Raw genomic sequence first — 115343 nt, 5'->3', positions numbered from 1 at the left:
AGTTTAGGGGCGCGTATGATTTTAGTCGAGCGAGTAACAGATACCAACAGTGCACTTGATATAAATAACAAAGCGAATAAAGCGAGTTTAGTCGAAGTTGATATGGCTGAAGCAATCAGCGACTTAACGAAACATGAGACTGCTTTGCAGGCTTCACAGGCAACCTTTGGCCGCTTAGCTAATTTGTCATTATTTGATTACTTATAATGTTGTATTGTCGGAAATAGTTTGCCTTTTTAATAAAAAGCCAGTGGCAAAAAATTGTCACTGGCTTTTTTTATGCTTAACACCTACTATTTTTATAGGATAAAGTTGTTATTAAACAAAGTCTTAAGGTTTTTGTTTGAACTGGCACATTTCCTGCTTTTAGTTCTGCACAAGCGCGTGGTTCCTCACATTATCATTGGACCACAGCCTAATTAAAACTAGGAGATGGTAAAATGGCATTAACAGTCAATACTAATGTGTCGTCACTCAACGCACAGCGAAACCTTAATAAGTCAGGCGAAGGGCTAGCTACTTCGATGGAACGCTTAGCATCAGGTATGCGTATCAATAGCGCAAAAGATGATGCGGCAGGTCTACAAATTTCAAATCGTTTAACCTCGCAGATAAATGGCTTATCAGTCGCGCAGCGTAACGCGAATGATGGTATTTCGATGGCGCAAACCGCGGAAGGCGCAATGCAGGAGTCAACCAGTATTCTTCAGCGTATGCGTGAGCTTGCACTTCAAGCTGCTAATGGTTCAAACTCAGCAGAGGATCGTGAAGCACTGCAAAAAGAAGTATCTGCACTTCAAGTTGAATTGACTCGTATAGCTGATACAACTTCTTTCGGTGGTCAACAGTTGCTTGACGGAAGCTATGGTAGTAAAGCTTTTCAGGTTGGCGCAAACGCTAATGAAACAATTAACGTATCATTATCGAGTGTTGCTGCAGATAAAATAGGCTCAAATCGCGTCAATCTTCAAGGTGCTTCAACAACAGCTGGTACTGGAGATGGCTTTGGTCAGGTTACTGCTACGGGCACTGCTTCATTATCAGCAAGTACCACTACATACGGTGACTTGGATATCTCGGGTCGAGAGGATTCAACAGTAACTATTTTAGATGGCTCTTCTGCTGAAGAGGCCGCCGATATCATTAACAGCGTTAAAGACTCGACTGGTGTTACAGCTCAAGCTAAGACAGAAGCTAGGTTGGATATTGCAGGAACACAAACCACGGCTGGTGATCCAATTAGTTTTGAGTTAAATGGAGAAAAAATATCTTTTGTTGCAACAGGTTCAGCGACCGGAGATGAAGCCGCGATGGCAGAAGCAATTAACAAAGCCACTGATGAGCACGGTGTTACAGCAACATTAGAAAATGGCGTTTTATCAGTATCGAACAATAATGGTAAAGATATAGAGATTATTGGGTTTACAGGCGGCGCTGGTTCTAGTTTAGACATCACACCTCAAGGCTTTGAAGATAACTCCCCTGGTGCTGTTGTAACATTAACTACAGCAGGCACAGATTCAGCGAGAGTTACTGGTGCAATCCAATTGAATTCATCAGAAACTTTTTCAACTAGAGCTGCAAATACTCAGCTTGATGATGTCACAACAGCAGTAACAAGCTCTTTAGCTAATGTTGAAGATATTAGTGTAACAACTCAAAAAGGCTCTCAAGATGCACTGGACATAATCGATAACGCTATTGCTAATATCGATGCTCAACGGGCTGGGTTAGGGGCTGTGCAAAATCGTTTCAGCCACACCATTAGCAATTTAGCGAATATTTCTGAAAATGTATCTGCTTCACGTAGTCGAATTCAAGATACTGACTTTGCAACAGAAACTGCGCACATGACGAAAAACCAAATCTTGCAACAAGCGGGTACGTCAATTTTGTCGCAAGCTAATCAAATACCACAAGCGGCTATCAGCCTACTGGGTGGTTAACATTAGTTTTTACTTTAAAAACGCACTCAATGAGTGCGTTTTTTTTAGTCTCAGAACTTTTGCTATTTTAGGTGGATATCGACAATTAGGTTTCCCCCAAAGCTTACGTGTAACGGTAGTCTTGAAATAGCTATTAATAATTATGATGAATCGTGGTCGCAACTCTAGGTCGTGTGGTTTTATTAAGCATAACTACGTTGGCATAAAACTAAATAACGGCTCTTTTAGATAACGAATATAGGGAGTAAATGCAAAGTATCTTCTTTACATGGTGTTTTTATAAAAATTTAAAATTCAATAATTTTAAAGGGTTAAATTATTTTTCAATAAAAATATCAATTTTTTTGAAAAAAAGTCTAAAGATAAATCTATATCTGCCGCTAACTTAATCAGTACGGAGCTTGAACATACGATTTGTGAAAGTTCTTGGTTAAATCAAAACAGTTATATTACGTAAGTAATCAGGAGTTTTATCATGGCTTTAACAGTAAATACAAATGTATCTTCATTAAACGCTCAACGTAACTTGTCAAAATCAGGTCAAGGCTTAGCAACCTCGATGGAACGTTTAGCATCAGGTATGCGTATTAACAGCGCAAAAGATGATGCGGCAGGTCTACAAATTTCAAATCGCTTGACATCGCAAGTTAATGGTCTATCTATGGCTCAACGTAACGCGAATGATGGTATCTCTATGGCGCAAACTGCTGAAGGTGCGATGAACGAATCTACAAGCATTCTTCAACGTATGCGTGAGCTTGCACTTCAATCAGCGAACGGCTCAAATTCAACAGAAGATCGTGAAGCACTTCAAAAAGAAGTGTCTGCACTACAAACAGAATTGACTCGTATTGCTGAGACAACATCTTTTGGTGGTCAACAATTACTTGACGGTAGCTTTGGTTCTAAATCTTTCCAAGTTGGTGCTAATGCAAACGAAACTATTAATGTTTCTTTATCAAGTGTAGCGGCTAATAAAATTGGTACTAATCAGGTTAATTTAGATGGTGATACTGCTGGCTTAGGCCAAGCTGTTGCCGGTACTGCGAATGGGGTTGCCGCAGGCACTTATACTATATCAGGGCGCGGTGAGGATGCAGAAGTAGCCGTTGCAGGTAATGCAACAGCTGCAGAAATTGCTGACTCGATAAATAGCTACAGCAGCTCTACAGGTGTAAATGCACAGGCTCGAGCTGAAGCACAAATTACTATTGGTGTAGCAGGTGAACTAGGTGAAACAATTAGCTTTGATTTGGATGGTGCGGGTTTGGATAGTGGTAGTGAGGTGGCTGTTTCATATGTTGGTACCGGTAGTGTTGAAGGTGATCAACAAGCCATGGCTGAAGCCATTAATGCCAAAACAGATGAACACGGTGTTACTGCTTCGGTTGAAAATGGTAAATTAACCATATCAAATAATACCGGAGAAGACTTAGAAATTTCTAATTTTGCAGAAAGTAATGGCAGTACAGGTACTCAAACCTCAATGGGTGTGGCTGGTGTATCATATGATGGAGCAGTTTCATCAACTTCAGCAGCGTTGTCTGCAGCTAGTGCTACGGTGGTCGCTACTGGTACTGTACAGCTTAATTCCGCTGAAGTATTCAGTGTCACTGGTGCGGCTACATTAGGCGCTACAAATAAGACTGTAAGTTCTCTTCAAGATGTAGCTTCCGTTGATATTACTGATCAAAGAGGTTCACAGGATGCATTGGCTATTATTGATAACGCGATTGCAAATATAGACTCACAACGAGCAAGCTTAGGTGCTGTTCAAAACCGTTTTGGTCACACAATCAGTAACCTTGCAAACATTTCTGAAAACGTATCTGCTTCACGTAGCCGTATTCAAGATACTGACTTTGCGACAGAAACTGCACACATGACTAAAAACCAAATCTTGCAACAAGCGGGTACATCAATCTTGTCGCAAGCTAACCAGTTACCGCAAGCTGCACTTAGCTTAATTGGTTAATAGCGCTTAGGTTAATGATTAGCTAGACTAATGATTAAGTCAGCATTAGTTAAATAATAAAAAGGAGGTTGGCTTACGCTAATCTCCTTTTATTGTATTAGTCTTAGTTCAATATAAAGGAGGCGTTATGAGTGCAATAACCCAAAGCCCTGATTACGCAGTGGTTCCGCAAAAGGTTGACGATAAATTAACGGCGAGTCCGCTGTTAGTCGCCAATGCTGTTGAAGAGTCAACGAAAGCAGAAAATACTTTACAGCAACAACAAGCAGAGCGCAGTGTGCAAGCCGAGCAAAAAACTGGTGAGAAAGATGAACTAGGCCGCGATCAGCTTGAGAAGATGGCGCAACAATTGCAGGATTTTATGGGCGAAATGAATCGTAGTTTACAGTTTCAAGTAGACGAAGAGTCAGGCCGTGATGTTATTAAAGTGGTTGATAAAAACAGTGGTGAGTTAATAAAGCAATACCCATCTGAAGAAGTGTTGAGCTTGGTTGCTAAGCTTTCTGAAACTGCGGGTTTTTTAATAGACCAAACAGCTTAAAATTTTGCTGATTTGATTTAAATAGGTAATTAAGAGGAAGTGTTATGGCTATTTCATTTAATGGTTTAGGTTCAGGTTTAGCAGTATCAGATATTGTTGATGCGCTTGTAAATGCTGAGCGCACCCCTTTTACTTCACGTTTAAATAGAAAAGAAGCAACCCTAACAACAGATATCTCCGCAGCGGGTGCTTTAAAGTCAGCGCTTGAAAAACTGCAAACCTCTATGGAAGCACTAGGCGAAGTAGATAATTATCAAAAGCGCAGTAGTTCTGGTAGTGATGATTTTGTATCGTTAAGCTCAGATAAAGATGCTCAGCCTGGTGGTTATAACGTAAAAGTTGATGCGCTCGCACAAGCACATAAGTTGTCATCACCAGCCTTTGCTGCGGATGAGCCAATTGGCAGTGGTGTTATTACTATAAGCTCGGGCGATAATAGTTTTTCTACTGTTTTGTCAGCAACAAATACATTAGAAGATTTACGAGACCAAATAAATAATGGTCCATTCACGGGGTCTGATAGCAATGATTCTGTTACTGCAACGATAGTAACTACGGACGCAGGGCAGCATTTAGTGCTAACAAGTAAAGAGACCGGTGAAGAAAATGCAATTAGCATTACAGTGCAAGATGGTGATGGTAACAATACAGATGTAGGCGGCCTTTCTCGCTTAGCATATGATGTTTCTGATGCAGATCCTGCTAATCATGTTACTAATTTAAGCGAAGTAGATGCCGCCCAGAACGCACAAATAACCATTGATGGCACACTAACCGTGACAAGTAACACTAACGAGTTTAAAAGCGTCATCGATGGGGTAGATATCACAGCTAAAAAAGTACATGGCACAGATGACGATAACAGCACATTAAAAGTTACCGAAAATAATAATAATATCAAAGCGGGCTTAAATAGCTTTATAGAAAGCTATAACGAATTACTTGAACTTAGTAATAACTTAGGTAAGTCAGGTGAAAGCGGTGCGGGTGTAATGGCTGGTGACTCTATGCTGCGTGGTGTAATGTCACAACTTCGTCAGCAATTAACCAGTGAAGTAACACTCAGTGATGGTAGCAGTTTGTCGTTATCTAAGCTAGGAGTCGAAGCCGACCGTTATGGTAAGCTAAGCTTAGATACTGAACGCCTAAACGAGCAAGTAAAGGCTGACGTAGACTTAGTTCAAGAATTCTTTTTAGGTGAAAGCGATGAGGGCGGCTTTGCACAGTCTTTTGATGAGCTAATGAGCTTTTATACTGACTCCGATGGTATTGTTCAAAACAGAATCGACAGTAAACAAACTCAGTTAGATGGCCTAGATGATGAACGCCTTGATTTTGCAAGAAAAATGGAGTCTTTAGAGTCTCGTTTATATGCGCAATATAACAGTATGGATTTACTAGTTGCACAAATGAACTCAACCAGTAGTTATGTTCAAGCGCAGCTTGATAATATGCCTGGGGTGGTTAAAAAGAGTAAATAATTTAATTAGTCTGTTTTCTTATCTGTATTTAGGCGCCAACTTTTTTGGCGCTTTTTTTTGCATTAGCGCATAAGCACTTTTTCAGTAAATATTTCTCTTTGTTTGAATAGAAGTATAAAAATCAATTCACAAACAAAATCAACTCTTAGTAGACGCGACTTTCTCGCGTAATTGATATAGCGCTAATCAGTAGCGTTAGTAACACGTTTATATAACTAAGTATTTTAAAGGCAACTAAACGCAAATTAGCGTTTAGTTGCTTTATATTTAGAAATAGCTTTATGTGATTTACGCTGATTAATAAGTTCAGTTTGAGTTTTGTCTCTGGCGTTTTTAAGTCTAGCTGTAGCAGCTAAAATTTTGGCTTGTATAGCTAAAAGTTCCTGCTCTTGAGGCGGGTTTGCACCCTCACACCAACCTTTTAACTCTTGGTCTATAGCTATTAATGTATGACTGGCAAGTTCAATCTCTGTTTTATCGATGTGCTCTGACAATGCGGTGAGTAATGCATTCAGCGCGCTATAATCAGACATTATTGATCAGCTTTAGGTGTGCGCTCATCAGCAGGAATAGAGTCCCAGCCTTCTTTAATTTCTTTTACTATACGAATAACATCATCAACAGCGTCAATATCATTATTGATATTTGCTTCTGTCAGGCGACGTTGGCAAAAATCGTAAAGCGATAAAAGGTTACCTGAAATATCTCCACCGTGATCAAAATTCAATGCATCTTGCAATGCACCAAACAATAAAATACAGCTTGAGATATTCTCCCCTTTTTTGCTTAGCTCTTTTCGTTCAATGAACCCTTTAGTTGCTGCTAATCGGCCAATAATATTACTAAAAATTAAATTAATCTGTTCGTAGGGTGTCATTTCGTTAATGTTACTAACGCTGACTTGACTGTATTTTTTTACTGAAATGTGTGCCATGAGGAACCTTAAACTTAAATAAGAAAATGATACATAATAAATTACTAACCTTACCAATTAGTACAGCAAGTTTAATGCCATTTCTATTGTTTTTTAGTCTTGGTTTTAATTACCTTAATTATAATCCATATACACGCAAGTGAGCAACTCTAGATAAATGCATGTTAAGCAATATAAACACATAGCCATAAAAACTTGGTGTATAATTTGCTTTCTATGAAGGGGCTCTAAAGATTTCATAAGCTATATATTTCACAGAGCATTATCATACATAAGTCAATTTAAAAAATAGGGAGAAGATGTGAACAAACAAGAATTAGAGTTAAAAAGCATGATATTACAAGCTACCTTGTTATCAAATTTAGAGTTCCTAAAACAAGTGATGCCTACAATTTACGAGGTGTTCTTAAACTATCAACCTTCGGGCACTGGTGTAGCGATTGATGATGGTGGTAATGTAAATTTATTTAATAACGGGCAGTTTGTTTATTCAGAAAGCCCTCATGATTTAGCAAAAAAGCAGGTTAATGTATTTTTAGATAACCCTGTTTACTCTAGCTATGACATCAAACACGCCAATGATGAATCCATTTCTTTTAAACATGAAGCTTTGCTTAAATCAATTTATAATGTCAGAAATGCAGAAACAGGCGGTAAAATTCCTAAGCCAACTAACGAAAAAAGGTTAGATTTTGTATGCTTTTTAGGCGGGGGGCTTGGCTACCAAATAGTGGAATTAGTTAACAGAAAAAATGTATTGAATATTTTTTTGTTCGAGCCTAACCTAGATTGTTTTTATGCACTATTACATTGTGTAGAGTTGAAACCTTTATCTGATAAATGTATTAGTCAAGGCGGGACATTTAACATAACTGTAGGTGGTGATGAACATAAAGTCGTGAATGATATATCTAAATTATTATTTGAACAAGGCCACTTTAATCTAAGTTTAATTTATTTTTTTAAGCATTATGATAGTGATACTATCTCGAAAATAATGGGGGCAATAAAAGAGTTTGGACATCGCTGGCATGGCGGTTGGGGGTTTTTTGAAGATGAAATCATAGGTATATCTCATACTCTGTCAAATTTGAATTCTAAATTTCCAGTATTAAAAAAGGCTAACTCTTTTAAAAACATATTGAAAAAGTCAGATGTTTTTCTTGTCGCTAATGGTCCTTCTTTGGATTCCGCAATAGAATTCCTAAAAAGTAATCAAGACAATGTTATTATTATTTCATGTGGTACAGCTTTAAAGGCGTTGCTAATTAACAATATAAAACCTGATATACATGTTGAAATGGAGCGTACTGCTGGTTTATCTAATTATGTTAAAGCTGTCGAGAGAACAGAAGGTATCACTATTAAGCTAAGTGAAATAAATATTGTAGCTCTGAACACGGTATATGACGGTATTTTAAAACGCTTTAAAGCAGCTCACTTACTTACTAAAGTAAATGATGCTGGAGGGCATTTAATTCGTCGTTTAGATAAAAAAATGAAGTATGCTTACCCAATGTATTCTAATCCTACTGTTACTAATACTGGTTTAGCCGTAGCTACTGAACTGGGGTTTGAAAAGTTATATTTAGTTGGTGCAGACTTCGGTTTTGTATCGCAAAATTATCATCATTCAAAGCACAGCATCTATTTTGATAATGATTTTCAGCATAAAGAAGTCGTTGATGAAAATATGCAAACAAATATGGTTGTAAAAGGAAATTTCAGAGATGAGATCTTAACAACGAATATATTTGACTCTTCTAAGTCAGCTGTTGAACTTTTGCTGCAGAATAAACCACGCGTTAAAGTTTTTAATACCTCAGATGGGGCACTTATAAAGTACACTAAGCCCAAGCGTATAGATGATGTTAAAATAAATAATAAACTTTCGAACAAACAAGAGAAGGTAGCTGCTTTACTTAAAGAGGCTTCCTCAAGAGAGCAGTTATTTGAAAGTAATGTAAATGCATATGTTGCTGATGTTAGATCTAGATTGAAATCTTTTTTGGAAGTATTATTAGAGTTGACACCACCTAGCTTCGTGACTAGAGAAGAACTCGCTTCAGCTTTTTCTGCACAAAACAAAATGCTTTTAAAAATGCAGCGTGAAGATGAGATTGTCTTTATTCTTGTACAGGGTACATTAAAGTATTTTCATACATACATCATGGCGAGCTCTTACTATTACAGTGATCTTAATAAACGTGCTGAGTTTATAAATGCATGTTTAGATTCTCTTTTTGAACATGTGAATGATATTTTTATAGAGTTTACCGAGTACTATGATAAACCTGCTAAAGTTTAAATGTTTCTTATGGTTTGCATAATAAAGTGATAATACCTTAACTGTATTCTTAAAAGCGGCAGTGGTTTGATTTTTAATATATTGTTACTTCAAGTGTACAGTTATAACTGAAATTCACGAGAATCTCTTATAAATATGTTTGTTCTACATAATAAAATTTTCTTCTGTAAATATGGCCGCAATAACTTACCCAAGCATCTAAGTAATACTTAAACATATTCGTTGGCTCTGTGGCGGTAAAAAAATAATTCCGTGACTATCTGCTAATAGATGCCCTGACAGATATAGCAAAATAATTTACGCATCAAAGTACGAAGGATTAAAGCAACTAACAATTACTCTGTCTTGTAACTTTCCATTAAGTATATAGTGATTTTGTAATGTAGCCTCAATAATCCATCCTGCTTTAGTGTAGGCTTTTATACTTCCTATGTTGTCACTATACATTCCTCCATGGAGCTTTCTAATATTGTGTTTTTCAAACGCTAATTTATTACCTAATTTAATTGCTTCAGATGCAAGTCCTTTTCCCCAATAACTCTTGTTCCATATAACGGTAACCAGATCAGATATTTTTTGTTTCCTATCTATTGGCCCTATTTTTAAGTTGCCAATATGTTGATCATTTTCAATTAAGCAGATTGCATACATATAATAATCTTTTGTTTCAACTCCATTTTTTATATATGCAATAACAGATTCTCTTGTTAGTTCAGAGTTTGTTACTTCTAAAAAAAGTAGTACATCGTCGTCTTTAAAGTATTCTAAGTAGGTTTCCGTAATATCTGTTTCTATTAATGGTCTTAAGTATATGTTTTTCATTGGTATTCCTAATAGCTAGTGTTGTTAGTTTAGTATACGTTCAACTTGAAAGGCTTCTGCTTTTTCAAAACCATGACTAGCACCACGTAAAGTGGCTAATGCTTCTATACAGCGTAAGCTTCTACTGTGTGGGAAATTTCGTAACTCTTCTTGATAACAGTCTAATGCTTGTAGTTTCTTATTCCAAAATTTAGTTATATCTACAATATATTGAGCTTTAAAGTCAGGGTGGCAGGTACTTTTCCACTCAGTGCTTGACAGTATTTCGAAGGATAATATTTTTTTTACACTACAACCCTTTACTGGCCGGCAGGCTGTCATTACAGCTTGGTGAGTCAACTGATGGTCAATATTTAGATCGTATGCGAAATGGGTATAGATTATACTGGGTTTATATTGAATTATAGCAGTTTCAATTGCTTTAACTATCTCTAATAAAGGGACTGAATCCATTTGATTATCTGGGAAGTTAAAGAACTGTGAATTTTTTACTCCCAGAGTCGATATTGCTTTTTCCATGGCCGAAGCACGTACAATTTCGTCATTTTTATCAAAGCCACCTCTAGATGACACGCCATTAGTCATAAAAAGTATGCTAACAATATCACCTTCAGCAATGTGTTTAGCTATTGTTCCTGCGCAGCCTAAAGCTTCATCATCAGGGTGAGCAGCTATGATGAGGACTTGGTTATTTTGAATCATTAGTAATTAACTTCCAAGAGGTGGCTGTACCACGAGTTATGTTTTGATTAACGGTTTGACCTAGTATTTTTTGAAAGTACTTGGGGGCTAAGCCATAGCCAGGACGTATTTTTCTTATATGTTTTGTGGTAATTACTTCACCTTGCTTAATGTCAGCAACAAAATAAATTGAGCGACGGAAGGCCATATTTGCTTCTTCAACAGGTTTCCGTTCATAACCTGCTACACCAATAGCATGATAAGCCTCATTAGTTTCTTTAGCTAGTCGCTTAAACTCATTTGGCTCTAAAGAAAACTCAGCATCGGGGCCTTTATCATTTCTATCTAGTGTGAAATGTTTTTCAATCAAACATGCGCCAAGTGCAATACTTGTGACCGACACAACGGTACCTAAGCTATGATCCGATAGTCCAGATATAACGTCAAAACGTTGACTAATATCAGCTATAGTTGCTAAATTTGCCTGTTCTGCAGGTGTAGGGTATGCGCTAATACAGTGTAAAGCTATTAATTCTTTACAACCATTTCCTCTTGCTGTTGTAATTGCCTCTTCTATTTCTTCCATACTAGCCATACCAGTAGAAATGATTAGGGGTTTACCTGTTTGTGCAATGCGCTTTATCAATGGTAAATCTGTTATTTCAAAAGAGGCTAATTTATATGCAGGCACATCAAAGCTTTCAAGTAATTCTACGGCTGATTCATCAAATGGGGTGGAAAATAATGTTATGCCTACTTCTTTTGCTTTTTGGAATAACTTTTGGTGCCATTCATAAGGTGTATGTGCCCACTTATATAAATCGTAAAGCTTGAACCCGTCCCATAACCCTCCGTGAATCTGAAAGTCTTCGCTGTCACAATCTATGGTCATAGAATCAGGTGTATAACTTTGTATTTTTACCGCATCAGCGCCACATTTAGCAGCTTCTTCGATTGCTTTCAAAGCGTTATCAATATTACCGTTATGGTTGGCTGAAAGCTCTGCAACAATATAGGGCTTAAACTGTGGGCCTATTTTTTTGCCATCAATGCTAACGAAATGGTTACTTTTCATTTTATTCACTCTTTTCATGTATTGTAACGGTTGCTTTTAATTCATTTCCAGATTTATACACATCGCTTAGTTCAAAACGGATATTTCCCAATTCAATAAATGCTTTTGGATAAGACTCTGCATCTAACATTCTAATAGTGTCAAACACTTCTTCTAAAGACATTGATGAATTTAATTCGCTTTCTGCTGGCTTACGACGAGTAAACTTAACCACTTTACCTTGTTGCGGGGTTGGAGACGGCGTTGATTTGATTATGGTATTGATCATATCAAAAGTAGTTTCAGTTGCTCGCTTAAAAATGTCAGTTGCACTGCCTTCTAGAGAGAGTGATTCTTTTAAATATATTGGTCCAGCATCAAGTTCGGGTGACATTTTTAGGGCGCTTAGTTTGGTTTTATTGTGCCCAAGGATGATTAAGTTTTGCAGTGGACTACCACCCCTGCCGTAAGGTAAATCGGTCATATGAAAGCATATGCAATTAAACTCTGTGAGAATTGAGTTAGGCACTAACCAACTCCAGTGAGGAAAGAAAATATAGCGTGGGTTTATTTTACGCAAGTTCTCTATTGTGAGCTGTTCTTTTTCTGTGAATAGATGCCAGTTGCCTTCCCATTGTTTAGCTCTTTGATGGAAAGCGTCAATATTCCAGCTTTTTATTGTGGCGACAACATAATTATTCATAGTGACTACTTCTTAATAAACAGGATTTATTTTCGCTTTTAAGGAGAAATGAGTTATTTGTAATTTGTGAATATCCAGCACTTAAGAAAAGTTGCTGTGACGCTTTATTGTCAATGTGAACTGAAGCAATGATTTCTTTGCTACGAAACTTCTTAGGCGTTGATTTTAATGCTCTCCAGCCAAGTTTCTGATTTTGAAAGTTATGGTCAATCAAAATTGAAACTTCATATTGCTGACTATTAACTTTATCGAAACGCAGTGTTCCTACCGGTAAAGCATTGGAGTTAGAACCTAATTCTATTATATAAATAGTTCTAGAACTGAGCTTTAATGAGTTTCTAAACCAAGTAGCATGTTCATTAAAAGTAACCGCATTAGGGTTTCTAAAAAACTGTCGGATATGAGGGTTTGATTGCCAACGGTAAAGTAAATTCTCATCTTTTTTGGTTGCTAAACGCAATGCTAATGTATTAGAAAGTAAATGATCGCAAATAAGACTCGTGCCAGTTCCATCACATATTTTAAAGCTATTACGTCGCATATTTGTGTAATAATTAGTGTCGTCAATCAAGCGAGACAAGCACTGATTAAACTCATCTTGGCTTTGTTCCGTTAATTTTTTCAAATTAGCAATTGCACCGGCTTTATCTAACTCGGCTAACACCATTTTTTGATTATCTGCGGTTTGAAATGCAATGGTAGGTATGCCTAAACAGCACCGTTCCCAAGACGCTGAGCCTGATGCACCAATGGCTAAATCTGTTTTTAGTAAAAGTTCTGCTACATTTTTTTCGTCAATGGTGTAACTCAACCAAGGGGACATTTTACATATTTGTTTAATATTATTTAGATGTGGGCTCGCACTGGTGATCATAATCGTGCAATGAAAGTTTATTTGCGGATTTGTTTTTAAAAACTGAGCTAACCAGGCAACTACTTTACTGCTATTATCTTGTGGATCTGTTGCACCAAAGGCAATTAAAATGTTTTTTATATTATTGCTTCGAGTTTGTTTTGCTGTAATTCTAAGGGGTTGAAATTCGGGTCTTAGAATGATGTATGTTGCACCAAGTAAGAGTTTGCAGTATGGAGGCACTAAATCTGAATAGTCGTCTTTTTTCCGCCCTAAGGTTTGATCAATTAAGGTATTACAGTGGTGCTCTCGATTGGCAAGGTCGTCTATCACAATTAACTGATGGCAATACGTTGTCAGTTTTTGTTCCCATCTTTTATCCAGCTCGTAGTGGTCTACGATAACTAAATCAGCAATCGAATCATCACCAATTAGTTCGGCAGTAGTTTGTGCGTCGTAGTCCATTGACCAGTTATTAACTTGATTTATCATATGATAACGAAAACCATGATGTGTAATCAGATTTTTGAAACTGTCACTGAGTGAATAAGAAATGATCAAAACGTCACTGGGATAATAATCACTTTGTTTAACCAGTTGGTTTAACAGCGTTAGCACGCGTATTAAATGTCCCGCACCAATGGTTGAATTCGCATCAAGTCGCGCAATGATCTTCATTATCTCACCTTAAACACGGCTTCAACTTCATGACCATCAAGGTGTTGTGCAAGTGCGCCACTGTGATCATATTCTTTAGCTCTAGTAAACAGAGAACGATAAAGTTGCACGAGTTCATCAATGTCTGTTTTTTGATGAGCAAAGCTTAAGTTATGCGTGCCTAACATGAGGATGCCATTTTTACAAAGTTCTTGAATTATCCATGACTTGATGAGATTGGCTGAACTGGTTTTTCCTTGGTTAATTGTTAAAAATGTCCAAGGGGCTAAACCTTTAATCGAGAAAAGCTCCGGTGCAGGGTTTACTTGATTAAACTGTTCAATTAAATAATCACCGATATGCCATAGATGTGCTGGAAAGTTAATCTTTTTCATTTTACTAATGGTCGCTTTTGCAGCTGCAAGTGATAAGGCTTCACCACCAAAAGTTCCAGAGAAAAAGATCTCATTCATTAGCTGCATTATGTCTTTTCTACCGACGATTGCAGATAGTGGCATACCATTTGCTATGCCCTTACCAAATGTCGCTAAATCGGGTGTTACGCCAAAGTAGCTTTGAGCCCCACCCAAGTGGTATCTAAAGCCTGTGATGATTTCATCAAAAACAAGCACGATCCCATTACGAGAGCACAGTTCTCGTACTTTCTCTAAAAAACCATCTTCAGGAGGCGCTAAATTAAGTGGCTCCATAATGACTGCCGCAAGTTCGTCAGGGTGATTTTCAATGATCGCTTCTAGTGAAGAGATATCGTTGTAAGTGAAGCCATGAGTTAGCTTTTTAGTGGCTTCAGGTACACCCAAATCGCGTGTGGTCGAACCTATGTACCAGTCTTGCCAACCATGGTAACCGCAGACCGCTATGTGTTCTCGCCCTGTATAAGCTCGAGCTAAACGCACGGCTGCACTGGTAACATCACTGCCATTTTTAGCGAAGCGAACCATTTCAGCACAGGGAATAAGGTCAACTAAGAGCTCGGCTACTTCAGCTTCTAAAGTATGGGGAAGTGAAAAACTTATGCCTGATGCAAGCTGTGCTTTAATTGCATCATCAACTTCTTGGTCTTGATAGCCTAAGCTAACGCAGAGTAAGCCATTAATGTAGTCGGTATAAGTATTGTTATCGAGGTCAATAACCTGAGCGCCTTTACCATACTTAATAAAAAGCGGCGCAGCTTTAAAGGGCAAAGCCATTTTACTTTTACTAAAGGTTTGGCTCGCTAGTGGTATAATGTTTTGCGTCTTTTCATACCAATTTAGTGATTCAGTAAAGCTGATAGTCATTAATTAGAAACCTTGTTCTTTGTCTTGTAGTAGCGATAATTTGTAGCCTTCATTTAGCTCTATATCGGCATTGAGCGCATTAACTTGCGGGTGTGATTGTAAATACTCAACGATTTGCTGATAACCAAACTGTTGCCCTTCGAAATGACGATAGATTGCTGAAATTACTTCAAAGTCTTGTGGATGATCGACGCTAATTCGAAATGCAGAATAATCTTGAGTTATAGTGAAATTTTCCAATGAAAATAAGTTAGAGTCGCGAATAAAAGGTGTTACGTGTTCACGCTCTGAAGGTTTTTTTGCTTTCTCATAAGCAGTTTCTAAAGCATTAAAGCTAAACACTTCGACATCCTGCCCATCGGGAAAGCACCTTGTGACACAGTTGCTAGTATAGTCTGTGTTGTTTGTAATATGTGTGTTAACTATTTGGTCAATTAACACAGGATCAATCAGTGGGCAATCTCCACATATGCGTACAATATGAGAAAAATTAAATGCTTTAGCGCAATGATAAAATCGTGCTAGTACATCATTTAAATCGCCACGGTAGCACTCTATATGAAGTTTTTGGCATAGTGTCTCGATAGGGCTATCTAGAGCTTCATCTGACGTCGCCACAACAACTTTGTCAACAACTTTCGTCTGAGTAAGACGCTCAAGTTGAATCTCTAGCATTGGTACGCCATTAATAGGCAGTAGTACTTTTCCCGGCAACCGTGTTGAACTCATTCGAGCTTGAACAATAATACCTATCATACTTCCTCCTGTTTTAAAGGTGTGGCCAATTACTTGGTATAATGAGTGAGTTGTTGGTGCACGCTAATTGGTGGTAACTGATATTAACTTTGGTGTGCCAGGCAGTGTGAATTTGTGCTAACTCTGATGCCGAACAACAGCCAACAACAACTCGATCAATTTCATCAATTGACTTTAGAAAACTTAAGCAAATTTCGAGCCTAGAGTGAGATACTGAATTGACAAATTTGTCGAAAGCATTTAGTTCGTTGAATTGCGAAAAGTATTGACTGCGTGACTCTGGCGACATTAGCAGCAATCCTTGCAAAAATGCGGAGCGCACGTGAATTTCAATACCTTGCTCTTTCATTTTGGTTAATAAACCATCTTGTAAAAAACGCTGGTCTAATACATTTAAAGGTATTTGAATTATATCGGGTTTAAGTATTTTAAATAGCTTTATTTGTTCTGGAAAGTAAAGTGACATTCCAATTTTATGGACTAACCCTAGCGCTTTTAACTCAGTGAGTTGAGCTGCTATTTCGAGAGCTTTTGAACTTTTTAATACATCAGTATTGTGTAACAACACACCATGAAGAGATGAGCTCTGCAGTTTGCTAAGAGAAATTTTAAGTAACTGACTTAAATTTACTAGTGAACTTGTATCAACAGCGAGTTTTGTAACAATTTTAAAACGCTTATTAGTGAGTTGACCTAAGACTTCTTCACTTTTGCCATACATTGCGGCGGTATCTAGTATATCAATTGACATTAGCTCTGCTTGCTCAAGTAATTGAGAGACTGTTTTATTGGAAACAACTCCTTTGGAGTTACTAATACCGTAGTCCAAACCAAACTGAGCCGTACCTAAAGCGAGCTTCATACTAAACCAATCAATGTATTGATAACGAATTGCTGCTCGTCTACTGTCATAGTTGGATGCAGAGGGATAGTAACAGCCTGTTTGTAGTAGGTTTCAGCATTAGGAAAGTCACCGGACGAAAAGCCTAAAGCCTGATAATAAGGCTGTAAATGGATCGGTATATAATGCAGATGAGCAATAATTCCTTGCTCGCGCATGCCTGTAATGACTGACTTGTGTTTTTCTTTGTCGCATTGCGTTAAACGAACAATATATAAATGGTAGCTAGAGTAACAATCATCCGACTGTGTTAAGTGGGCTATGGCTGAGTTTGCAAACGCATGATTATATGTTTTTGCTATGTCATTTCGTACTGTTACAAAGTTATCTAATTGCTTTAACTGACTCAGCCCTAAAGCAGCTTGCATATCAGTCATTCTATAATTAAAACCGAGCTCTAACTGTTGATAATACCAAGGGCCATGACTGTGCTCCGTCATTTCTGCTGGAATATTAGTAATACCATGACTTCGTAAGCGGCTCATTCTTTTATTGAGCTCAGCGCAATTGGTAACCGCCATACCACCTTCTGCAGAGGTAATGATTTTAACTGGGTGGAAACTGAAAACAGTGATATCTGAATAGTCACAGCTGCCAACAGGCTTGTCTTTATACTTTGCGCCAATAGCATGCGAGGCATCTTCAATGACCTTAAAACCATACTCTTTGGCAAGTTTATTGATTGCTGCCATATCACATGATTGACCAGCTAAATGAACAGGGATAACGACTTTAGGGAGTCGCTTGTTTTGTTTAGCTAACGTTAGTTTTTCTTGAAGGGCTGCAACAGACATGTTGCCTGTTTCAAGGTCGATATCAACAAAGTCGACTTCTGCACCGCAATACAGCGCGCAGTTACTTGATGCGACAAAGGAGATTGGCGACGTCCATACGATGTCACCAATACCTACATCTAAAGCAAGGCAAGCAATATGTAACGCTGAAGTAGCACTGTTAGTAGCACAGGCATAGTGAACGCCACAATATGCTGCTATGGCGCTTTCAAATGCAGGAACTGCAGGTCCCTGCGTTAGCCAGTCAGACTTTAAGACATCAATTACGGCATTGATGTCATCCTGAGAAATACTTTGTTTGCCGTAAGGAATTACCTTATTTGTCATAAGAAGTATTACAGTAACGCTTGGACATTGAAATTTTTAATTTCTTTAATGCTCATATAATCAGGGTTATCAAGTGAATTGTATTCAAAGCCCTGAGCAACTTTTTTACCTTTCTCACCAATGGCATTCACGGTAAAGTCATTACTTCGACTACTGAATTTAATACCCGGAGCGATAACAAAGTGATCGCTATATTCGTACGTTTCAAAGCATAAATCGGCAGGGCACATGACTTCATGTAACTTTTCGCCTGGGCGAATTCCGATAACTTTTATTGGTAAATCAGGTGCCATGGCTTTGGCAAGATCAGTAATACGAATAGAGGGTATTTTAGGTACAAAAATCTCACCGCCTAACATACGCTCAAAATTAGTTAATACAAAATCAACGCCTTGCTGAAGACTGATCCAAAAGCGAGTCATTTCTTCATGGGTGATTGGAATATGGTCGCGACCTTGGTCGATAAATTTTTGGAAAATCGGTACCACTGAACCGCGAGAACAAACTACATTCCCGTATCTTACTACTGAAAAGGTTGTTTTGTGGCCACCTGCAATATTGTTAGCTGCAACAAATAATTTATCTGAGGCAAGTTTAGTTGCACCATATAAGTTAATTGGGTTGGCCGCTTTATCTGTTGAAAGCGCAATCACTTTTTCAACGTTGTTATCAAGGGCAGCATCAATCACGTTTTCTGCGCCATTAATGTTTGTCTTTATGCATTCCATCGGGTTGTATTCTGCAGCCGGAACTTGTTTAAGTGCTGCTGCATGAATCACATAGTTCACGCCTCGCATGGCTCTGCGAAGCCTCTCTTTATCGCGAACATCGCCTATGAAGTAACGCATACACGGCTGATCAAAGTCCTGCTGCATCTCAAATTGTTTGAGCTCATCACGCGAGAAAATAATAATTTTTTTAGGCTTATAGCGTTCTAGTAGCGTTTTGACGTATTTTTTACCGAATGAACCGGTACCACCAGTAATTAATATTGTTTTATTGTCGAACATAGCGTTACCTAAGTTATTTATCATTGGCGTAGTTATTTATAAAAGTGAAATACGCAAAAAGAGAATTTTGACTCAATTCTCAGTAATTTAACTATTAACTAATACACTAGCAAGTCAGATGCCAAGTTAATTTATCTAAACCATGGTACAAAGTACAAATTTTGGCAAATTAAGCTATAATTTAAGCAATCGGTTTGTCGGAGGCCGCTATGAAAATTCAATCACCCAATACCGGGTTACTCAATCAAACTCAGCAAGCAAATAACAAGCTCGCTGAACAATTAGCGACAGGTAAAAAAGTAAATTCTGCGGCGGACGATGCCGCTGCACTGCAAATTATTGATAGGCTAACCTCTCAGCAAAATGGTTATAGCCAAGCTATTAGCAATGCTTATGATGGTATTTCTTACTCGCAAGTGACTGAGTCTAACTTGTCGGGCGTTAACGATGCGGTGTCGCGAATCCGCGAGCTGTCTATCCAAGCAGGCAATGGTGCACTGACAGACAATGACAGAGCAGCATTGCAAGAAGAAGTAACGCAGTTGCAAACGCAGATCACAGAAACATTTGAAAATGCCACTTTTGGTGGTAAGCCATTGTTTGATGGTGAGCAAGTATCATTTCAAGTGGGACCAGATGCCAATACCACCCAGTCAATTACGCCGAGTAACGGCAGTATCGCCTCAGTGATTGCGGGTATTGATATCTCGACACAAGCAGGAGCACAAGCTGCGATTGATATAAGCGACCAAGCGAGCGAAGAAATTAACACGCAACGTACTGAGCTAGGTGCATTTCAAAACACTTTAGAAAGTACGATAAAAGGACTGGGTAACCAACGCGAAAACATCGCAGCAAGTCAAAGTCGAATTGAAGACACTGATTATGCAAAAGCGGTGTCTGATCAAATTGCTAATGATATTTTATCGCAGGCATCCGTTGCACTGCGTGGACAAGCCAACCGTTCTGCAGAATCAATTTTGGGTTTGCTTTAACCCTTTAGTATTGGTTATAGCTGCTAAGTGACTATTTTTTGGCGTTGATGTCAAAAAGTTGCCGCTTAGCGCTTGCATCCCTCTTAAACTCGCTTACAATTTAGAAACTAACTAACCCGTAGTCACTGTGGTTCGCCAATAATGATCTTAATTTTAGACAATAATAATAATCGTGCGATTGGTTTAAATGCAGCCCTCACTTTTATCGGAGAAGCTGTACAACTCGTTGATGAGTCAACACTTCAATCATTTTGTGAAAAACATCAACAACAAGAGTGCATGGTTATTCTTGGTGCACTTCAGCAATTAGATCATGAGTCTGTCATTAAGCAGTTTCCTGCGATCCCTTTTCTTTTGATTGGTGAAACGTTAAAGCCACTTTTAAGCATTGCCAATGTTGTAGGCTTAATTTGTGAGCCATTTAATCATGATGTGACTACGCAGCTTTTACATGATTGTCAGCAATATCAACGTATGTTGCCGGGCGATCATAAACAGTCAAAATCGAATAAATTGTTTGATGGTTTGGTTGGTGAAACAGATGCCGTTAAAGATGTGCGTTTTTTAATTGAGCAAGTTGCTAAAACCGATGCCAATGTGCTGATACTCGGTGAATCTGGAACGGGTAAAGAAGTGGTTGCGCGAAATGTTCATTTGCTATCTAAGCGCAGCTCTGGTCCATTCGTACCCGTTAACTGTGGTGCCATTCCGGGTGAGTTATTAGAAAGTGAATTATTTGGCCATGAGAAAGGTGCATTTACAGGTGCAATTTCGGCGCGAAAAGGGCGTTTTGAATTAGCCCAAGGTGGTACGCTCTTTCTTGATGAAATAGGTGATATGCCGCTACAGATGCAAGTAAAGTTGCTGCGCGTTTTACAAGAGCGAAGCTATGAGCGGGTCGGTGGTACGAAACCAATTCAAGCCGATGTGCGTATTATTGCAGCGACCCATCGTAATTTAGAAGAGATGATAGAAAAAGGCGATTTTCGTGAAGATTTATTCTATCGTTTAAATGTATTTCCTATTGAGAACCCGTCGTTAAGCGAACGCGCTGATGATATTCCGCTCCTGCTTAAAGAGTTAATGCGTCGTGTTAACGAGCAAAGTGGCACGACGGCGAAGTTTACAGAGCGAGCAATTCAAAGCTTAAAAGAGCATGCGTGGCCTGGGAATATTCGTGAACTGGCAAACTTGGTTGAGCGTATGGTGATCATGTTCCCTGATAAAGTGGTTGATGTGCCAGATTTACCTGCAAAGTATCGTTACATAGAAGTTGAAGCCTATCAGCCTGAGTACCCTGAAGAGTTGATGGAACGAGATGCATTTAACGATATATTCAGCACTGGCTTTAGCGATTATGAAGATGAAGAGCCGCAAACGCCCGCTACACATGTTGACTCGGGTTTATTACCAGATGATGGCATTGAGCTTAAAGAATACTTAGCAGAACTTGAAATTAGCCTAATTAGTCAAGCGCTTGAGCGTTATGACTATGTTGTAGCACGTGCTGCCGAAATTTTGGGCGTGCGCCGCACGACACTCGTCGAAAAAATGAAAAAATATAACTTATCGCGAGACTAGCGCTTGTTTGTATTATGTAGGTCGATGTTTACGGGAATACCTGAATTAACAGGCTAAAGTACGACCTACTTGATATCGCAATACCTTCCTTTATTTAAATCAAGCGCTTAATATTGCTCGATTATCTGGGCTTTTCTAAAACAATCATTACAGTGATCGTTAACCATGCCACAGGCCTGCATATGGGCATAAACGGTTGTTGGACCTAAAAATTTAAAACCACGTTTTTTTAAATCTTTTGCAAAGGCTGTCGAGGCTTCAGTAATGGCTGGGTAATCTTCAAGTTTATCGACATTATTCACCAAAGGTTTCCCCCCAACGAACTGCCATTGGTAATTTGAGAAGCTACCAAACTCTTTTTGTATCTCAATAAATCGCTTGGCATTATTAATCGTGGCGGCAATTTTTAAGCGATTGCGAATAATGCCGTCATCTTGCATTAGGCGTTCAATGTCGCTGTCATCCATTTGTGCAACGTCGTCAACAACAAAATTTTTAAAGGCGCGACGGTAGCCATCACGCTTTTTTAAAATTGTGTACCAGCTGAGTCCTGCTTGTGCAGATTCTAAAGTAATGAATTCAAAAAGGCGGTGGTCATCATAAATTGGCACCCCCCATTCTTCGTCATGATAGGCGACATAATCATCTTTGCTGGTATCGAGCCATGGGCAGCGGTTGTGGTGATGGTGTTGCATCGTTCCCTCGCGATTGTCATTTTTTTGTCGTTGTAAAATTAACGCTAAACTACTGAAATAAAACAATAATAATTATGGTACGGATTGTGCATTTACACAGCTAGACACGATTTTTTGAGTATCGATTATGGCCTTAGCACATGTACTAAAACCACAATTTATCACAGCTAATCAATATAACCCATGTTTACAGCAAGAAGAGTATGTGGGTGAGTTGAGTGAACTTCGTCAGCAAGCAAGTTGGTTGAGCCATTTGGTTGATACCATGCCTGCGGGGGTTGTGGTATTGGATGGCCGCGGCATGATTGCAAAAGCGAATCAAATCGCTATCGATATGCTTGGTGAGCCTCTGGAAGGTGAAAAGTGGTTCAGCGTTATTCAGCGCTCTTTTCGTCCTAAACAAGATGATGGTCACGAAGTCTCACTCAAAGATGGTCGCTTGATTAAGCTTGATATAACGGCTCTGACGCCAGAACCGGGGCAATTAATTTTAATGACCGATTTGACCGAAACCCGCCGACTGCAAAAGCGTGTTGCACACATGCAGCGCCTGAGTGCGCTGGGTAAAATGGTCGCATCGCTTGCGCATCAAGTAAGAACACCGCTTTCGGCTGCTATGTTATATGCGGCTAATTTAGGCTCTAAACGCTTACCTGAAAGCTCGCGTGGTAATTTTCATAACAAGTTAATGTCACGATTAAAAGATTTAGAAACCCAAGTGAATGATATGTTGTTGTTTGCTAAAAGTGGCGAACAGCAAGTAGTTGAGCGTGTATCAATGCAGCAATTACTCAATGAAGTAAAAGCGGGGGCTGATGCTATGGTGGCGCAAAACCACAGTGAATTAACCGTTAGTTTGCCAGAGCCCGATATTGAAATTGTGGGCAATAAAACAGCGTTAGCCAGTGCTGTTCAAAATCTTATTCATAACAGCATTCAAATTATTGGCCAGCACGCAAAAGTGTCACTCAGCGCTCAGCGTGATGAGAGGAGTGAACACTGTGTTCGTATCAGCGTCAGCGATAATGGCCCTGGAGTCGATATTAGCCAAGCCGAAAAATTATTTGAACCCTTTTACACAACGAAAAGCCAAGGTACAGGGCTTGGGCTTGCAGTCGTAAGCTCAGTCGCTAATGCGCATCAAGGGCGGGTCGAAGTGGCTAATAATGCCCATGGGGGGGCATGTTTTAGTTTAATCCTACCCATTAGTGCAGAAACTACGTCAGTGGAGGCAAGATGAATACGAACTCTATTTTAGTCGTTGAAGACGACGCAGGCTTACGCGAAGCCTTAATTGATACATTGGAAATGTCAGGTATTGATTGCATCGCTGCCGACAGTGCCGAGCAAGCAATGGTATTGCTAAAGCAAGGAACGTATTCATTGGTGGTAAGCGATGTACAAATGGGCGCGATGAGCGGCCTTGATTTATTGCGTAGCATTAAACTTAATTACCCTGAACTACCAGTATTAATGATGACAGCATACGCCACCATTGATGATGCGGTTGAGGCAATGCGTTTAGGGGCCATTGATTATATGGCTAAACCATTTGCACCCGAAGTTTTACTGAATATGGTGAGTCGTTATTTACCCGAGAAAGAAAAAGAAACCGATGGGCCGATTGTCGCGGATCCATCCAGTATTAAATTACTTGAGCTTGCCAGTAAAGTGGCACGTTCAGATGCCAGTGTCATGGTGCTCGGACCCAGTGGTTCGGGTAAAGAAGTGCTGGCGCGCTTTATTCACGATAAATCAAGTCGCGCAGATGCCCCTTTTGTAGCGATTAACTGTGCCGCTATTCCTGAGAACATGTTAGAAGCGACCTTGTTTGGTTATGAAAAAGGTGCATTTACTGGGGCGATTCAAGCGTGTCCGGGCAAATTTGAACAAGCACAAGGTGGCACTATCTTGCTTGACGAAATCACTGAAATGGATTTGGGTCTGCAAGCTAAGTTACTGCGTGTTTTGCAAGAGCGTGAAGTTGAGCGTTTGGGTGGTCGTAAAACCATTGAGCTCGATGTTAGAGTACTCGCAACCAGTAACCGTGATTTAAAAGAAGCTGTTAGCGAAAATTTATTCAGAGAAGATTTGTATTATCGTTTAAATGTTTTTCCTTTAATGTGGCGTCCGCTGTGTGAGCGCCCAGGTGATATTATTGTCCTTGCAGAGCATTTAATTGAGCGTCATTGCATCAGAAGTAAAGAGCCTATCGCATTATTAACTGAGCAAGCTAAGCAAAAACTGCTATCGCATGCTTGGCCGGGTAATGTCCGAGAACTTGATAATGTGATTCAGCGTGCACTGATACTATGTGATGGTAATAGCATTCATGAAGACGATATATTTATTGAAGAGCTCTTAGCGGTTAAAGCACAGACTGTAAATAGTGCACCGGTGCAAAATGCCCCGGTTTATAAAGAGCAAGTGGTTAACCCCATGCATGACGAAATTCCATCTGTGAACGAGCAGGGAAATTATAAAGATGAGCTTAAAGACAAAGAGCATCGCATTATTTTAGAAACCCTAGCTAGGTGCAAAGGAAAGCGCAAAGAGGTTGCTGAAACATTAGGGATTAGTCCACGAACACTTAGATATAAACTAGCTCAAATGCGCGACTTAGGTATTGCATTACCCGCTTAAAAGCATCCCCCCTTAACTGACAAGCTCACTCCATGTGGGCTTGTTTGCTGTCAAAACTCTGACAAACAAAATAACCATCTAATATGTTGATTTATAATGATTTATTTTGTGGCACGTTTTGTGCTTTATCTGTGTATAAGTAAACTGCATTGTCAGAGAGTATTATGAAAGTTCAAAACAGCGCATTATTTCAAGAAATGCAATCTATGGCACTTGAAGCTAGCCGTAGTCAATCCGTTAATAATTTACCAACTCAGGCTCAGCCAACATCATCGGCGCAATTTGGTGACTTACTTACAAGCGCGCTAGATACCGTTAATGGCCTGCAGCAAGAAGCAAAACAAAAAGTAACAGCACTTGAGATGGGAGACCGCAGTGTATCCCTTGCTGAAGTAATGATTGCTTCGCAAAAGTCTTCGGTTGCTTTTGAAGCAACGGTGCAAGTTCGCAACAAACTTGTTGAAGCATATAAAGAAATCATGAACATGCCTGTTTAACTAGGTAGTGGAGAATTATTGTGGCGCAATCTAATCAATCAACTGATCTAGCCCTCGCAGGCGGCGGTGTCGATACTTCAGACACGGATGATCAACAAGAGCAAAAGTCAGGCTACCTCAGTGCCCTCAATGGCGTTGATGTATTACGTCAGGTGACGTTGGTCATTGCACTGGCTATTTGTTTGGCAATCGCAATTTTTATTATTATCTGGGCTCGTCAACCAGATATGCGACCGCTGGGTAAAATGCCAACGGAAGAGCTTATCCAAACGCTGGACTTTTTAGACGCACAGAAGATTGATTATGAACTTGATGGTAATGTCATCTCAGTTGAAGAAGGCGAATACCAAAATATTAAATTATTGATGGCCCGTGAAGGTCTTGAGCAAGCGCCAAGCTCAGGCACCGACATCATCATGCAAGATATGGGCTTTGGTGTTAGCCAACGCTTAGAACGTGAACGTTTAAAACATGGTCGTGAGCAGCAACTTGCTCGTACAATCGAAGAGCTAAAAAATGTCACTCGCGCCAAAGTGCTTTTAGCAATTCCAAAAGAAAACGTATTTGCTCGTCGTGAAAAATTACCATCAGCTACCGTTGTACTGACTCTTAAACGTGGCCGCATGTTAGATGGTGAAGAAATCGACTCAGTTGTTGATATTGTTGCCTCTGCAGTACAAGGTCTTTCACCTGAGCGTGTTACGGTGACAGATCAAAACGGTCGCTTACTTAATTCGGGTTCACAAAATTCACTGGCAGCGCGTTCTCGCAAAGAATATGAAATTGAGCGCAAGCGTGAAGAAGAATACTTAAATAAAATCGACAGCATCTTAATTCCTGTCGTAGGCTTAGGTAATTACACTGCGCAAGTTGATTTAAATATGGACTTTAGTGCGGTAGAAGAAACACAAAAGCGCTACAACCCAGACTTACCTGCAGTGCGCAGTGAAACAACATTTGAAGAAAATAACATTGGTGGCCTTGCTGTGGGGATCCCAGGTGCCTTGACTAATCAACCGCCTGTTAATTCAAATATTCCTGAAGTTGCAGGACAAGGGGGCGCTGGTAGTGCAATGAACCCAAGTCGTTCGCACAAAGAAGCAACCCGTAATTACGAGCTAGATACCACTATTTCTCATAAGCGTCAGCAAACAGGTGTTATTCGTCGTATTAGTGTATCTGTTGCGGTTGACTATGTGCCACAAGTGGGTGAAAACGGCGAGACAACAATGGTTCCTCGTTCTGTTGAAGCGCTGTCAAATATCCGTCGCTTGCTACAAGGCGGAGTGGGGTTTGATATGCAACGTGGTGATGCGCTTGAAGTTGTTACTGTTCCGTTTGTACGTGAAGACACCGCTGCGGCCATAGAAGTTCCTATTTGGGAACAAGACTGGTTTATGAAGATATTACGTTTATCATTAGGTGCATTAGTGATTATCGTACTTATCATGGCGGTTGTGAAACCTATGCTGAAACGCTTAATTTACCCAGATGATACACTTGAAGAGTATGATGAAGATGCACTTAGCTCTGGTGTAGATATTGGTGATAGTACGCTAGATATGCTAAATAAAGACTTTGACTCTGCTGCTGTAGGATTCTCAAGTGATGGTACACTACAGCTGCCAGATTTACATGGTGATGAAGATTTACTCAAAGCAGTTCGTGCATTGGTTGCTAATGAACCAGAACTGTCTTCTCAAGTAGTGAAAGCGTGGTTAACTGAAGATGACTGATCAAGAACAAAAACAACTCCCACCGGCGTTTGATGTTGATAAATTAGACGGTGTTGATAAAGCAGCGATTTTATTGCTGAGTTTATCGGAAGAAGATGCTGCGCAAATTCTAAAACACTTAGAGCCTAAGCAAGTGCAAAAAGTGGGCATGGCGATGGCTGCATTAGACGATTTATCGCAAGCGAAAATCAGCGCCGTTCATAACTTGTTTATTGAGCAAATTCAAAGCTTCAGTACCATAGGTTTCCAATCTGAAGACTTTATTAAAAAAGCGCTTACGGCCGCACTTGGTGAAGATAAGGCCGCCAGCCTAATCGACCAAATTGTGATGGGTTCGGGAGCGAAAGGTCTTGATTCACTTAAGTGGATGGACTCGAAACAGGTGGCTAATATTATTCGTAATGAGCACCCGCAGATTCAAACCATTGTGCTTTCTTACTTAGAGCCTGAGCAATCAGCCGAGATTCTGTCGCAATTCCCAGAGAAAGTGCGTCTTGATTTAACGATGCGTATTGCGAACCTTGAAGAAGTTCAACCAGCTGCATTGCAAGAGTTAAACGAGATCATGGAGAAACAGTTCGCCGGCCAAGCAGGTGCACAGGCAGCGAAAATGGGCGGCTTAAAAGCAGCGGCAGATATCATGAACTACCTTGATACCAATATTGAAGGTCAGTTAATGGATTCGATTCGTGAGCATGACGAAGAAATGTCGCAACAAATTCAAGACTTGATGTTCGTATTCGAAAACTTAATGGATGTAGAAGATCGAGGTATTCAAGCGATTCTGCGCGAAGTACAGCAAGATGTCCTTATGAAAGCGATTAAAGGCACAGATGAGGCACTGAAAGAGAAGATCTTAAGTAATATGTCTAAACGTGCAGCGGAATTACTGGCCGACGACTTAGAAGCTATGGGCCCTGTGCGTATTAGTGAAGTAGAAGCGGCACAAAAAGAAATTCTGTCTACAGCACGTCGTTTAGCTGACTCAGGCGAAATTATGCTTGGCGGTGGCGGTGGTGAGGAGTTCCTGTAAACCATGACAAAGCCTTCTTTTCATCCCGGACGCCCAGTTCATGCAAGTGACGCAGTCGATGAACTACTCGAGAACTGGCCGATTCCTGATGTAGCGCAAGATACCCGAAAGTTTGCTGGGCGCTCAACAGCTTACGGTACCCCTTTGGCTGATCTGTACCGTAAAGAGCAAGAAAAAAAAGACGTTGAAGAAGAACCAGAAGAACCTGAATTTCCACCTTTGACGATGGCTGAGCTTGAAAAAATTCGTCAAGATGCTTTCGACGAAGGCTTAAAGCAAGGCCATGAGCAAGGTTACATTGATGGCTTTGAAAAAGGCGTGGGTGAAGGAAAAGAAGCAGGCTACAAAGAAGGTGTTGAGCTGGGTAAAGCACAAGGCCAAGAAGACATAAAACCGATTTTAGAAGAGCAACTGACTACGCTAAGAAGTTTGCTTGATAGCCTAACTCAGCCCTTATCAAAAGTGGATGAAAGTGCTGAAAAGCAACTTGTTCAACTAGCCGTTATGCTCAGCGAATCGCTTATCTATCAAGAAATAAAAACATCACCAGATGTTATTTTGCATGCACTTAAACACGCTATTGATGCACTAGCAGAAGAGCAAACAAGAGTGCGTATTCATCTACACCCAGATGACATTGCGCTGATCACCGAAAGTTACGGTGAGCAAACTATTGCAGATAATCACTGGCAATTAGTAGCAGAACCGACACTTGAACGCGGCGGCTGCGAAATAAAAACCCCGCAATCATCCATCGATATGACCGTAAAAACACGCGTCAAAGAAACATTGGAAAACTTCTTGCATAATAGTGGTATCTAACTCTTTTTAGGCTCACTATGAGTAGTCAATCAATGACCCTTAGCGACCGTTTAAAACGGTACGAAAAGCATATTAAAGTTCCTAAACCGGCCGTTGCGGGTATGTTGACGCGCGTAGTCGGTTTGACGCTTGAAGCAAGAGGTTTGAGAGCGCCAGTAGGCAGCCAATGTAAAATAGAAACTATCAATGGGTTTGTCGATGCTGAAGTGGTTGGTTTTAACGACCAAACGCTTTATTTGATGCCAAACGACCATATTTCTGGAGTACTCCCCGGTGCAAGGGTGATCCCACAAGTTAATGAAACGGGGTTGCCTGTAGGGATGGGCTTATTAGGTCGGGTTGTTGACGGCTTAGGTCGACCGTTGGATGGGCTGGGTGCTGTTAATGCTGAGCACTACCTCAAGTTTGCGCAAAATACAATTAACCCCCTTTCAAGAAGACCAATTAGTCAGCCGATGGATGTGGGTGTTCGTGCGATAAATTCTGTGATTACGGTGGGTCAAGGCCAGCGTATGGGCTTGTTTGCAGGCTCTGGTGTTGGTAAGTCGGTGCTGCTAGGAATGATGACTCGTGGTTCAGAGGCTGACGTCATTGTTGTTGGTCTTGTGGGTGAGCGTGGCCGTGAGGTCAAAGAGTTTATTGAAGAAATACTAGGAGTAGAAGGGCGTAAACGTTCAGTGGTCGTTGCTGCTCCTGCTGATGCATCTCCCTTGATGCGTTTAAAAGGCTGCGAAAGTGCAGTAACCATTGCAGAATATTTTCGTGACCAAGGGCTTAATGTGCTGTTACTGCTCGACTCTGTAACCCGTTATGCTATGGCACAGCGTGAAATAGCGCTGGCAGTGGGTGAGCCACCGGCAACAAAAGGCTATCCACCCTCGGTGTTTGCTAAGTTACCAGCATTGGTAGAACGTGCGGGGAATGGCGGCGAAGGGCAAGGATCTATCACAGCCTTTTTTACGGTACTGAGTGAGGGGGATGATATGCAAGACCCTATTGCTGACTCGGCTCGAGCTATTCTTGATGGACATATTGTGCTCTCTCGAGAGCTTGCTGATAGCGGCCATTATCCCGCAATAGACATTGAAAAGTCGATCTCGCGGGTGATGCCGCAAGTGGTGTCAGAGGCGCATATGCAGCAAGCACGTGTGCTTAAACAGGTTTATTCAATGTATCAGCAGAATAAAGATATGATCACGCTTGGAGCATATCAAAAAGGCACTGACCCGATGCTCGATCAAGCCATTAATATGATGCCAAGAGTCAATCAATTCCTACAGCAAGGCATGAAAGATGTGATCAGTTATGATGATGGCCTTCAAGGCCTTGCGCAGTTATTAGGACAAGCATAATGGCAAACAGTAAACTTGATTTATTATTAAAGCTTGAAAACGACAAAGAAGAATCATTGCGCATGGATTACTTAAAAGCACAGCAGCACTTGCAAAGTAATCAACAAAAACTGCAAGGTTTAAACAACTTTCGATTAGAGTACTCACAGCAATTGCACTTAAAAGGCCGTTCTGGTTTATCAAGCGCAGGATTTAGTCAGTACCATTCGTTTATAGCAAAAATCGAAGAAGCCATTCGCCAACAAGCTAGTACTGTTAATACGGCAAAACAAGTTGTATCGCAAAGAAAAACACTGTGGCTAAAACAGCAAGTTAAAGCAAAAGCAGTCGCTAAATTAATTGAGAAACACGCGTTAAAACAGGCTGCGATAGTGGCTAAAAATGAACAAAAAATGTTGGACGAGTTTGCCTCTAATCAGTTCTTCCAGCGTCAACTGAAAAACCCAACCTTATAATCCTGATTTTTAGGCATGCAATTTGCAGCTATCTGCTTAACAGCGTTAATTTTGGCACTTGCGGCGGCAAATTGCCTCTTTATATTTAGGTGAATTATGGCGATCAGTGATATTAATTTGCAGGTTAAAACTGAGCACGATACTGGTTTTTTAAGCAAAGAATCAGAGGCAAATGATCACGCATCAGGCCTAAGCTTTTTAACTGAATTGTCTGAAGCAAGCGAAGCGGTACACTCTAAAACTGTCGCTAATAAACAGAGCGACAATAGTAACGTAATGCAAAGTGAGGCTGAACAAGCAGGCGGTGTCGTCGCGAATAATACACAGAGCAAACAGGTCTCTGATAAGCCGACGCGTGATGATGAAGCCACAGACGTTGCCCTCATCGAAGGGGAAGACAACCCACTGCTCTCACAAATTAATGCATCACACGCAATGAGCACGCGTGTAAACGTGCTCGCAGACAAACATGAATTTAGTGGGATTGTGGTTGATAAAAAGCCCACCCCAATTGATGATATTACGCCTGTTATTCCTTCGCCTTTAAGTGCGTCTTTAGCAGATGATGACGCGTTGTCGGACAGCGAAAACTCAGTTGCCAATCTATTAACTAAGTCTAAAGTTGCTACTGCGATTGACAATCAATTGAAACCGATTGGCGAATTGCCACCGAAAGATTCAGTCACGCCAATTATTGATAGCCCGTCTGTACTCGATGATACTGAAAATGCGGCAACAGTAAACACTGCCAAGCAGTCTCAAGTTATCACGGCAAATACTGCTGAGCAAAATGCAGCGATGAAACAGGCCGCACAGGCTACAGAACTGTTGAGCAGTGTTAGTAATGATACGAAGGCCGCATCGTTAGGTTCAGTGGTGACTCCCAGTGGCGAAGTGCAAGAATCGCCGATTGTAGATGCTAAGTTAGCACCGACTAACAATGCTGCTGAAAATGCGAAAAATATCGCTAGTAAGCCAGCGATAGATACTGACAATACTGTTACTAAAATGGCGGCGATAAATTCAGATGATAGCGTGATGAGTGAGAAAGCGGCAAACGAGTCAGTCACGAATCAATCAATTGTCAGTTTGTTGGCAAAAGTACAAAGTGGTGATGGTCAAGCGGTCAGTCAATTTGCCAAAGAATTGACTTTAACGTCAACGCAGCAGGTAAAACTTGAGCAGCAAATTAATCAATTAAAGGCGGCAGGTGAGCTAAGCTCAAATGACGTTGATAAGATTAAAGCGCTACTTAGCGAAGTGATGAATGTTCATAGTGAAAAAACACAGACACCGCAGCCGGCATTAGTCGCAGACGCAGCGAAAGCAGCACTAAGTAATGCTACAGAAAGCAAAGTCTCTGACAGTAAAGTCCCTGACAGTAAAGTTCCGGCTGCAATAGAAAAACAAATTGCCACATTAACGAAAGATGAGCAGCAAGCATTGCTTAATAAAGTAAACGCACAATTGCAATCTTTAACACCAGGCACTCAACAAAATGAAAAATTAGTGGCGGTGCAGACTCTTTTATCTGACGCGGTTACCCCCGTGAAAGCGGATGCTGTAACACCCACATTAACGGCGACAACAGAGCCTGACAGTAAAAGCCCTAAAGCTGAGCGCAGTGAGCAATTATCAGTGCTAAAAAATGCCAGCGCTGTAAACACAGACACTGAAACAACATCAAAGCTTGATACTTTACTCGACACTGAGCGCCCAAAAGAGGTGTCGACAGCACGAGTCGTGCAGCTTTTCAATCAGTTGACGGCACCGCTTAATCCCTCTCAAACAGGGGCTTATGACGCGGCCTATCAACAATATGAACAAGCCTTAGATGTGCATAGTTTTCAAACACAGGCTCAACAGCAGCCACAAAGTAAAACAGTGAGCCTTGACTCTGGGGTGATGCAAGCAATTAATATTATAAAAAGTGATGCGGCAAAAATGCTCCAAGAGCGAGTCAGTGCCCTGTTAAATATCAATAACAAAGAAGCTGAAATACGTCTTGATCCACCTGAAATGGGCAGCATGCAAATTCGTATCCGCAGTGATGCTGAGCAAGCACAAATTAACTTTGTTGTGCAAAATCAACAAGCCAAAGAAGCTTTAGAGCAATCGATGCCACGTCTGCGTGAAATGTTAGCGCAACAGGGGATTGAGCTAGGCGAAAGTAGTATTCAGCAAGGTAACCCTGAACAACAAGGCAGCCAGTCAGAGCAAGGGCAGCTTGCAGGGCATCATAATGACGAAGAGGTTCAGCAAGACGTCACGACGCAAAGCGTAGAAACTTCTCGACAACAATCGTCATCATCAATAGATTACTATGCATAAGTCCTGCTATTATAAGAAATAATACAGTTACAGAGAATGAGTTTACTGTAACGCTTAAGGAAATGATTATGGCCGAAGACGCAAATTTAGAAATAGAAGATACCGGTAAAAGTAAAAAAAAGCTGATTATAATCATTGCTGCAGTTGTTGTGATTTTAGCCGCAGGTGCGGGGTATTTTTTATTTATGGGCGATGATGCCCCACAAGAAAGCCTTGCTGATGAAACAACGGTTTCTGAAACGGCTGCTCCATCAAGCTCTGCGAAGGTCGGTTCGGCGTTATATGTCGCGATGCCGCGTCCTTTTGTGTTTAATGTGCCAGGTGCCAGTCGTGATCGAATTGTACAAATTAAAGTGCAGTTATTAGTACGCGGTGAAGTAAACGAAGAAACGGCAAAGAAACATATTCCACTTATCGAAAGTACTTTATTAGGGGTGTTGTCTACGACCACAGCTGATGAACTTGGCACCAGTGAAGGTAAAGAGTCAGTGCGTGTGGCGGCACTAGAAAAAGTTCAAACTGCCTTAAATGATGTTGAAGGCAGTAAAGTGATTGAGCGGGTGTTGTTCACCGGCTTTGTGATGCAATAAGGGGTCAGCGTGAGCGATTTATTATCCCAAGACGAAATTGATGCGCTCTTACACGGCGTTGATGAAGTCGAAGAGGAAGATATTCACGACGGTGGTGATTCAGACGGTAATACACTTCAGTATGACTTCTCATCACAAGATCGTATTGTCCGTGGTCGCATGCCGACCTTGGAAATCGTGAATGAACGTTTTGCCCGTCATATGCGGATCAGCTTATTTAACATGATGCGCCGTACCGCAGAGGTATCAATAAACGGCGTACAAATGATTAAGTTTGGCGAGTACATCCATACCTTATTTGTACCAACAAGTTTAAACATGGTGCGTTTTCGTCCTTTAAAAGGCACCGGCCTGATCACCATGGAAGCACGCTTAGTGTTTATTTTGGTCGATAACTTTTTTGGTGGTGACGGGCGTTATCATGCAAAAATAGAAGGCCGTGAATTTACGCCAACAGAGCGTCGTATTGTGCAAATGCTACTCAAAATAATCTTTGAAGATTATAAAGAGGCATGGGCACCGGTTATGGATGTGTCGTTTGAGTACCTCGACTCTGAAGTTAACCCTGCGATGGCAAATATTGTTAGCCCAACAGAAGTGGTGGTTATTAGCTCGTTCCATATTGAACTTGATGGCGGTGGTGGTGATTTTCATATTGCCTTGCCGTATTCAATGCTTGAGCCAATTCGTGAATTACTTGATGCCGGTGTTCAATCAGATACTGAAGACACTGATTTGCGTTGGAGTAAAGCTCTCCGTGATGAAATTATGGATGTCGAAGTCGATTTATCAACTCAGTTATTAGAGGTTGATTTAACGCTTGCGCAAATTATGGAATTAAAAGCGGGTGATATTATTCCCGTTGAAATGCCTGAACACATTACGGTCTTTATTGAAGAGCTGCCGACCTTTAGAGCTAAAATGGGCCGCTCTCGAGACAATGTGGCATTACAAATTAGCGAAAAAATTAAACGCCCTGAATCAGTTAAGTCTGAACTCCATGTGTTCACTAAAGGTGGCAAAAAACTGGATTCGGATGCAGAATTAGCAGAACTAGAAGAAGATCTTCACCTCTCTGAAGGTGTCGATTTAGACTGGTAGTCGATTTATAAGGTTAAATATAATGAGTGATGATCAAGATACAATGGACGAATGGGCAGCGGCATTAGCCGAGGCCGAGGAAGCCGAAAGTGCAACAAGTAATGCCTCAGTTGCTGAGCTTGACGAGCTGAAAGATGAGAAGCATGAACTCTCAGGTGATGAAAAGCGCAAACTTGACACCATTTTAGATATTCCAGTCACCATTTCGATGGAAGTTGGTCGTTCTAAAATCAATATTCGCAACTTATTACAATTAAACCAAGGCTCTGTTGTTGAGCTTGATCGTGTCGCTGGTGAGCCACTTGATGTGTTAGTTAATGGCACCTTGATTGCGCACGGCGAGGTGGTGGTTGTTAATGACAAGTTTGGTATTCGTCTTACAGATGTGATTAGCCAAGTTGAGCGAATTAAAAAGTTACGATGAGCGCATTTATAGCTTTATCTAGTGCCAGTAGCACTGTTTTTCCTACAGCATCACCTACGGCAGATTTGCTGTCTATGGTGATGTCTTTGCTTTTAGTGTTAGTGGTTATTGTGGTATTGGCGTTTTTTGTCAAGAAGCTCAACCCTAATTTAGCAAACAGTGAAGAGTTTAAAGTTGTTCGCAGTTTACCGCTTGGCTCGCGTGAACGCTTGATGGTTATTGAAATTGATAATGCTCAGCATTTAATAGGTGTTACGCCGCACAGTATTAACTACTTGCATAAGCTAGAAACTCCCTTAAAAGAAAAAGAATTACCGGAACTTGCCAAGCGCTTTGGCAAGTTGTTGAACCCACAATCACCCCCTAATAAAAAGAATTAATGCTATGATCAAGTGGATACTTATTTTAGCTACCGTGTTATTCCTGCCATCTGTTAATGCAGAAGGCATCGATGCACTCACTATCACGACCAACCCCGATGGCTCGCAAGACTACTCGGTAACTTTGCAAGTACTTGCAATAATGACTGCGCTGAGCTTTATTCCTGCGGCAGTGATTATGATGACTTCATTTACGCGTATTATTGTAGTGCTGGCAATTCTGCGCCAAGCAATCGGTTTACAACAAACTCCTTCGAATCAAATATTGCTTGGTATGTCATTGTTTTTAAGTATCTTTATTATGGCGCCAATTTACCAGCAAGTGAATGAGCGTGCGATAGAGCCATACCTAAATGAACAAGTCACCTCAGTGCAAGCGTTAGAATTGGCAAAAGAACCAATGAAAGCCTTTATGCTTTCGCAAGTGCGCCTTAAAGATTTAGAAACATTCGCAAAAATAGCGGGTTACGATAAGTTGGATTCCCCTGAAGACACGCCTTTAATCGTGCTGATCCCCGCATTTGTGACCAGTGAGCTACAAACCGCTTTTATCATTGGTTTTATGTTCTTTATTCCATTTTTGATTGTCGATCTCGTGGTTGCGTCAGTCTTGATGGCCATGGGTATGATGATGTTATCGCCGATGATCGTCTCCTTACCATTTAAAATTATGTTGTTTGTACTGGTTGACGGGTGGAGCTTAGTAATGGGAACGCTTGCGAAGAGCTTTGGGCTTGGTGTGTAGCAATGCGTAACATAGCGTGTAACAGTTAGGAGTCATACGATGGAACCGGAAATTTTTGTCGATATTCTCAGCGACGCTTTATTTTTAGTGATCAAGCTGGTGTCAGCGATTGTTGTGCCTGGCTTGCTGGTGGGGCTTGTCGTTGCGGTGTTTCAAGCTGCAACATCAATTAACGAGCAAACACTCAGTTTCTTGCCTCGTCTACTCATTACAATCAGTGCGCTTATATTGGGTGGTCATTGGTTCACTCAAGAACTCATGGATTATTTTACGCGGCTTGTTATGTCGATTCCGGAGATTGCGGGGTAAATGGAGTTTCCATTTGCGGTCATCTTACAGTGGCTCAGTGACTTTTTACTGCCATTTGTACGCATTAGCTCCATGATTATGATCATGGCAGGCTTAGGTGCGAAGAATGTGCCAACGCGTATTAAGCTGGGTTTAGCGGTCGTAGTGACCTTTGTGGCTGTGCCTATGCTGCCGCAGAGCACGTTTACAAACCTGTTTTCGTTTGAAATGGTACTGGTTGTTATCCAACAATTATTGATTGGTGTAGCAATTGGCTTTGCTTCGGTATTATTGCTGAATACTTTTGTACTTGCTGGTCAAATATTGGCGATGCAAACAGGCTTAGGTTTTGCCTCTGTTGTTGATCCCTCGAATGGCTTGAGTGTACCCGCGGTGGGCCAGTTTTACCTGATTCTAGCCACGTTACTATTTTTTGTCTTTAATGGGCATTTGATGATGATTCAAATGGTCATACACAGTTTTGAAGTCTTGCCTATTGATGGTACTTGGTGGTCGGTTGACCACTACTGGGACATCGTTACATGGGGTGGGTGGATGTTTACCACCGCGTTAGTTCTGGCTCTTGCTCCATTGACAGCGATGCTTGTGATCAATATGTCATTTGGGGTCATGACGCGTGCTGCTCCGCAATTAAACATTTTTTCGATAGGCTTCCCTTTTACTCTTGTCGCAGGGCTTGTGATTATTTGGGCTACGTTAGGCAATTTTATGACTCAGTTTGAGTTTCAGTGGTTAAAAATGGTTGAGTTAATGTGCAGCCTTGTTGGCTGTACACCTTAGGAGCGCGCCATGGCTGAAGATTCAGGTCAAGAGAAAACCGAAGAACCCACCGGGAAAAAAATAGAAGACGCCAAGAAAAAAGGCCAAGTTGCCCGCTCTAAAGAGTTGGGAACGATGTTCGTATTAATTTTTTCGGCTATTTCATTGCTGTTGTATGGCCCTGAAATTGGCAAGGGCTTATATAATGTGATGGGACGATTATTAAGCCTTAATCGTAATGAAACTTACGACACCACCAAAATGTTTTCAGTGTGGAGCATTGTCTCTGATGCCTTGTTGTTCCCGATGGCGATGTTTGTTCTCATTATTGTAATAGCGGCATTTATCGGTAACACGTTACTGGGCGGCTTTAACTTTAGTTGGCAAGCTGCAGCGCCTAAAGCCAGCAAAATGTCACCGGCTAAAGGGATTAAACGTATGCTTGGTCCCCAAGCAGGCGTTGAGCTGGTTAAGTCGATATTGAAGTTTGCGGTGGTTGCAGGCTTTGCAGTATTTTTAATTAATACCTTTTTTGATGAAATATTACATCTAAGTATTGAAAGTGCGCCGGGGAATTTCATTCATGCCCTTGAGATTCTAGCTTGGATGTTTTTAGGCCTGACTTGCACGCTAATTATTATTGCAGCGATAGATGCGCCTTATCAAAGCCACAAGCATCACAAAGAGCTTAAAATGACCTTGCAAGAGGTAAAAGACGAATATAAGAACTCAGAGGGTGATCCACAAATTAAAGCCCGTATTCGTCGTACTCAGCGTGAAATGTCGCAAAGGCGTATGATGCAAGACGTGCCAGATGCCGATGTTATCGTGACCAACCCGACTCACTATTCGGTTGCCCTAAAGTACGATACCGCCAAAGCAGGTGCGCCAATTGTACTTGCTAAAGGGGTCGATGAGCTTGCTATGCAAATTCGTAAAGTGGGTAAGGGTAACGATGTGCCTATTGTTGAATCACCCATGCTTACCCGTGCGCTTTATCACACCACCGAGGTGGGCCAGCAAATACCTGATCAACTGTTTACCGCAGTAGCGCAAGTGCTTGCCTATGTATTTCAATTAAAACGCTTCCAAAAAGGGCGTGGTAAACGTCCTGTTCCACTTAATAAAAAGCTCCCTATCCCAGAGGCTTATAAATATTAATTAGCCGTTTAATAACTTGGAATAGTTATTGCAAATTCCGTGTAGTGTCAATTTTTTGAAATTGTTGAATTATGGAATTTAAAGCGGTATTACAACAACTTAATAAAGATAAAAAAGAGTATGCGAAGGGGCTTGGAACACCATTACTGGTGCTTGCAGCCCTTGGCATGGTTATTTTACCTCTGCCTCCTTTTCTTTTAGATATTCTTTTTTCGTTTAATATCGCGCTTGCGCTGGTGGTGTTACTCGTTACGGTTTACACCATGAAGCCCCTTGAGTTTGGTATGTTTCCGGCCGTGCTGCTAATAGCCACAATTATGCGTCTTGCATTGAATGTTGCCAGTACTCGGGTGGTACTCCTTGAAGGTCATAATGGCGGGGATGCTGCTGGTAAAGTAATTGAAGCGTTCGGCTCGGTGGTTATCGGCGGTAACTATGCCGTTGGTCTTGTTGTGTTCCTTATTCTCATTATTATCAACTTTGTGGTTATCACCAAAGGTGCAGGGCGTATTTCAGAGGTGTCAGCGCGTTTTACACTTGACGCTATGCCAGGTAAACAAATGGCGATTGATGCTGACTTAAACGCAGGTTTTATTAGTGCAGAGCAAGCTCGTGAGCGCCGTGAAGAAGTAACCCGTGAAGCCGACTTTTATGGCTCAATGGACGGTGCCAGTAAATTCGTAAAAGGTGATGCTATTGCCGGTATTGTGATCCTTGTGATTAATATCGTAGGTGGTTTATTTGTCGGCATGATTCAACATGACTTAAGCTTCAGCCGTGCGATGGAAGTATATACTTTATTAACCATTGGTGATGGTCTCGTTGCGCAATTACCTTCATTACTTCTTTCAATTGGTACTGCGATTGTTGTAACGCGTCAAAATGAGTCGCATAACATGGGCGATCAGTTTAAGTCGCAGCTAGGAAACGAAAAGTCGTTATTTATCGCTTCAGGTATTTTGATCACCATGGGCCTTGTGCCAGGCATGCCTCATCTTGCATTTTTAAGCTTGGGCGCATTGTTAGGTTACCTTGCTTACTTTACCCAACAACAAAAAATTAAAGCAGAAGCAGAAAAAGCTGAATTGGAAGCAAATGGGGGCTCGCCAGGCACCGGTGTTGCTAACAAGCAAGAGCAAAAAGAATTGGGTTGGGACGATGTACAGCAAGTAGATGTGATTGGTTTAGAAGTCGGTTATCGCTTAATTCCACTGGTTGATCAGTCGCAAGGGGGAGAGCTACTTAACCGTATTAAAGGTGTGCGTAAGAAACTCTCGCAAGAACTCGGTTTCTTGGTACCGCCCGTGCATATCCGTGACAACTTAGAGTTAGACCCTAACGCCTACCGTATCACAATGATGGGTGTATCCAGTGGTGAAGGTGAGCTTAAGCATGGTGACGAACTTGCTATAAACCCAGGGCAAGTATTTGGCCCAATCAAAGGTGTTGAAACAAAAGATCCTGCTTTTGGACTCGATGCAGTATGGATTAAGCCAGACCAGAAAGATGAAGCCCAATCATTGGGTTACACCGTGGTTGATGCAGCTACTGTCGTGGCAACCCATATTAGCCAGCTATTAACAAACAGCGCAGCATTACTATTAGGTCATGAAGAAGTACAGAACCTACTTGATATGTTAGCGAAAAGTCATCCTCGTCTTGTCGAGGGACTGGTTCCTGACGTATTACCATTGACCACGGTTGTAAAAGTGCTGCAAAACTTACTTAACGAAGGGGTCGCAATTCGTGATATGCGTTCAATTGTTCAGACCCTTGTTGAATATGGCCCACGTAGCCAAGACCCAGATGTACTAACGGCTGCAGTGCGAATTTCACTGCGCAGATTGATTGTTCAAGATGCGGTTGGTATGTCATCTGAAATCCCTGTCATAACCTTGGCGCCTGAGTTGGAACAGATGTTGCATCAGTCACTTCAAAATGCAGGTGACGAAGGTGCCGGAATAGAGCCAGGACTTGCAGAGCGACTTCAGGAATCATTAAATGAAGCGCATCAAAACCAAGAAATGGCCGGCGAACCTTCGATATTACTAACGTCAGGAATGTTACGCACTGTGTTATCTCGTTTTGTTAAGTACACCATCCCAGGTTTAAGGGTAATGTCTTACCAAGAGGTACCAGACGAAAGACAGATTAAGATTGTCAGCTCAGTAGGCCAACAATAGGATAGTAAAGGGGTTGTACCATGAAAATTAAACGTTTTTTTGCTAAAGATATGCGCACCGCACTAAAAGAAGTGAAAGATGAATTAGGTGTTGATGCGGTTATTATGTCTAACAAAAAGTTAGCGAATGGTGTTGAAATTGTCGCCGCTGTTGATTATGACAAAGCAGCCCCAAAAGCCGAAGCGAAACCGGTGCCTGCACACACAGCGCCACAACAGTCGCATAACTTCGTTAAACCAGAACCTATGCGTGCTAAACCTGAGCCACAAGCCCAAGTTGCAGACAGCCTACAAGCGTTACTAGAGCGTCAAGCCCCACGCCCTCGTTCGCCAGAGCTTGCTTCAATGTTTAATCAATCTGGTATTGAAACGAGTGAACATTATCAGCCAAAAACACACGGTTTTGCGCCGCAAGAGCAGCCGCAATATTCAGCAAAACCTCGCTATCAAGAGCAAGCAGCACCGCGAGTGCAAACACAAGCACATAGCCTAGGTTTTGATGATGATTTAGACACAGGCTTCGACGATTTAGATTCACCAGCAGAACACAAAACGGCCGCACCCGCAAACCACTCAGAAATGGCGACGATGCGTGAAGAAATGAATGCCATTCGTCAATTACTTGAACATCAAGTATCTGGTTTGATGCAGCAAGACATGGCGCGTCGCGATCCTACCCGTGCTTGTATGATTGATCGCCTAGCCGGTATGGGCATTGAGCGTGATGTTGCGGAGCAAATGGCGTGTTTTATTCCTGATGACGTTTCGCGTCAACAAGCGTGGCAAGCTTTGTTGCAAATGGTTGAAAACCAAATGCATACAACAAATAATGAAATTTTACGTCAAGGCGGTGTGTACGCTTTAGTGGGTCCTACGGGGGTGGGCAAAACCACCACCGTGGCGAAATTGGCAGCCCTTGGAGCACAAAAATATGGTGCAGATAAAGTCGCGCTTATTACAACAGACACTTACCGTATTGGAGCGTATGAGCAGCTAGCCACTTATGGCCGCATTATTGGCTGTGGTGTGAAACAAGTTAAAGACGCAAATGAATTAGCTGAAGTGTTATACCATTTACGCAATAAGCGTCTAGTATTAATAGACACTGCGGGTATGAGTCAACGCGACTTACGCTTAACTGAGCAACTTAATACATTAATGCGCAATCAGCGTGTCGACATTCGCAGTTATTTAGTGTTAAGTGCAACAGCGCAAATTAACGTGCTACAAGAAACCGTTCGCCACTTTAAAAAAGTGCAACTAAGTGGTTGTATCTTCACTAAGTTAGATGAATCACTTAGTTTAGGTGAGATTATTAGTATTGCGATTCAAAATCGCTTGCCAATAGGGTATCTTACTAATGGTCAGCGTGTTCCTGAAGATATTCGCGTTGCGAATGCAGAAAAACTAGTAAAAAAAGCTGAGCAATTATATTTAAAACGAGCAAAAGCACAACATTCACGACGTCAAGCAGTAGCGTCGAACACAGTAGGGATGTATGATTAACACAGTATTAGATCAAGCAAGCGGCCTGCGCAAAATGAATCAAAATAATAATAGTGGCGTTAAAGTTATCGCTGTCACTGGCGGCAAAGGTGGTGTGGGTAAAACGAATGTGTCACTCAATACCGCGATCGCATTAGGTCAGCTGGGAAATCGTGTATTAGTATTAGATGCCGATTTAGGGTTGGCAAATTGTGACGTAATGCTTGGTTTACGTGTCGAGAGAAACTTATCTCATGTTTTATCTGGTGAGTGTGAACTGGATGAAATTCTTGTCGAAGGCCCAGCAGGTATAAAAATTGTGCCAGCGACTTCGGGCTCGCAAAGTATGGTTGAGTTAACACCGTCAGAACATGCGGGGCTTATTCGCGCATTTAGCGAGCTAAATACTGAGTTTGATATTTTAATTGTCGATACCGCTGCGGGTATTTCAGACATGGTATTAAGCTTTTCGCGTGCAGCACAAGATGTTGTTGTTGTTGTGTGCGATGAACCTACCTCAATTACCGACGCTTACGCCCTAATTAAAGTGTTAAGTCGTGAGCATGGCGTTTACAAATTTAAAATAGTTGCCAATATGGTGCGCAGTATGCGTGAAGGGCAAGAATTATTTGCTAAACTCTCAAAAGTAACGGATCGATTCTTAGATGTGTCTATGGAACTTGTCGCAACCATTCCGTATGACGAGAATATGCGCAAATCGACCCGCCGCCAAAAAGTGATTGTGGAGTTATTTCCAAACTCACCAGCCGCTGTGGCATTTAAAACATTAGCAACGAAAGCAGTTAAGTGGCCAATTCCAAATCAACCGTCAGGTCATTTAGAATTTTTTATTGAAAAACTAGTAAACGGTTAACTATGACAACATCGGTGAATAAAGCGATGGGATATCAATCAGCACAGAATTTAAATGCGATTGTTGAAAAACATGCCTCTTTAGTCAAAAAAGTGGCGTGTCATCTAATTGCTCGTTTACCTGCCAGTGTGCAACTCGATGATTTGATTCAGTCAGGTATGATTGGCCTTATAGAAGCGTCGAAAAATTTTGATGCGAGTAAAGGGGCCAGTTTTGAAACATTTGCGGGTATTCGAATTCGAGGGGCTATGCTCGATGAAATCCGTCGAGGTGATTGGGCTCCCCGTTCAGTTCACCGTAATGCACGCCTTGTCGCTGAAACGATTTCGGATTTAGAGAGTATTTTAAACCGTGAGCCAAAAGACACAGAAGTTGCTGAAAAACTTGATATTACACTGGATGAGTACCATCATATTCTACATGATGTAAATTCCAGTAAGGTACTGGGTATAGAGGATTTAGGCGTTGATGAAGACGTCATCACACCTATGGGGCATGATTTAGCACTAGACAAACCGTTTAATAATGTTAAAAATGAACGGTTTAACCAGTCTCTATTGACGGCTATCCAATCGTTACCAGAAAGAGATGCACTCGTTTTGTCTTTGTATTACAACGATGAAATGAACTTAAAAGAAATAGGGCACATACTCGATGTTAGCGAATCGCGTGTGAGTCAAATACATGGTCAGGCGATGATTAAGCTCAAAGCAAAAATCAATGACTGGATTAATTAGTAGTAAGTAAATAAGGTTCAAACCTCACCGGAGGATGTTTTGGATAAAAACATGAAAATTCTTGTTGTTGATGATTTTTCTACAATGAGACGTATCATTAAAAACCTGTTAAGGGATTTAGGTTTTACCAATGTGCAGGAAGCTGATGATGGTTCAACAGCATTGCCGATGTTGCAAAATCAAGAGTTTGATTTTGTTGTAACAGATTGGAATATGCCTGGAATGCAAGGTATTGATCTATTACGCGCAATTCGTGCTGATGATAGCCTTAAACATATCCCCGTGTTAATGGTGACAGCTGAAGCGAAAAAAGAACAAATTGTTGCTGCTGCTCAAGCGGGTGTTAATGGCTATATCGTCAAACCATTCACTGCTGCGACACTGAAAACCAAATTGGAAAAAGTGTTTGAACGTTTAGGTTAATCTAAGGGGAGAGGCTTATGTCAGCACTTGCTGCGCCTCAAATAAGTTTAGAGCAAGCTCGTCAACTTGTTGAGTATCTTGAAAATGGTGAACAAGAGAAAGCTGATAAGCTGATACTTGAAACAGCATCAAAAGAACAATCAGAGTTGTTTGCTGAAGTCGGTAAATTGACACGACAACTTCATGAAGCACTAAAAAACTTCGATCTTGATACTCGACTCACAGATTTAACAACAGAAGCAATCCCTGATGCAAAGCAGCGCTTGAATTATGTTATGGAAATGACTGAAAGCGCGGCCAATAAAACGATGGATGCCGTGGAAGCTAGTTTGCCTATAGCACAACAGCTCGCTGATGAAATTGCCACGATTAAACCAACGTGGGATCGTTTAATGAATCGAGAAATTGAACTCGGTGAATTTAAAACGTTATGCCACAGCTTAGATAAGTTCATGAATAACTCGCACACCAAAACAGATGAGTTACAAGGCTTGATGACCAACGTGCTAATGGCGCAAGATTATCAAGACTTGACGGGGCAGGTAATACGCCGTGTTATCGAATTAGTGCGCGAAGTAGAAGACAGTTTAATCAATCTCTTAACTGTATTCGGCAGTCAAGACGATGGTCAAATAAAACAAGAAAAACAGGCCATAGACAAAGCACCTGCACAAAGCGATACGCTGGCAGGTCCAGAAGGGCCAATTATTGATAAAGAGTCACGCGATGATGTTGTTTCAGGACAAGATGAAGTTGATGACCTATTATCAAGTCTGGGCTTCTAAGAGGAGAGTAGCTGCATGAGCTTTGAAGTCGATGAAGATATTTTACAGGATTTCCTTGTTGAAGCAGGGGAAATTTTAGAGCTTTTGTCAGAGCAATTGGTCGAGCTTGAAAATAATCCAGATGATAAAGACTTACTAAACGCTATTTTTAGAGGCTTTCACACCGTAAAAGGTGGCGCAGGCTTTTTAAGCATGACTGAACTTGTTGATGCGTGTCATGGTGCTGAAAATGTGTTTGATTTGTTGCGCCAAGGCGTGCGCAGTGTAACTCCAGAACTTATGGATGTTATTTTACAAGCCCTCGATACAATCAATGAAATGTTCGCGACAATTCAAAATCGTGAACAACCAGAGCCAGCAGATCAAGCCCTCTTAGACGTCCTACATAAATTAAGTCAACCACCAACAGCAGAAGAGCTCGCTGGTGAAGACACAACCGTAACAGACGAAGTAGCAGAAGAAGTCACTGTTGAGCCTGAACCGGTTATTGATACACCCGAAGTTACTGCTGATGTCTCTAGTAATATTGATGACGACGATCCGTTTGCATTTGATATGTTATTTGATGGGGGATTGGGTGATACCCAAGCTCAACCACAAAACATAGATGAAATTACTGAAGATGAATTCGAAAGCTTGCTCGATGAGTTGCACGGTAAAGGCCAAGGGCCTGCATCAATCACATCAGACACCATGAGCAGTGACAGCGATGATATTACCGATGATGAGTTTGACAGCTTATTAGATGAGCTTCACGGCGTTGGCAGTTTTGGTGAAGTAAAAGCCGACAAAATTACCAGCCAAGCTCCCGCTGAGCCAAGCGCTGTGGTCGAGCAAAGCACCCCTGCAGTCAGTAATGAAGGCTCTGATGATGAAATTAGTGATGATGAGTTTGAAGCATTACTTGATGAATTACATGGCAAAGGCAGTGCGCCGCAATCATTAGAGACAGATAAGCCGCAAACGCCAGAAACAACCAAAGTTGAGCCAACAAAACCTGCGGCCCCAGTGGCTGCAAAGGTTGAGCCTGCTAAATCTGCGCCACAACCTGCAACGAGTAAGCCTGCGCCAACTGAAAAAGCGCCCGAGAAACAGGCTGCTGCGGCGGCGAAAAAAGCGCCGCCTCCCCAAGCTGAAACAACCGTGCGTGTCGACACTAAACGGTTAGACCAAATTATGAACATGGTTGGTGAGTTGGTGTTGGTGCGCAATCGCTTAGTGAGCCTTGCAAATAACACCAACAGTGAGGCGATGGGGAAAGCCATTTCGAACCTAGATGTCGTCACGGCAGACTTGCAAGGTGCGGTAATGAAAACCCGCATGCAGCCAATTAAGAAAGTATTTGGTCGTTTCCCGCGTGTTGTTCGTGATTTAGCACGCAGCTTGAAAAAAGACATCAACTTGCTATTGGTCGGTGAAGAAACCGACTTAGATAAAAACTTAGTTGAAGCCCTTGCTGATCCACTTGTTCACTTAGTGCGTAACTCTGTTGACCATGGTATAGAGATGCCAGCGGTGCGCGAAGCGGCCGGTAAGCCTCGTACAGGGACAGTTACGCTTTCTGCATCGCAAGAAGGCGATCATATTCTGCTAACCATTCGTGATGATGGTGCAGGTATGGATCCTGAGAAGCTGAAAAAAATAGCAATAAACAAAGGGGTTATCGATCACGACCAAGCGAGTCGTTTATCGGACACTGAAGCGTATAATTTAATATTTGCACCTGGTTTTTCAACCAAAGAGGAAATCTCAGATATTTCAGGTCGTGGTGTGGGTATGGATGTGGTGAAAACCAAAATCACCCAACTAAATGGCTCTGTGAACATTCAGTCTGAGCTAGGTGTTGGAACCATACTTGAGATCAAAGTACCTTTAACACTGGCAATCTTGCCGACTCTGATGGTTATTGTGGGTGAGCAAACCTTTGCTTTACCACTGGCTGGGGTGAGTGAAATTTTCCATCTTGATTTAACAAAGACCAACGTTGTCGATGGGCAACTGACAATTATTGTCCGTAAAAAAGCGATTCCATTATTTTATTTACAACATTGGTTAGTGAAAGGAGCCAATCGCCAAGAGCGTAAAGCAGAAGGTCATGTGGTTATCGTACAGATTGGTACTAAGCAAGTGGGCTTTGTCGTTGACTCATTAATTGGTCAAGAAGAGGTGGTGATAAAACCTCTCGATGCTTTACTGCAAGGTACACCAGGTATGGCAGGCGCAACAATCACTTCTGATGGTGGCATTGCACTGATTTTAGATGTACCAAGTATGCTAAAACATTACGTTGGCTAATAATAGTTAGGCTCAATAATTTTAAAGTGCAGCTAATATGCTGCACTTTATGGCATAAATAACAAGAGAGTGCTAATGGCAGTCAAAGTATTAGTTGTTGATGATTCAAGCTTTTTTCGTCGCAGAGTAAGCGAAATATTAGAGCAAGACAGCGACATTCAGGTAATAGGGTTTGCTGTAAATGGCCGCGAAGCAGTTGATAAAGCGCGTGAGCTAAAACCAGACGTTATTACAATGGATGTTGAAATGCCGGTACTTGACGGCATTAGTGCTGTTAAAGAAATTATGGCAGCAACGCCTACGCCAATATTAATGTTTTCTTCGTTAACCCGAGATGGTGCAACAGCCACGCTAGATGCACTGGACGCGGGGGCGCTTGATTTCTTGCCTAAAAAGTTTGAAGACATTGCAAGAAACAATGAAGAAGCGATTGCCTTACTACAAAATAAAGTAAAGGAAATAGGGCGTCGCCGTATTTCTCGTTTTACACGTCCTTTGACTTCACCTCGTCCGGCGTCCCCGACACCTGCAACTAGCACGCGAACTGGCGGCATTGTTCAGCCAGATCGTAGTTTTAGCCGTTCAACTCCCGCAGCGCCTTCGCCGTCGAGTAATGTTAGAGCGTCAGGGAAGCAGTACCAAGTTGTTGCAATTGGCACTTCGACAGGTGGCCCCGTTGCGCTGCAAACAATATTAACGCAACTACCTGCTAATTTTCCGCACCCCATATTACTTATTCAACATATGCCGGCTGCATTCACGCCAGCGTTTGCTGCACGTTTAAATGGCCTGTGTAAAATCAATGTGAAAGAAGCACAGCAGGGTGACAGACTGATGTCTGGCACTGCGTATTTAGCACCGGGTGGTCAGCAAATGCTGATAGAGGGACGTGGCTCTGCACGCACACTGCGTGTGTTTGAAGATGACAGTCCGCGTATTACCTATAAACCCAGTGTCGATGTGACATTTGCCAGTGCTGCAAAAGCATTTGGTGGTGATGTATTAGCGGTGGTGCTGACTGGTATGGGGGCTGATGGTCGTGATGGTGCTCGCATGCTGAAGCAAGTGGGAGCCACTATTTGGGCACAAGATGAAAAAACCAGTGTGGTTTATGGTATGCCACAGGCCGTTGCTAATGCGGGTTTAGCCAGTGAAAACCTAGCTCTTAATGATGTTGCTACACGCTTAATACGTGAGACTGGCTGTGGATAAGCTGTCTTTTCTTGGATTAATCGTTGCTATTAGTGCCATAACCTTCGGCTACGCGCTTGAGGGAGGGGTTGTCAGTGCTTTGTTCAATGGTCCTGCCTTAATTATTGTACTTGGCGGAACTTTAGGTGCGGTCATGCTGCAAACGCCAGGCAGTGTGTTTACTAAAACGCTGAAAATTAGTCACTGGGTGTTTTTTCCGCCTTATCATGATGTGGACGCCGCGATTGAGCAAGTGAAGCGGTGGTCACAAAAAGCGCGTCAAGAAGGGTATTTAGTTTTAGAGTCTGAAGCGCTTGCGCACCCAGACCCCTATGCTGCAAAAGGTTTAAGCTTGCTTGTTGATGGCGCCGGCGAAAATAAGCTCAGAGATACGCTAGAAATTGATTTAATGCTTGAACGCGAACGTCTGTTAGAAGTCAGTCGCGTGTATGAAGCAATGGGCGGCTATAGCCCCACAATTGGCATATTAGGGGCCGTGCTTGGCCTTATTCAGGCAATGCAATTTATTACTGACCCAGAAAAGTTAGGCGCAGGCGTTGCAACGGCGTTTATTGCGACGATTTACGGCGTCGGTTTAGCTAATTTATTGTTCCTGCCAATGGCAAATAAGCTAAAACAACAGATTGAACAAAAAATGCTGTATCACGAATTACTTGCTGAAGGCATTATTGCGATTGCTCAAGGCGAGAGCCCACTCAATATTGAACTTAAACTTGAGGCGTACCGTGTTGAACGTCCAAGCTTAGTCAGTGAGTAAGTTTTTATGATGCGCCGTCGTATGCGTCATACCTCTCAAAAAAGCCAGCACACAGAGCGCTGGTTAGTCTCTTATGCGGACTACATGACTATCATGTTCGCTTTTTTTGTTGTTATGTACGCTATCGCTATTAGCAAGAATGAAGATTTTCAAATTTTGTCTGATTCGCTTGAGCAGGTGTTTGAAAAGTCAGCTCGAAAACAGGAGCAGGCAGGCACAGGCGTCAATGGGACGGGTATTTTAACTGACCGTGTGACCCCTGAAAACGACATTTTGTACGGTGAAAGTATACGTAAAGATGAGCAAGGCCCCGAGTTACTCGACGGTCAAAGTGAAACCAGCAATATAGATAAAAAGCACTTAGGTAAACCCCTTGATAGCTTGCTTACCAAGTTACAATCGGCATTAATCGATGAAATTCGGGATGGTGAGGCTAGTTTAGAGCTTCATCAAGATTGGCTTATCATAGAATTGAGCTCAGGCATGTTATTTTCATCGGGTAGCGCAGTTGCACAACAACGAGCAAAGGAAGTGGTTGCTCTAGTTAAAGAGATTATTGCCCCTGTTGATAACTATATTCGCGTTAGAGGCTACACGGATAACGAAGGAATCCGTAATGAAATGTTTCGTTCTAACTGGGAGTTATCTGTTGCACGTGCCACGTCTATACTTGTTGAGCTTGAAAGTTTAGGAATAAACCCTGCACGAATGGCAATTGAAGGGTATGGCCAGTATTCACCGTTTGCCAGTAATGATACAGCACAAGGTCGAGCCGAAAATCGTAAAGTCGTGGTGGCATTATCTAAATACGGTTTACCGCCAGAGCCAAAGCAAAATAATGATCAACCAATGGATGTCGCACCTGAAGAGCCTGCTGAAATTGAGTTGCCAAGCAATGATAACACCATTAAAGTGATTCAATTACCCCATGGTGGGATTCGAATTACCACGCGCAATGAACAATAATAAGGTGTGATGTGAAAATTTGGACAGTAGCGAATCAAAAAGGTGGAGTAGGGAAGACAACAACAGCTGTTAGTCTTGCTGGTATTCTAGCATTACAAGGAAAGCGCGTTTTACTCATAGACACCGATCCGCATGCGTCACTTACTTATTATTTTGGCATTGATTCAGAAGAGCTGGAAGTCAGTGTTTATGATATTTTTGCCCGCGGCAATAGTATGGCAAGTGAAGAAATTTTACAGGCGCTGTGCCCTTCAACGCTTGAAAACCTTGATATAATGCCCGCGACCATGGCCATAGCAACGCTTGATAGAAGCATGGGCAACAAAAATGGCATGGGCCTTATTTTAAAAAAAGCACTGGCTAAAATTAGTGAGCATTATGATTACGCTATCATTGACTGCCCGCCAGTCCTTGGGGTGCTAATGGTTAATGCATTAGCTGCCAGTGAGCGTATTTTGGTTCCTGTGCAAACTGAATTCTTGGCATTGAAAGGGCTTGATAGAATGATGCGTACTATGGAGTTAATGCAAACTTCACAGTCGAAACAATACCAATATACAATTATCCCTACTATGTACGACAAGCGGACTAAAGCATCCCTTGAAGCCTATAAAACGTTGCAGGATAATTACAAAGACAAAGTGTGGTCTGGTGTAGTGCCGGTGGATACAAAATTTAGAGATGCGAGTTTGGCACAACAAGTGCCGATTCAATTTTGCCCGCGTTCACGCGGGGTTTTTGCATATCGCGCGTTACTTGATTTCTTAATTGCACAAGGTTAACGATGAGTAAGCATTTATTTGCCAATGAAAAAGTGATGACCCAATACTTGGGTGCCTTGCTGTGCGAAGATGAACCTGCTGAACAAAATCTAGAGCCTGTTGCAAAATTACTGGAGCAAGTAAAACAACCAAAAGTAGACATTGCTCCGCCAGAAGCGGCACCTGAACCCGAAATACCCCTAGTTGAACCGACTAAAGAGCTTGAGAAAACCGAGAACCAAGCTAATATCAAAGATATAGTCGAGAAATCTAGCAATGACATTGCAGCTAAAACGTCATCTGAACGTCAAGAAGACTATTTTGATGGTGAGTTTCAGGCTTTATTTTTTGAGGTGGCAGGGTTAACCCTTGCAGTGCCGTTAAAAGCATTAGGCGGTATCCATCAACTTGCAGAGGTAAACCAATTATTTGGTAAGCCTAAGTGGTTTAAAGGGGTCATGCTTAACCGCGATGAAAAACTGAATGTGGTAGACACCGCTCGCTGGGTTATGCCAGAAAAGTATAATGAAAAGCTAGAACAATCACTAGATTATCAGTATTTAATCACCTTAGGTGATAGCCAATGGGGATTGTTGGCTGAAAAGCTCGTAAATAATATTACGCTTCGCAAAGAAGATGTAAAATGGCGAGCAAAATCAGGTAAGCGGCCTTGGCTTGCTGGGGTTATCAAAGAAAAAATGTGTGCCTTGATTGATGTTGAAAATTTATATCAATTGCTAGAGCAAGGCTTAGACAGCCGTGAGCAGTAACTATTATTACGGAGTAATAGCATGAGTGAAGAAAGACTACTGTCAGCGAATAAAAATGCTGATAGCAACGATGAAGTGTTACAGTGGGTAACCTTTAAACTTGAAGCAGAAACGTACGGCATTAACGTAATGCAAGTACAAGAAGTACTTCGCTATACCGAAATTGCTCCTGTACCAGGCGCGCCTTCTTATGTACTGGGTATTATTAACTTGCGTGGTAATGTTGTCACGGTTATCGACACGCGTGCACGTTTTGGCTTAATGGGTGCAGAAGTAACAGACAATTCGCGCATTGTTATTATTGAAGCCGAAAAACAAGTTATTGGTATTTTAGTCGACAGTGTGGCTGAAGTTGTTTATTTACGCAGCTCTGAAATCGACAGTGCGCCAAATATTGGCACTGAAGAGAGCGCTAAGTTTATCCAAGGCGTTTCAAACCGTGATGGTGAGTTATTGATCTTGGTTGATCTGAATAAGCTATTAAATGACGATGAGTGGGACGAGCTGAGCGCACTATAAAGCGTTTGGAAATTATATGCTGTTATACTCCTTGTTTGGTGCCTCAATCCTACTTGTATTAGTGTGTTTGGGGCTTATTTTTGTTAATAACAATAAACAATCCGCGGCTATTCAAGCAAAGCAAAAACAACTGCAAGAAACTCAACAACAACTGAGTATTCTGCGTAGTGAAGTGGCTGAAATGCGCGCAGGAATGCTAAGTATTGGCAAACGTGTTGTCGCAGTGGAAGAAAAAAGCCAAGAGCTTGAGCAACTGCAAGACGCACAAAAATATGATGATCCTAATGCGAAAATCTATTCGCGCGCGGTCAAAATGGTTGAACTGGGTGCTGATCTCGAAGAGATTATTCACGAATGTGAACTACCCAGAGCTGAAGCTGAGTTACTTATGTCGCTTCATAAACAAAAAGGTGCTTAAGAGCACCTTTTTGCCTACTTGCACTAATGCTTAATCATTTTGAGGGATTAAACCTGTCGCTAGCTGCGTTAAAAAATGTCTGATTTACGACTGCATGGGTGCAGGAGGTAGGGTAGGATCAATTGCCGAGAACAACTAAATAACGACATTTTTGCCTTTCCATCGACACCATTTTTTACCTGATATAGATTATACCAATCCGCAAAAATACTTAATCATTTTGAGTGATCAAACCAGTCGCTACCTGCGTTAAAAATTTCTGATTTAGAACAACTAAATAACTAAATTTTTGCCTTGTTATCAACGCGGTTTTATTGCCTCAAAATAGACCACTTAATTAAGCGGAATGGTATTACTTAATTATGTGAAAGGACGTTCCTTTTTAAGCCTGAATATTTAACTTGCCTTGAAAATCTTGCCAACCAGGGGGGAATTTACCGCGTAAAACATACGAAAAGGCAATAAGCTCAGCAATCACATAATAAAGCTCCTTCGGTATCTCTTCACCTAACTCAAGATGTGACAGTGTTTTTGCTAAATCAGCATCTTGATGAACTAAAATGCCTTTTTGTTCGCCAAGCTTCACAATTTCTTCTGCCAGCTCACCAAATCCTTTACAGGTTACTTTTGGCGAGTTTCCAGCTTCGTAGAGAAGACCAATGGCTGACTTATGTGTGTATTGTTCGCTCATTGAATATTAAACCTTAATGTTGATGATGGCATGCGATTTATAAAATGCCTGATGAGTCGTTGCACCTTGTTTTAAACTTAACTCTCCTACATTTAAACCATGACTAGCGAGCTTATGGCGCAGTGTATCTAAATGCGGGTGCGCTAGAGCGGTTACCTCTTGCGACGATGCAAGCAATTGGCAATCGACCGCGGTATCCATAACCTCAGCCGTTACTTGCAGTTTACCAAGCGTTGCAAAGTCAAAGTTTAACCTAACAAACCACACATTCTTGCTCTCGAGTTTATTTTTACTGGGTTTTTTGTATTGCCCAAGACTTATCTCTGTTTGCCCTGTTTCTGGGGGGAGTTTCATGGGTAAGAAAAATTGCGCGAGGGCGCTGGCATCTTGTTGCTGGTTAATCGGTGTTGCTTGCACTTGAGTGAGCGCTGTTTTTACTTGGCTTAGTTCTGCGGCCATGGCTTGCAAGCTAGGTTGTTGAAGCTGTTCGAGTAACTTATTACTGTTCACGGCTTTAAAGTTAGGTACAAACACTTGTAAAAGTGCATCAAGCCCTGTTTGATTATTAAAACTAAGGTTTGTAGGGGCTTGGCTTACGATGGGGGCCGCGAGTGTGGTTATAGCTAATTGTTCAAGCCCTTGAGTAAAACTGGCTTGTTGGCTTTGAGGTGTCAAACTTGAGGGCCTTATAATGCTCAGTAACTCACGCTCAATGGTTGAAGGGTGTACATTTTGATTTGATATCATTCTATTAAATGCTTGATTCACCAATCTATTTAAATCGACTGAGGGGGATTTGTTCTGCTCACTTAGTTCATTGATTTTTTGACTCAGCTGTACAGGAAGCTCACTGACTGCGCTACTTTTGGTGTTAGGTAAAGGCAGTAACTTTGCAATTAACGCCGCCTCTAAAGGCCTAATGGGTTGTAATGGTTGCGCTAAGTTAGGCTCTTTCAACGCTAAATAAGGTGGCTGCATTTTTAATGTATTACTCGCATCTGTCAGCAGTTTGTCTAACTTGGGGTGTGTCAGCGCTGGTTGCGTTTTGAGACTTGCTACATTACTTGGCGGCTGGGTCAGTGTCATTTGGTTTGCTGCAACAGGTTTAGCGTGAGGCTTTATTAATGGCGACTCTGTCCCCTGAGTTTTATTAGCCTCAGCGGGGATTAGTTTTTGTAATTCAATTGCTTGTTGACTATTGATGCGTGGAAAAACACTTGCTTTAATCAATTTAAATAGCTGAACAAGTGGCGCCGATTTAGTAAAGCTAACAGGCAGCATCGGGTTTTCGACCTGCGCTCGTATTGTAGCTGTTGTCCCTGAAGTGTTGGCTAAGGGGGCATGAGTCTTTGGTGCATCAGCCACAGCGGTTGCTGATGTTGGCTGATGGAATCGTGTTTCGGTTGGCCTGTTATTTTCAAAAGCCGCGAGTTTGACAATATCGAGTCGTTTAGCATTAAAGCCAAGCTGACTGATTGAGTCGGTTTTAGTGTTCAATGCAGCATCAAGTGAATTATTTGTGGCTTTATTTGCAGCGGGTAGTTTTTCGAAATAACGAACAGCATCGGTTATGCGCGTTTTTAGGTCGGCAAAACTGCCTTTTAACCATGAGCGAATCGGTGAGTCTGTGGTGCTTAGTGGCGTTAATTCAACATGCTGTTTAGGGGAGGCATTGCGCTGGCTTTGCAGTGCTTGAATAAAGGTCTCTGCGAGAGAGTTTTTAAGTGTTATTTGCTGTGCAGGCGCTTGGTTAATAAGCGTGATAGTGTCTTTAATTGCTTTAGGTGTCATTATTAAACTAAGCGGGCTTAACTGCCATTGAGCTTGAATATTTTTTACTTGCTTAGAGGGCAGAGTATTTAATGGCACTGTTAAGGAGGACGTTGGCTTTTCAGGTATGTTCAACTGCACTTGTTGCCCAGATAGCTTTAGGTTTAGCTCAGGTGTGAGTTTTGCCAAAAGTTCTGCGACCTTTTGCTGGCTAATGCTTTGTTGGTGAAGTGAATCACCAAAACGGTTAATGATTGTCAGCGAAAACTCGTTGTGTTTATTGCTGGCAGGCACTATCACAGCCTTGAGTGGGGTTTCTGTTTTTAAGAGTGCTGCAAGGGTGTTATTGAGTACAAATTCAGTATTGAGTACGGGTAATTGTAAAGCCGGCTTTTTTGCAGCAAGGTTTGCAGGTAAGGGAGCGGTTGTACGTGAGTCACCCTGTGTTAACAGATTAAGTAAAGCGTGTAACTGAGGCGCTTTACTCAGCGTCATTGTTACGGGTAAGGGTGATATTGTCAGTTGTTTACCATCGCTGCTTAATTGAATGGTTGCGGCTAAAAATTTATCAAGTTGTGGGTTCGCTTGTTCTGTCGATAAGCGTAAGGTTTGCCAGATGTTATTAATTAATACATCCATTTGCACAGTATGTTTAGTTACAACAATATTGCGTGCTGTTAAGTGCTGTTCTGTGAGTGCTTTTAACGCATCGTTGGGGTGTTGTTGACCAGCCGAATGTATACCTTTTGGATCAAGGTTTAGGTGAGTGGTGAGAGTCAACTGGCTTTGTTTATTCATTATTTTAGATCAAATATAAGTTAATCGTTATAAAGCAATATTCGTATTACCCTATCATTATGGTAGACTAACGCCTAATTTTGGGTATAGAGAATCATCATCTTGTTACACATTAAGGCCGTCACCTGCATCAAGCAAGATCGTTGTTTGTTTGCGGATCTTAATTTCAGCTTGAAATCGGGGCAAATTATGCAGTTAGCTGGTCCGAATGGGGCTGGTAAAACATCATTATTGCGTATTATTGCTGGTTTCGCTATGCCAGATGAGGGCGATGTTTTATGGCAAGACCGTTCGATTGCAAAATACTACGATGAGTATGCGCAATCGCTTTTATTTATCGGTCATAAAACAGGTGTGAATAGCCAACTGACGGCGCTTGAGAATGTGGCATTTTGGCTAAAGATTAATGGTTACGATACACAGCAAGATCTCTATCCTATCTTAGCCAAAATTGGTTTAGTAGGACTTGAAGATGTGCCAGTACGCATGCTCTCCGCAGGACAGCAACGTCGTGTGGCTTTAGTGCGACTATGGCTAAACAGTGCAAAGTTATGGATTTTAGATGAGCCATTTACAGCACTTGATAAAAGCGGTGTGGCATTTTTACAAGCACGATTCGTTGAACACTTAAATGCTGGTGGGGCTATTCTTCTCACTACGCACCAAGATTTAACGACACAGTTTAGTGACCTTAAAACGGTGACTTTGGAGTATCGCCACTGATGGTAAAGCAGCACTCTTATTGGCAACTGTTCTCTGCGGTTTTTTCAAAAGATCTTAAATTAGCGTTTCGTCAGCGTGCTGAAATCGTTAATCCTATTCTATTTTTTCTGATTGTTATCACTCTTTTCCCTCTGGCGATTGGACCTGAACCGGGTTTATTAGCACGAATGGCACCGGGTATTATTTGGGTCGCCGCATTACTTTCAACCATGCTTGGTTTAGACAAACTTTTTCGTGATGATTACCACGATGGCACATTAGAGCAGCTTATAGCTTCGTCATACCCGTTACCTTTGACAGTATTGGCTAAAGTGGCTGCTCATTGGGTGATTACGGGGCTGCCTTTGGTATTAATGACGCCAGTTTTCGCTTTGTTATTAAATTTAGAAAGTTCAGCACTTCTTGCTACAGTGCTAACCCTGTTATTGGGCACACCTTTGCTAAGCTTTATAGGCGCAATCGGTGCTGGACTCACGGTGGGTTTACAAAAAGGCGGCATTTTAATGAGCTTACTTGTGTTGCCTTTGTATATCCCAGTATTAATTTTTGCAACATCTGCTATCGACACCAGTTCAATGGAGCTTGCGTATAGTGGACAGCTTGCAATCCTTGGCGCCATGCTAATCGTTGCGATTTTAGCTGCGCCAATTGCCATATCGTCAGCATTGAAAGTGAGTGTAAGTTAATATGTGGAAGTGGTTACATCCCTACGCAAAAGCAGATCGTGCTTACCAATTGTGTAACACCTTACTGCCTTATTTCGCCGTCGTGACGGTAGTGTGTATGATTGTTGGATGGGTCTGGGGGCTGGCTTATGCACCTGCAGATTACCAACAAAAAGACAGCTACCGAATTATTTTTATCCATGTCCCATCTGCAATCTTATCGATGGGTGCTTATTCCTCTATGGCGATTGCCGCAGTGATCGCATTAGTATGGCAACTACGTAATGCTGAACTTGCAGTGATTGCAATTGCGCCTGTTGGAGCGTGTGTAACAGCAATCGCATTAATCACCGGAGCAGCCTGGGGTAAACCTATGTGGGGCGCTTGGTGGGTGTGGGATGCACGCTTAACGTCAGAGCTTATTCTGTTATTTTTATACTTAGGTGTGTTGTCGCTATACCATGCTTTTGAAGATAAGAAAGCCGCAGGGCGAGCCGCGTGTATTTTGGCCATTGTTGGGGTAATAAACCTCCCTATCATTCACTTCTCAGTTGAGTGGTGGAACACCCTTCACCAAGGTGCCACAATCACAAAGTTTGATACAAAAGCGATTGACCCAAGCATGTTTTGGCCATTAATGGTGAATATTGTTGCGTTTGCTGCCTTTGTCGGGACTGTGACGTTGATCCGTCTTAAAAATGAAATATTACAGCGTGAAAAGCACCGTCCGTGGGTGCGTCAAATGCTTGAGCGAGGTTAATCATGCAGTTTGATTCTTTTGCAGATTTTATTGCCATGGGAGGCTATGGCTTTTATGTGTGGTTGTCATTTGGCAGTTGTGCATTAATTTTACTTGGTATTTTAGTGAGTTCGTTAAACGATACGAAACGTATTTTCTCTTCAGTTAAGCAACAAGCACAACGAGAAGAGCGCATTAAAAAAGCGAAGCAAGAGGCAGGGCAATGAATCCAAGACGTAAAAAACGCTTATTAGCTGTTGTCGCCATCATTTTCGGTGTGGGCGCAACGATTGGTTTGGTGCTATATGCACTACAAGAAAACATTAATTTATTTTATACGCCGAGTGAGCTTGTTGATGGTAAAGGCCCTAACAAAGAAAAGCCGCACATAGGTCAAAAATTGCGTATTGGCGGTATGGTTGTGCCAGGCTCAGTTGTGCGTGATGAATCAAGCCTTAAAGTCAGTTTTAAACTGATTGATACAGGCCCAATGGTGACAATTAATTACCAAGGCATCTTGCCAGACTTATTTCGTGAAGGCCAAGGGATTGTAGCCCAAGGGGTGCTTGTGAATGCCAACGAAATTGATGCGTTTGAAGTACTCGCTAAGCATGATGAAGAATACATGCCTGCGGAAGTTGCTGAAGCAGTGAAAGGTATCAAGCACGAAAAACCGACCTATAACTTAGAAAGCGGTAATTAATATGATCCCAGAACTCGGTTATTTTTCACTCACACTGGCCATGGTGCTCAGTGTCTTATTGTGTATTTTTCCATTGTGGGGGGCTCATACTGGTAATTTACGCCTGATGCGTGCGGCGCCCTCACTGGCAGTGGGCCAGTTTGTGTTTGTACTGCTCTCTTTTGCTGCGCTTATTTATGCCAGTTTAACTGATGATTTTACCGTTTCTTACGTAGCCTACCACTCAAGTAGCACCTTACCTTGGTATTACAAAATTACCTCGACGTGGGGGGGCCATGAAGGCGCTATTTTGTTGTGGTTAGTGATGCAAGCAGGGTGGACTGCGGTTGTTGCAATGCGTTCTAAATCATTGCCTTGGGTATTACGTGCGCGTGTACTGGGTGTTTTAGGCTTTTTAGGCGTGGGCTTTATGCTTTACACCTTGTTAATGTCGAGTCCATTTGAACGATTACTGCCTTATTTCCCTGTTGAAGGGCGAGATTTGAATCCACTTCTTCAAGACCCTGGCATGATTATCCACCCACCATTACTTTACATGGGCTATGTGGGTTTATCAGTGTCATTCGCGTTTGCGATTGCTGCACTCCTTACCGGCAAGCTTGATAATACGTGGGCAAAATGGTCTCGACCTTGGACAATGACAGCGTGGGGCTTTTTAACGTTTGGTATTACTATCGGCAGTTGGTGGGCATACTCAGAACTAGGCTGGGGTGGCTGGTGGTTCTGGGATCCAGTGGAAAATGCCTCGTTAATGCCGTGGCTTGTTGCCACCGCGTTATTGCATTCATTATCGACCACAGAAAAGCGTGGTGTATTTAAGTCGTGGACAGTACTACTGGCAATAGCTGCGTTTTCATTGAGCCTATTAGGCACCTTTATTGTGCGTTCAGGCATTATTGTTTCGGTGCATGCGTTTGCCTCAGACCCTAATCGCGGTATGTTCATATTGGCCTTTTTAGCGATTGTTGTTGGTGGCGGTTTGAGCCTGTATGCACTGCGCGTTTCTCAAGTGAAAAGTGAAGGGCGATATAAGTTTGCATCACGCGAAGTGGCACTGTGGCTTAATAATATCTTTCTCGTTGTAGCGACTTTAATCGTTCTGTTAGGTACGTTGTTACCTATGATCCATAAAGAGCTTGGTTTAGGCAGTATCTCTATTGGTGAACCATTCTTTAACAAAATGTTTGCTATTTTACTTGTTCCATTCGCTATTTTAATGGGAATTGGGCCGCTACTACGATGGAAACAAAATAAGTGGTCAATGCTACAAAATAAGCTTGCGTTATCAGCAGTAGTCAGTGTTGTTGCAACTGCTGCATGGCTGTACTCAAGCTATGATGTAGTGGCGCCAATCACGTTTATAGCCACAACGCTGGCGATATGGATTTTTGTCACAACGTTTGTCGATTTAGTGTCAAAAGTGACTATTCACACGACCTTGTCTGAGGGCTTTAAACGTCTAGGTTTGAGTTATTGGGCGATGGTATTGGGTCATGTTGGTTTAGCATTTGTAATTGCTGGCGTTACCTTAACCTCTGCGTACTCAGTTGAGCGCGATGTATCGATGAAGCCGGGTGATAAAGTCGCGCTTAATGAATACCAGTATCGTTTTGACGGTGTTAAAGCAATCCGTGGTGCGAATTACAGTGGTCATGCAGGTGTGGTGACCGTGTTTAAAAACGACAAGCAAGTAACCGTCTTACATGCAGAAAAGCGTCGTTACGACATTGGCATGCAATTTATGACAGAAGCTGCGGTTGATGCAGGGTTTACTCGTGACTTGTATTTAGCGCTTGGTGAGCAACTTAGCCAAGGCGCGTGGTCGTTGCGTATTTACCACAAACCGTTTGTTCGTTGGATGTGGCTTGGTGGTATTTTAATTTCACTCGCGGGTTTCTTAGTCTTAGGCGATAAGCGTTACCGTCAAAAATCATTGAATGGGGAGGCCGCAGCATGAACCGAAAGTTGTTAGCATTAGCGCCTTTGCTGGTTTTTGTTTTACTGTGCGTATTTTTGTACCAAGGCTTATTTGCTAATCCACGTGAATTGCAAACAGGGCGCATTGGTCAAGCGATGCCTACTTTTAATTTGCCTGATTTAATGGATGAGTCTAAACGTTGGACTGACACTGATTTAAAAGGTGAAGTGTATCTTCTTAACGTATGGGGCACATGGTGCCCAACCTGTTTGGCTGAATTAGGCTACTTAACTGAGCTCAGAGAACAAGGCGTTAAAATTATCGGCTTGTACTATGAGCAAGGTTATGACCCTGACTTTGACGGTCAATTTGATATTAATGCGTTACGTGACGATGTCACGAGTATGCTCAATCGTGCTGGCGACCCATACCAGTTTAATATTTTAGACTTAAAACGCACCTTGGCTCTCGACTTAGGTGTATCGGGTGCCCCCGAAACCTTTTTAGTTGATAAACAAGGTACTATTTTACTTCACCATACTGGCGATATTAACCCGCGTGTATGGCGAGCTAAGTTTGCACCGTTAATGCAGGAGCTACAGCAATGAGGTGGGTGATTTTTTTAGTAAGCTTGCTGATCACGGTGAGTGCTTTTGCAGAGCAAGATAAATATCAATTTGATAATAACGAACAAGCAGCGCGTTTTAGTGAGTTAACGAAAGAGCTGCGTTGTCCTAAGTGCCAAAATCAAAATATTGCCGATTCAGATGCCGTTGTGGCAAAGGATCTCCGTGATAAAGTGTTGGCGCTCGTTAAAGATGGCAAAACCAAAGAGGAAGTGATTGATTACATGATTGATCGCTATGGCTATTTTGTTCACTACGATCCACCTGTTACACCAGCAACTTTAGTGTTGTGGGTGTTACCTGTATTGATTGTGGTGCTGGGTTTTGGCTTTATTGTTTTGCGTCAACGTAAAGCGTCGGTTAAACAAACTTGGACAACAGAAGACGAAGCGTTACTCGCTAAGTTAATTGAACAAAATCAACGTCAGGAGCAAAACTAAATGGCATTAATGTGGGCTTCTTTTGTTTTACTCACACTGATTGCATTGCTGTTTGTTGTGGTGCCGTTTTTTAAACGCGAACGTATTCAACGCCTTGATCACAATGCAAACTCGGAATTGATCCGAATTTATTACCAACGTTTAGAAGAATTGAAAGCTGATTTAGACAACCAGCGTATTGATAAAAATATGCACAGTGAATCGGTTATTGAGTTAAAGCGTCGTTTATTAAACGAGCTTTCGCCAGAAAAAGCACTGAATAGTAAAGGTAATAATCGTATTTTTGCACTAACCGGAACCGTGTTTTTAATTACATTAACGGTTATTTTCTACAGCTACACCGGCAGTCAGCAACAGATTAAAGGCTGGCACGATGCCATGGCAAACTTAAAGTCATATGGTGAGCGTGCAGTAATGCAAAGTGGTGAGCCTTTGACAGCAAATGAGCTACAAGCGTTTGCGTTAGCACTGCGTACTAAGCTTGATCAAAGCGGTGACGATGAAGTGGCTTGGATGCTGCTTGGACGTGTTGCTATGTCGTTGAATGAGTTCGACATGGCGATGCAGTCATTTGATAAAGTGTTGAAAATGAATCCTGATAACAAACAAGTGCTGATCAGTTACTCTCAGGTACTTTTAATGGAAGGCAGTGACGCAAACATGTCACGTGCTGCAACAATGTTATCTCGCGTGCTCAAGGCTGAGCCCACCAATATCGATGCTATTTCATTGTTAGCACTTATTGCGTATGAGCGTAAGGATTGGTTGCAAGCTAAAACTGCATTCGAAGTGTTACTTGCTAGTATGGAGCAAAATGATCCCCGTTATCCAATGATTGCACAGCGTATTGCTGAAATTGATGCACATTTAAATAATGAGCAACAAGTCGCAAGCGCTGGTGCAGTCAATGATAGCAACAGCGAGATTAAAATCACGGTCAATTTAGATGAATCACTTAGCAATAAACAACCTGAAAATGGCACTTTGTTTATTTTCGCAAAAGCAGCCAGTGGTCCACAAATGCCATTAGCTGTTGTGAAAATGACCGAGTATAGCTTTCCACTTGAGGTGACCCTCAGTGATAGTAATGCCATGGTTGATGGTTTAAATTTATCGAGTGTCGATAAAATTATTTTAACCGCGCGTTTATCAAAAGATGAGACTGTGGTAACTTCTAGCGGCGAGTTGGAAGGTAATTCGGATGTCTTAGAGCGTAAAAACGTTAAAGAATACGCGTTGCTAATTAATGAGTTAATACCGTAAGGATAGCCGATGTTTAGGCACAGTATATTTTTTATCTTTTTTGTAGTGCTAGCAGGATGCGCACAAATTCCTGAAGAAAAAGTTGATGAGCGTGACCCGTTACAGTCATTTAACCGTCCAATGTACGATTTTAATATGGACGTACTCGACGCGTACATTCTTCGCCCTGCAGCGGTTGGTTATGTGGCCGTTACGCCTATGCCTGTTAGACGCAGTATTGTGAATTTTACCGATAATATCACTGCACCAACAGACATGGTAAATGCGGGTCTTCAAGGTAAGCCTGGTAATATGGGAATTAGTCTGGCACGCTTTTTAGTCAATTCAACGGTCGGTTTGTTGGGTCTCTTCGATGTTGCTTCATCACTGGGGTTAGAGATAGTGGATGAAGATTTTGGCCAAACACTGGGTGTTTGGGGAGTTGGTGATGGTGCCTACTTAATGATCCCAGGCATGGGACCAAGTACAGCCCGTAATTTAACTGGTGATGTTGTCGATAACGTCGTATTACCAGAAATAGCCCTGACTACACCGCAAACCGTCTTGGTTTTTGTTTTAAAAGCAGTGGAGGCCCGTGCCTCATTGATAAACCAAGAAAGTTTATTAAATGAGTCGCTCGATCCGTATATCTTCGTAAAAGATGTCTATTTTCAGCGCCAGCTCTATGAGCTTCACGATGGCAATCCCCCCATCGAAAAAGAGCCTGATGACTTTGATGAAGACTTCTTAGAAAATCTTTAAAAAGTATCCTATAAAAAATGCCAGCATGAATGCTGGCATTTTTTATGGAGATGAAGCGGGGTGGTATTAGTCGCCAAACACAGCCATTTGTTCATTCGCCCAGTTAACAGCGTCATGGTATGCATCGGGAACTTCTTCAGGCTTCAGACCAAGTGCTTGCTGTATTTCATTGGCATTTTGCCAATTAGCTTGCTCATATTGTTTTACCAAGCGTAAATAACTGGCTAAAAGGCCTTCGTCTTTAAGAAGCGCAACTTTAATGTCGTTTGCCAACGGCAACTTATTCATTACGCTAGACATCTCTTCATCTAAAATAGCGTCCATTAAGGACATCATACCGGTTAAAAATGCCATTCCTGTATCACGGAATTTTCCGTGACTGATTGCCAATAACTCTGCAAATCGAGCACGAGTGAGTGATAATCGAATAAGCTCTGCAGGCTTATCAGCAGCCACTTGTGCAGCAAAAAGTAGCGATAAGAAGCGTTTAATTTCTTCACTTCCCAATACAATAAGTGCTTGTTTAATAGTGCTTATTTCTGCACGGCGTTTAAACGCGGCTGAATTTGAGTAACGTAATAATTTATAAGATAAATTAACATCACGCTCAAAGACTTCAGTGATTTTCTTAAGGTTTAGATCAACACTCGATGTTTCGTATAAAAGCTCAGCAAGTGCCATCTCTGACGGAGGCAGCGTTTTACTTTGTACCATTTCAGGTTTTGAAAAAAAGAAACCTTGGAAATAACTAAACCCTAGGTCGAGAGCAAGTTGATACTTTTCGTGGGTTTCTACTTTCTCAGCAAGTAATTTTATATGAGGGAAAGGCTTTATTGCCTCAATTACCTCTTTAATTGACTCGGCCTCGGAGCTTAAAAAGTCGATTTTAATAATATCGATAAACGGATAAAAATGACGCCAAACAGGTTGATGAATATAGTCATCAAGGGCAAGTGTATAGCCTTTTTCTTTTAAATCTTTGACTAAAGCAAGCAGGCGTTTTCCCGGTTGAATTGTTTCAAGGATTTCGACAACAACGTGGTCTTTACCTAATAACAGCGGATAGCCTTTTTGTAAGGTGTCTAAAGTAAAGTTAATAAAAGCGGGTTTATTGTCGGTTAAATCTTCTAAGCCGAAATTAAACTGGCTCCCTTCAATAAGCCGTGAAGTTGCTTCATCGCCATCGATGTCTGGAAACACATTATCTACACCATCCCGAAAGAGGAGCTCGTAGCCTATGAGTTTCTTTTCCTTATCTAAAATCGGTTGGCGCGCAGCGTAAAAATACATAATTGAAGCAAGTCCACATCTGTTAATTCATTTCCTTCCCGCAATATATTGCATTGAGCTTAAAATAGCATTAGTTAAATAAATTTTATGCGGGAAACGTAATTTTATTCTCTTGTTCAAGACCTTAAGACTAAGATAAATTGTGCTTAAATTCTATAACTTGAATTAAATATCAGAAAAATTGTTAGCAAACCGTTGTTATTGTAAATTATACAGCTCATCGGCTTAATTGGAGTTGTGGGGCACAAGCATGATATAGTCGTGTGTGATACCGGCTTTTATCCCAATAATGTCTTAAAACTAAGTAACTTGCGAGTCATTATTTGGATTAGAAGCCTACATTGATTAATTTTTGGAGGCTGATTTGGAAACAGGAATGATAATTTCGTTAGCATTGTACTTCATTGTTATGTTGGGAATAGGGCTTTATGCCTATAAGCAATCAACTGACGATGTATCGGGTTATATGCTAGGTGGGCGTAATTTATCACCCAGTGTAGCTGCGTTATCGGCAGGTGCGTCTGACATGAGTGGTTGGCTGTTAATGGGCCTGCCAGGTGCAATGTATTTATTTGGTTTAAGTAAAGTTTGGATTGCAATAGGACTCGTATTAGGTGCTTGGGCAAACTATTTCCTCGTAGCGCCGCGATTACGTGTGTATACCGAAAAGGCGAATGACTCGATTACTATCCCAGACTACTTCGCTAATCGATTCGATGATAATAAGAATATTCTTCGCGTTATTTCTGCCATTGTGATCATTGTCTTCTTTACTCTTTATACCTCATCAGGTGTTGTTGCCGGTGGTAAATTATTCGAAAACTCATTTAATATGAGCTACGAAATGGGGCTCTATATCACCACGGGTGTTGTGGTTGTGTATACCTTGTTTGGTGGATTTCTTGCAGTAAGTTTAACAGACTTTGTGCAAGGCTGTATTATGTTTATCTCGTTATTAGCTGTGCCAATTGCGACTTTTACAATGCTTGATCAGCCTTTCATGGACACCTTGGCTAATGCTCGCTATGACCTATTATTAAGCTCACCCAAAGAAACAGAAATTCATGCACTTAACATGATGGATTGGTTTGCAGGTGGCTCGACAATTGCGATTATTTCGGCAATGGCTTGGGGCTTAGGTTATTTTGGTCAGCCACATATTATTGTCCGCTTTATGTCAGTGCGCTCTGTCAAAGATATGCCTACCATGCGTCGTATTGGTATGTCTTGGATGACATTGTCTGCAATTGGTGCTGTATTTACTGGTTTATTCGGTGCGGCTTATATGCTTGAAAACCAAATGCCAATCGACGATAAAGAAACAATTTTCTTAGTTTTATCTGAACTCATTTTCCACCCACTGATCGCAGGTTTTCTCCTAGCCGCAATTTTAGCAGCGATCATGAGTACTATTTCTTCGCAGTTATTAGTGTGTTCGAGCTCTTTGACTGAGGATTTTTATAAAATTTACCTGAATCGCGACGCGTCTCAAAAAGAGTTGGTATTAATTGGTCGTGTTAGTGTGATGTTGGTTGCCGTTTTTGCTATCTACTTAGCTTATGACCGTGATAACTCTATATTAGATTTAGTGAGCAATGCATGGGCAGGGTTTGGTGCTGCATTTGGACCGTTAGTGTTGCTTAGCCTTTATTGGAGACGAATGAACCTACAAGGGGCAATAGCGGGAATGGTTGTGGGCGCTGCGACAGTGCTGTTTTGGATTTATGCACCGATTACGATTGATGGTGAAAAGTTAAGTGCCATTATTTATGAAATTGTACCGGGCTTTATCTTATCAAGTATTGCCATTGTGGTCGTTAGCTTGAACACATCAGAGCCAAAACAAGAAATTACACAATTATTTGATGAAGTTGAATCGTCACTTTAGGACGCTAAGTGTCATTCTTTAGAATGTAATTAAAAAGGGCAACATAAGTTGCCCTTTTTTGTGTTAATTTTTTAACTCTACTTTAAGAGTGACCGGTTACTTTGATGAATAATATCCGCTGCTAAAGTAAGGGATATTAACTGGCTGCTTTTTCTTTTATATCAGCGACTTTATCTGTGTCTGCTGATTTGGCTTTTTTCGGTTTGCTAGGCAGTTCTTTAGCGCCTTTTAGGACAGCCATAAATTGGTCTTTTTCTTTTGCTATTTCAAGGGCTAGAGATTCAATTTGTTGCTCACTTAATGGTACATCTACCTTCTCAAGCATGAGCTCTAACGACTCAGCGATGTCGAGCATTTTATCGTACGCATCAGCTTCTTTTTTGGTAGTAAACGTCATGCGCTCGACTCCGTTTCTTTCTACAACATATTTAACAACAACAGCCATGATTTCTCCTGCATTCAAGCGTGGCATTTGCAGCGTGTAATCGCTACTTTGATTACTGTTTTTATATACAGTAATCGTTTGGGGCCGAATTTGCAAGCTGCGTGTGTGTATTTTTTATGACATTAATTTGACAAAAAGGCATAAATTGACTTTATTTAGTTTGTCACCAAATTAGTGACGAATGTAATGGAATTAGTGTTCGGTGACGAGACTATTTAACAGTCCACGTAAGGACATCATGGAGGAAACAATGAAGTTATTATCAAGTTTACTATTTGCAGCAAGTCTTGCATTACTGCCGGCGACTCAGGCACTCGCTGAAAAACCAGCTGAGTCAGTGCAAACAAAAATTCAAAAAGTGAGTATCAATAAAGCCACTGTAGAGCAACTTTCTCAGTTACCTGGCATTGGTAAATCGAAGGCTCAAGCCATTGTTGAGCATCGTAAGAATCAAGGCCCATTTAAATCAGTTAAGCAACTGAAAGAGGTTAAGGGGATTGGTGATAAATTATTCGCTAAAATAGAAGGAAAAATTTCGCTTTAACTAAATAGTAATTTAAACAGGGCGTCTATTCGCCCTGTTTAAACTCTTGTATCGCTTTTCGCAGGTGAGGTTGAGCGAACATATTTTCAACCGGCGTTGTGATTAATGGGTAGCTTAATCCCGCTAATAATAACCAAGGTAAAAGCATCCAACCTTCAAAGTAGGCAAGGCCTAGAAACAAGGGCGCTAAAAATGCCAGTTTGCACACAGATAAAACGATTTTATGCATTGGGCTTAAGTGGCTCAGTGCAATTGCTATTATCTGCTGACGCTGCCTTACTTTAAAGGTCTTTAATTCAGGAATTTGACTGCTAAAAAAGTAAATCATTACAGTGACTTTTTGACTAGTAAGCGGCTTGCTAAAACCCCGACAAAAACAATTGAATATGCGGCAAAGATGACTTCCATCCATGCGGGCATACTCATTGACGCAAATTGCCAATCAATGTTGCCACAGTCTCCTGTTGCTGCGAAAAAGTGCGGGATCCATTCATGTAGGGGCATGAAACTAGGAAAATTTGGCTCAAACGCACAGCTAAATGCAAATGGATCTGTGTTGTTTTGCATAGCAATGTGCTCTTTTGCGATAAAGTAGCCCCAAATGGCAGAGACTCCCCACGTTGCAAAGGCGATTAATCGGTAGGTTACAGCGTGTGGGTTTATTGCTCCAATGATACCCGCGGCTAAGAGACCAAGCATCGCTGTGCGTTGGTATATGCACATAATACAGGGTTCTAGACCCATATTATATTGAAAAAACAGGGCTGTTATTTCAAATGCGAGTGCCGTTAAGGCTAATAATACCCAAGGGGTTCTTTTGTTTGCTAACTCAGCTAACCAACTCATGAAAAATCTCATTTCTAATTGTTTTCAAGATTATGCTTAGGGACTGCGCAGGGTGCAAGTGCCTGCGATGAATATTCGTAAAAACAACGCAGATAAATAGTAAAGGAGCCAACGGCTCCTTTACTTAATGTGTATGAATGAAGGTTAAACACTCACAGCTTGTAGAGATTCACTTTGATAACAACCCAGTACGCGTGTGTATTGGGTATGCTCTTTTAGCTCTTCTAGCGCTTGTTTTACATGTGCATCATCTAGGTTTGCTTCTAAATCAACGTAAAACACTTCTTCCCATGGATTTCCTGGCACTGGTCGAGACTCTAGTTTTACAAGGTTAATTTGATGGTGTTTAAATATCATTAAGGCATCTGCAAGCGAACCTGCTTGCTGTTTAGTTGCCATAATCAAACTTGTTTTAGTGGGGATTTGTTTAGAGACTTGCAATGGTTTACGTGCAACAACAATAAAGCGGCTGTGGTTTTCACTTTGGTTTGCAAGTCCAGACTTAACAACCTCGAGGCCAACATTTTTACCCGCTTGAGCAGAGCCAATGGCCGCACTATTCGGGTTCTCAACTGCGGATTGTAGCGCGTGAAATGTCGAATCACAGGTTTCATGTTGGATATCACCGAGCCCTTGCACAAAACGACTGCACTGTGCGAAAGGTTGTGGATGCGCATATATTTTATTGATGTGTGAAAGCTCAGTGCCCGGTATTGCAAGTAAACAATGCTCAACACTGTGAGTGACTTCACCTACAATAGAAACTTGGGCGTGTTGTAATAAATCAAAGACTTCATTGATACTGCCCGAACTTGTGTTTTCAATTGGTAACAAGCCAAAGTCGGCTTGGCCATTTTCAACTTTCCCCGTGATTTGCTCAAAGCTCGAGCAGCCTATTTCTATGACCTTACCCGGGCGGCGGCTAAAGTATTTATGACACGCTAATTGGCTGTATGAGCCCTGACCACCTAAATATGCCACACGATGCGTTTCGCTCATTGCATCTGGGTTCAGGCTTTTTTGTAACATGGCCTGTTGATTTAATACGGAGTCTTCCAAAATAGTCTGGAACACATTATTAATGTAGTAGGCGTCTAACCCCAGCGACTTTCCATAGCTTATTAGCTTTTCAAGCAATGCTTGTTCGCGGGCTTCATCGCGAATCGGTTTATTGTTGGCAATTTTATATTCAACAACACTGTGACTAATACGTCGTCGTTTTGCGAGTAATACTAATAAATCGGAATCTATTTCATTGATATCGTGTCGTAACGCATTTAATGCATCGTTGCTCATGTTGGTTTCCTCATTCCAAAACAGTGCACAAACAAAAAAGCCTCCCAAGAGGGAGGCTTTAGCTATTCGGTGAATTTATCTCGCAAACAGTTAAGCCTCCTCTATCTAAAGAAGCTAAAAAACGAAAAATAAGTGCGAGAAATAATGTGTTTCATCCAGTTAATGTAAGAAGTGTCGTTTATAAAGTCAACAGCATATCGAAGGAATTTGCAAAACACATGGATTAGTTATGAAAATTCATCAATCTTCATAAAAAATTTATAAATCTAAAAATGAATCTGGTATATTTGTTTTTGGATAATAAATAATAACAATTATTAATAAGGTAGTCCTGTGGTGTATCGACGCCCGCCATCTCGTTTTGGTGTGAATTCGTTAAGTATGAAGCTATCGCTGCTGATTTCTGCAATTTGTTTAATTGCGGGTATTTGTGCAGCGGCATTAATGCTTAAATCAGAAGAAAAGCAGCTCGTTTTTGAAGAACACGAACTTTTAAAGCATTCGAGTGAACGCTTAAGTCGTCAATTTAACGGCTTGATAAAAACAAAAACAAATATTGCTGAACAAGCGAATAATGTCGTTACTAGCCAGTTATTACTTAACGAGTCTCACTTGCAAAGTAATCACAATGCCGATATTAAATTTGCTGTTGATGGCAGCATACGCAGTACGTCTGCAGATGGACTCTCCGCCGCTTTTATTCCTCAAGATAACTATTCCGCTTTTTATAAAAGGCTGATTAACGATTCCGAGTCATTATGGAAAATAGTGTCACCGACACTTATTCAAGATTTCTTTAATTTTTATTTAGTCAGTAAAGATAATTTTATACGTATCGCGCCACCAAACTGGGCACTCAATGTACCTGCTGAGTTTGATTTTACAAAAGGCGAAACATTTAACTACGCACAAGAAGCATTAAACCCAAGCCGAGAAGCAGTCTGGTCAAAAGTTTACTACGACACCATTTGGCATAAATGGGTGGTGAGTGTATTGGTTCCGGTTTACCACAATAATGAATTTTTTGGTGTCACAGGCAGTGATATTGCGCTAGAAACCTTACTTGCTCAATTACCAATTGGTGATCGCGAGCAACATTTATTTGTGTTTGATGCAAAAGGACAGTTACTTGCGCATCCCGACTTAGATAAATCGACATTAGAAGAATATGGTCGCGAAGGTAAAAAACTACTGACAAAAGACTTTGTTAATGCGGATTTACAAACGCTCGTCTCAGAGACTATTCGTTCTAAATTACCTGAATCTGCAAATTCATTTGTGCAAGGCGGCGAAACACACATTATCAATATTCGTAAAGTAGAAGGCCTTAACTGGTACATTGGTATTTATAAAAAGCGTTCTTCGGCGTTGTCTGCCTTAGAAGAGTTAAAAGTTAAGTTTTTTGGACTGTTTATTTTATATGCCATCTTAGTCGCACTGTTGTTACATCAAGCGCTTTACCAGCTTGTTCTGCGCCGTATCCACTCGTTAGTTAATGCCGTTGTCAGCTTTGGCAAAGGGCAATTGCAAACAGAGTTTCCGTACGCAAATAAAGATGAGATTGGCACCCTCAATGGCTCATTTAAAGATATGGCGATAGAAATCAGAAAGCTAATTGATGGTTTAAATCAGCGTATCAGTGAAAAAGAAATTGCCGAAAAAGCGGCTAACCGATTATCAAAAGCGGTGGCATTCTCTGGAACCGGTGTTGTCATCACCAACCAAGATTTTGAAATTGAGTACGTCAATCCGAAAATGGTTGAGATGACTGGGTTTGAAGAGCGCTACTTTATTGGCTCGCCTTTAATGAGCATCATATCGCAAGAAATGGCCATTTTGGTTGACGACATAGATGTTGATTTAAGAAGCCGAAATTATTGGCGTGGCGATACACTGTTACAAGCCAATGAGCGCCAATCTGTATGGGTGTCATTAAGTATTTCGCCGATTCGTGAAGATGGCGGAAAAATTACCAGTTATGTTGCATCAGCGCAGGATATTTCGTTTGTAAAAGAAAGCCAACGTAAGATGGAGCAGTTAGCTTATTTCGATACACTAACCGGACTTGCCAACCGAACGTTCTTTAGAATGCAACTACGTAAATCGATGGCGCTTGCAGAGCGTGGACATTATGCGTTTGCGTTATTTTATTTTGACCTAGATGAATTTAAGCGAATTAACGACACTTTAGGTCACGATGCTGGTGATCAGTTATTGGTCGAAGTGGCTAACCGTTTGAAAAAACGTTTACGCACAGAAGATACGATTGCCCGACTCGGAGGCGATGAATTTGCCGTACTGTTAAGTGGTATTGAGCATCAAACACATGCAATGGAAGTGGCAAATACGATTCAAAGAACGCTCAATGAGCCAATCAAACTTGGTAATAATGAAGTGATTATCAGTGCGAGTATAGGCATTACAATGGCACCATTTGATAGCCAAGAAGAAGATCAATTACTTAAACATGCCGATTTGGCTATGTATGAGGCGAAAGCAAAAGGACGAAATACTTTCCACTTCTACAGCCAAGAATTAAACGCCGCTGCGAATGAGCGGTTGTTCATTGAAAATGAGCTACGTAATGGCATTCGTGAGCGTCAGTTTGAGGTTTATTATCAACCTCAAGTTGATAGCCGAAATCAGCAAGTGGTTGGCTATGAAGCGCTTATTCGTTGGTTCCACCCTAAAGAAGGCATGATCCCACCGACTAAGTTTATTCCGATTGCAGAGGCAACCGGTTTAATTGTTGAATTAGGGGCGTGGGTTCTTCAAGAAGCGTGTGAGTTTGCTGCGCGTTTAGCGAGTAAAAACCTAAAAAATAATATTTCAATCAACTTATCGGCACGCCAGTTTAAAGACGCTAATTTGGTTTCGACACTCGATAAGATCATTAAACAAACAGGGGTTGAGCCTAAGCGACTTCATTTAGAATTAACTGAAAGTATGTTGATGGGGCATGTTGAAGCGGCAATTTTGCAGTTGCATCAGCTTAAAGCATTGGGCGTATCAATCTCTATTGACGATTTTGGCACAGGTTATTCATCGCTGAGTTACTTGAAACGTTTTCCTGTTGATATTCTCAAAGTCGACCGCTCATTTGTAAAAGATATCCCTGAGGAAACCAATGACATGGAAATCACCGCGGCGATTATTGCTATGGCGCAAAAGTTAAAGCTTAATGTTGTTGCTGAAGGTGTCGAAACGATAGAGCAAGTTGAGTTTTTACAAAACAACAACTGCTATATTGTACAGGGTTACTATTACAGTAAGCCGGTGTCCGAAGCGCAGCTGCCAGCACTTTTTGAGCGCTTGAGCCATATAGAAGACGTTAATTAAAAGGGGGCTTTTTAGCCCCCTGCGATTTTAACTTTAAATTTGAGCGCTTCGAGAATCGCTTTAAGCTTTTCTCGGTCGTCGCCTTGAACCTCAATAATACCGTCTTTTACTGCACCGCCTTGGCCCATTTTACTTTTAATGGTTTTGGCGAGCTTTTTAAGATCATGTTGTTCAGCGTCAATGCCAACAACAAGCATGACACCTTTGCCTTTACGTCCTTTGGTTTGACGTTCAATGCGAAGGAAGCCATCTTTAAACACCTTACTTTGCAAAGGCTTTGTTTCTTTAGGTTGCTCAATGCGTCCAGTGGCTGTTGAATAAACTAGATTATTATCGCTCATAGTGATACTCGTTATAAAAGCTTGCCTAAATGATAACAAATTTCCTCTTAAGTGTTTTAATTTTTGGCTTATTTCTTCTAAGCAGTTATATTTAGATATGTCTTAGAAAAGATTTGTTTATTAGGAGTTTATTATGAGTTTGACGCGCAGCACTTCTGCTGATGGCGCTATTTTAACTGTACAAATCAAAGGAAAGTTTGATTTTAATCTGGTGCAATCTTTTCGTCAGGCATACGCTGACTTAAGCGATAACATAAATAAGATTGTAATCGATTTAAGAGAAACTGATTACATGGATAGCTCTGCGCTGGGTATGTTACTAAATATGAAAAAAAACCTTACGGGAAAAGTTGATAATATTCAAATTAGTAATTGTCAGCCGCAGCTAAAAAAGATTCTGCAAATTTCTCGTTTCGATAAAAAGTTCGACATTGATTAATGCTTAATATCCTGGTTGTTGACGATCTTGCTCTAAATCGTCGCATGTTAACCGTGATGTTAGAGCAACAAGGCTATCGAGTTTATAACGCTGAAAATGGCTTGATGGCGCTAAAATTACTGGCAGAGCACAGTATTGATATTGTGCTACTTGATGTCATTATGCCGGTTATGGATGGCTTTGAAACAGCTGCAATAATAAAAGAGCGTTTTAGCCAAGTTTATCTCCCCATTATTTTTATTACGTCGCTTGAAGACGAAGCCAGTTTTGAACGTTGTTTAGCGGTAGGCGGAGATGATTTTCTTCATAAGCCGTTTCAAGAAGTGATTTTAAACGCAAAAATTAAGGCGCACAGCCGAATAAGAAACTTAAGCCAAAAGGCGCGAGAACAAAATTTACAACTTGAGTATCACCAAAATCAAGTTGAACGCGAACACGAAATCGTTGAGCATATCTTTAATAATGCGTTAGAAAATCAAAAGCTATTTACGCAACACCTCGATTTTCATCTTTCACCCGCTGCCATGTTTAATGGTGACATGTTTCTCGTCGCGCAAAGTCCCATAGGCAGTTTATATTGCATGCTTGGGGATTTTACCGGCCATGGCTTAGCGGCTGCAGTTGGGGCCCTGCCAGTATCACGAGTGTTTTATACCATGGTGAGTAAAGGCATGTCAGTGAGTGATATTGCTGCTGAAATTAATGCTGTTTTGGCTAATTTATTACCTGGGCACATGTTCTGTGCTGCGACAATATTAGAGCTTAGCCATTCTGGACGCAGTTTATCTGCGTGGCTTGGCGGCTTACCTGACACCTATATCATTAACGATAAAGGCGAAATTACACGTACCTTAGAGTCCCAGCATATGGCACTGGGAATACTTGAGGGAGATGAATTTGAACGCGGTCTAATACATATCGAAGTCGAGCCAACCTCACGCGTTGTGATGGCTACCGATGGCATTATTGAAACGGCCAATCCTCAAGGTGATTTTTTTAGCGAGACGCGTTTTAAAGAAGCCTTGTGTTCAAAAGAAAACATTACAACAGCGCAGGTGTTAGAGCGGGTAAATAAATTTGCGCAAGGTAACGAACAACAAGACGATTTGAGTTTAGTGCTATTAAATTGTTTACCTGTTCCTGAACCAGAACAAGCGGCAGAGCCTTTTTCTCCTTTACCGTTTAACTTTTCTTTGAGCCTGAATTCAAAGCAAATAAAAAGCACAGATCCGGTGTTAGAGGTTGTGGATGTGCTCACCCAAGTAGCGGGCTTGAACGCGCATCGCGCAAATATATTTTTAATATTGTCTGAGGCATACAATAATGCTTTAGATCATGGGGTGTTAGGTTTAGATTCTGAGATTAAAAATCAAGAAGATGGTTTTTTAGTTTATTACCAAGAAAGAGACACCGCACTTGCCACTCTAAGCGACGCTTTAATTATTATTGATATTCGTTATTGCCCAGATAACTTAGCGTTGTATTTTACGGTGTGTGATTCTGGAAATGGCTTTGCTAAGGCACATGCCTCAGATCAAAGCTTAATGCGAGAGCATGGTAGGGGGTTAAGTTTACTAGGTGAAATAGCCTCTCATATTTCATTTAATGCCGCTGGGAACCAAGTCGAAATTTGTTATCAATTATCCTCATCAAGCACTAGCTCACACTAACAACGCATGTTATGATTCTGCCATTATAGATGTTTGGATGGCTAAATGATTTCAACTTACTTATCAATTGCGCAGCTTGATTTACCAGAAAACCTTGTTGCTGAGCAATTATCGTATCTAGAACAATACCTAGCAGATGCAGAGTTACCAGAAGTACGCTGGCAGTATCAAATCCCTGAATTAGGTGAAGGTGGTGCCTGTAGTCTGTTTGGTTATTTACAGGATGAGCCATTCAAGCTGAGTGATTATGTCGCTAATAACGCAGAGAACACTGCTAAGCTGGCAAAACTACAACAAATTATTGATTTTGTTGTTGAAAAAACTCAGGTGGACTGGTTTGGTATTTATCAAGCGACAGCAACGGATGAAGGTAAGCAGTTATTAAAATTAGTTTACCATGGTGCCCCAAGTCGTCCTTTGTTTCCTATAACAGAGGCCTTTGCTAAAGGCAGTAACAATGTGCAAGTCGCGTTATCTAAGCGTGGCCGAGTTATTAACAATGTTGCTGATTACCTTGCCAAGGGCGGTGAATATTATACGTGTGATCCCAACGTGAAAGCAGAGACATGTTTGCCGCTACTTTCACAACAAAATGAGTGCTTAGGTATTATTGATGCTGAAGCATTTAATAATGATTTCTTTGATAAGCAAACCCTTGCTTTACTGGTGGCTTGTTGTATCAAAATTCCTCAACTCTTGGTCTAATTTAACTAGTAATTAGGCTGGGTTTTTATGTTAAGCTAGTGGCAACGCTAACCCCTATAAAAAGAGATAGTCAATGTTCTCAGAATTAAAACCATTACCAACAGACCCTATTCTTGGCCTAATGGCGGCCTTTAAACAAGACACAAATCCAAATAAAATTGATTTGGGTGTCGGTGTTTATAAGGATGAGCAAGGCAATACGCCTGTACTTAAAGCGGTTAAAAAAGCGGAAGCGTTTCGTTTAGAAAACGAAACCAGTAAATCGTACATTGGCTTGGCGGGTAACTTAGATTACTGCCAAAAAATGGAAAACTTATTACTGGGCGAGCATCCAGCACTATTAGCAAACCGTGTACGCACAGCACAAGCACCCGGTGGTACAGGTGCGCTTCGCGTTGCGGCTGAATTTATCAAGCGTTGTAACAAAGACGCGACAGTGTGGGTAACAACGCCAACATGGGCAAACCACATTAGCCTATTTGAAGCGGCTGGTTTAACAGTTAAAGAATACCCTTATTACGATTACGAGAATAAAGACCTGTTATTCGATGAGATGATCAATACCTTAAAGCAAGTGCCAAAGGGTGATGTTGTGTTATTCCATGCATGTTGTCATAACCCAAGTGGTATGGATTTAAATGCAGAACAATGGAGCACGGTTGCAGACCTTGCTGTCGAAGTTGGTTTTACACCTCTTATCGATATCGCTTACCAAGGGTTTGGTTCAAGCTTAGAAGAAGATGCTGCAGGCTTACGTAAGTTAGCAGCAGCCGTCGATGAGATGATCATTTGTTCTTCTTGCTCGAAAAACTTTGGCTTATACCGTGAGCGTATTGGTGCATGCTCTATCATCGCCAAAGATGCGGCAACGGCCGATGTGTCAAATTCTGTGCTATTAAGCGTTGTGCGTAGTATTTACTCAATGCCTCCTGCTCACGGTGCTGATATTGTAAGCACTATTTTAAGCAGCACTGAACTGACACAAATGTGGCATGATGAGCTTGATGAAATGCGTAACCGTATTAATGGTTTACGTACTCTAATTAAAGAAAGCCTCGCAGCGAAAGGTATTGCGCAAGATTTCTCATTTATTGACCGTCAAAACGGGATGTTCTCTTTCTTAGGCATCAATAAAGAGCAAATTGATCGTTTACAAAAAGACTATTCAATCTACATCGTTGGCTCTAGCCGAGTAAATGTTGCTGGTATCAGTGATACAAACATTGACTACTTTGCTAACGCAGTTGCTGATGTATGCAAATAAGACATTAATGTATGTCAAAAAAAAACCGCACGACGTGCGGTTTTTTTCTATCTGCTGTTTCGCTAATGTAGCCAGCGAATGGCACTGTTGAGCATACTGTTATAGCTATCAAGTGGTGCGCCGATACTGGCAATGAGTATTGTATCTGCTCGCTCACCTCGGTTTATATGTCCAGCAAAGCGTTCGTCGCTGAAATCTTCAGCGCCAGTGCCAAAGGGCTGTTCATCAGATGGGACAATAAAAACTGTCATTGGGCCAAAATCAGATTCAAATACTAAATGCAGGCCTTTTTTACCTTGGAAATCACAAAACGTAAGGTACGTTACTTTACCTGGTAGCTCATCTAAGTGTCCGCCGATCGTGGCAAACTTTTTGTTCACATAGGCAAGATCAATTGCCTCGTGTTTATCAAGCGATCCAATCTCATGGTATAAATGTGCAAAAGCATGTTCACCGACACTGTAGAGAGTATGTTGTTTGTTGGTGACAAAGAAAATACTTACGGCGACTAAAAACGACGCTGCTGCAGCTAAATAAAGGCGCTTAAAGGCGAATCGAGATTTTGCCTCAATAATTGTGTCAAGTGGTTGCTCAGCCGTTTGCTCCTCAGCCGTTTGCTCTTCAGTACGATGCTCCTCAGCGGCATAGGTGTTTTCAATAATGCGTGCGGCAAGGTTTTCGGGCACGGGTACATTTAATGCGCTGTGAATTTCAGCATCAAGTGCTCGCACATCATTAATAAATGCGTGTTTTTCTGTGTCCTGCTCGGCAAACGTTTCAAGGTCCTTATCAATCGTGCTTGGTTCGGCGAGGATGCGGCGGCGAAACTCGAGTTCATCCATTACTTTGATGCTCCTCTAAGTTGGTCATCATCACTGCTTAAAGCCTCTTTAAGCTGGTTTCTGGCACGAAAAAGACGTGTCATAACGGTATTTTTATTTAAATCGAGGATCTCGGCAATCTCATCGCCAGAACACCCCATTACAACTTGTAAGAGTAATGGTTCTCGATATTCATCTGCTAACTTTCCAATCTGTCGTTGGATCACTGTTTGTTCCATTTCAGCGTCTAAGGTTGTGCTTCTTTCATCTACTAGCGTCTCGTTTTCAACGTCGGCGTAGTCAAATTGTTTACGCTCAAAACGACGGGCGTTTTCGCGCCTTAGTATGGTTAAAAGCCAGGGTTTAACCGCGTGCTGATCTTGAAGCGAATCCAAGGCACGCCAAGCTCTCAGGAAGGTTTCCTGCACTAAGTCTTCGGCAACACTTTGATCACGACACAACCAATATGCAAAGCGAAAAAGCTCACTGTGGTAGATATGAACCAGCGCTTCATATCGCTTCTGTTTTTCTGTCATAGTAATTAAGACCTGCCTATCAGAAAAAAAATTTCTGATATTATTCATTATTTTTAATAACAGCTAACCTCAAGATTAGCCGTTATTTTTCATTATTTTATTACTATTAATTGATTTTAATCGTAAAGATTTTTCAATGTCTGATTTTGTGCTGCCGATTTAGGGTGTTTTTCAGCCTGGTTAAGCTGATTAACAATTAGCACTAAATCAGGTTTTTCATGCGATGAACTATAGAGTTTTGCACGTAATTTGGCAATTTCAGTGTTTAATGATTCATCGTTTAGTGTGGCTAACAATGAGTCTAAAGCCCCCGTTGTTTTTCCTGTGTGGTGTTTTGCATAGCGACTTAATGCACTATAAAACGCAGTGTATTTACCTTGCTTAGCTAACTTTTTAAGCTCGGGTAATGAGGATGAAGTCGTCGCTGAAGTGTGCGTTGACTCTCCTGTTGATTGAGGGCGTTTTTTAAAATACAGCACCAGTGTCACTAACCACAGTATGTAACCGGCAACGGCAATAATTATCAGCCAAGTTGGCGTACTTAACTGAGTAACGACAGCAGGTGTGCTGTTATTTAAGCTAGGCGTGGCTGCTTGCTCTGTAGGCGCTGTAACAGCTGCTTGAGGTGGCGTGAGCGGGTTAGTGCTTGGTACGACGGTAATCGAGCGTGCAGGGATTGTTGCATAGCTTATACGATTAATTTTAGTGTTGAACCAAGGCAGCTTGATTTCGGGCAGTGTATACGTTCCCGGGGTTTGCGGTAATAAAGCATAAGAGGCTGTTTGCTGAGAAATGACGCGGCCATCGCGAACAAGGTGATTGTTCTCTTTTTCGTCAGGGTAGCTTCTAAAACCTTGCACTTGCGGCATATCGATATCAGGAAGCTGCTCTTTAGTCACGCCCAGTGCCGTTAAAGTAATGGTGCGCGTAATCGGGGTGCCAACTTCTACAGTGTCATCTTTTGGTTGCCATTGCTCATCAAGGTTAACCAGCTCACTTGGCAACCAAGCACCAGAGTAGTTATCAGGAATCGGTTTGATTTCTGCGTCAATATCTTCGCCCATCGCAGAGATTTCCATTTGGCGATAGTCTTGACGAATACGGCCATTAAACACAGGGGCTGTTATGGTGTGAATGCCACTTTTTTGTGGTTGTACTAAGTATTCACGGGTGATCACTAAATACCGTTTACCGTCAATCAGTTCATAGCTTTCTGATTGCTTGTTAATAGGGGTTAGTTCAGCGTCTGCCATGACTGGTGTCGTTAGGTTACCATCGAGCAGTTCTTTGTTATTGTCTAAGTACAGTTTAACTGTGTAAACACCTGCTTCTTGAACATATAAGTTGTTTGGCTTGAGACTGGTTTTTATAAACGCATCTTTATTTTGCTCTGACGATTGGCTGCGTTTAGAAACGCTAAGTTGAATTGGTTTTGAACTTACACCTGCCACCGTAAAAGCAGGAATAGTGTAGGTGCCTTCCTTACGCGTCATGAGTTTTACAGACCAATTAGTTTGTTTACTAATTTCGCCGTTAATAATGTTTGTGCGTGAGCTCACACTGGTTGGCCCAACGACAAAGTCTTTTAATAATACAGACGTGTCGGGTTGTTCACTGTTAATCGTGTCGTCTGCAGAAATAGTGAGGATAAAAAATTCGCCCGCAAGGACGGGGTTTTTATCAACACTGGCCTGTAGTTGGGTGGCGGCCCAAAGCGGCGCTGCCGCGATTAGCAATAAACAACATAATAATCGCATTACCATGATTTTTCGGCTCCTCGTGGACGACGTTGATAGTTTCGTTTTTGTGCTTCTAACTGCATTTTATTTCTTAATAAGATAGCGGGATCATCAGGAACTTTACGCAGCAACTGATTCAGTTGCTGGGCTTTCTCTTTTTCTTCATTTGTTAGTTCAGCCGCTTGTGCCTGCATAGCTTGTTGTTCAGCTTCTTTTTTAGCTTGTTCATCACTTTGCATCGGCTCTGGCTGCGCGTCTTTTTGCTCGGGTGTTTGCTCAGGCTTTTGTTCACCAGAGTCGGATGGTTGCGCTGATTCAGATTGCATTTCAGGTTTATTTTTTTGCTCGCTATTTGACTCGCTTTGCTCACCTTTCTGATCCGATTGTTTATCTTGCTCAGAGGGTTGTTCACCTTCTTGTTGCTCGCTCTGTTCGCTGTTTTCACCTTGCTGCGAATTATCGCCTTGTTGCTTTTGCTGGTCGTCTTGCTGACCATCCTTGTTTTGTTGGTCAGAATTTTGCTGTTGATCTTGTTGTTGCTGTTGTTGATTTAATAACTGCTCAACAAGTGCTTGATTTTCTTGTGCCTCAGTAAAATCATCTTGTAACTGTTGGGCTTGCTTATAGGCATCAATGGCTTGTTCTAGCTGCCCAGCTTTAGCCAGAGCATTACCGTAGTTATAAAGGCCTGTTGCAGACTTATCTTGGCTAAAAGCATCAACCGCAGCTTGGTAATTACCTTGCTGATAAAGTGCGGCTCCTTTTAGCTGGGTGTTATCTGTATTAACGGCCTGATCAAACTGCTTTTGCTGATAAGCATCCAAAGCGCGTTGATCTTGGTTTTTAAACACTGCTGGTAACTCTGCGGCGTGTATCTGCTGTTGTGGTAGTAGCATAATAAACATAAAACCAAGCACTAGGCTGCTGCTCCGGATTAAAAAGAGTGCCAGTGGCATTAAAATCAGTAAGCCATAAATACCTGCATCGATACGCCATAACGTTTGGCTTTGTTTTTCGTCTTTGAGACGCTCTGCGTTGGCGCTGGGGGCGAAGGCTTTTATGTCTTGGTTACTGGTTTGATATAACGCAAATTTGCCGCCACTGTTACGAGCAATTGCTGTTAAGCGGCTGATATTAAGAGTGGGAATGACGATTTGCCCCTGTGAGTCTTTCAAAAAGCCGCCTTCAGGTAACTTAATGGGGGCGCCTTGTTCTGTGCCAACGCCGTAGACATTTAAGCGGTAGCTCGATTGAGCAGTAAAGCGACTAATATCATCGTGATCGAGTTGATCAATGCCATCGGTTACCAAAATAATGTCACCGTCTAAATACCCGGCTTGCTTTAGTAAATCATCGGCTTTTTCAAGGCCATCAATCACGTTTGACCCTTTGCTTGGCATAATATCTGGACTCAAACTTGGAATCAGATTCGCTAACGTGCTGGCGTCATTAGTTAAAGGCGAAATAGTAAATGCTGACCCCGCATAGGCCACAAGTGCAGTATCACCCTCTTTAAATAGCTCAATCATATCAAGTGCTTTAAAACGCGCTTGTACTAATCGGCTGGGGGCTATGTCGGTACTGAACATTGAGTACGACATATCCATGACGATAACGCGTGCATTTTTTGCTTGAAACACGGGCACCTGTTTTTTCTCAAAGCTTGGGCCGGCCGAAAAAACAATCGCAAGCAGGGTAAATAGCGCCACCAACCAGAGTGGTTGTTTTTGTTTGTTGTGACTTTCGTTCATAACAAATTGTGCAAGGTGCGGTGCAATTAAATCAGCTGGAGCATGCTTTTTATTTCGTACAAATAGCACGCTAAAAATAATCAATGCAGGCAGCAATAACCAAAGTAGGGTAGGGCGAATAAACTCAAAATCCATGCTTAGACCTCCCGTTTAAATTGGCGAATAAAATTAACAAGCAAGGCAAGTGCAATAATGCCCAACGCTGCAAGTAAGGGTAAATAAAACAAGGAGACTTGCGGGCGGAATGTTTGTTCATCACTGCTGATAGGCTCCAGTTTATCGAGCTCTTTATAGATTTGCTGAAGCCCTGCGACATCCTTCGCTCTAAAGTAGAGACCACCGGTTTGTTCTGCAATGCGTTTTAGTAAGCCTTCATCTAGATTACCACCACTCATTCCGCCCATGTTAAATAAGCTAAAACCGCGAGGGTTATCGGAACCTACGCCTATGGTGTACACTTTTATTCCCTCTTCACGGGCAAGTAACAGCGCGTCATCAGGGTCAAGGTTGCCAGCAGTGTTTTGGCCATCTGTTAACAACACCACAATACGGTTACTTTCGTCTTTATTGGCAAACCGTTTTACCGACAGCCCTAAAGCATCACCAATCGCTGTGGCACGGCCAACTAACCCAATTTGGGCTTCGCTGAGCATTTGGCTTACTGTTTTTACATCGCGGGTTAGTGGGGTTTGTAAAAAGGCGGTATCACCAAATAAGATCAGTCCTAAGCGGTCGCCTTGGCGTTGCTCTATAAAGTCACTGAGTACCGCTTTTACCATGGTCAGTCGATCAACATATTGTCCTTGATACGCCATATCTTGCTCTGTCATCGAACCTGATAAATCAACTGCCAGCATGATATCGCGGCCTTCATTTGGTAAGGTAATTGGTTCATCAAGCCATGTTGGATTGGCAATAGCGATAACCAATAGCGCCCAAATTATCCACTCGACTATCGATACCTTGCGGCCGTGGTCTTGTGCGGCTTGATTATTAAGGCCTAACTTAGCAAATCCAGGGATACGCAAACGCAAGTTACCTTGTTGCTTTAGCGGCTTTAAGCGGCTTAATAACCAAGGTAAAGGTAATAAAATAAAGCACCATGGCCAGCTAAACTCAAACATTAATAGACTCCTTGAGTTTAAAATTATTGATGGCATGGCGTAATTTTACACCCAGCTCGGCATGGTTATTGTCTGGTTGATAAAGTTGCATTAATTCATCATAGCTAAAGGTGTCGCCGCTAAGCTGTGACAAACTCTGTGACCATTGTGCCACAGGCTGAGCAGCTAATTGTTCTGTGTAGTAGTGACGTGTTAAGCGTTTTAAAATGATATGCAGCGCCTGCACGTCGTCATCTGCGAGTGTGCGACTTAGTTCAATAGCCTGTTTTTTGGCTTTTTTAAATTGGTTATTTTTATATAACTGCACCAAGCCAATAATCAAAAGCACACAGACTATTGAGATTATTAGCCACCAAATAGGCGCAAGTGGCCACCACGCAACCTCTGCGGGTGCAATGACATCATGTAAGCCATCGAGCGGATTTGTTTGCATTGTTACTTTCTCACTAATTGCAGCTCAAGCGGTGTGGCTGCACTGAATGAAATTAAACTCAGCCCCGATTTCTGTAAGCGTTTTAGTCTTTGAGTAAAAGAGTGCTCGGCTGATTTTGCGAAGCGTTCACGGAATTGTTTGTCCATTAATGGTAGGGCTAAATCTTGGCCATTAGCAGACACAGTGACGGTTTGCTTAAATGCCGGCAGCTGATGCTCAAACGGGTCACTGATATGACAACCAATTAGTTCGCAGTGTCTACTGAGCATTTCAAGCTGTTTAAAGCTTGCTTCATCAAGAGCATTAAAGTCTGAGACAATATACACAAGGCTTCCTGGCTTTGCTAAGTGATTTAATCGTTTGAGATTATCGCTGAATAAGCTGGAAGCTGTTTTGTCGATATTGTTAAGTGCGTTGCTGTGAATATCGCATAAATTATGGCAAAGCTTTAATACTGCTTTTTCACGTGATGTAGGTTTTAGCTCATGATGGCTGTGTTGGTTGAACACCAAACCACCTATGCGGTCACCTCGTTGGCAGGCCGACCATGCTACCAGCGCACTGATATGCGCAGCTTGCACCGACTTTAATAATAACCGAGAGCCAAATAGCATCGAGTTTGAAAAGTCAGTAAAGACAAAAACAGGACGCTCTTTTTCTTCTTGAAACAGCTTTGTGTGGGTTTCGCCAGTACGTGCTGTTACACGCCAGTCGATAGAGCGTATATCATCACCAGCTTGGTAATGGCGCACTTCGGCAAATTCCATCCCACGCCCCTTATGAGGCGCAAGATATTGCCCAGCTAAGCTGTTTTTGATTTTTACTTTGGGCGCAAGTTCAAGCAAGCGAGCCTTAGCTTTGTAATACATCAACTCTTTGAGTGATAAATTAACGCCTTGACTATGACTTGCAGCTAACCACGCCGCTGTATCAAATTGGCTAGACATAGTTTATGGCACTGCAACCAATTCTAGGATGCGACTGATAACGTCATCCTTACTAATACCATCGGCTTGGGCTTCGTAGCTCAAAATGATGCGATGACGTAACACATTGTGAAGAACCGCTTGGATATCATCGGGGGCAACAAAGTCGCGACCTTCAAGCCATGCATGTGCACGGGCACATTTATCAAGCGCGATTGTGGCACGCGGACTGGCACCGTATTCAATCCAGCGGCCAAGTTGTTCATCAAGTTCTGATGCTTCACGGGTTGCAACAATTAATTGCACTAAGTACTTTTCAAGCGGTTCAGCAAGGTATAAGCCTAAAATTGCTTTTCGGGCGGCAAATAATTCGCTTTGGCTAATTTGCTCTGTACTCGCTTGTTTATCAGAAATTGCTTCGCCACGCGTCAGACGCAAAATATCAAGCTCATGCTCAGCGCCCGGGTAATCAATGCTTAAGTGTAATAAAAAGCGGTCTAGTTGTGCTTCTGGCAGAGGGTAAGTCCCTTCTTGCTCTAATGGGTTTTGCGTTGCCATCACCATAAACAAGTCTGACAACGGGTAAGTGTTTTTGCCAACGGTTACTTGGCGTTCTGCCATCGCTTCGAGCAATGCAGACTGCACTTTTGCAGGAGCACGGTTAATTTCATCAGCCAAAATCAGGTTATGGAATAACGGCCCTTTTTCAAAGACGAATTCGCTTGTTTGCTGACGATAGATATCGGTGCCTGTGACATCTGCTGGCAACAAGTCAGGGGTAAATTGAACCCGTTGGAAACTGCCTTCAACGCCTTTAGCTAGCGCGTTAACAGCACGCGTTTTAGCAAGTCCTGGCGGGCCCTCAACCAATAAATGACCATCCGCTAAAATAGCGATTAACAGTGCTTGAGTTAATTGAGGTTGGCCGATAATTTGCGTGTCTAAGTATGATTTTAATTGTGAAAATGCGTTAACTGCCATAATAAAAAGACTGTCCTAAAAGCGTGAGTCAAAGTTCATTTTTGTGAAGCGCCAATAAACACTATTCAGTGCCGATAAATTATCCAAGCGATACTGTGATTGGGGCGCTATCAACAAGTTATAAGGATTCAAAAGTCATAACACAAGTGTTAGACAGAAAATCCTAAAATAGTTCGTTATTTTTTAAGGATTTTTAGCCTAGCATATAAATGGTGCTATTTTTTGTAAATAGGTCGAAAAAAGCCTATGGTTGGTAACTTACTATTGGCATTCATACACGGGTTGTTTTAGAATCAGGAAAAACAAACAGGTCAGACCTGTCAGCGGGAGAGCATAAATGTCTGAGCAAAACATACTTAAAACAGCAAAGGGCGATCGTATCGCTATCGTTAGCGGCTTACGAACGCCATTCGCAAAACAAGCCACAGCATTCCATCATGTACCAGCCCTTGATATGGGCAAGTTAGTTGTCAACGAAATGCTTGAGCGCCTTAACTTCGATAAATCTGAAATTGATCAATTGGTATTTGGGCAAGTAGTGCAAATGCCAGAAGCCCCGAATATTGCCCGCGAAATAGTGCTTGGCACCGGTATGCCTGTCTCTGTTGATGCGTATTCGGTATCACGTGCGTGTGCAACAAGTTTCCAAGCAATTGCCAACGTAGCCGAGTCAATTATGGCGGGGTCTGTGCAGGTTGGTATTGCTGGTGGTGCTGATTCATCGTCTGTATTACCAATCGGTGTGAGCAAAAAATTAGCGGGCAGCTTAGTTGATTTAAACAAGGCGCGTACGTTCGGGCAGCGTTTAAAAATATTCTCTAAATTGCGTTTAAAAGACTTAATGCCGGTACCGCCAGCCGTTGCGGAATACTCTACAGGTTTATCTATGGGTCAAACAGCTGAGCAAATGGCTAAAACGCATAACATTAGCCGTGCTGACCAAGATGCACTTGCGCACCGTTCGCACACGCTTGCGAGCCAAGCATGGGCCGACGGTAAATTAAAAGACGAAGTGATGACGGCACACGTTGCACCGTATAAAAGCTTCATCGAGCAAGATAACAATATTCGTCATAACTCAAGTATTGAAGGTTACGCTAAATTAAAACCAGCCTTCGATCGCCAACACGGTTCAGTGACGGCGGCAAACTCAACGCCATTAACTGATGGGGCCGCTGCGGTGCTTATGATGAGCGAAAGCAAAGCAAAAGCACTGGGTTACAATATTTTAGGCTATGTCCGTAGTTTTGCGTTTTCGGCAATCGGTGTGCACGAAGACATGCTTATGGGCCCAGCCCATTCAACACCCATCGCGCTTGACCGTGCGGGCATCACATTAGCTGATTTAGATTTAATTGAAATGCACGAAGCATTTGCAGCGCAAACACTGGCAAATATGAAAATGTTTGCATCAGATAAGTTTGCCCAAGAAAAGCTGGGTCGCAGCAAAGCGATCGGTGAAATTAACATGGACAAGTTCAATGTGTTAGGTGGCTCGCTTGCTTACGGTCACCCATTTGCGGCAACAGGTGCGCGCCTGATCACGCAAAGCTTACATGAACTTAATCGTCGCGGTGGCGGCCTTGCTTTAACGACTGCCTGTGCAGCGGGTGGCTTAGGTGCAGCCTTTGTATTGGAGAGTGCGTAATGACAGATTCAGTATTTAGTTTATCGGTAGGTGATGACGGTGTTGGCGTTGTGACAATTGATGTGCCGGGTGAAAAAATGAACACCCTGCGCAGTAGTTTCGCAGAAGATTTAAAAACACTATTAAAAGACGCACAACAACAAGCTGTTAAAGGCATGGTATTTATTAGTGGTAAAAGCGATAACTTTATTGCCGGTGCCGACATTAAAATGCTTGATAGTGCAAACAGTCGTGAAGATGCATTAGCGCTGAGCGAGATGTGTCAGCAAGCGTTTTTCGATATGAAAAAACTACCATTCCCAACAGTCAGTGCCATTCATGGTGCGGCGCTTGGTGGGGGATTAGAGTTTGCATTAGCGTGTGATTATCGTGTCTGTTCAGACAGCGACATCACGAAGCTGGGTTTACCCGAAGTACAACTAGGCTTATTACCTGGGGGTGGGGGTACTCAGCGCTTACCTAAATTAGTTGGCCTGCAAAAAGCGCTCGAATGGATGCTAACAGGTAAACAAGTACGTGCAAAACAAGCGAAAAAAACAGGCTTGGTAAATGATTGTGTTCCGCACAGTGTATTACTTGAAGTTGCAAAAGAGTTTGCCCTTAAAGGGAAAGCGAAAGTAAGCAAGCCTAAATTAGACCGTTTGAGCCAATTGTTAGAGTCAAACCCGTTTGGCCGCAATATTATTTTCAAAAAAGCCCAAGAAAATGTGCTTAAGAAAACGGGCGGTCATTACCCTGCGCCTTTAGCAATTATTAAAGCCGTGCGTGCGAGTGTTGAACTTGATCAATTAAAAGCATACAAAACAGAAGCAGAAGGCTTTGCAACGCTTGTTATGAGCGACGAGTCTAAAGCGTTGCGTGGTATTTTCTTTGCAACCACTGAAATGAAAAAAGAGTGGCGTAATGATGACGCACCAGCCATTAGTAAAGCCGCAGTTCTTGGCGGCGGATTGATGGGCGCGGGTATTGCCCACGTAAGTGCTGTTAAAGCGGGTGTGCCTGTGCGTATTAAAGATGTGGCTGAAAAGGGCATTAGTAATGCAATGAACTACAGCTACAAGATTTTAGACAAAAAGCAAAAGCGCCGTATTTTATCAAAAGCCGAGCTGCAACAAACCATGAGCCGTATTACAGGCACGACAGATTACAGCGGCTTTAAACACATTGATATTGTTATTGAAGCTGTGTTTGAAGATTTGGCACTTAAGCAAGGTATGGTGGCCGATGTTGAGCGTGAGTGCCAAGACACCACGATTTTTGCAAGTAATACATCGTCATTACCGATTGCACACATTGCCGCTAATGCTGCACGCCCAGAGAATGTAATTGGATTGCACTACTTCTCACCTGTAGAAAAAATGCCATTGGTTGAAATAATTCCTCACGCTGGCACGTCTGAAGACACCATTGCGCGCGTTGTTAATTTTGCTCGTAAGCAAGGTAAAACGCCGATTGTGGTGAAAGACATGGCGGGTTTTTACGTAAACCGTATTTTAGCGCCGTATGTAAACGAAGCGGCTAATTTACTGCTTGCGGGTGAACCTATTGAGAAGATTGACCAAGCGCTTGTTGAGTTTGGTTTCCCTGTGGGTCCATTAGCTTTACTTGATGAAGTTGGCATTGATATTGGCTCTAAAATTGCGCCAATTTTAGAAAAAGAATTGGGTGAGCGTTTTAAAGCCCCTGATGCCTTTAATCGTTTAATTGATTCTAAACGTTTAGGTCGTAAAACGGGACGTGGTTTTTATCTTTACGACAAAAAAGATAAAAAAGTGGATGAGTCAGTTTACGAGTTATTGGGTGTGACTCCTTCGCCACGTCTAAATAAAAGCGAAATAGCCAAACGCTGTGTGGCACAAATGCTAAATGAAGCGGTACGTTGTTTAGATGATGGCATTATTGCCAGCCCACGTGACGGGGATATTGGGGCTATTTTTGGTATCGGCTTCCCACCGTTCTTAGGCGGCCCATTTAGCTATATGGATAAGCTAGGGGCGGCGCAAGTGAGCTCTGAAATGGCAACATTTGCAAACTATAACCCTATTTTTACGCCATGCGATACATTAAAGGCAATGGCTGAGAATAAGGGGCGTTTTTATCAAAGTGCTGAAGAGTTTGTTGTTGAACAACAGGAATCACACCTAGACCCTGTCGAAGTAACGAAAGAAGTGGTTGAAGATGAGCAAGCCTCAGAAGAGCCAAATGCTGAAACAACTAAAAGTTAAGCTGTGTAGTTAACGAGTGACTTCATACTAAAAGCCCTGTTCCTATTGAACAGGGCTTTTTTGTTGCTGTATTGGCTATAAGTTGTATTTAAAGTAGGGGAGTGATTTGCTATAACAGACTTTATTTAGCAAACGACTAATCACCATGACTCTCACCACTGCGCGATTAACTTTAAGACCTTTAAATGCCGATGACTGGCCATTATTTTATGCATTACACAACGATATTGATGTGATTGAAAAGTGCTTTGATAAACCCTCTGAAGCACACGTACGCGCTAAGTTTAATGAACGCTTAAAGCCTTGGTCACCAGGTGGCAATACGCCGTTGTGTTTGGTGATAGTCGAAACCTGCACGGGCAAAGAAGTCGGGGTGACAGGGTTTACGTCATCCACTGTGCCAAATAGCCAAGAAGTAGGCTATTTGCTACTGCCAAACTTTCATGGCCGTGGTTATGCTACTGAGTCATTAAAAGCGGTGCTTGATTATGCTATTCGCGAACACCGCGTTTGTGAATTTAAAGCCGTGGTCACTGAGGGCAATGTCGGTTCAGAAAAAGTGCTGGAGAAATGTGGTTTTCAGTTAATTGAAAAACAGCCTGATGCTTATATGATAGGGGGTATTTTGTATACCGATCATCATTTTTATTTGAATCGCACTGATCACACCCTGTGATCAGTGCTGATGTAACTAGCGAAGAGGTTAAAGGTGCAACTCAATCGCTTTTCTGTCTTTTTCAGGCATGTTTGCGACCACTAGATTAAACGAATTATCAATCATACGTTCAATCTCCCCTTGTGGTACTGTGCCATCTAAAATAACGGTATTCCATAAACGTTTATTCATGTGATAACCCGGGACCACGGATGGGAAAATATCTCGCAATGCTTGGGCTTCATCAGGATCGCATTTTAAATTTAACCACCAAACAAGGTTACCTTCATCGTCAATTTGGCCTTCTTTTCCCTCTACGAGAGTGGCAAACATTTTATGGTTAACCTTATAAACATCGACATCTTGGCCAAATGGTTGGGTGATCATCACCAATGGCTTTTTCATTAAATATTCGTGTACTGTGTGTTGATTCATGATCCAATCCTTGAAGTCATTTTTCGTAGTTATAAACATAGCAGAATTTTTAAGTTTGGAGATATCTATTTTTATAATTTGCTGAAAACTAGGATAAATAATGCGGGTGATGGAAAACTGCAAATTTTTATTGAACAAAAGCCATTACGTGGTAAATTTCTGTCATCAAAAAACGATAGGAATACACCCATGCCTAAGGCAAGTGAAGTAAAAAAAGGCGCAGCGATTGAATACAATGGCCGTGTTTTAGTAGTAAAAGATATCCAGCGTTCTGTGCCGCAAGGTCGAGCTGGTGGTAGCTTATACCGTATGCGTTTATACGATGTTGTTACTGGCGGTAAAGTCGATGAGACGTTTAAAGACAGTGACATGTTAAAGCTTGCTGATTTGACGCGTCGTGAAGCAATGTTTTCTTATATTGATGGCGAAGAATATGTGTTCATGGACAATGAAGATTACACGCCTTATAACCTTAATAAAGACGCAATTAGCGAAGAAATTTTATTCGTTAACGAAGAAACACAAGGTGTGCATGTCATTGTGATTGATGGCGCGCCTGTTGGTATCGATTTACCTTCAAGTGTAGAACTTGTTGTTGAAGAAACTGACCCTTCGATTAAAGGTGCCTCTGCGAGTGCACGCTCGAAGCCTGCGCGTTTAACTACTGGGTTAACGATTCAAGTACCAGAGCACATTTCAACGGGCGATCGTATTCGTATTAATACTGCTGAACATAAGTTTATGGGTCGAGCAGAAAAATAATTATCAGATCATCTGTAAAAGCCGACATTTATGTCGGCTTTTTTGTTAAGTTAAAATTAGGGCTAAGTTCACTTTAAACATCAGCCTATGTTCCTTTTTTTAGGCTAAAAGGCATTGAAAAAAGACAGGAAAACGCGCATCATGGTTTACTTAACTTATTGCTTTTTAAGGTTCTGCCCTAATAAGCAAAGACGATAATAACGACTAGTAGTAGATTGCATGTTAAACCACGGATTGGAAAACAGAGAGTACGTTAAACTCCCAGAAGGTGTTGATATTGCTATAACACCAGCAGGTGTTGTGGCGCGTAGTTACGCTTATATTATCGATCTTATTATTCGTGGCTTGATCCTGCTTGCCATAGCAACGCTCTTTTCTTTTTTTGGAGACGCAGGCGAAGGCCTTGTTCTTATTGCCTACTTTCTTATATCTTGGGGATACAACATCCTTTTTGAAATGGAAAATGGTCAGACCCCCGGTAAAAAACGCCTCAAAATACGTGTAGTACAAGACAACGGTTTGCCAGCGAGCTTTTCGCAAATAGTGGTACGCAACTTATTACGTCCTGCTGATATGCTGCCTATTGGTTATTTTTTAGGACTCATCGTGATGATGTTTAATACGCGATTCAAACGGATCGGCGATTGGGCAGCAGGCACCTTAGTTATTTATGATGATGAGCTGCAAGAGCGCCCATTACTGCCCAAAGGTGATGTGAGCATTCCTGCTGTCAGCTTGACGACCGAAGAGCAATTAGCGGTGCTTGCTTTTGCTGAACGACACAATGAGTTATCCGCTGCCAGACACCTGGAGATTGCCACTATACTTGCTGAGCCTTTAGCCAGTAATGAAACCGATATTGAGGAGCAATTAGCCAGTTATGCCCGTTATTTTGCTGGGCAACTACACGATAATCATGACCACTCACACGTGGAGAGTCAGCAATGAAACAAACCCAATTTGTAAAATCGAACACACAAAGCTGGGATGAATTCAAAGCGTTATGTGAAATGGAACGTTCAGAGTCGTTGCCCATTCATTTTCCAAATCTGTATCGCAAGATCTGTAATGATTTAGCCATCGCTCAAAGCCGTCAATACAGCCCCATACTCGTTGAACAAATAAATCGTTTAGTGCAGTTAGGCCAAAAACGTTTGTATTTGTCTCGTAGCAATCAGTTTTCTGAGCTATGGCATGTCGCACGAACAGCGTTTCCTCGGGCTCTGTATGAAAACCGTGTGATGTTAGCTGTTAATTTGCTGGCTTTTTGGGGCTTAGCTTTAATTGCCTTTATTTGGGTAAGACTGGACCCAGATGCAGCGTATACTTTTCTAGGGCAAGGTACGTTGCTAAACATAGAAAAAATGTATGACCCAAGTGGAAGTGTGCAATCTGCTGAGCGGGGGGCATCACAAGATTTATTAATGTTTGGGGTGTATATCTACAACAATATAGGGATCGCATTTCAAATGTTTGCAGGGGGAGTGTTGTTTTGTGTAGGAGCTGCATTTTTCTTGTTATTCAACAGTTTTTATTTCGGTGCCATTGCCGCACATATTGTAAATGTTGGGTTTGAAGGACCGTTTTTCTCGTTTGTTATCACCCATGGCTCTTTTGAACTGACAGCGATTATCATTGCCTCTGCAGCAGGGTGCCGAATTGGCTACGCACTCCTTAACCCTGGTCAATTCACGCGTGCTTATGCCATAAAACAAGCCGCACAAAAAGCCTTGCCCTTAATTGTAGGAGCCTTTTTAATGCTGGTGATAGCTGCTTTCATAGAAGCGTTTTGGTCCCCGCGCGATATTGCGAATGAAATAAAATATACAGTGGGCAGTGGGTGTTGGGCGTATGTGCTGTATCGTCTCTATAAGGGAATGCGTTATGGAGCTTAATCGCCTGATTTTTAACCCTCGTAAACGTGATGCTTACGAAACCTTTGATTTAACAGTGTTATTAGTTAAATCGCACTTTTTTTCTTTGTTTTTTATGTATTTATGCATGGCCTTACCACTATTTATAATTGTGGGCGTGTTACTTAATTGGAGCTGGAGTGCCTTTTTAATATGGTGGCTTAAACCTTTATTCGAGCGCCCGATACTCGATTACATGTCAAAGGCGGTTTTTAATCAACCGGTCTCGATTAGCCACAGTTTAAAGTCGTTAAAGCAATTAAAGTTGGCAGAGATGCTAGTGCATTTAAGTGTCTTAAGGTTCAGTCCTAATCGTGCTTTCTTGGCGCCAGTTGAACAACTAGAGCAACTGTCTAAAGAACGAAAAGCGAAGCGCAAACAGCTGTTGTTCGCTTCAACAAAACCCAAACAAACACTTTGGATGCTATTTTGTGTCCACTTTGAATTTATTTTGTTGATGGGGTTTTCTGCATTAACGATTGCATTAGTGCCGTATTCATTTACTGCTGAAGAAGCGATGTATCAGATTTTTGAGGCCCCTGAATGGTTAGAAATTGCCTTTAATGCTTTATATATAGTAAGTATTGCACTCGTTGCGCCTTTATTTGTCACGGGGGGCTTTTTAGCTTATTTACATCGTCGAGTTGAGCTTGAAGGGTGGGATATTGAGCTCGCTTTTAAAAATATTCGCGCACGTCTAGGTGGTGTATTGTGTTCACTGGCACTGCTTTTCTTATCCAGTGTTACTATTGCACCGTCCGCCAGTTACGCCGATGAAATTGATAAACAACAGGTAAAAGAGCAAGTCACAGCGCTTTATAATGAACCTAATGTGATAGAGACAGAAACAACGTGGACGCCTATTTTTGAACCCAAAAAAGCCTCATCGAGTGACTTATCATGGTTATTTAATATTTTTGAAGCCATAGGGCAGGTTTTTGGTGTATTGGGATGGGTGTTAGTGGCGTTATTAGTCATTTGGTTAGTCTATTACTTAATGAAAAAACGCGGTTTTTTTGCCAATTTAAGCCTGCCTGAACGTGCCAGACATAAAGAAGAGCCCGTGATCCCCAGTTTGTTTGCTGAAATTAAAGCACAGGATTTACCTACAGATTTAATTGCCTCGGCATTGCGTTGTTTTAATGCAGGGCAACACCGTTTAGCGCTGGCTTATTTGTTACATTACTCGCTTAGTTGGGCGCAGCAGCAACATCAAGTGAGATTACATCGCTCAATGACTGAGCGTGAATGTAAGCGTGCGATAGATGCCAAAGTACCGACGCATATACACGATATTTTTACGCGCTTGTTTACAGCGTGGGTGAGTGTTGCTTGGGGGCACCAAACACCCGATCTTGATTTTATTGCTCTTACAGAGGAAATAAAAGCAATGACAGCCAGCAAGGAGGAAAGTACTCATGAAGCTTAAATATGTACTGATTGCTGCTTTGGTATTGCTTGGTTTTATTATTGTTGCGGGGGTTGCGTCGCTGGAGTGGGAGAAAAAAGAATTCGAAATAGGTTTTCACTCTGATGTGGCTAAAGATAATTTCACCATGGCGCAGCGATTGTTAAACGCAAATGGCATTAAATGGCTTAAAGATAAACACCTTGCTGCACATGCCGATAGCGAACAAATACGCATTGACCCACACACTATTTTAATTGTCGATGAAGCGGTGCTTGCCGATTCGTATCAATTAGATCAGCAGCTCGCTGAATGGGTGGCTGAAGGTGGGCGATTGGTGTATGTATTGAATCGACAGCGCGATGAGTTGGCACTTGATAATACATTGTTTTTTAATCAACTAGGGATCACCGTTTCAGCGAAAGACAGTGCCTTTGACTATGACTTTGCAATGCTTAAAGAAGGGTCTAAAAACAGCACCTTGGCTATTAATGAAGACACCGTGTTAGCGCTTGAACTAAGCCGTGCATTTACGATTGAACATTGCCCAGGTGTCAGCACAAACACAGAACAGGGCGATACTGTTATGTGTGACCTCGCTTTTGGGCAAGGCCGCGTTATTGTAATGCCGTCATTGGCACCATTTACAAACTATCGATTACGCCACCTTGACCATGGCAGCCTCCTACTTTGGCTTAGCAAAGGGGCTGATAAAGTGACATATGTTCCTTATTTAACATACCCTAATTGGCTGGCAAAAATATGGCACTGGAGCTGGCAGTTTGTTGTGAGCCTTTTATTATTGGTTGTGTTTACAGTGTGGCATATCAGTAGTCGAATTGGTCGAGCCTATGCCCCTGACTTCGATATTAAAACCAGTTTTAATGCGCATATTCGTGCAGTGGCTAATTTCTACATGCAACACGGACACGAAGCGTATTTATGGACAGCGCTTCGTAAAGACTTTAATGCCAAAGTAGAGATGCGAGTCCCTAATTTTAAAATGTTAAGTGATGATAAACAGGCACAAATTATTGCTAATTTAACGCACTTCGACAAACAACAAGTGACTCAGCTGCTTGTAAGTGAATTACCCACGTCACGCGAGCAACGATTAGAATATATCAAACGATTTAAACAATTAAGGAATGCATTATGAGCACGGAACTGGAAAATAAACGCATGAGCTTGATAGATGCCGCGGAGGCTGTAAAACAAGTAAAGCAAAACATTTCACGTGTCCTCGTTGGTCAAGATGCCATTGTTGAAGATGTGCTAACCGTTTTATTTGCAGGTGGTCACGTACTGCTTGAAGGTGTGCCAGGGCTTGGCAAAACTTTACTGGTTAGGGCATTGGCAAAAAGCTTAAACGTGGATTTTTCGCGCGTACAGTTTACGCCTGATTTAATGCCATCAGATGTTGTTGGTCATAGCTTATATGATATGAAGTCGGGTGAATTCAATATTAAAAAAGGACCCGCCTTTACCAATATTTTATTGGCAGACGAAATTAACCGTGCACCCGCAAAAACCCAGTCTTCATTACTTGAAGTGATGCAGGAGCAACAAATAACGATTGATGGTGAATCGCTTTCTATCGATTCTCCTTTTATGGTTTTAGCAACACAAAACCCGCTCGATCAAGAAGGGACTTACCCGTTGCCTGAAGCGGAATTAGACCGATTTATGATGAAAGTTGAATTGGGTTTTCCTTCGCATGAAGCGGAAGTGGAGTTGTTAAAACTTAACACCAAAGTGGTGTCGAATGAATCAACGGTTGAGCAACTGCCAGCAGTACTTGATGCCGCGCGTATTAGTGAAATTAAGCAGCTATGTGCAGATAGGCTAGTTGACGAAAAAATTCTTAATTATGCTGTCGATATTGTTCGTAATTCACGAACTTGGCAAGGTGTATTGCACGGCGCAGGTTTACGAGCATCAATAAACCTGATTAAGGCTGCAAAAGTAATCGCATTGATGAATGGGCGCGATTTTGTGATCCCAGATGATGTAAAATCAGTCGCCCCTAATATTTTAAGACACCGTTTGATCTTATCGGCTGATTTAGAGTTAGAAGGGGTGTCGTACGACGAAGTTATCAATGCCATATTAGCCAGTGTTGAAGCACCTCGCTCATGATTCGAATTAAGCTTAGACCTGCCAAACGCCTTGTTTTACTGCTATGTGCAGTTGTGCTGATGGTGCTTGTCTGTGCTATAGCTGAGCTTGGAAGCGTAATAATGACGGCGTTATTATTGGTGCCTGTCGTGATTACATGGATTGACTTAATGGCGTCAAAGTCGCAGCCGCTGTTATCAACAGAATTGTCGACGAGCCAAAATATGGCATTGTATCGTTGGCAGCCAGTTCAGCTTACTATCAATAACACCGCTAAGCAGCCCCTGCTTCTCGATGCCAGTCTGCATTTAAGTCAGGCCATAGAGCTTGCTGAGCCGCAACAGACGGTATTTTTAACAGCGATGCAGCAAGCACAGCTGAGCTTTAATATTCGTGCTCATAAACGCGGTGATGCTGACATAACCGCTATTGAGCTCAGAGTTGGCTCGTCTTTTGGGCTGTGGCAATCTAGCTGGTTAGTCAAGCAAGAGACTCGGTTAAAAGTGTACCCTGATTTTAGTCGTGTAACCTCAAAGCAACACCTTAATGGCGTAACCAATAAGCCAATTAATGGCTTAAAGTTAACCAAAAAGCGGGGTGAAGGTATTGAGTTTCATCAATTAAGGGAATACCGGCAAGGTGATAGTGTTAGGCAAATTGACTGGCAAGCGACCAGTAAACGTCGTAAATTAATTTCTCGTGAATACCAAGAAGAGCAGAATCAGCATGTGATTGTGATGCTTGATGCATCTAAAAAAATGGCGATTGAAGCAAACGAAGGCACTCACTTTGATCATGCATTAAATGCACTTTTATTGCTCGCTCACACCGTTTTAAAACAAGGTGACTGGTTCAGTATGCAAAGTTTCAATCAAGCCTTGCGTTGGTTACCAGATGTTAAAGGGGCGCAGAATGTCTCGCGGGTGATGAATCATTTTTATGATTTATACCCCGATAATAGCAGCAGTGACTATTTAGTCGCGGTTAATCAACTTATTGCTAAGCGAACTAAACGCTCTTTAGTGCTCTTGGTGACAACGTTAGATGAGCAGAGTATTGATGAATTGCTCCCAGCCATAAAAATGCTGCAAAAGCACCACCTTGTAGCGCTTATCAATATAAATAACCGTGCAGTGGCTGAGGTACTCGATGAGCCAATCGAGAAGTATGAAGATGCAACTAGTTATTGTGCGGCACTTGCTTTACTTAATGCACACAAAGCCAATATGGCAAAGCTTAAAAAGCAAGGTGTCATCGCTATTGATTGTAAGCCTACGCAACTACTGCCACATGTGTTGAATACGTATTTAAATGTGAAGCACTCAGGTGCTCTCTAGCAGGTAATAAAAAAGGCATTGAATTCAATGCCTTTTTTACGTTTGTAACGATTATTTTTGCTTGTCTATTGCTTCGTTGATTTTATATTGAAAGTAAATCACGTTGAAGAAAAAGGTTAAAATACCATTTAGTTTGACAGGCTCATCACTGCTTTCGTTAATTAACTCAGTTAAAGAAGTACGCAGTGAAAAGATAAGAATGATCGCGACAACAAAAGAAATAAGCGACACAACCCCCCCAAGTTCGGGGCTAACTCCCGCAATCGATAAAATAATATTCACCGCGTATAAACCAACATAGCCGTAAATTAAACCTTGGCTAACTTGATGTTTAGCGAGTGAATTTGCAAGATTTGTGCGATTTACTAGCCAATAAACACTGTAAATGCCCAGTGTAAAAACACTTAAAAAGAACACGCCCCACGCAGAGAAACGGTCAAAGTTTAAGATTGGTTTATTACCACTGCTGTTTGCATCTGTTAGGGTAGCTTCGGGCGCTTGGTATAGATTGCTGGTTTCATTAGACATAATATATCCTCATATTTTATTGTTTTTTCCTTAGGTGCCACAGGCACGTTCCTATATTATATCCTCGACTTTATTCTGTATATCATTTCACGCATTTTTTAACGCTTTGCAATTGATAGTAATAGAATATAACCCGTCTTTATAGTGGCTATTACAGCTTCATGGTTTAAACCTGTGCTTAAATTATATACACTGCGCGCTGTTTTTAATGAGGTGCTGTGTGCTGCTAATTCTACTGAGTTGTTTATTTGTATTGGTGATGTATTTAGAGTCGCTTTCGAAGGGAATGCCTGTAAAACGTTGGATGTTTTTAGGGGGCGTGCTTGGGCCCATTGCTTGGTGTTTGTTTAATGTGCACTACCGCCGTGCTTTTGTTCGCCATGTTGGCCGTCAGGCATGTGGTTGGCGCCCTTAATTAACGTTTACACTCCTGATTAAACTTGGAGCTGACTTAGTGAGTTGGCTTTTCAAAAATGCGGTAAATTCAGGGTGTGACAATGGTTTTGAGTAATAATAACCTTGCACCGTTTGACACTTTAATTCTTTTAACATCTCTACTTGTTTAGCTTGTTCAACCCCTTCGGCAACAACATGTAACTCTAGGTTGTGTGCGATGGTAACGATTGAGTCAACCATGTTCCGGCCCCGCTCAGTTTGCATATCATCAATAAATGCTTTATCAACTTTAAGCGTGTTTAGTGGAAACTGTTTTAGATAGGCGAGGGATGAATAACCGGTGCCAAAGTCATCCATCGCTAAGTGAATACCTCTAGCGCTTAACGAGCGCATGACTGCAATGGCTTCTTGCGGGTCATCCATTACGGTGCCTTCGGTAATTTCGAGTTCGAGAAAATAAGAGGGCAACTCGTTCTTTTGTAATATTAAATCAATGCGAGTGGTTAAGTCGGGTAAACTAAATTGCTTAGCGGATAAGTTCACCGCAACACGGCCATTAAAGAGGCCTTGATCTATCCAGTTTTTCACATCGCGACAGGCTTTATTTAAGACCACTTCACCAATTTCAATAATTTGCCCTGTTTCTTCGGCAATCGGAATAAAGACGCCCGGGCTTATAATCCCCTTTTTAGGAGTGATAAAGCGGACGAGTGCTTCCATGCCATCGAGTTTACCGGTGTGAATATTCATTTTCGGTTGGTAATAGACTTCGAAATGATCCTCTTTTAATCCGTAGCGCATTAAGTTTTCAATTTGTAAGCGCTTTACCGCCTCACGGTTCATTGTGTCATTAAAGAATAAGTAGCTGTTGCCTTTTTTCTTTGCGTGATACATCGCAGTATCGGCATTTTTTAGCAATAGCTCGGGGGTATTACCGTCTTCTGGAAACAGCACGATTCCGACACTTGAGGTAATTACCAGCTCATGGCCTGCCATATTAAAAGGGGTGGCTATTGCGGCTAAAAATAGTTTAGCCATCCGTGTGATGGTATGAATGTCGTTAGTGCCCGACATAACCAGTGCAAATTCATCACCACCCAAACGATAAAACACATCTTTCTCGCGAGTGAGTTTATTTAAACGCATTGCCAGTTTAGCTAGGAGACTGTCACCTAGTTGATGACCTAATGAGTCATTAATTTTTTTAAAGTTGTCTAGGTCAAACACTAAAAGAGCATGGTGATTGTCTTGCTTTGCGAGTTTTTTTAAATTGGTGAAAAATAAGTTTCGGTTAGGCAAGCCGGTCGTCCGGTCTCTGTTTGATAGGTTATGTAATTGAGACTCCGCTTTTTTACGCTCGGTTTGATCAGAATAAACAACCACGTAATTACAAATTTGATTATGCTCATTTTTAATTTCATCAATTGAAATTTCAATGGGTAATAATTGACGTTGAGCATTTTTAAGTTTGACTTCTTGTTGCCAATGTTCGGTGGCTTTTACGGTGGCTTTAATTTCGTCGACATAACTTTGGTCGTAGCCAAGCAGTGCAAAATCTTTCTTTAAATACTGTTCACGGCTGCCGCCAAACAGAGTTAAAAAGCTCGGGTTTAAATCAACAAGCTTAAAGTTTTTGTCGTAGATAGCAATTGCATCAGTCAGCGATTCAACACATTTAGCAAATAGGTTTAAACGGGCTTCTGTTGATTTTAGCTGTGAAATATCTCTGACAGTGCCTGTCATTCGTAAGGGGTTTAGGTTGGTATCTTTTTCGATAATTTTTCCACGGTCTAATACCCAGTGCCAGCGATCAAAACTATCTTTAATTCGGTAACTTGCTTCGAAAAATGCAGTGTGTTCTGCAAAATGTCTTTTGAGTGCATTTTCAACGTGTGGTAAATCATGTGGGTGAATAAGGTCTCGATTAGGAGGGAAGCCGTTGGCGTTATTCGTATCTGTGGTGTATTTATCGTTGATACGTATTACTTCGCCCGTTTTTATGTTCCAGTCCCATAGGGTATCACCACTGCCTTCTACGGTACTTTTTAGTCGATGTTCAGAGATTCGCAGCTGATGTCGAGAACGCTTTAGTTTGTAAATGACAAATAGCAAATATGGCAGCAAGAGCATCATAATTGTGCTTGGGATCAGCAACAGTGTACTTTGCTCAAGCTCTATCGGGCTTGCAGAAGCAGAAAAAACATCCGCCATACTCATTATTAAAAAAGTAGAAATCATTTTTATTATTTTTATCATTAATGAAATACCTTAATTCGCACCAGATAATTTAATCTAAGCTCACGAACGAGTCAAAGAGAATGAGAAGAAAGGTTGGCTTTTGCTGGTTTTTTGAGCTTTGGCTCACTTAAAAGTTCGATTCTAGGCCGGTTTTCAGAAAAGATCTCAATAATATATTGCTGCATATCCTCAAGACTCAGCGCATCAAGCTCAGCGATCAGTTGTTGTTGCATATTAAACTCAGTATCGCGGTTACCAATTGCCAGCCATAAACGTTGTGAGCGAAGTCGTAAGTTTTTGTCTTTTTCTGCAATATGTGTGACGAGTCCCGCTTTTGTTTGAAGCCATTGCTGCTCATCAACAGTGGGGATCTGTGCGACAAAATTACTAATAAATTGCTGGTGGCGTTTGAGTATCTCATCAGCGTTGTGTTTAGGCGATTGCACATAAAACGCAATGCCAGCGCGTGTGTTGAATGGGGCATAACCAGCACCCACTAAATAGCCAAGCTGCTGTTTTGTTCTTAGCTCGTTAAAGTAGTCTTGATTGATAAGGTGATTAAGCACCATCATTTTAACTTTTTCTGTGGTGTCATCGGTTAATGCTTGGTAATAAAGCACCATCGCGTGGTCGTTGCAATTGAGTGTGATACGTTGGTGTTCTACTTCGGTAACATCGTTTAGTGGCCGTGTTAAATCGATAATAGTGGTACTGCCAGCGAGGTGATCAACGATTTGCTTTTGAAATTTAAGTGCATCGCTGCGCTGCCAATTGCCATGTAAAAATGACTCAACATGCAAGGCTTTAAAAAACTCAGTTCTAAAGCAGTTGAATTGGTGGAAACTGGTATCTTTTAGCGCCTGAGCAAGTGCATTGGGCTCAGGGTTCCACGGCATAATTTGCGCCCCTAAAATACTGAATAGCTCACTGACGGGTTTGTTTTGATTACTGTTACGCCAATGCCTAACAAGCTGTTTTTTATACTCGGCAAAGCGCTTTGCGCAAATATCGACATTAAACAGTGCTTCGAGTAATTCGTTGACTAAAGTGAGCTGACTTGAAGATAAACCGGCTGTGTGCAGTGTAAGCCCTCCCTGATGCGAGGTTAAATGATAGCTCAGCCCAGCCAGTTCGGCTGGATAAAACTGCTCTGCCACACTGTCCATAAAAAGGTCTGCAAACAGGCGCGTTAGCGCCATGTGTTTTACGTCTTTAATTGCGTAGTGAGAATCCATCGCTAAATAAAAATGCCCTTTAGCAACGCGGAAAGTCGCGTCTTGCTTAAACCAAAAATCAAACCCTTCTTGTTTCACAAGTAGTTCAGGCGCTTTTTTGGGAGTGTCTAGCGGTAACAGTTCAACCTCTTTGGTTAAATAAGGGTTAGCGCAAGGCAGACACATTTCAGGTAAGGGCGTGTTTATTTCACTTAATGCTTCTAACCAGCATGGCGATATATCTTCGATTTTATAAGGTGTATTGTACCAAGCGGTAGTATGTTCTGGCTCAACATCGGGGTGAATGAGCACCAATCGCATATTATCTGGGGTTAACCATTGCATCGCAATTTCATGGGCGCAACGATTAAAGCCTTCCATTAAATAATCGCCTTGTACGTAATTTTCTTCATCGTAATGCTGCATGTTAATGCTTAAATTACTAACCCAGTCGATGAGGCGTGCTTTTTCTTGGTTATCAAAGGCAATTTGTAACAGGTTCTTTTTATCTTGATAAAGCCTGGGAAGTTTGGCGCAGTTTTGATTAATTAAACAGATATACTCGAATACCATTTCGACAATATCTTCATAGTATTCAATACCTTCATCTGTAAGAGCTACGCTGATATTAAAATCTTTAAAGTTACTGCCATTAATACCGCCACCAGCAGAAAGAGCATTGATCCAACCTTGTTCTTTTAAAATTGAATACATCGAGCCCTTGCCCTCATAGCCAAGCAAGTGAGCAATAAAACTAACCGTTTTATGGCGATAAAAATCGTCAATGTTGGGCATAGCAAAACTGATGATGAGCTTTTGCATATGTTTGTGCGGTTCAATGTGTAAAACTTTGCCTAAATCTTGTTTGCGATAAAGGGGAGGCTCGATGATCTCTTTACTCTTTGCTTGCCCTTTAATATCGCTAAAATACTGCTTAACCCAGTCAGTCATCGTGGCAATATCGGCGTTACTGCAAATAACTAAAGTCATCCATTGTGCTTGGTAATGACGGTCGAAAAATGCGCGCAGTTCTTCGCTAATACAGCCCTCACGGTCTGCTAATGTGTGTTGATTCCCCACCGAAAACTTAGCAAAAGGGTGTGCTGGGTTTACCGTTTCTTTATGCGCTTGATAAATACGGCGTCCGTCGTCTTTAATTTTTAATTTAAATTCAGCGTCAATTGCATTGCGCTCTTTGGTGGTTTCTTTTGGACTGAGTAAGGGGGCAATAAAAAAGCGACTAAATTGCGCGAGTGCATCTGAAAACTGTTGATTATTGATGTCAAAAAAGTAGCAAGAATGCTCGGTGCCAGTCCAGGCGTTCGTGCTGCCACCTGATTGTGAAACAAAGTTCGAAAAGGCACCAGACTCGGGATATAAATCAGTCCCTAAAAAAAGCATATGCTCTAAAAAATGAGCCAGACCTTGTCTATCAAGGGGATCGTCGAAGTGACCCGCATTAACAGCCATCGAAGCCGCTGATTTTGTTGACTCTAAGTCTTGCACTAAAAGCACTTTTAGACCATTGTCCAGTGTTAGGGGCTGGTATGTTCTGTTATCATTGCGGCTGATATTCAAAAGATTCTCCTGAAAGAATGCGTTAATGTCCTAACAACAGATGATAATCTCAGGAACGCTAAAGGCACAGCAACGAAAATCTACCTGAATATCATAAGCGGATGTTTAATCTATCTTGTGATGATATTCTAATATAGCTAACAATCAAGCAAACTGGCTACTGTTTTATATTCTTTAATTGGTTGATTTTTTATGAAAACAATCTTAATCATGCGCCATGGCGAAGCAACGCCTATGCAAGCAGATGATGCAGCAAGACAATTGACGCCAACGGGTCAACAAGAAGCCAGTAGGATGGGGAAGTGGTTAGCATGTCATTATAAACCAGACGCTTTGTTGGTAAGTCCGTACTTACGTGCCCAGCAAACGGCTGAAAATGCAACACACAATATTCCGTTACTCTACAAAGAAACGTGTCGCGACATTACTCCCGACGGTGTACCACAAGTGGCTACTGATTATTTAGAAACGTTAATCGCGATGCATCCACAGTGCAATACTTGGCTAGTTGTCGCTCACATGCCGATCGTGAGTTATTTAGTTGATCAATTGAGCCCTGGTAATATGCCTATTTTTAATACGGGTGCTGTAGCAGTCATTGAATATGATGAAACGAAACAGCGAAGCCACTACCTAAGTATTCACTCGCCAAATAACGTCGAAATATAGCAGTATGTCTGTTAAATTACTGTCACTGTTAACTATTTAATACATACTATGACAATTGAACGATTACAAACAGGTGCGCGAATGAGCCGCATCGTTAAGCATAACGGCACGGTGTACTTATGTGGGCAGGTGTGCGCTGATGCAGAAAAAGGCATTGCTGAACAAACGCAAACTATGCTCGATAAAGTTGAAACTCTGCTAATTGAAGCCGGTAGCAGCAAAGAGCATATGTTAAGCGCCACCCTCTATCTTAAAAGCATGGAATACTTTGCCGATATGAATGCAGTGTGGGATGCATGGGTACCTGAAGGCCATGCCCCCGCGCGTGCCTGTGTTGAAGCTAAAATGGCGCGTGACGCGCTACTTGTTGAGATTTCAGTTGTTGCAGCCGTTAAGTAACGAGCAACGAATTAACAAGATGATTGCTGATTTTAACCAGCAGTCATCTTGTCAAATTAGTACTTTGCCTGCTTGGCATTTTTGCGATAATGAGGTGGATGCCAATGAATGCGCTGACCTTGTTCTGCAAGGAGTCAAGCGAGCGACCACCTCATCACTGTATTGGTTTGAAGCTAATAACGAGGCGCTCCCTCGGGTTGGTGACTTGGCTATTTTTACGAACTGGCAAGGGCGGCCGCTTGGCATTATTGAAACCACCTCTGTTGTTATCACCCCTTATAATCAAATTACCGAAGCGTATGCCGCGTTAGAAGGCGAGGGCGATAAAAGTCTTCGTTATTGGCAACAAGTGCATTGGCCATACTACCAGCGAGAATTACACGGCACAGCTTATTCACGTCATCCTGAGATGCCCTTAGTGTGCGAGCAATTTCAGTTAGTTTTTAAGGAGTCATCATGAGTTCAAATCCCGTTGTGCTTATTACTGGTGGTGGGCGTGGTATTGGCGCAGCAACAGCTAAACTATTTGCCAAGCATGGCTATGATGTGTGCATTAACTATAAATCAGACCAACAAAGCGCCGAACAAGTTGCCAAAGAAATCGAAAAGCAAGGGGTTAAAGCGCACACCTTTCAGGCAGATGTGGCTGATGAGCAACAAGTAATGGCTATGTTTGCTGCACTTGATAGCACGGTGTCACGCTTAGATATACTGGTTAACAATGCTGCGATGATGAAGCCACAAATGTCACTTTTAGAAATGGACGCGGCGCGTATTAATGCTATTTTGAGCTGTAATGTGACAGGGGCATTTTTATGTGCGCGAGAAGCTATAAAGCGAATGCACAAAGGCAGTATTGTTAATGTGTCATCGGGGGCTTCACGGACAGGTTCAGCGAATGAGTATTTAGATTATGCTGCCTCAAAAGGCGCACTTGATACCTTTACCATAGGCCTTGCAAAAGAAATCGCCAGTATGGGAATTCGTGTTAATGCTGTAAGGCCCGGCTTAATTTATACCGACATGCACCGTGATGGTGGTGAAGCTAATCGCGTAGACCGCTTAAAAAGTAAATTACCACTCGGGCGAGGCGGTGAGGCTGATGAGGTCGCCAAAGCCATTTATTTTTTGGCCTCAGAGCATGCATCGTTTACCACAGGCAGTTTTGTGGATGTATCTGGTGGGCTGTAAGACTTAAAGTAAAATGCTTAACCAAACAGTAAAACTTATAACGCTCAGTGTGGTTGATATGACGACAGCACTTGCGAGCGTTGCTTGATGTTGTTTTATTTGGTTAGCTATTAAATACGCATTCACTCCTAATGGCGACGCACTGAGCAATACCAGTACAGTCATCAAAGAGTGTTCAAGGTTGAAAACCTGAGTTGCAAAAAAGTACACACTACATGGTAAGACTACGAGCTTAATGATGGTTGCGATAAGGGATGCTTGCCAGTTATCTGCCACCTTATAAAACGCTAAATTTGCGCCTAACACAAACAGTGCGCAGGCAATAGCTGGCTTGGCAAGTAAGCTCAAACCATTCACCAAATCGTGATAAAGCGTTACACCCAATAAGTTAATCGCAAGGCCGCTGCTTATACTTAGAACCACAGGATTCAGTAACATATTTTTCGCGAAGGCTCGCCATGAAAAGGTTTGCTGCGATTTTGCACTCAATAGAAAAGTCAGTGTAAACAGTAAAGCGCTGTGAAAGGTAATGATCATAAACACAATCCCAACCATTTGCTGCCCAAGTGCGGCGATAATAATTGGTAGCCCGACTAGTACGGTATTAGAGTAGCTACTACCCAGCGCAAACACGGCATGGCGAGATGCGGCTGATTGCTTATAAATTACATAGCGATCAAGCAAATACCCGAGTGCGTAGATTGCTAATACCGGAATATAAAAGCTTAAAAATCCAGCAATACTAACGCTACTATGTAAATCTGCTTGCGCCATATTGACAAATAAAAATGCCGGAACGCTAATATAAAAAGTAAATTTACTGAGGCCTGCGATGTGTTCTTTCGATAAAAATCGGCTACGACTACTAATGTAGCCACTTAGCACGATAAAAATCAGTGGAAAGATGATCGAAAAAATATGCACTTGTGGCCTTATTAAAGTGACGTTAACGTCGGAATTCGTCACTTTGCGGAAGGTTAATTAAAATAAGTACTGCGCCTTTACCGCCAAATTCAAGCGGGGCTTGGTGCATAGCAATAACATCGGGATGTTGCACTAAATACTGCGGTACTTTGTGTTTTAAAATACGCTCACCAATCCCATGCACGATACACGCGCAGTAGTAATGTTGTTTTTTACATTCGTGAATCAGTCCTGCAAGCTCATCTTTGGCAAGTTCTTTATTTAACCCATGTAAATCAAGGGTTAGCTCAGGTACGTAGTCACCACGACGCAGTTGTTTTGCCAAGTAGGAATCATGCCCTGGTTTGACATAGCTTACAGTGCCGTGCGTATCAATATCTGGCACATATTCGTCTGAAAAGAAAAATTCTGACTGATGTTGCTTTTTTTGCTGGGAAAATTGCTTCGCTTGTGACACTTTAGGCTTGTTAGTAAATCGGATAGTGTCTTGTTTAAATGCTTTGGCACCACTGATACTCTGACGAAATAAGTCTATATCGTCAGTGCTGATGTGATTGTTGTCGTGGGGATCTTTTTTCATGACGGCAGTCTAAACAAAAAAACGCTAAAAATCGAGTAAAAAGCAATTGAAAAGACGGTACAATACGCGTCAGAACAGACTTTGAAAGTTAAGGAACATACATGAACCATTTCCAAATAGAAGACGCAATTTTAGACGAGGCAATTGCTGAACTTTCAACGTTGCACGATTGGTTACGTTGGACAACCAGTCAATTCGCGAGCAGTGGTATTTTCTTTGGCCACGGCACAGATAACGCATGGGATGAAGCGGTCAGCTTATTGCTACCAGCACTAAGTTTACCTGTTGATGCACCTAAAGAGCTAATGCATGCGCGTTTAACGAGCACTGAAAAAAATCGTTTAGCAGCATTAATCGCTGAACGTATTAACGATTGCACGCCAGTGCCTTATTTAACAAATATTGCCTGGTTTGCCGGCATGCCATTTTATGTTGATGAGCGTGTATTGATTCCGCGTTCACCTTTTGCTGAGCTAATTAACAACCGGTTTGCTCCTTGGCTTGAAGAGCCTGAGTCGGTAACCCGCATTCTTGATTTATGCACAGGCTCTGCATGTATCGCCATTGCGCTTGCACAAGCTTTTGAAGACGCGCAAGTTGATGCAGTCGATATTTCGTATGAAGCCTTAGAAGTTGCTGATATTAATATTAGTGATTACATGCTTAATGAGCGTGTATTACCTATTCAGTCAGACGTATTTAGCGGTGTGCCAGGACAAAAATATGACCTGATCGTTGCTAACCCGCCTTATGTTGATGCTGAAGACATGGCCGACTTACCGCGCGAATTCCACCATGAGCCAGAGCTTGGTTTAGCATCGGGCCATGATGGACTTGACGTCACTCGTACCATTTTAGCTGAAGCAGCAGAGCATCTAACTGATAACGGTTTGTTATTTGTCGAAGTTGGTAACTCTATGGTACATATGGATGCACTGTACCCAGGCGCGCCGTTTGAATGGATTGAATTCGAACAAGGTGGCTTAGGCGTATTTGTGATAAGCAAACAACAGCTTGTTAATTATTTCGCCGATTAATAGCGAATTTAAAAGCCGAGCCTTAGGGCTCGGTCTCAGTAGCCAGGAATGAGGAAAGTTAATGGCAGGTAATAGCATAGGGCAGTTATTTAAGGTGTCCACCTTTGGTGAGAGCCACGGCGTTGCATTAGGCGGCGTTGTTGATGGCACACCAGCAGGCCTTGAAATTAGTGAGGCCGATTTACAAATTGACTTAGATCGTCGTAAACCAGGGCAAAGTCGTTATACAACACAGCGCCGTGAAAGTGACGAAGTCAAAATTCTTTCAGGTGTATTTGAAGGTAAAACCACAGGCACAAGTATTGGTTTACTGATTGAAAACACCGATCAACGTTCAAAAGACTACGGTAAAATCGCTGACGTATTTCGCCCAGGTCATGGTGATTACACCTACTGGCATAAATACGGTATCCGCGATTATCGTGGCGGTGGTCGCTCATCAGCTCGAGAAACCGCGATTCGTGTGGCGGCAGGAGCGATTGCTAAAAAATATTTAAAGCAATTTCATGGTATTGAAGTACGTGCATGTTTAAGTCAGCTTGGGCCTATTAAAGCCGAAAACTATAACTGGGATGAAGTAGAAAACAATGCGTTTTTCTTCCCCGATACCAGTAAATTAGACGCGCTTGATGAGTACATGCGTGAGCTTAAAAAGCAGGGTGATTCGGTAGGCGCTAAAGTGAAAGTAGTCGCTAAGAATGTGCCTGTTGGCTTAGGTGAGCCAGTATTTGATCGTCTTGATGCTGAGCTTGCGCACTCACTTATGAGCATCAACGCGGTAAAAGGTGTTGAGATTGGTGATGGCTTTGATGTCGTTGAGCAAAAAGGCTCAGAGCACCGTGATGAGCTGACCCCAGATGGTTTTACATCAAATCACGCGGGGGGAGTGCTTGCGGGTATCTCGACAGGACAAGATATTATTGCGTCTATCGCGCTAAAACCAACGTCAAGCATTACGATTCCGGGTAACAGTATAAATACCAGCAACGAAGCCGTTGAAATGATCACCAAAGGTCGTCACGACCCGTGTGTGGGTATTCGTGCAATCCCCATCGCCGAGGCGATGATGGCGATTACCTTAATGGACCATTTATTACGCCAGCGTGGCCAAAACCCCCATGTAAGCCACGAGCATGGGCCAATCAAAGGCTCAATCTAAAAGTATCTATTTAGAAAAAGTAATGAGCGCGATAGCTTTCAAGCCATCGCGCTTTTTTGTGTTTTAATTTAAAATTTTAACAGAGGCAACAAGCTGTTTTTTTGATCAGTCCATTCTGCAAGTTGAGAGTTCCCGTAGTGCTTTATAGGCGATAAGTCACTAATAGAAACATCATTTAAAAAAGTGTGATTACTGGTTAATACCACCCAGTCAGAGCCCAGAGATTTTAAGCCACGCCCTTGATAACTGTACTTTATTAACGTTTTATCAAAATGCTGGCTGTGTGCTTGTAATACGGGCAATAAATCGATGTGGTTATTGGAAATATGCACGATCAGTACGCCATTTTCATTGAGTCTTTGCCAATAGAGCGACATAGCTTCTCGAGTGAGTAAGTGCGCGGGAATAACATCACTTGAAAAAGCATCAATGATTAACACATCAAATGTTTCTTGATGATTTTTTTGAAGCGCAATTCGACCATCACCTATGGTTACTCTCACATTGGCTTTACTGCTATTTAAATAAGAAAAATAATTCTTTGCCATGTCATGCACTGCAGGATTGAGTTCAAAAAAATGGAGACGGTCACCTTGACCCACAAACTTTGCGAGTACACCAGCTCCTAAACCAATGACACCTATGTTTAATGCGCCCTGTTGTTTTAAAATCGTGAGAGATTTAGCAACACCCGTATGTTGATGATAATAACTTTGACCAAGGAATTGATTATTATCAAGTGGCTCTGCGCCATGGATGGTTGTGCCATCTATTAAGCGCCTTTCTTTTATTGTATTGGTATGAATATCTTTTACTGTGAGGTAACCGTAAAAATTGCGGCTCGTAGCAACATTATACTGATTAAAGTTTACGACTAAGAAACAATAGCATGAGAGCCATACAACAGCGGTTGCAACGAGGGTGTACTTAATGTGTTTATTACCTGTTTGGGTTTTAAATTGGCAATAGCAAATAAAGCTAAAAATAACAGCTAACCCCAGTAGATACTCATCAAGTTGCACGAAAAGTAAAGGAGCAATCATGGTACTGCTAAGTGAACCTAGCACACCTCCTAGGGCAATATAAAAGTAAAAAGTGGTTAATTGAGCGTTATCAGGGGCTGTACTTCTTAGTTCACCATGACACACCATGCAGGCGGTTAATAAGATAGTGCAATACATAATGAGTTGAGCTAGTGCGCTAAATTGGCTGCCAAAATAAAACATTAACAGTCCAGCAAACACTGCAAATACAAACGTATACGCCCACACATAACGCTGATAATTTACTTTATTGGCAAACGTATAACTAAAAGTGAGTAGGTAAATCACCAGTGGCAAGGACCAAAGTAATGGCATTGGTGGAATATTAGTACTGATCATATGTGTTGTTGACACTAACATCGCGGTACTTAAGGCACTCAAAATAATCCAGATCGATTTTCCTTGTGATAGCTTTGCACGATTCGCTAACTGAGGTTTTCGGGCTACTTTAAGGTCTTTTTTTAGCAAAAACGCCATTATTAATAGTAATAAGGCACAGTAGCAGAGTAGCCCAAAAAGCCAATATGACTTTTGCTGCTCTAGCGAAAACAGTAATTCAAATATAAATGGGTAACTCATTAACGCCATTAAAGAGCCTAGGTTTGAAATAGAATACCAATGGTACGGAACATGTCTTGCAAAGGCTTGGATATACCAACGCTGTAAAAGCACACTGGTTGCGCTAAGTAGCATAAAAATAGGGCCTATTTCTCGCAATAAATGCACAAATACAGCGAGAGTTGGAGGCCAATCAGTGAAGTGAAAAATTTCGTTTTGTAAGTAAATAACCAGTGTTGCAATGATAACCAATAACAGGTGAGTAACTACTTGTAATGTAATCGTGTACCGACTGATATAGTGTGCATAAAAATAACCAAGCAATAGCATTGTTTGATAAAACACTAAGCTGGCTGACCAGACAGAGGCACCTCCACCAAAGTGAGGTAAAAGTTGCTTTGAGAGCAGAGGCTGAATTTGAAAAAGTAAAAAAGCACTGATGAAAATAGTGGCGATTGATAAAAGTTTATACATTGTTTTTGTTACCTATTGAAAGATGAAAAAACAATCTATGAGTTTGAGTAAAGCCACAATGGAGTAATGCTTGAGTTTCTCTTAAGAAAACCTTAACCTTTGATTCGTCAATATTTATTGGAGCAGTAAGTGGCGAGTTATCGAATCGGTAAATTTGTGATTGATGAAAGCAGATGTTTAATTTCATCGCAAGAATATGAGCAAGTTGTCGAGCCCAAAGTCATGGATGTATTACATACCCTTTATATTCATCAGGGGAAGGTCGTAAGCCAAGAAATGATCTTCGCTGCGGTTTGGCCTAATTCAATATTTAATCCAAGCTCAGTACAGCGTTGTATTGCGTTATTACGAAAAGCCTTAAAAGAAGATGCCAAGAACCCTCAATTTATAATTACTCATCCAAAACGGGGTTATAGCTTGGAGCAGGTTGAATTGAGCCAATCAACTAAAGCAACTAAAGCAAAAACGCAATGGTTGCCGTTGCTACTCGTGGTACTCGTTTTTACAGGCGTTGTAGTTTGGCAAATGATTGCTGATAAGCAAGCGCATCCAAGTTTTAGTCAATTAATGCCACTGACGTCAAGCGAACTGAATGAATCTAATTTATCTTTATCGCATAATGGTAACCACTTAGCCTTTGTTCGAGGTGATAAAGGCAACCAACATATCTGGTTAAAGGAATTAGCCACAGGTCGAGAAGCTAGGCTCACGAAGTTTGCTGCAAGTTATTTTGCCTTAGGGTGGTCTTCACAAGACAATGCGTTGGCGTTTGTCGAAGCGAGTGAGCATAATCAGTCACTCCAAACTTTATCGCTTGATTTATCGTCATTTGTGGCACGTGAGAAAACGACTGTCAATCGCTTTACCGAGACGACACTGACGAGCCATCATATTTATTGGGGAGCTGGAGAAGTACTCTATTTTATCGAGAAAAATAAACAAAGTAATGACACCCAACTGGTTTCACTGGATATAAACAGTAAACAAAAAAAGCGCTTACTAGCGGCTTCTGAGCAAGATTGGTTACTTGTTCATGCGTTATCAAATGATGGTAGTAAAGTCGCGTTAGGTTTTGAAGCAGGACAAAATAAATACCGTATCGATGTGCTTGAGCTTGCTAGTAATACAGTGAAAACCATTGCAGTAATAGAAAACGGTATTCAAGGTTTGAGTTGGCATCCAAACAATCAAGCGTTATTAATAAGCCAACGTAACCAACTTATAAGTTTAGGTCTTGAAGGTGAGCTGCAGCTTATTCCGTTTAATAATTATCAAATAATTCGCGATGCCCAGTACACTTCATCTGCTGAGTCAATTTTAATGGAATTAGTGAATGTGGATGTTGATATTGTCAGTCAAACACGAACAGATCCAAATACACTTACAAAGCGGGTGGATACTTCCTCGGTTGACTTTCTGCCAGTGTTTTCACCGGATTCAACAAAATTTGTATTTGAGTCACATCGCTTTGGACTAAAACAATTATTTTTGTATGAAAATGAAAAACAGAAATTAGTCTTCGCAAATCCAGATAACGAAGAGCTGTTTGGTACTGTATGGCATAAAAATGGTCAGCAAGTATTCACTGCAAGCAAAGATACCTTATATAAAATTGATATTGTCAGTGGGACCTATGAAGCTATTCCACATCCTCATCACTCATTTTATTTACGCGAAATGTATCATAATGAAGAATCCATTTTAGTCTCTTACCGCGCAAAAGATGGGGTTACATTTCACCCAGCTAAGTTTGATTTAAATGATCTAACGCTGACGCCATTTTCTGGTTCTGGTAAACGCTTGAGTTGCTACGGTATGGACTTAGATGATAAAGACCAGATTTATTTTTCAAATAGTAATGAAGTTTTTCGCATAAATTCTGACGGTGATATTGAGTTAATATGGCAGTCTCAACAAGATGAAATTATTGGAATTGCAGTTGAAAAGCAGCAATTAGCTATCACCCTAGAACAGCCGCATAGTATCAAATATCAAACGATTGATTTAGTTTCATCTAATAGCAAAAGTTGGCAATTAACAGCCCCAAAACAGCATATGCTGATTAATGCGTCACACGATTTGAATGAGTTTTTATACTTAACCGACCCTAAACGTACGCGCAAATTAGTCAAACTACTTTAATATGTTCTATCAGAGACTTAAGTTGCTCAAGGCTGACGGGGTTATGAGCATGATTACCATGCAAAAGCACTATATCAATCACTGGTAAGAGGGGGAGTGTTTCATCGGTGATTTCTTCTACGCTCTTTTGCATACTAATGCGTGCCATGCTCCCTATTGCGAGATTTTGCTCAATTAAACCATGTAAAGCCCCCACAGAGCCGCAGCAGGCGATAATATTAAAGTGTCGCTCTGCTTTCAGTAGACCTTCGATGCTGGCTTGGTGAAATTTACAGTCGCGTTGAAATAAGGCCAGTGGTAAGGGGGTTGCAGGGTTTAATTTAAAAGACGGACTTTTCACCCACACTCCTTGGCTTGATTGTATTAGGTAACCTTCCTCTGAGTTCGGTGAACGGGTCGCAATCACTAAATCAAGTTGAC

General features: G+C 41.7%; 111 protein-coding genes (2 of these 111 running past the window's edge). 74 read left to right on the top strand and 37 right to left on the bottom strand.

From position 1 onward, the window contains the following. The 5 genes from flgL to fliD all read left to right on the top strand — a co-directional run. Positions 1-207: the 3' end of a flagellar hook-associated protein FlgL gene (gene flgL, locus BM378_RS04405; RefSeq protein ID WP_074988695.1), read on the top strand. Its footprint begins 1047 nt before the window's first position; 207 of the gene's 1254 nt are visible here — the last part of the coding sequence; the start codon falls outside the window, past its left edge; its stop codon occupies positions 205-207. 233 nt (positions 208-440) lie between these two features. Further along, positions 441-1946, top strand: a complete 1506-nt coding sequence (locus BM378_RS04400) for a flagellin (protein WP_074988694.1) — start codon at positions 441-443, stop codon at positions 1944-1946. A gap of 475 nt (positions 1947-2421) precedes the next feature. Next, positions 2422-3921, top strand: a complete 1500-nt coding sequence (locus BM378_RS04395; RefSeq protein WP_074988693.1) for a flagellin — start codon at positions 2422-2424, stop codon at positions 3919-3921. Positions 3922-4048: 127 nt separating this feature from the next. Beyond that, positions 4049-4462, top strand: coding sequence for a flagellar protein FlaG (locus BM378_RS04390; RefSeq protein WP_083422866.1), 414 nt, complete (start codon positions 4049-4051; stop codon positions 4460-4462). A 44-nt stretch (positions 4463-4506) separates the two neighbouring features. Further along, on the top strand, positions 4507-5943 hold the full coding sequence (fliD, locus tag BM378_RS04385; protein WP_074988692.1) for a flagellar filament capping protein FliD: 1437 nt from the start codon (positions 4507-4509) through the stop codon (positions 5941-5943). 245 nt (positions 5944-6188) lie between these two features. On the opposite strand, the gene BM378_RS04380 is transcribed toward fliD, so the two are convergent. After that, a complete protein-coding gene (locus BM378_RS04380; protein WP_074988691.1) occupies positions 6189-6476 on the bottom strand; it encodes a hypothetical protein in 288 nt (95 codons plus the stop codon). Continuing rightward, positions 6476-6877: a flagellar export chaperone FliS gene (gene fliS, locus BM378_RS04375; RefSeq protein WP_074988690.1), complete on the bottom strand. Its 402-nt coding sequence runs from the start codon at positions 6875-6877 to the stop codon at positions 6476-6478. The genes BM378_RS04380 and fliS overlap by 1 nt, the downstream gene beginning before the upstream one ends. 301 nt (positions 6878-7178) lie before the next feature. On the opposite strand from fliS, the gene BM378_RS04370 reads away from it, so the two are divergent. Continuing rightward, positions 7179-9185 carry a motility associated factor glycosyltransferase family protein gene (locus BM378_RS04370; protein WP_227006834.1) on the top strand — a complete coding sequence of 669 codons (2007 nt, stop codon included), beginning with the start codon at positions 7179-7181 and terminating at the stop codon, positions 9183-9185. 297 nt (positions 9186-9482) lie between these two features. On the opposite strand, the gene BM378_RS04365 is transcribed toward BM378_RS04370, so the two are convergent. The 10 genes from BM378_RS04365 to pseB are packed head-to-tail and all read right to left on the bottom strand — an operon-like array spanning position 9483 to position 19044. After that, positions 9483-10007 (bottom strand): GNAT family N-acetyltransferase, encoded by a 525-nt coding sequence (locus tag BM378_RS04365; RefSeq protein ID WP_074988689.1) that lies wholly within the window; start codon positions 10005-10007, stop codon positions 9483-9485. Positions 10008-10031: 24 nt separating this feature from the next. Beyond that, complete coding sequence (locus tag BM378_RS04360; protein WP_074988688.1) at positions 10032-10709, bottom strand: PIG-L deacetylase family protein; 678 nt, start codon at positions 10707-10709, stop codon at positions 10032-10034. Then, the gene (gene pseI, locus BM378_RS04355; protein WP_074988687.1) at positions 10696-11763 is read right to left on the bottom strand and encodes a pseudaminic acid synthase; all 1068 of its coding nucleotides are present in this window, start codon (positions 11761-11763) and stop codon (positions 10696-10698) included. The genes BM378_RS04360 and pseI overlap by 14 nt, the downstream gene beginning before the upstream one ends. Position 11764: 1 nt before the next feature. Next, positions 11765-12445, bottom strand: coding sequence for a formyl transferase (locus BM378_RS04350; RefSeq protein ID WP_074988686.1), 681 nt, complete (start codon positions 12443-12445; stop codon positions 11765-11767). Continuing rightward, the gene (pseG, locus tag BM378_RS04345; RefSeq protein ID WP_074988685.1) at positions 12438-13976 is read right to left on the bottom strand and encodes a UDP-2,4-diacetamido-2,4,6-trideoxy-beta-L-altropyranose hydrolase; all 1539 of its coding nucleotides are present in this window, start codon (positions 13974-13976) and stop codon (positions 12438-12440) included. Before pseG ends, BM378_RS04350 begins: the two co-directional genes overlap by 8 nt. Then, complete coding sequence (locus BM378_RS04340; RefSeq protein ID WP_074988684.1) at positions 13976-15256, bottom strand: aminotransferase class III-fold pyridoxal phosphate-dependent enzyme; 1281 nt, start codon at positions 15254-15256, stop codon at positions 13976-13978. The genes pseG and BM378_RS04340 overlap by 1 nt, the downstream gene beginning before the upstream one ends. A 3-nt stretch (positions 15257-15259) precedes the next feature. Further along, positions 15260-16012 (bottom strand): cytidylyltransferase domain-containing protein, encoded by a 753-nt coding sequence (locus BM378_RS04335; protein ID WP_074988683.1) that lies wholly within the window; start codon positions 16010-16012, stop codon positions 15260-15262. Positions 16013-16025: 13 nt separating this feature from the next. Beyond that, a complete protein-coding gene (locus BM378_RS04330) occupies positions 16026-16874 on the bottom strand; it encodes an aldo/keto reductase (protein WP_074988682.1) in 849 nt (282 codons plus the stop codon). Beyond that, on the bottom strand, positions 16871-18034 hold the full coding sequence (gene pseC / locus BM378_RS04325) for a UDP-4-amino-4,6-dideoxy-N-acetyl-beta-L-altrosamine transaminase (protein WP_074988681.1): 1164 nt from the start codon (positions 18032-18034) through the stop codon (positions 16871-16873). The genes BM378_RS04330 and pseC overlap by 4 nt, the downstream gene beginning before the upstream one ends. An 8-nt stretch (positions 18035-18042) precedes the next feature. Beyond that, a complete protein-coding gene (gene pseB / locus BM378_RS04320; RefSeq protein WP_074988680.1) occupies positions 18043-19044 on the bottom strand; it encodes a UDP-N-acetylglucosamine 4,6-dehydratase (inverting) in 1002 nt (333 codons plus the stop codon). 209 nt (positions 19045-19253) lie between these two features. On the opposite strand from pseB, the gene BM378_RS04315 reads away from it, so the two are divergent. Both BM378_RS04315 and BM378_RS04310 read left to right on the top strand, forming a co-directional pair. Next, complete coding sequence (locus BM378_RS04315) at positions 19254-20039, top strand: flagellin N-terminal helical domain-containing protein (protein ID WP_074988679.1); 786 nt, start codon at positions 19254-19256, stop codon at positions 20037-20039. Between the two features lie 141 nt (positions 20040-20180). Then, the gene (locus BM378_RS04310) at positions 20181-21620 is read left to right on the top strand and encodes a sigma-54 dependent transcriptional regulator (RefSeq protein WP_074988678.1); all 1440 of its coding nucleotides are present in this window, start codon (positions 20181-20183) and stop codon (positions 21618-21620) included. A 107-nt stretch (positions 21621-21727) separates the two neighbouring features. On the opposite strand, the gene BM378_RS04305 is transcribed toward BM378_RS04310, so the two are convergent. After that, entirely contained in the window at positions 21728-22315 is a 588-nt protein-coding gene (locus BM378_RS04305; RefSeq protein WP_036970153.1) for a DNA-3-methyladenine glycosylase I, read from the bottom strand. 127 nt (positions 22316-22442) lie between these two features. On the opposite strand from BM378_RS04305, the gene BM378_RS04300 reads away from it, so the two are divergent. The 31 genes from BM378_RS04300 to BM378_RS04150 all read left to right on the top strand — a co-directional run bounded on the left by BM378_RS04300 (position 22443) and on the right by BM378_RS04150 (position 52837). Beyond that, complete coding sequence (locus tag BM378_RS04300) at positions 22443-23555, top strand: sensor histidine kinase (RefSeq protein ID WP_036970150.1); 1113 nt, start codon at positions 22443-22445, stop codon at positions 23553-23555. Beyond that, positions 23552-24958: a sigma-54-dependent transcriptional regulator gene (locus BM378_RS04295; protein ID WP_074988677.1), complete on the top strand. Its 1407-nt coding sequence runs from the start codon at positions 23552-23554 to the stop codon at positions 24956-24958. The genes BM378_RS04300 and BM378_RS04295 overlap by 4 nt, the downstream gene beginning before the upstream one ends. A 164-nt stretch (positions 24959-25122) precedes the next feature. Then, the gene (fliE, locus tag BM378_RS04290) at positions 25123-25455 is read left to right on the top strand and encodes a flagellar hook-basal body complex protein FliE (protein WP_036970144.1); all 333 of its coding nucleotides are present in this window, start codon (positions 25123-25125) and stop codon (positions 25453-25455) included. A gap of 20 nt (positions 25456-25475) precedes the next feature. Further along, positions 25476-27191, top strand: a complete 1716-nt coding sequence (fliF, locus tag BM378_RS04285) for a flagellar basal-body MS-ring/collar protein FliF (RefSeq protein ID WP_065978746.1) — start codon at positions 25476-25478, stop codon at positions 27189-27191. Further along, a complete protein-coding gene (gene fliG, locus BM378_RS04280) occupies positions 27184-28224 on the top strand; it encodes a flagellar motor switch protein FliG (RefSeq protein ID WP_036970138.1) in 1041 nt (346 codons plus the stop codon). Before fliF ends, fliG begins: the two co-directional genes overlap by 8 nt. Before the next feature lie 3 nt (positions 28225-28227). Beyond that, positions 28228-29046 (top strand): flagellar assembly protein FliH, encoded by an 819-nt coding sequence (fliH, locus tag BM378_RS04275; RefSeq protein WP_036970135.1) that lies wholly within the window; start codon positions 28228-28230, stop codon positions 29044-29046. Between the two features lie 17 nt (positions 29047-29063). After that, positions 29064-30398: a flagellar protein export ATPase FliI gene (gene fliI, locus BM378_RS04270; protein ID WP_036970132.1), complete on the top strand. Its 1335-nt coding sequence runs from the start codon at positions 29064-29066 to the stop codon at positions 30396-30398. After that, positions 30398-30853 (top strand): flagellar export protein FliJ, encoded by a 456-nt coding sequence (gene fliJ, locus BM378_RS04265; RefSeq protein ID WP_036970129.1) that lies wholly within the window; start codon positions 30398-30400, stop codon positions 30851-30853. The genes fliI and fliJ overlap by 1 nt, the downstream gene beginning before the upstream one ends. 96 nt (positions 30854-30949) lie before the next feature. After that, positions 30950-33184, top strand: coding sequence for a flagellar hook-length control protein FliK (locus BM378_RS04260; protein ID WP_074988676.1), 2235 nt, complete (start codon positions 30950-30952; stop codon positions 33182-33184). 68 nt (positions 33185-33252) lie between these two features. Then, positions 33253-33774, top strand: coding sequence for a flagellar basal body-associated protein FliL (gene fliL / locus BM378_RS04255; RefSeq protein WP_036970126.1), 522 nt, complete (start codon positions 33253-33255; stop codon positions 33772-33774). A gap of 9 nt (positions 33775-33783) precedes the next feature. Beyond that, positions 33784-34875: a flagellar motor switch protein FliM gene (gene fliM, locus BM378_RS04250; protein WP_074988675.1), complete on the top strand. Its 1092-nt coding sequence runs from the start codon at positions 33784-33786 to the stop codon at positions 34873-34875. Between the two features lie 22 nt (positions 34876-34897). Continuing rightward, a complete protein-coding gene (fliN, locus tag BM378_RS04245) occupies positions 34898-35299 on the top strand; it encodes a flagellar motor switch protein FliN (RefSeq protein WP_036970120.1) in 402 nt (133 codons plus the stop codon). Beyond that, positions 35296-35679: a flagellar biosynthetic protein FliO gene (gene fliO / locus BM378_RS04240; protein WP_036970117.1), complete on the top strand. Its 384-nt coding sequence runs from the start codon at positions 35296-35298 to the stop codon at positions 35677-35679. Before fliN ends, fliO begins: the two co-directional genes overlap by 4 nt. 4 nt (positions 35680-35683) lie before the next feature. After that, positions 35684-36424 carry a flagellar type III secretion system pore protein FliP gene (gene fliP, locus BM378_RS04235; protein ID WP_036970114.1) on the top strand — a complete coding sequence of 247 codons (741 nt, stop codon included), beginning with the start codon at positions 35684-35686 and terminating at the stop codon, positions 36422-36424. A gap of 39 nt (positions 36425-36463) precedes the next feature. Then, positions 36464-36733: a flagellar biosynthesis protein FliQ gene (fliQ, locus tag BM378_RS04230; protein ID WP_036970111.1), complete on the top strand. Its 270-nt coding sequence runs from the start codon at positions 36464-36466 to the stop codon at positions 36731-36733. After that, positions 36734-37513, top strand: coding sequence for a flagellar biosynthetic protein FliR (gene fliR / locus BM378_RS04225; RefSeq protein WP_065978751.1), 780 nt, complete (start codon positions 36734-36736; stop codon positions 37511-37513). A 9-nt stretch (positions 37514-37522) separates the two neighbouring features. After that, entirely contained in the window at positions 37523-38653 is a 1131-nt protein-coding gene (flhB, locus tag BM378_RS04220; protein WP_036970105.1) for a flagellar biosynthesis protein FlhB, read from the top strand. A 71-nt stretch (positions 38654-38724) separates the two neighbouring features. After that, positions 38725-40836 (top strand): flagellar biosynthesis protein FlhA, encoded by a 2112-nt coding sequence (flhA, locus tag BM378_RS04215; RefSeq protein WP_074988674.1) that lies wholly within the window; start codon positions 38725-38727, stop codon positions 40834-40836. A 20-nt stretch (positions 40837-40856) separates the two neighbouring features. After that, positions 40857-42341, top strand: coding sequence for a flagellar biosynthesis GTPase FlhF (gene flhF, locus BM378_RS04210; RefSeq protein WP_074988673.1), 1485 nt, complete (start codon positions 40857-40859; stop codon positions 42339-42341). Further along, a complete protein-coding gene (locus tag BM378_RS04205) occupies positions 42334-43194 on the top strand; it encodes a MinD/ParA family ATP-binding protein (RefSeq protein WP_036970099.1) in 861 nt (286 codons plus the stop codon). The genes flhF and BM378_RS04205 overlap by 8 nt, the downstream gene beginning before the upstream one ends. Positions 43195-43220: 26 nt before the next feature. Continuing rightward, positions 43221-43931 carry an RNA polymerase sigma factor FliA gene (locus BM378_RS04200; protein ID WP_036971668.1) on the top strand — a complete coding sequence of 237 codons (711 nt, stop codon included), beginning with the start codon at positions 43221-43223 and terminating at the stop codon, positions 43929-43931. Between the two features lie 39 nt (positions 43932-43970). Next, entirely contained in the window at positions 43971-44354 is a 384-nt protein-coding gene (gene cheY, locus BM378_RS04195; protein ID WP_016708035.1) for a chemotaxis response regulator CheY, read from the top strand. 17 nt (positions 44355-44371) lie between these two features. After that, positions 44372-45139, top strand: coding sequence for a protein phosphatase CheZ (locus BM378_RS04190; protein ID WP_036970081.1), 768 nt, complete (start codon positions 44372-44374; stop codon positions 45137-45139). Positions 45140-45154: 15 nt separating this feature from the next. Next, entirely contained in the window at positions 45155-47434 is a 2280-nt protein-coding gene (locus tag BM378_RS04185) for a chemotaxis protein CheA (protein WP_074988672.1), read from the top strand. A 75-nt stretch (positions 47435-47509) separates the two neighbouring features. Beyond that, positions 47510-48646 (top strand): protein-glutamate methylesterase/protein-glutamine glutaminase, encoded by a 1137-nt coding sequence (locus tag BM378_RS04180; protein ID WP_036970077.1) that lies wholly within the window; start codon positions 47510-47512, stop codon positions 48644-48646. Then, positions 48639-49403: a flagellar motor protein gene (locus tag BM378_RS04175; RefSeq protein ID WP_036970076.1), complete on the top strand. Its 765-nt coding sequence runs from the start codon at positions 48639-48641 to the stop codon at positions 49401-49403. The genes BM378_RS04180 and BM378_RS04175 overlap by 8 nt, the downstream gene beginning before the upstream one ends. A gap of 6 nt (positions 49404-49409) precedes the next feature. Next, a complete protein-coding gene (locus BM378_RS04170) occupies positions 49410-50369 on the top strand; it encodes a flagellar motor protein MotB (RefSeq protein ID WP_036970074.1) in 960 nt (319 codons plus the stop codon). Positions 50370-50380: 11 nt separating this feature from the next. Continuing rightward, the gene (locus BM378_RS04165) at positions 50381-51151 is read left to right on the top strand and encodes a ParA family protein (RefSeq protein WP_036970071.1); all 771 of its coding nucleotides are present in this window, start codon (positions 50381-50383) and stop codon (positions 51149-51151) included. A 2-nt stretch (positions 51152-51153) separates the two neighbouring features. Beyond that, complete coding sequence (locus BM378_RS04160) at positions 51154-51900, top strand: chemotaxis protein CheW (protein WP_036970068.1); 747 nt, start codon at positions 51154-51156, stop codon at positions 51898-51900. A gap of 21 nt (positions 51901-51921) precedes the next feature. Further along, positions 51922-52419: a chemotaxis protein CheW gene (locus BM378_RS04155; RefSeq protein ID WP_036970065.1), complete on the top strand. Its 498-nt coding sequence runs from the start codon at positions 51922-51924 to the stop codon at positions 52417-52419. Positions 52420-52435: 16 nt separating this feature from the next. After that, positions 52436-52837, top strand: coding sequence for a DUF2802 domain-containing protein (locus tag BM378_RS04150; protein WP_036970062.1), 402 nt, complete (start codon positions 52436-52438; stop codon positions 52835-52837). Positions 52838-53219: 382 nt separating this feature from the next. On the opposite strand, the gene BM378_RS04145 is transcribed toward BM378_RS04150, so the two are convergent. After that, the gene (locus tag BM378_RS04145; protein ID WP_036970060.1) at positions 53220-53528 is read right to left on the bottom strand and encodes an EscU/YscU/HrcU family type III secretion system export apparatus switch protein; all 309 of its coding nucleotides are present in this window, start codon (positions 53526-53528) and stop codon (positions 53220-53222) included. A 6-nt stretch (positions 53529-53534) separates the two neighbouring features. Beyond that, on the bottom strand, positions 53535-56096 hold the full coding sequence (gene fliK, locus BM378_RS04140) for a flagellar hook-length control protein FliK (RefSeq protein ID WP_074988671.1): 2562 nt from the start codon (positions 56094-56096) through the stop codon (positions 53535-53537). 102 nt (positions 56097-56198) lie between these two features. On the opposite strand from fliK, the gene ccmA reads away from it, so the two are divergent. Genes ccmA through BM378_RS04090 form a run of 10 tightly spaced genes read left to right on the top strand, consistent with a single transcriptional unit; the run spans position 56199 to position 63914 of the window. Further along, positions 56199-56819 (top strand): cytochrome c biogenesis heme-transporting ATPase CcmA, encoded by a 621-nt coding sequence (gene ccmA, locus BM378_RS04135; RefSeq protein ID WP_118844096.1) that lies wholly within the window; start codon positions 56199-56201, stop codon positions 56817-56819. Further along, a complete protein-coding gene (ccmB, locus tag BM378_RS04130; protein ID WP_036970055.1) occupies positions 56819-57505 on the top strand; it encodes a heme exporter protein CcmB in 687 nt (228 codons plus the stop codon). Before ccmA ends, ccmB begins: the two co-directional genes overlap by 1 nt. Before the next feature lies 1 nt (position 57506). Next, on the top strand, positions 57507-58244 hold the full coding sequence (locus BM378_RS04125) for a heme ABC transporter permease (RefSeq protein ID WP_036970052.1): 738 nt from the start codon (positions 57507-57509) through the stop codon (positions 58242-58244). Positions 58245-58246: 2 nt separating this feature from the next. Beyond that, complete coding sequence (gene ccmD, locus BM378_RS04120; RefSeq protein WP_036970047.1) at positions 58247-58450, top strand: heme exporter protein CcmD; 204 nt, start codon at positions 58247-58249, stop codon at positions 58448-58450. Further along, positions 58447-58926: a cytochrome c maturation protein CcmE gene (ccmE, locus tag BM378_RS04115; protein WP_036970044.1), complete on the top strand. Its 480-nt coding sequence runs from the start codon at positions 58447-58449 to the stop codon at positions 58924-58926. The genes ccmD and ccmE overlap by 4 nt, the downstream gene beginning before the upstream one ends. A gap of 1 nt (position 58927) precedes the next feature. Next, positions 58928-60883: a heme lyase CcmF/NrfE family subunit gene (locus tag BM378_RS04110; RefSeq protein WP_036970041.1), complete on the top strand. Its 1956-nt coding sequence runs from the start codon at positions 58928-58930 to the stop codon at positions 60881-60883. Continuing rightward, positions 60880-61452, top strand: coding sequence for a DsbE family thiol:disulfide interchange protein (locus BM378_RS04105; protein ID WP_065978760.1), 573 nt, complete (start codon positions 60880-60882; stop codon positions 61450-61452). The genes BM378_RS04110 and BM378_RS04105 overlap by 4 nt, the downstream gene beginning before the upstream one ends. Continuing rightward, complete coding sequence (locus tag BM378_RS04100) at positions 61449-61910, top strand: cytochrome c-type biogenesis protein (RefSeq protein ID WP_036970035.1); 462 nt, start codon at positions 61449-61451, stop codon at positions 61908-61910. The genes BM378_RS04105 and BM378_RS04100 overlap by 4 nt, the downstream gene beginning before the upstream one ends. Next, on the top strand, positions 61911-63173 hold the full coding sequence (ccmI, locus tag BM378_RS04095) for a c-type cytochrome biogenesis protein CcmI (RefSeq protein WP_074988670.1): 1263 nt from the start codon (positions 61911-61913) through the stop codon (positions 63171-63173). It begins immediately after the preceding gene. A gap of 9 nt (positions 63174-63182) precedes the next feature. After that, positions 63183-63914: an MlaA family lipoprotein gene (locus tag BM378_RS04090; RefSeq protein ID WP_036970030.1), complete on the top strand. Its 732-nt coding sequence runs from the start codon at positions 63183-63185 to the stop codon at positions 63912-63914. 66 nt (positions 63915-63980) lie between these two features. Here the strand turns inward: BM378_RS04090 and BM378_RS04085 are convergent, their stop codons facing one another. After that, complete coding sequence (locus tag BM378_RS04085) at positions 63981-65204, bottom strand: EAL and HDOD domain-containing protein (RefSeq protein WP_036970026.1); 1224 nt, start codon at positions 65202-65204, stop codon at positions 63981-63983. Between the two features lie 376 nt (positions 65205-65580). Between BM378_RS04085 and putP the strand changes: the two genes are divergently transcribed. Continuing rightward, positions 65581-67092, top strand: a complete 1512-nt coding sequence (putP, locus tag BM378_RS04080; protein ID WP_065978762.1) for a sodium/proline symporter PutP — start codon at positions 65581-65583, stop codon at positions 67090-67092. A gap of 136 nt (positions 67093-67228) precedes the next feature. On the opposite strand, the gene BM378_RS04075 is transcribed toward putP, so the two are convergent. Next, positions 67229-67537, bottom strand: coding sequence for a YebG family protein (locus tag BM378_RS04075; RefSeq protein WP_074988669.1), 309 nt, complete (start codon positions 67535-67537; stop codon positions 67229-67231). Positions 67538-67787: 250 nt separating this feature from the next. Here BM378_RS04075 and BM378_RS04070 point away from each other — a divergent pair, with 250 nt between their 5' ends. Continuing rightward, entirely contained in the window at positions 67788-68081 is a 294-nt protein-coding gene (locus BM378_RS04070) for a ComEA family DNA-binding protein (RefSeq protein WP_065978764.1), read from the top strand. Between the two features lie 25 nt (positions 68082-68106). Here BM378_RS04070 and BM378_RS04065 read toward each other — a convergent pair whose 3' ends face one another. From BM378_RS04065 to BM378_RS04055, 3 genes are all read right to left on the bottom strand, one after another. Continuing rightward, entirely contained in the window at positions 68107-68409 is a 303-nt protein-coding gene (locus BM378_RS04065) for a DUF6170 family protein (protein WP_036970014.1), read from the bottom strand. Continuing rightward, on the bottom strand, positions 68409-68927 hold the full coding sequence (gene dsbB / locus BM378_RS04060) for a disulfide bond formation protein DsbB (protein WP_074988668.1): 519 nt from the start codon (positions 68925-68927) through the stop codon (positions 68409-68411). The genes BM378_RS04065 and dsbB overlap by 1 nt, the downstream gene beginning before the upstream one ends. A 144-nt stretch (positions 68928-69071) precedes the next feature. Then, positions 69072-70223 carry a chorismate mutase gene (locus BM378_RS04055; protein ID WP_036970008.1) on the bottom strand — a complete coding sequence of 384 codons (1152 nt, stop codon included), beginning with the start codon at positions 70221-70223 and terminating at the stop codon, positions 69072-69074. A 333-nt stretch (positions 70224-70556) separates the two neighbouring features. On the opposite strand from BM378_RS04055, the gene BM378_RS04050 reads away from it, so the two are divergent. Next, a complete protein-coding gene (locus BM378_RS04050; protein ID WP_143104563.1) occupies positions 70557-73562 on the top strand; it encodes a bifunctional diguanylate cyclase/phosphodiesterase in 3006 nt (1001 codons plus the stop codon). Between the two features lie 11 nt (positions 73563-73573). Here BM378_RS04050 and BM378_RS04045 read toward each other — a convergent pair whose 3' ends face one another. Further along, a complete protein-coding gene (locus BM378_RS04045) occupies positions 73574-73903 on the bottom strand; it encodes an SUI1 family translation initiation factor (RefSeq protein WP_036970005.1) in 330 nt (109 codons plus the stop codon). Between the two features lie 133 nt (positions 73904-74036). Here BM378_RS04045 and BM378_RS04040 point away from each other — a divergent pair, with 133 nt between their 5' ends. From BM378_RS04040 to BM378_RS04025, 4 genes are all read left to right on the top strand, one after another. After that, positions 74037-74342, top strand: a complete 306-nt coding sequence (locus tag BM378_RS04040) for an STAS domain-containing protein (RefSeq protein ID WP_036970002.1) — start codon at positions 74037-74039, stop codon at positions 74340-74342. After that, the gene (locus BM378_RS04035) at positions 74342-76012 is read left to right on the top strand and encodes an ATP-binding SpoIIE family protein phosphatase (protein WP_074988667.1); all 1671 of its coding nucleotides are present in this window, start codon (positions 74342-74344) and stop codon (positions 76010-76012) included. The genes BM378_RS04040 and BM378_RS04035 overlap by 1 nt, the downstream gene beginning before the upstream one ends. Positions 76013-76057: 45 nt before the next feature. Next, positions 76058-76717, top strand: a complete 660-nt coding sequence (locus tag BM378_RS04030; RefSeq protein WP_074988666.1) for a GAF domain-containing protein — start codon at positions 76058-76060, stop codon at positions 76715-76717. Positions 76718-76790: 73 nt separating this feature from the next. Continuing rightward, on the top strand, positions 76791-77981 hold the full coding sequence (locus BM378_RS04025) for an amino acid aminotransferase (protein WP_036969996.1): 1191 nt from the start codon (positions 76791-76793) through the stop codon (positions 77979-77981). Positions 77982-78043: 62 nt separating this feature from the next. On the opposite strand, the gene BM378_RS04020 is transcribed toward BM378_RS04025, so the two are convergent. The 8 genes from BM378_RS04020 to BM378_RS03985 form a co-directional block, all read right to left on the bottom strand. After that, on the bottom strand, positions 78044-78823 hold the full coding sequence (locus tag BM378_RS04020) for a DUF3379 family protein (protein WP_074988665.1): 780 nt from the start codon (positions 78821-78823) through the stop codon (positions 78044-78046). Then, the gene (locus tag BM378_RS04015) at positions 78823-79386 is read right to left on the bottom strand and encodes a sigma-70 family RNA polymerase sigma factor (protein ID WP_074988664.1); all 564 of its coding nucleotides are present in this window, start codon (positions 79384-79386) and stop codon (positions 78823-78825) included. Before BM378_RS04015 ends, BM378_RS04020 begins: the two co-directional genes overlap by 1 nt. Before the next feature lie 68 nt (positions 79387-79454). Further along, the gene (locus BM378_RS04010; protein ID WP_074988663.1) at positions 79455-81101 is read right to left on the bottom strand and encodes a BatD family protein; all 1647 of its coding nucleotides are present in this window, start codon (positions 81099-81101) and stop codon (positions 79455-79457) included. After that, positions 81095-82963 (bottom strand): VWA domain-containing protein, encoded by a 1869-nt coding sequence (locus tag BM378_RS04005; protein ID WP_074988662.1) that lies wholly within the window; start codon positions 82961-82963, stop codon positions 81095-81097. Before BM378_RS04005 ends, BM378_RS04010 begins: the two co-directional genes overlap by 7 nt. Positions 82964-82965: 2 nt before the next feature. After that, positions 82966-83952 carry a vWA domain-containing protein gene (locus BM378_RS04000; RefSeq protein ID WP_074988661.1) on the bottom strand — a complete coding sequence of 329 codons (987 nt, stop codon included), beginning with the start codon at positions 83950-83952 and terminating at the stop codon, positions 82966-82968. Continuing rightward, complete coding sequence (locus BM378_RS03995) at positions 83945-84385, bottom strand: DUF4381 domain-containing protein (RefSeq protein ID WP_074988660.1); 441 nt, start codon at positions 84383-84385, stop codon at positions 83945-83947. The genes BM378_RS04000 and BM378_RS03995 overlap by 8 nt, the downstream gene beginning before the upstream one ends. Before the next feature lie 2 nt (positions 84386-84387). Further along, positions 84388-85332, bottom strand: a complete 945-nt coding sequence (locus BM378_RS03990; protein WP_036969983.1) for a DUF58 domain-containing protein — start codon at positions 85330-85332, stop codon at positions 84388-84390. Between the two features lie 3 nt (positions 85333-85335). Beyond that, positions 85336-86292, bottom strand: coding sequence for an AAA family ATPase (locus BM378_RS03985; RefSeq protein WP_036969980.1), 957 nt, complete (start codon positions 86290-86292; stop codon positions 85336-85338). Positions 86293-86629: 337 nt separating this feature from the next. Here BM378_RS03985 and fadI point away from each other — a divergent pair, with 337 nt between their 5' ends. The 3 genes from fadI (at position 86630) to BM378_RS03970 (ending at position 90841) form a co-directional block, all read left to right on the top strand. Further along, a complete protein-coding gene (gene fadI / locus BM378_RS03980; RefSeq protein ID WP_036969977.1) occupies positions 86630-87940 on the top strand; it encodes an acetyl-CoA C-acyltransferase FadI in 1311 nt (436 codons plus the stop codon). Beyond that, complete coding sequence (fadJ, locus tag BM378_RS03975; RefSeq protein ID WP_074988659.1) at positions 87940-90165, top strand: fatty acid oxidation complex subunit alpha FadJ; 2226 nt, start codon at positions 87940-87942, stop codon at positions 90163-90165. Before fadI ends, fadJ begins: the two co-directional genes overlap by 1 nt. Before the next feature lie 145 nt (positions 90166-90310). Continuing rightward, a complete protein-coding gene (locus BM378_RS03970) occupies positions 90311-90841 on the top strand; it encodes a GNAT family N-acetyltransferase (protein ID WP_036969973.1) in 531 nt (176 codons plus the stop codon). 27 nt (positions 90842-90868) lie between these two features. Here the strand turns inward: BM378_RS03970 and BM378_RS03965 are convergent, their stop codons facing one another. After that, a complete protein-coding gene (locus BM378_RS03965; RefSeq protein ID WP_036969971.1) occupies positions 90869-91255 on the bottom strand; it encodes an MmcQ/YjbR family DNA-binding protein in 387 nt (128 codons plus the stop codon). Positions 91256-91444: 189 nt separating this feature from the next. On the opposite strand from BM378_RS03965, the gene efpL reads away from it, so the two are divergent. From efpL to BM378_RS03930, 7 genes are all read left to right on the top strand, one after another. Next, complete coding sequence (gene efpL / locus BM378_RS03960; RefSeq protein WP_036969970.1) at positions 91445-92017, top strand: elongation factor P-like protein EfpL; 573 nt, start codon at positions 91445-91447, stop codon at positions 92015-92017. Positions 92018-92236: 219 nt separating this feature from the next. Beyond that, positions 92237-92965, top strand: a complete 729-nt coding sequence (locus BM378_RS03955; protein ID WP_074988658.1) for an RDD family protein — start codon at positions 92237-92239, stop codon at positions 92963-92965. After that, positions 92962-93912, top strand: a complete 951-nt coding sequence (locus tag BM378_RS03950; protein ID WP_074988657.1) for a stage II sporulation protein M — start codon at positions 92962-92964, stop codon at positions 93910-93912. The genes BM378_RS03955 and BM378_RS03950 overlap by 4 nt, the downstream gene beginning before the upstream one ends. Further along, positions 93902-95359 (top strand): hypothetical protein, encoded by a 1458-nt coding sequence (locus BM378_RS03945; protein WP_074988656.1) that lies wholly within the window; start codon positions 93902-93904, stop codon positions 95357-95359. Before BM378_RS03950 ends, BM378_RS03945 begins: the two co-directional genes overlap by 11 nt. Beyond that, the gene (locus tag BM378_RS03940) at positions 95349-96497 is read left to right on the top strand and encodes a DUF4350 domain-containing protein (RefSeq protein ID WP_074988655.1); all 1149 of its coding nucleotides are present in this window, start codon (positions 95349-95351) and stop codon (positions 96495-96497) included. Before BM378_RS03945 ends, BM378_RS03940 begins: the two co-directional genes overlap by 11 nt. Next, complete coding sequence (locus BM378_RS03935) at positions 96494-97477, top strand: AAA family ATPase (protein WP_036969962.1); 984 nt, start codon at positions 96494-96496, stop codon at positions 97475-97477. Before BM378_RS03940 ends, BM378_RS03935 begins: the two co-directional genes overlap by 4 nt. Beyond that, positions 97474-98793 carry a DUF58 domain-containing protein gene (locus tag BM378_RS03930; RefSeq protein ID WP_074988654.1) on the top strand — a complete coding sequence of 440 codons (1320 nt, stop codon included), beginning with the start codon at positions 97474-97476 and terminating at the stop codon, positions 98791-98793. Before BM378_RS03935 ends, BM378_RS03930 begins: the two co-directional genes overlap by 4 nt. 51 nt (positions 98794-98844) lie before the next feature. On the opposite strand, the gene BM378_RS03925 is transcribed toward BM378_RS03930, so the two are convergent. Continuing rightward, positions 98845-99321: a DUF4234 domain-containing protein gene (locus tag BM378_RS03925; RefSeq protein WP_074988653.1), complete on the bottom strand. Its 477-nt coding sequence runs from the start codon at positions 99319-99321 to the stop codon at positions 98845-98847. A 220-nt stretch (positions 99322-99541) separates the two neighbouring features. Here BM378_RS03925 and BM378_RS03920 point away from each other — a divergent pair, with 220 nt between their 5' ends. Next, positions 99542-99736, top strand: coding sequence for a hypothetical protein (locus BM378_RS03920; protein ID WP_036969956.1), 195 nt, complete (start codon positions 99542-99544; stop codon positions 99734-99736). Here the strand turns inward: BM378_RS03920 and BM378_RS03915 are convergent. Both BM378_RS03915 and BM378_RS03910 read right to left on the bottom strand, forming a co-directional pair. Next, complete coding sequence (locus tag BM378_RS03915) at positions 99733-101850, bottom strand: putative bifunctional diguanylate cyclase/phosphodiesterase (RefSeq protein WP_371915642.1); 2118 nt, start codon at positions 101848-101850, stop codon at positions 99733-99735. The two genes, BM378_RS03920 and BM378_RS03915, sit on opposite strands and share 4 nt — an antisense overlap. A gap of 176 nt (positions 101851-102026) precedes the next feature. Further along, positions 102027-104747, bottom strand: a complete 2721-nt coding sequence (locus tag BM378_RS03910; RefSeq protein ID WP_074988652.1) for an insulinase family protein — start codon at positions 104745-104747, stop codon at positions 102027-102029. A 192-nt stretch (positions 104748-104939) separates the two neighbouring features. Here BM378_RS03910 and sixA point away from each other — a divergent pair, with 192 nt between their 5' ends. The 4 genes from sixA to BM378_RS03890 are packed head-to-tail and all read left to right on the top strand — an operon-like array spanning position 104940 to position 107006. Continuing rightward, positions 104940-105416, top strand: a complete 477-nt coding sequence (gene sixA / locus BM378_RS03905) for a phosphohistidine phosphatase SixA (RefSeq protein WP_036969950.1) — start codon at positions 104940-104942, stop codon at positions 105414-105416. 48 nt (positions 105417-105464) lie between these two features. Next, on the top strand, positions 105465-105815 hold the full coding sequence (locus BM378_RS03900) for a RidA family protein (RefSeq protein WP_065978777.1): 351 nt from the start codon (positions 105465-105467) through the stop codon (positions 105813-105815). A gap of 19 nt (positions 105816-105834) precedes the next feature. Beyond that, the gene (locus tag BM378_RS03895; protein WP_074988651.1) at positions 105835-106275 is read left to right on the top strand and encodes an ASCH domain-containing protein; all 441 of its coding nucleotides are present in this window, start codon (positions 105835-105837) and stop codon (positions 106273-106275) included. Beyond that, positions 106272-107006, top strand: coding sequence for an SDR family oxidoreductase (locus tag BM378_RS03890; protein WP_074988650.1), 735 nt, complete (start codon positions 106272-106274; stop codon positions 107004-107006). Before BM378_RS03895 ends, BM378_RS03890 begins: the two co-directional genes overlap by 4 nt. Before the next feature lie 3 nt (positions 107007-107009). On the opposite strand, the gene BM378_RS03885 is transcribed toward BM378_RS03890, so the two are convergent. Continuing rightward, positions 107010-107930, bottom strand: coding sequence for an AEC family transporter (locus BM378_RS03885; protein ID WP_065978780.1), 921 nt, complete (start codon positions 107928-107930; stop codon positions 107010-107012). A gap of 22 nt (positions 107931-107952) precedes the next feature. After that, positions 107953-108510 (bottom strand): endonuclease SmrB, encoded by a 558-nt coding sequence (smrB, locus tag BM378_RS03880; protein WP_036969939.1) that lies wholly within the window; start codon positions 108508-108510, stop codon positions 107953-107955. 101 nt (positions 108511-108611) lie between these two features. Here smrB and prmB point away from each other — a divergent pair, with 101 nt between their 5' ends. Both prmB and aroC read left to right on the top strand, forming a co-directional pair. After that, positions 108612-109547: a 50S ribosomal protein L3 N(5)-glutamine methyltransferase gene (prmB, locus tag BM378_RS03875; RefSeq protein ID WP_065978781.1), complete on the top strand. Its 936-nt coding sequence runs from the start codon at positions 108612-108614 to the stop codon at positions 109545-109547. A 61-nt stretch (positions 109548-109608) separates the two neighbouring features. Next, positions 109609-110706: a chorismate synthase gene (gene aroC, locus BM378_RS03870; protein WP_036969935.1), complete on the top strand. Its 1098-nt coding sequence runs from the start codon at positions 109609-109611 to the stop codon at positions 110704-110706. 68 nt (positions 110707-110774) lie between these two features. Here the strand turns inward: aroC and BM378_RS03865 are convergent, their stop codons facing one another. Then, positions 110775-112781, bottom strand: coding sequence for a fused MFS/spermidine synthase (locus BM378_RS03865; RefSeq protein ID WP_074988649.1), 2007 nt, complete (start codon positions 112779-112781; stop codon positions 110775-110777). A 129-nt stretch (positions 112782-112910) separates the two neighbouring features. Between BM378_RS03865 and BM378_RS03860 the strand changes: the two genes are divergently transcribed. Next, positions 112911-114923 (top strand): winged helix-turn-helix domain-containing protein, encoded by a 2013-nt coding sequence (locus BM378_RS03860; protein ID WP_074988648.1) that lies wholly within the window; start codon positions 112911-112913, stop codon positions 114921-114923. Here the strand turns inward: BM378_RS03860 and BM378_RS03855 are convergent. Further along, a protein-coding gene (locus BM378_RS03855) for a LysR family transcriptional regulator (RefSeq protein ID WP_074988647.1) crosses the window boundary here: on the bottom strand, positions 114910-115343 show its 3' portion. The gene runs 409 nt beyond the window's last position; the window shows 434 of its 843 coding nt (coding positions 410-843); its start codon lies off the right edge, out of view; the stop codon is at positions 114910-114912. The genes BM378_RS03860 and BM378_RS03855 overlap by 14 nt on opposite strands.

Source organism: Pseudoalteromonas lipolytica (assembly GCF_900116435.1).
GTDB classification, from domain to species: Bacteria; Pseudomonadota; Gammaproteobacteria; order Enterobacterales; family Alteromonadaceae; genus Pseudoalteromonas; species Pseudoalteromonas lipolytica.
The sequence above is the reverse complement of the archived record's forward strand: the minus strand, read 5'-3'. Positions and strand labels throughout refer to the sequence as shown.

What these genes read in the sequence shown, in the direction of transcription:
- BM378_RS04360 (WP_074988688.1), bottom strand. Translation starts at nt 10,709, where the DNA reads ATGATTCAAAATAACCAAGTCCTCATCATAGCTGCTCACCCTGATGAT.
- BM378_RS04310 (WP_074988678.1), top strand. Translation starts at nt 20,181, where the DNA reads ATGATCTTAATTTTAGACAATAATAATAATCGTGCGATTGGTTTAAAT.
- BM378_RS04040 (WP_036970002.1), top strand. Translation starts at nt 74,037, where the DNA reads ATGAGTTTGACGCGCAGCACTTCTGCTGATGGCGCTATTTTAACTGTA.
- pseG (WP_074988685.1), bottom strand. Translation starts at nt 13,976, where the DNA reads ATGAAGATCATTGCGCGACTTGATGCGAATTCAACCATTGGTGCGGGA.
- BM378_RS04030 (WP_074988666.1), top strand. Translation starts at nt 76,058, where the DNA reads ATGATTTCAACTTACTTATCAATTGCGCAGCTTGATTTACCAGAAAAC.
- BM378_RS04090 (WP_036970030.1), top strand. Translation starts at nt 63,183, where the DNA reads ATGTTTAGGCACAGTATATTTTTTATCTTTTTTGTAGTGCTAGCAGGA.
- dsbB (WP_074988668.1), bottom strand. Translation starts at nt 68,927, where the DNA reads ATGAGTTGGTTAGCTGAGTTAGCAAACAAAAGAACCCCTTGGGTATTA.
- BM378_RS03970 (WP_036969973.1), top strand. Translation starts at nt 90,311, where the DNA reads ATGACTCTCACCACTGCGCGATTAACTTTAAGACCTTTAAATGCCGAT.
- BM378_RS04100 (WP_036970035.1), top strand. Translation starts at nt 61,449, where the DNA reads ATGAGGTGGGTGATTTTTTTAGTAAGCTTGCTGATCACGGTGAGTGCT.
- BM378_RS04400 (WP_074988694.1), top strand. Translation starts at nt 441, where the DNA reads ATGGCATTAACAGTCAATACTAATGTGTCGTCACTCAACGCACAGCGA.
- BM378_RS04180 (WP_036970077.1), top strand. Translation starts at nt 47,510, where the DNA reads ATGGCAGTCAAAGTATTAGTTGTTGATGATTCAAGCTTTTTTCGTCGC.
- BM378_RS04170 (WP_036970074.1), top strand. Translation starts at nt 49,410, where the DNA reads ATGATGCGCCGTCGTATGCGTCATACCTCTCAAAAAAGCCAGCACACA.
- BM378_RS04045 (WP_036970005.1), bottom strand. Translation starts at nt 73,903, where the DNA reads ATGAGCGATAATAATCTAGTTTATTCAACAGCCACTGGACGCATTGAG.
- BM378_RS03900 (WP_065978777.1), top strand. Translation starts at nt 105,465, where the DNA reads ATGACAATTGAACGATTACAAACAGGTGCGCGAATGAGCCGCATCGTT.
- BM378_RS04330 (WP_074988682.1), bottom strand. Translation starts at nt 16,874, where the DNA reads ATGAAGCTCGCTTTAGGTACGGCTCAGTTTGGTTTGGACTACGGTATT.
- BM378_RS03925 (WP_074988653.1), bottom strand. Translation starts at nt 99,321, where the DNA reads ATGTCTAATGAAACCAGCAATCTATACCAAGCGCCCGAAGCTACCCTA.
- BM378_RS04395 (WP_074988693.1), top strand. Translation starts at nt 2,422, where the DNA reads ATGGCTTTAACAGTAAATACAAATGTATCTTCATTAAACGCTCAACGT.
- pseC (WP_074988681.1), bottom strand. Translation starts at nt 18,034, where the DNA reads ATGACAAATAAGGTAATTCCTTACGGCAAACAAAGTATTTCTCAGGAT.
- fliH (WP_036970135.1), top strand. Translation starts at nt 28,228, where the DNA reads ATGACAAAGCCTTCTTTTCATCCCGGACGCCCAGTTCATGCAAGTGAC.
- BM378_RS03865 (WP_074988649.1), bottom strand. Translation starts at nt 112,781, where the DNA reads ATGTATAAACTTTTATCAATCGCCACTATTTTCATCAGTGCTTTTTTA.
- BM378_RS04105 (WP_065978760.1), top strand. Translation starts at nt 60,880, where the DNA reads ATGAACCGAAAGTTGTTAGCATTAGCGCCTTTGCTGGTTTTTGTTTTA.
- BM378_RS03895 (WP_074988651.1), top strand. Translation starts at nt 105,835, where the DNA reads ATGATTGCTGATTTTAACCAGCAGTCATCTTGTCAAATTAGTACTTTG.
- aroC (WP_036969935.1), top strand. Translation starts at nt 109,609, where the DNA reads ATGGCAGGTAATAGCATAGGGCAGTTATTTAAGGTGTCCACCTTTGGT.
- BM378_RS04070 (WP_065978764.1), top strand. Translation starts at nt 67,788, where the DNA reads ATGAAGTTATTATCAAGTTTACTATTTGCAGCAAGTCTTGCATTACTG.
- pseI (WP_074988687.1), bottom strand. Translation starts at nt 11,763, where the DNA reads ATGAAAAGTAACCATTTCGTTAGCATTGATGGCAAAAAAATAGGCCCA.
- fliP (WP_036970114.1), top strand. Translation starts at nt 35,684, where the DNA reads ATGATCAAGTGGATACTTATTTTAGCTACCGTGTTATTCCTGCCATCT.
- BM378_RS04110 (WP_036970041.1), top strand. Translation starts at nt 58,928, where the DNA reads ATGATCCCAGAACTCGGTTATTTTTCACTCACACTGGCCATGGTGCTC.
- BM378_RS03930 (WP_074988654.1), top strand. Translation starts at nt 97,474, where the DNA reads ATGATTCGAATTAAGCTTAGACCTGCCAAACGCCTTGTTTTACTGCTA.
- BM378_RS04335 (WP_074988683.1), bottom strand. Translation starts at nt 16,012, where the DNA reads ATGATAGGTATTATTGTTCAAGCTCGAATGAGTTCAACACGGTTGCCG.
- prmB (WP_065978781.1), top strand. Translation starts at nt 108,612, where the DNA reads ATGAACCATTTCCAAATAGAAGACGCAATTTTAGACGAGGCAATTGCT.
- BM378_RS04305 (WP_036970153.1), bottom strand. Translation starts at nt 22,315, where the DNA reads ATGCAACACCATCACCACAACCGCTGCCCATGGCTCGATACCAGCAAA.
- fliN (WP_036970120.1), top strand. Translation starts at nt 34,898, where the DNA reads ATGAGTGATGATCAAGATACAATGGACGAATGGGCAGCGGCATTAGCC.
- fliK (WP_074988671.1), bottom strand. Translation starts at nt 56,096, where the DNA reads ATGAATAAACAAAGCCAGTTGACTCTCACCACTCACCTAAACCTTGAT.
- fadI (WP_036969977.1), top strand. Translation starts at nt 86,630, where the DNA reads ATGTCTGAGCAAAACATACTTAAAACAGCAAAGGGCGATCGTATCGCT.
- BM378_RS04065 (WP_036970014.1), bottom strand. Translation starts at nt 68,409, where the DNA reads ATGATTTACTTTTTTAGCAGTCAAATTCCTGAATTAAAGACCTTTAAA.
- fliI (WP_036970132.1), top strand. Translation starts at nt 29,064, where the DNA reads ATGAGTAGTCAATCAATGACCCTTAGCGACCGTTTAAAACGGTACGAA.
- flhB (WP_036970105.1), top strand. Translation starts at nt 37,523, where the DNA reads ATGGCTGAAGATTCAGGTCAAGAGAAAACCGAAGAACCCACCGGGAAA.
- ccmI (WP_074988670.1), top strand. Translation starts at nt 61,911, where the DNA reads ATGGCATTAATGTGGGCTTCTTTTGTTTTACTCACACTGATTGCATTG.
- BM378_RS04155 (WP_036970065.1), top strand. Translation starts at nt 51,922, where the DNA reads ATGAGTGAAGAAAGACTACTGTCAGCGAATAAAAATGCTGATAGCAAC.
- BM378_RS03940 (WP_074988655.1), top strand. Translation starts at nt 95,349, where the DNA reads ATGAAGCTTAAATATGTACTGATTGCTGCTTTGGTATTGCTTGGTTTT.
- fliD (WP_074988692.1), top strand. Translation starts at nt 4,507, where the DNA reads ATGGCTATTTCATTTAATGGTTTAGGTTCAGGTTTAGCAGTATCAGAT.
- BM378_RS04295 (WP_074988677.1), top strand. Translation starts at nt 23,552, where the DNA reads ATGAATACGAACTCTATTTTAGTCGTTGAAGACGACGCAGGCTTACGC.
- BM378_RS04150 (WP_036970062.1), top strand. Translation starts at nt 52,436, where the DNA reads ATGCTGTTATACTCCTTGTTTGGTGCCTCAATCCTACTTGTATTAGTG.
- putP (WP_065978762.1), top strand. Translation starts at nt 65,581, where the DNA reads ATGATAATTTCGTTAGCATTGTACTTCATTGTTATGTTGGGAATAGGG.
- BM378_RS04020 (WP_074988665.1), bottom strand. Translation starts at nt 78,823, where the DNA reads ATGGATGAACTCGAGTTTCGCCGCCGCATCCTCGCCGAACCAAGCACG.
- BM378_RS04190 (WP_036970081.1), top strand. Translation starts at nt 44,372, where the DNA reads ATGTCAGCACTTGCTGCGCCTCAAATAAGTTTAGAGCAAGCTCGTCAA.
- BM378_RS04075 (WP_074988669.1), bottom strand. Translation starts at nt 67,537, where the DNA reads ATGGCTGTTGTTGTTAAATATGTTGTAGAAAGAAACGGAGTCGAGCGC.
- ccmB (WP_036970055.1), top strand. Translation starts at nt 56,819, where the DNA reads ATGGTAAAGCAGCACTCTTATTGGCAACTGTTCTCTGCGGTTTTTTCA.
- BM378_RS04300 (WP_036970150.1), top strand. Translation starts at nt 22,443, where the DNA reads ATGGCCTTAGCACATGTACTAAAACCACAATTTATCACAGCTAATCAA.
- BM378_RS04365 (WP_074988689.1), bottom strand. Translation starts at nt 10,007, where the DNA reads ATGAAAAACATATACTTAAGACCATTAATAGAAACAGATATTACGGAA.
- flhF (WP_074988673.1), top strand. Translation starts at nt 40,857, where the DNA reads ATGAAAATTAAACGTTTTTTTGCTAAAGATATGCGCACCGCACTAAAA.
- BM378_RS03945 (WP_074988656.1), top strand. Translation starts at nt 93,902, where the DNA reads ATGGAGCTTAATCGCCTGATTTTTAACCCTCGTAAACGTGATGCTTAC.
- BM378_RS04340 (WP_074988684.1), bottom strand. Translation starts at nt 15,256, where the DNA reads ATGACTATCAGCTTTACTGAATCACTAAATTGGTATGAAAAGACGCAA.
- BM378_RS04035 (WP_074988667.1), top strand. Translation starts at nt 74,342, where the DNA reads ATGCTTAATATCCTGGTTGTTGACGATCTTGCTCTAAATCGTCGCATG.
- efpL (WP_036969970.1), top strand. Translation starts at nt 91,445, where the DNA reads ATGCCTAAGGCAAGTGAAGTAAAAAAAGGCGCAGCGATTGAATACAAT.
- pseB (WP_074988680.1), bottom strand. Translation starts at nt 19,044, where the DNA reads ATGTTCGACAATAAAACAATATTAATTACTGGTGGTACCGGTTCATTC.
- ccmE (WP_036970044.1), top strand. Translation starts at nt 58,447, where the DNA reads ATGAATCCAAGACGTAAAAAACGCTTATTAGCTGTTGTCGCCATCATT.
- BM378_RS04315 (WP_074988679.1), top strand. Translation starts at nt 19,254, where the DNA reads ATGAAAATTCAATCACCCAATACCGGGTTACTCAATCAAACTCAGCAA.
- BM378_RS03965 (WP_036969971.1), bottom strand. Translation starts at nt 91,255, where the DNA reads ATGAATCAACACACAGTACACGAATATTTAATGAAAAAGCCATTGGTG.
- BM378_RS04205 (WP_036970099.1), top strand. Translation starts at nt 42,334, where the DNA reads ATGATTAACACAGTATTAGATCAAGCAAGCGGCCTGCGCAAAATGAAT.
- fliO (WP_036970117.1), top strand. Translation starts at nt 35,296, where the DNA reads ATGAGCGCATTTATAGCTTTATCTAGTGCCAGTAGCACTGTTTTTCCT.
- BM378_RS04380 (WP_074988691.1), bottom strand. Translation starts at nt 6,476, where the DNA reads ATGTCTGATTATAGCGCGCTGAATGCATTACTCACCGCATTGTCAGAG.
- BM378_RS03985 (WP_036969980.1), bottom strand. Translation starts at nt 86,292, where the DNA reads ATGGCAGTTAACGCATTTTCACAATTAAAATCATACTTAGACACGCAA.
- BM378_RS04145 (WP_036970060.1), bottom strand. Translation starts at nt 53,528, where the DNA reads ATGAGCGAACAATACACACATAAGTCAGCCATTGGTCTTCTCTACGAA.
- BM378_RS04125 (WP_036970052.1), top strand. Translation starts at nt 57,507, where the DNA reads ATGTGGAAGTGGTTACATCCCTACGCAAAAGCAGATCGTGCTTACCAA.
- BM378_RS03955 (WP_074988658.1), top strand. Translation starts at nt 92,237, where the DNA reads ATGTTAAACCACGGATTGGAAAACAGAGAGTACGTTAAACTCCCAGAA.
- BM378_RS04000 (WP_074988661.1), bottom strand. Translation starts at nt 83,952, where the DNA reads ATGTTTGAGTTTAGCTGGCCATGGTGCTTTATTTTATTACCTTTACCT.
- flhA (WP_074988674.1), top strand. Translation starts at nt 38,725, where the DNA reads ATGGAATTTAAAGCGGTATTACAACAACTTAATAAAGATAAAAAAGAG.
- BM378_RS04015 (WP_074988664.1), bottom strand. Translation starts at nt 79,386, where the DNA reads ATGAATAATATCAGAAATTTTTTTTCTGATAGGCAGGTCTTAATTACT.
- BM378_RS04260 (WP_074988676.1), top strand. Translation starts at nt 30,950, where the DNA reads ATGGCGATCAGTGATATTAATTTGCAGGTTAAAACTGAGCACGATACT.
- BM378_RS03990 (WP_036969983.1), bottom strand. Translation starts at nt 85,332, where the DNA reads ATGTCTAGCCAATTTGATACAGCGGCGTGGTTAGCTGCAAGTCATAGT.
- BM378_RS03915 (WP_371915642.1), bottom strand. Translation starts at nt 101,850, where the DNA reads ATGATGCTCTTGCTGCCATATTTGCTATTTGTCATTTACAAACTAAAG.
- BM378_RS04085 (WP_036970026.1), bottom strand. Translation starts at nt 65,204, where the DNA reads ATGTATTTTTACGCTGCGCGCCAACCGATTTTAGATAAGGAAAAGAAA.
- BM378_RS04010 (WP_074988663.1), bottom strand. Translation starts at nt 81,101, where the DNA reads ATGGTAATGCGATTATTATGTTGTTTATTGCTAATCGCGGCAGCGCCG.
- fadJ (WP_074988659.1), top strand. Translation starts at nt 87,940, where the DNA reads ATGACAGATTCAGTATTTAGTTTATCGGTAGGTGATGACGGTGTTGGC.
- BM378_RS04055 (WP_036970008.1), bottom strand. Translation starts at nt 70,223, where the DNA reads ATGAGCAACGATGCATTAAATGCGTTACGACACGATATCAATGAAATA.
- BM378_RS04390 (WP_083422866.1), top strand. Translation starts at nt 4,049, where the DNA reads ATGAGTGCAATAACCCAAAGCCCTGATTACGCAGTGGTTCCGCAAAAG.
- BM378_RS04350 (WP_074988686.1), bottom strand. Translation starts at nt 12,445, where the DNA reads ATGAATAATTATGTTGTCGCCACAATAAAAAGCTGGAATATTGACGCT.
- ccmD (WP_036970047.1), top strand. Translation starts at nt 58,247, where the DNA reads ATGCAGTTTGATTCTTTTGCAGATTTTATTGCCATGGGAGGCTATGGC.
- BM378_RS04160 (WP_036970068.1), top strand. Translation starts at nt 51,154, where the DNA reads ATGAGTAAGCATTTATTTGCCAATGAAAAAGTGATGACCCAATACTTG.
- fliL (WP_036970126.1), top strand. Translation starts at nt 33,253, where the DNA reads ATGGCCGAAGACGCAAATTTAGAAATAGAAGATACCGGTAAAAGTAAA.
- BM378_RS04005 (WP_074988662.1), bottom strand. Translation starts at nt 82,963, where the DNA reads ATGGATTTTGAGTTTATTCGCCCTACCCTACTTTGGTTATTGCTGCCT.
- fliG (WP_036970138.1), top strand. Translation starts at nt 27,184, where the DNA reads ATGACTGATCAAGAACAAAAACAACTCCCACCGGCGTTTGATGTTGAT.
- BM378_RS03950 (WP_074988657.1), top strand. Translation starts at nt 92,962, where the DNA reads ATGAAACAAACCCAATTTGTAAAATCGAACACACAAAGCTGGGATGAA.
- smrB (WP_036969939.1), bottom strand. Translation starts at nt 108,510, where the DNA reads ATGAAAAAAGATCCCCACGACAACAATCACATCAGCACTGACGATATA.
- fliJ (WP_036970129.1), top strand. Translation starts at nt 30,398, where the DNA reads ATGGCAAACAGTAAACTTGATTTATTATTAAAGCTTGAAAACGACAAA.
- fliQ (WP_036970111.1), top strand. Translation starts at nt 36,464, where the DNA reads ATGGAACCGGAAATTTTTGTCGATATTCTCAGCGACGCTTTATTTTTA.
- fliR (WP_065978751.1), top strand. Translation starts at nt 36,734, where the DNA reads ATGGAGTTTCCATTTGCGGTCATCTTACAGTGGCTCAGTGACTTTTTA.
- fliE (WP_036970144.1), top strand. Translation starts at nt 25,123, where the DNA reads ATGAAAGTTCAAAACAGCGCATTATTTCAAGAAATGCAATCTATGGCA.
- BM378_RS04025 (WP_036969996.1), top strand. Translation starts at nt 76,791, where the DNA reads ATGTTCTCAGAATTAAAACCATTACCAACAGACCCTATTCTTGGCCTA.
- sixA (WP_036969950.1), top strand. Translation starts at nt 104,940, where the DNA reads ATGAAAACAATCTTAATCATGCGCCATGGCGAAGCAACGCCTATGCAA.
- BM378_RS04200 (WP_036971668.1), top strand. Translation starts at nt 43,221, where the DNA reads ATGGGATATCAATCAGCACAGAATTTAAATGCGATTGTTGAAAAACAT.
- BM378_RS04185 (WP_074988672.1), top strand. Translation starts at nt 45,155, where the DNA reads ATGAGCTTTGAAGTCGATGAAGATATTTTACAGGATTTCCTTGTTGAA.
- BM378_RS03995 (WP_074988660.1), bottom strand. Translation starts at nt 84,385, where the DNA reads ATGCAAACAAATCCGCTCGATGGCTTACATGATGTCATTGCACCCGCA.
- fliS (WP_074988690.1), bottom strand. Translation starts at nt 6,877, where the DNA reads ATGGCACACATTTCAGTAAAAAAATACAGTCAAGTCAGCGTTAGTAAC.
- BM378_RS03935 (WP_036969962.1), top strand. Translation starts at nt 96,494, where the DNA reads ATGAGCACGGAACTGGAAAATAAACGCATGAGCTTGATAGATGCCGCG.
- BM378_RS03890 (WP_074988650.1), top strand. Translation starts at nt 106,272, where the DNA reads ATGAGTTCAAATCCCGTTGTGCTTATTACTGGTGGTGGGCGTGGTATT.